Origin of the sequence: Streptomyces sp. SudanB182_2057, assembly GCF_964272715.1 — a bacterium.
GTDB classification, from domain to species: domain Bacteria; phylum Actinomycetota; class Actinomycetes; order Streptomycetales; family Streptomycetaceae; genus Streptomyces; species Streptomyces rubradiris.
Genome location: NZ_OZ186798.1, coordinates 3833629 through 3948275, shown reverse-complemented (window position 1 = coordinate 3948275; position 114647 = coordinate 3833629). Strand labels below are relative to the sequence as shown.

The 114647-nt window shown below is 72.3% G+C and carries 97 protein-coding genes, 2 tRNA genes and 5 pseudogenes (2 of these 104 only partly in view); 64 read left to right on the top strand and 40 right to left on the bottom strand.

What is annotated here, in order from left to right:
• Both ACSURM_RS17095 and ACSURM_RS17090 read right to left on the bottom strand, forming a co-directional pair.
• A protein-coding gene (locus ACSURM_RS17095) for a GntR family transcriptional regulator (RefSeq protein WP_436956028.1) crosses the window boundary here: on the bottom strand, positions 1–63 show its 5' end (the start). The gene continues 633 nt to the left of window position 1, outside the view; only the first 63 of its 696 coding nucleotides appear in the window; the start codon lies at positions 61–63; its stop codon lies beyond the left edge, outside the window.
• 122 nt (positions 64–185) lie between these two features.
• Positions 186–1541: an aspartate aminotransferase family protein gene (locus ACSURM_RS17090; RefSeq protein ID WP_436956027.1), complete on the bottom strand. Its 1356-nt coding sequence runs from the start codon at positions 1539–1541 to the stop codon at positions 186–188.
• A gap of 252 nt (positions 1542–1793) precedes the next feature.
• Between ACSURM_RS17090 and ACSURM_RS17085 the strand changes: the two genes are divergently transcribed.
• Complete coding sequence (locus ACSURM_RS17085; protein ID WP_436956026.1) at positions 1794–3914, top strand: protein kinase domain-containing protein; 2121 nt, start codon at positions 1794–1796, stop codon at positions 3912–3914.
• A gap of 39 nt (positions 3915–3953) precedes the next feature.
• Here the strand turns inward: ACSURM_RS17085 and ACSURM_RS17080 are convergent, their stop codons facing one another.
• Positions 3954–4706: an SLATT domain-containing protein gene (locus ACSURM_RS17080; RefSeq protein WP_436956025.1), complete on the bottom strand. Its 753-nt coding sequence runs from the start codon at positions 4704–4706 to the stop codon at positions 3954–3956.
• A 280-nt stretch (positions 4707–4986) separates the two neighbouring features.
• Between ACSURM_RS17080 and ACSURM_RS17075 the strand changes: the two genes are divergently transcribed.
• The 7 genes from ACSURM_RS17075 (at position 4987) to ACSURM_RS17045 (ending at position 11422) form a co-directional block, all read left to right on the top strand.
• On the top strand, positions 4987–5328 hold the full coding sequence (locus ACSURM_RS17075) for a YbaB/EbfC family nucleoid-associated protein (protein WP_436961121.1): 342 nt from the start codon (positions 4987–4989) through the stop codon (positions 5326–5328).
• 82 nt (positions 5329–5410) lie between these two features.
• Positions 5411–6010 (top strand): recombination mediator RecR, encoded by a 600-nt coding sequence (gene recR, locus ACSURM_RS17070; RefSeq protein ID WP_030619515.1) that lies wholly within the window; start codon positions 5411–5413, stop codon positions 6008–6010.
• Positions 6003–6665 carry a DUF5063 domain-containing protein gene (locus tag ACSURM_RS17065; protein WP_436956024.1) on the top strand — a complete coding sequence of 221 codons (663 nt, stop codon included), beginning with the start codon at positions 6003–6005 and terminating at the stop codon, positions 6663–6665. The genes recR and ACSURM_RS17065 overlap by 8 nt, the downstream gene beginning before the upstream one ends.
• Positions 6666–6830: 165 nt before the next feature.
• The gene (locus ACSURM_RS17060; RefSeq protein ID WP_181794916.1) at positions 6831–8102 is read left to right on the top strand and encodes an aspartate kinase; all 1272 of its coding nucleotides are present in this window, start codon (positions 6831–6833) and stop codon (positions 8100–8102) included.
• 16 nt (positions 8103–8118) lie between these two features.
• Positions 8119–9204 (top strand): aspartate-semialdehyde dehydrogenase, encoded by a 1086-nt coding sequence (locus tag ACSURM_RS17055; RefSeq protein WP_436956021.1) that lies wholly within the window; start codon positions 8119–8121, stop codon positions 9202–9204.
• Between the two features lie 323 nt (positions 9205–9527).
• Positions 9528–10208 (top strand): SigE family RNA polymerase sigma factor, encoded by a 681-nt coding sequence (locus tag ACSURM_RS17050; protein ID WP_436956019.1) that lies wholly within the window; start codon positions 9528–9530, stop codon positions 10206–10208.
• Positions 10209–10321: 113 nt separating this feature from the next.
• Positions 10322–11422, top strand: a complete 1101-nt coding sequence (locus tag ACSURM_RS17045) for a hypothetical protein (RefSeq protein ID WP_436956017.1) — start codon at positions 10322–10324, stop codon at positions 11420–11422.
• Positions 11423–11475: 53 nt separating this feature from the next.
• Here ACSURM_RS17045 and ACSURM_RS17040 read toward each other — a convergent pair whose 3' ends face one another.
• Positions 11476–12267, bottom strand: a complete 792-nt coding sequence (locus ACSURM_RS17040) for an SURF1 family protein (RefSeq protein ID WP_436956015.1) — start codon at positions 12265–12267, stop codon at positions 11476–11478.
• Positions 12268–12310: 43 nt separating this feature from the next.
• Positions 12311–13089: pseudogene (locus ACSURM_RS17035) on the bottom strand (class I SAM-dependent methyltransferase).
• Between the two features lie 286 nt (positions 13090–13375).
• On the opposite strand from ACSURM_RS17035, the gene ACSURM_RS17030 reads away from it, so the two are divergent.
• Positions 13376–15181, top strand: coding sequence for a prolyl oligopeptidase family serine peptidase (locus tag ACSURM_RS17030; RefSeq protein ID WP_436956014.1), 1806 nt, complete (start codon positions 13376–13378; stop codon positions 15179–15181).
• 71 nt (positions 15182–15252) lie between these two features.
• Here ACSURM_RS17030 and ACSURM_RS17025 read toward each other — a convergent pair whose 3' ends face one another.
• Together ACSURM_RS17025 and ACSURM_RS17020 are read right to left on the bottom strand one after the other, a co-directional pair.
• Entirely contained in the window at positions 15253–15819 is a 567-nt protein-coding gene (locus ACSURM_RS17025; RefSeq protein WP_436956012.1) for a dihydrofolate reductase family protein, read from the bottom strand.
• 239 nt (positions 15820–16058) lie between these two features.
• The gene (locus ACSURM_RS17020) at positions 16059–16544 is read right to left on the bottom strand and encodes an ATP-binding protein (RefSeq protein ID WP_436956011.1); all 486 of its coding nucleotides are present in this window, start codon (positions 16542–16544) and stop codon (positions 16059–16061) included.
• 243 nt (positions 16545–16787) lie between these two features.
• Between ACSURM_RS17020 and ACSURM_RS17015 the strand changes: the two genes are divergently transcribed.
• The 5 genes from ACSURM_RS17015 to ACSURM_RS16995 all read left to right on the top strand — a co-directional run bounded on the left by ACSURM_RS17015 (position 16788) and on the right by ACSURM_RS16995 (position 21006).
• The gene (locus ACSURM_RS17015; RefSeq protein WP_436956009.1) at positions 16788–17639 is read left to right on the top strand and encodes a DUF5753 domain-containing protein; all 852 of its coding nucleotides are present in this window, start codon (positions 16788–16790) and stop codon (positions 17637–17639) included.
• Between the two features lie 13 nt (positions 17640–17652).
• Positions 17653–17844: a DUF397 domain-containing protein gene (locus tag ACSURM_RS17010; protein ID WP_436956008.1), complete on the top strand. Its 192-nt coding sequence runs from the start codon at positions 17653–17655 to the stop codon at positions 17842–17844.
• Between the two features lie 45 nt (positions 17845–17889).
• Positions 17890–18090: a DUF397 domain-containing protein gene (locus ACSURM_RS17005; protein WP_436956006.1), complete on the top strand. Its 201-nt coding sequence runs from the start codon at positions 17890–17892 to the stop codon at positions 18088–18090.
• A 272-nt stretch (positions 18091–18362) separates the two neighbouring features.
• On the top strand, positions 18363–19211 hold the full coding sequence (locus ACSURM_RS17000) for a helix-turn-helix domain-containing protein (RefSeq protein ID WP_436956004.1): 849 nt from the start codon (positions 18363–18365) through the stop codon (positions 19209–19211).
• A gap of 739 nt (positions 19212–19950) precedes the next feature.
• Entirely contained in the window at positions 19951–21006 is a 1056-nt protein-coding gene (locus ACSURM_RS16995) for a methyltransferase domain-containing protein (protein ID WP_436956002.1), read from the top strand.
• A 10-nt stretch (positions 21007–21016) separates the two neighbouring features.
• Here the strand turns inward: ACSURM_RS16995 and ACSURM_RS16990 are convergent, their stop codons facing one another.
• Together ACSURM_RS16990 and ACSURM_RS16985 are read right to left on the bottom strand one after the other, a co-directional pair.
• Positions 21017–22816, bottom strand: a complete 1800-nt coding sequence (locus tag ACSURM_RS16990; protein ID WP_436961120.1) for a potassium channel family protein — start codon at positions 22814–22816, stop codon at positions 21017–21019.
• Between the two features lie 90 nt (positions 22817–22906).
• Positions 22907–24976, bottom strand: a complete 2070-nt coding sequence (locus tag ACSURM_RS16985) for an NAD(+) synthase (protein ID WP_436956000.1) — start codon at positions 24974–24976, stop codon at positions 22907–22909.
• 245 nt (positions 24977–25221) lie between these two features.
• On the opposite strand from ACSURM_RS16985, the gene ACSURM_RS16980 reads away from it, so the two are divergent.
• Positions 25222–25590, top strand: coding sequence for a hypothetical protein (locus ACSURM_RS16980; protein WP_436961119.1), 369 nt, complete (start codon positions 25222–25224; stop codon positions 25588–25590).
• Between the two features lie 350 nt (positions 25591–25940).
• Positions 25941–27980 (top strand): hypothetical protein, encoded by a 2040-nt coding sequence (locus tag ACSURM_RS16975; RefSeq protein ID WP_436955999.1) that lies wholly within the window; start codon positions 25941–25943, stop codon positions 27978–27980.
• Positions 27981–28136: 156 nt separating this feature from the next.
• On the opposite strand, the gene ACSURM_RS16970 is transcribed toward ACSURM_RS16975, so the two are convergent.
• Together ACSURM_RS16970 and ACSURM_RS16965 are read right to left on the bottom strand one after the other, a co-directional pair.
• On the bottom strand, positions 28137–28772 hold the full coding sequence (locus ACSURM_RS16970; RefSeq protein WP_436955998.1) for a pyridoxamine 5'-phosphate oxidase family protein: 636 nt from the start codon (positions 28770–28772) through the stop codon (positions 28137–28139).
• Positions 28773–29135 carry an ArsR/SmtB family transcription factor gene (locus ACSURM_RS16965; RefSeq protein WP_391340883.1) on the bottom strand — a complete coding sequence of 121 codons (363 nt, stop codon included), beginning with the start codon at positions 29133–29135 and terminating at the stop codon, positions 28773–28775.
• 164 nt (positions 29136–29299) lie between these two features.
• Between ACSURM_RS16965 and ACSURM_RS16960 the strand changes: the two genes are divergently transcribed.
• From ACSURM_RS16960 to ACSURM_RS16950, 3 genes are all read left to right on the top strand, one after another.
• Entirely contained in the window at positions 29300–30532 is a 1233-nt protein-coding gene (locus tag ACSURM_RS16960; protein WP_436955997.1) for an MFS transporter, read from the top strand.
• Between the two features lie 180 nt (positions 30533–30712).
• Positions 30713–30835 carry a hypothetical protein gene (locus ACSURM_RS16955; protein WP_436955995.1) on the top strand — a complete coding sequence of 41 codons (123 nt, stop codon included), beginning with the start codon at positions 30713–30715 and terminating at the stop codon, positions 30833–30835.
• A gap of 222 nt (positions 30836–31057) precedes the next feature.
• A complete protein-coding gene (locus ACSURM_RS16950) occupies positions 31058–32827 on the top strand; it encodes an acetyl/propionyl/methylcrotonyl-CoA carboxylase subunit alpha (protein WP_436961118.1) in 1770 nt (589 codons plus the stop codon).
• Between the two features lie 632 nt (positions 32828–33459).
• Here ACSURM_RS16950 and ACSURM_RS16945 read toward each other — a convergent pair.
• The 6 genes and pseudogenes from ACSURM_RS16945 to ACSURM_RS16920 all read right to left on the bottom strand — a co-directional run bounded on the left by ACSURM_RS16945 (position 33460) and on the right by ACSURM_RS16920 (position 39337).
• Entirely contained in the window at positions 33460–34251 is a 792-nt protein-coding gene (locus ACSURM_RS16945) for an ABC transporter permease (RefSeq protein ID WP_436955993.1), read from the bottom strand.
• On the bottom strand, positions 34248–35225 hold the full coding sequence (locus tag ACSURM_RS16940; protein WP_436955991.1) for an ATP-binding cassette domain-containing protein: 978 nt from the start codon (positions 35223–35225) through the stop codon (positions 34248–34250). Before ACSURM_RS16940 ends, ACSURM_RS16945 begins: the two co-directional genes overlap by 4 nt.
• A 188-nt stretch (positions 35226–35413) precedes the next feature.
• Positions 35414–36256, bottom strand: coding sequence for a DUF4097 family beta strand repeat-containing protein (locus ACSURM_RS16935; RefSeq protein ID WP_436955989.1), 843 nt, complete (start codon positions 36254–36256; stop codon positions 35414–35416).
• A gap of 82 nt (positions 36257–36338) precedes the next feature.
• The gene (locus ACSURM_RS16930; RefSeq protein WP_436955987.1) at positions 36339–36851 is read right to left on the bottom strand and encodes a toxin-antitoxin system HicB family antitoxin; all 513 of its coding nucleotides are present in this window, start codon (positions 36849–36851) and stop codon (positions 36339–36341) included.
• A 472-nt stretch (positions 36852–37323) separates the two neighbouring features.
• Positions 37324–38235 (bottom strand): annotated as a pseudogene (locus tag ACSURM_RS16925) (non-reducing end alpha-L-arabinofuranosidase family hydrolase); the annotation flags it as partial.
• A gap of 238 nt (positions 38236–38473) precedes the next feature.
• The gene (locus tag ACSURM_RS16920; RefSeq protein ID WP_436955986.1) at positions 38474–39337 is read right to left on the bottom strand and encodes a hypothetical protein; all 864 of its coding nucleotides are present in this window, start codon (positions 39335–39337) and stop codon (positions 38474–38476) included.
• A 46-nt stretch (positions 39338–39383) separates the two neighbouring features.
• On the opposite strand from ACSURM_RS16920, the pseudogene ACSURM_RS16915 reads away from it, so the two are divergent.
• Positions 39384–39665: pseudogene (locus ACSURM_RS16915) on the top strand (tyrosine-type recombinase/integrase); the annotation flags it as partial.
• A gap of 95 nt (positions 39666–39760) precedes the next feature.
• Here the strand turns inward: ACSURM_RS16915 and ACSURM_RS16910 are convergent.
• From ACSURM_RS16910 to ACSURM_RS16900, 3 genes are all read right to left on the bottom strand, one after another.
• A tRNA-Pro gene (locus tag ACSURM_RS16910) sits at positions 39761–39834 on the bottom strand.
• A 65-nt stretch (positions 39835–39899) separates the two neighbouring features.
• Entirely contained in the window at positions 39900–40658 is a 759-nt protein-coding gene (locus ACSURM_RS16905; protein WP_436955984.1) for a Pr6Pr family membrane protein, read from the bottom strand.
• Positions 40659–40938: 280 nt separating this feature from the next.
• A complete protein-coding gene (locus ACSURM_RS16900) occupies positions 40939–41865 on the bottom strand; it encodes a metallophosphoesterase (protein ID WP_436955982.1) in 927 nt (308 codons plus the stop codon).
• Between the two features lie 221 nt (positions 41866–42086).
• On the opposite strand from ACSURM_RS16900, the gene ACSURM_RS16895 reads away from it, so the two are divergent.
• Positions 42087–42554, top strand: coding sequence for a GatB/YqeY domain-containing protein (locus tag ACSURM_RS16895; protein ID WP_436955980.1), 468 nt, complete (start codon positions 42087–42089; stop codon positions 42552–42554).
• Between the two features lie 352 nt (positions 42555–42906).
• Here the strand turns inward: ACSURM_RS16895 and ACSURM_RS16890 are convergent, their stop codons facing one another.
• The gene (locus tag ACSURM_RS16890) at positions 42907–45282 is read right to left on the bottom strand and encodes a transglycosylase domain-containing protein (RefSeq protein ID WP_436955978.1); all 2376 of its coding nucleotides are present in this window, start codon (positions 45280–45282) and stop codon (positions 42907–42909) included.
• A 561-nt stretch (positions 45283–45843) separates the two neighbouring features.
• Between ACSURM_RS16890 and wblA the strand changes: the two genes are divergently transcribed.
• On the top strand, positions 45844–46182 hold the full coding sequence (gene wblA, locus ACSURM_RS16885) for a transcriptional regulator WblA (RefSeq protein ID WP_030606400.1): 339 nt from the start codon (positions 45844–45846) through the stop codon (positions 46180–46182).
• A 387-nt stretch (positions 46183–46569) separates the two neighbouring features.
• Here the strand turns inward: wblA and ACSURM_RS16880 are convergent, their stop codons facing one another.
• Both ACSURM_RS16880 and ACSURM_RS16875 read right to left on the bottom strand, forming a co-directional pair.
• The gene (locus ACSURM_RS16880) at positions 46570–47913 is read right to left on the bottom strand and encodes an ArsA family ATPase (RefSeq protein ID WP_436955976.1); all 1344 of its coding nucleotides are present in this window, start codon (positions 47911–47913) and stop codon (positions 46570–46572) included.
• The gene (locus ACSURM_RS16875; protein WP_436955974.1) at positions 47910–48887 is read right to left on the bottom strand and encodes an ArsA family ATPase; all 978 of its coding nucleotides are present in this window, start codon (positions 48885–48887) and stop codon (positions 47910–47912) included. The genes ACSURM_RS16880 and ACSURM_RS16875 overlap by 4 nt, the downstream gene beginning before the upstream one ends.
• A 95-nt stretch (positions 48888–48982) precedes the next feature.
• Between ACSURM_RS16875 and ACSURM_RS16870 the strand changes: the two genes are divergently transcribed.
• The 4 genes and pseudogenes from ACSURM_RS16870 to ACSURM_RS16855 all read left to right on the top strand — a co-directional run bounded on the left by ACSURM_RS16870 (position 48983) and on the right by ACSURM_RS16855 (position 51685).
• Positions 48983–49141, top strand: a complete 159-nt coding sequence (locus ACSURM_RS16870; protein WP_086024262.1) for a DUF4177 domain-containing protein — start codon at positions 48983–48985, stop codon at positions 49139–49141.
• On the top strand, positions 49138–49602 hold the full coding sequence (locus ACSURM_RS16865; RefSeq protein WP_436955972.1) for a RidA family protein: 465 nt from the start codon (positions 49138–49140) through the stop codon (positions 49600–49602). The genes ACSURM_RS16870 and ACSURM_RS16865 overlap by 4 nt, the downstream gene beginning before the upstream one ends.
• A 68-nt stretch (positions 49603–49670) precedes the next feature.
• Positions 49671–50534: pseudogene (locus ACSURM_RS16860) on the top strand (NUDIX hydrolase); the annotation flags it as partial.
• 320 nt (positions 50535–50854) lie between these two features.
• A complete protein-coding gene (locus ACSURM_RS16855; RefSeq protein WP_381553129.1) occupies positions 50855–51685 on the top strand; it encodes an MBL fold metallo-hydrolase in 831 nt (276 codons plus the stop codon).
• Between the two features lie 67 nt (positions 51686–51752).
• Here ACSURM_RS16855 and ACSURM_RS16850 read toward each other — a convergent pair whose 3' ends face one another.
• Positions 51753–52427, bottom strand: coding sequence for a Crp/Fnr family transcriptional regulator (locus tag ACSURM_RS16850; RefSeq protein WP_014674022.1), 675 nt, complete (start codon positions 52425–52427; stop codon positions 51753–51755).
• Between the two features lie 449 nt (positions 52428–52876).
• Between ACSURM_RS16850 and nth the strand changes: the two genes are divergently transcribed.
• From nth to ACSURM_RS16835, 3 genes are all read left to right on the top strand, one after another.
• Entirely contained in the window at positions 52877–53923 is a 1047-nt protein-coding gene (nth, locus tag ACSURM_RS16845) for an endonuclease III (protein ID WP_436961117.1), read from the top strand.
• Between the two features lie 55 nt (positions 53924–53978).
• Positions 53979–54674, top strand: coding sequence for an NUDIX hydrolase (locus ACSURM_RS16840; RefSeq protein WP_436955969.1), 696 nt, complete (start codon positions 53979–53981; stop codon positions 54672–54674).
• A 90-nt stretch (positions 54675–54764) separates the two neighbouring features.
• Positions 54765–55964: a MarP family serine protease gene (locus ACSURM_RS16835; protein ID WP_436955968.1), complete on the top strand. Its 1200-nt coding sequence runs from the start codon at positions 54765–54767 to the stop codon at positions 55962–55964.
• Between the two features lie 15 nt (positions 55965–55979).
• Here ACSURM_RS16835 and ACSURM_RS16830 read toward each other — a convergent pair whose 3' ends face one another.
• The 5 genes from ACSURM_RS16830 to acs form a co-directional block, all read right to left on the bottom strand.
• The gene (locus tag ACSURM_RS16830; RefSeq protein ID WP_436955966.1) at positions 55980–56159 is read right to left on the bottom strand and encodes a hypothetical protein; all 180 of its coding nucleotides are present in this window, start codon (positions 56157–56159) and stop codon (positions 55980–55982) included.
• A 138-nt stretch (positions 56160–56297) separates the two neighbouring features.
• Positions 56298–57233, bottom strand: a complete 936-nt coding sequence (locus ACSURM_RS16825; RefSeq protein WP_436955965.1) for an alpha/beta fold hydrolase — start codon at positions 57231–57233, stop codon at positions 56298–56300.
• Complete coding sequence (locus tag ACSURM_RS16820) at positions 57230–57718, bottom strand: phage holin family protein (protein WP_436955963.1); 489 nt, start codon at positions 57716–57718, stop codon at positions 57230–57232. Before ACSURM_RS16820 ends, ACSURM_RS16825 begins: the two co-directional genes overlap by 4 nt.
• A gap of 122 nt (positions 57719–57840) precedes the next feature.
• Positions 57841–59271, bottom strand: a complete 1431-nt coding sequence (nhaA, locus tag ACSURM_RS16815) for a Na+/H+ antiporter NhaA (protein ID WP_436955961.1) — start codon at positions 59269–59271, stop codon at positions 57841–57843.
• A gap of 208 nt (positions 59272–59479) precedes the next feature.
• A complete protein-coding gene (gene acs, locus ACSURM_RS16810; protein ID WP_436955960.1) occupies positions 59480–61477 on the bottom strand; it encodes an acetate--CoA ligase in 1998 nt (665 codons plus the stop codon).
• 415 nt (positions 61478–61892) lie between these two features.
• Here acs and ACSURM_RS16805 point away from each other — a divergent pair, with 415 nt between their 5' ends.
• The gene (locus ACSURM_RS16805; protein WP_436955958.1) at positions 61893–63158 is read left to right on the top strand and encodes a hypothetical protein; all 1266 of its coding nucleotides are present in this window, start codon (positions 61893–61895) and stop codon (positions 63156–63158) included.
• Between the two features lie 3 nt (positions 63159–63161).
• Here the strand turns inward: ACSURM_RS16805 and ACSURM_RS16800 are convergent, their stop codons facing one another.
• Entirely contained in the window at positions 63162–64142 is a 981-nt protein-coding gene (locus tag ACSURM_RS16800; protein ID WP_436955956.1) for an ATP-binding protein, read from the bottom strand.
• Positions 64143–64243: 101 nt separating this feature from the next.
• On the opposite strand from ACSURM_RS16800, the gene ACSURM_RS16795 reads away from it, so the two are divergent.
• Complete coding sequence (locus tag ACSURM_RS16795; RefSeq protein WP_436955954.1) at positions 64244–65068, top strand: oxidoreductase; 825 nt, start codon at positions 64244–64246, stop codon at positions 65066–65068.
• A gap of 347 nt (positions 65069–65415) precedes the next feature.
• On the opposite strand, the gene ACSURM_RS16790 is transcribed toward ACSURM_RS16795, so the two are convergent.
• On the bottom strand, positions 65416–66246 hold the full coding sequence (locus tag ACSURM_RS16790) for an HAD family hydrolase (protein WP_436955952.1): 831 nt from the start codon (positions 66244–66246) through the stop codon (positions 65416–65418).
• A gap of 596 nt (positions 66247–66842) precedes the next feature.
• Between ACSURM_RS16790 and ssd the strand changes: the two genes are divergently transcribed.
• The 7 genes and pseudogenes from ssd to ACSURM_RS16755 all read left to right on the top strand — a co-directional run.
• Positions 66843–67949 (top strand): septum site-determining protein Ssd, encoded by a 1107-nt coding sequence (ssd, locus tag ACSURM_RS16785; protein WP_436955950.1) that lies wholly within the window; start codon positions 66843–66845, stop codon positions 67947–67949.
• Entirely contained in the window at positions 67946–69133 is a 1188-nt protein-coding gene (locus ACSURM_RS16780; RefSeq protein ID WP_436955949.1) for a TadA family conjugal transfer-associated ATPase, read from the top strand. The genes ssd and ACSURM_RS16780 overlap by 4 nt, the downstream gene beginning before the upstream one ends.
• A 135-nt stretch (positions 69134–69268) precedes the next feature.
• On the top strand, positions 69269–70162 hold the full coding sequence (locus tag ACSURM_RS16775) for a type II secretion system F family protein (RefSeq protein WP_436955947.1): 894 nt from the start codon (positions 69269–69271) through the stop codon (positions 70160–70162).
• Positions 70163–70247: 85 nt separating this feature from the next.
• Entirely contained in the window at positions 70248–71036 is a 789-nt protein-coding gene (locus ACSURM_RS16770) for a type II secretion system F family protein (protein ID WP_436955945.1), read from the top strand.
• A 150-nt stretch (positions 71037–71186) separates the two neighbouring features.
• Positions 71187–71324 carry a DUF4244 domain-containing protein gene (locus tag ACSURM_RS16765; protein WP_030606347.1) on the top strand — a complete coding sequence of 46 codons (138 nt, stop codon included), beginning with the start codon at positions 71187–71189 and terminating at the stop codon, positions 71322–71324.
• Between the two features lie 34 nt (positions 71325–71358).
• Positions 71359–71697: a TadE family type IV pilus minor pilin gene (locus ACSURM_RS16760; RefSeq protein ID WP_436955943.1), complete on the top strand. Its 339-nt coding sequence runs from the start codon at positions 71359–71361 to the stop codon at positions 71695–71697.
• Between the two features lie 137 nt (positions 71698–71834).
• Positions 71835–72206 (top strand): annotated as a pseudogene (locus ACSURM_RS16755) (Rv3654c family TadE-like protein); the annotation flags it as partial.
• 305 nt (positions 72207–72511) lie between these two features.
• On the opposite strand, the gene ACSURM_RS16750 reads toward ACSURM_RS16755, so the two are convergent.
• A complete protein-coding gene (locus ACSURM_RS16750) occupies positions 72512–74989 on the bottom strand; it encodes a DEAD/DEAH box helicase (RefSeq protein WP_436955941.1) in 2478 nt (825 codons plus the stop codon).
• Positions 74990–75070: 81 nt separating this feature from the next.
• Here ACSURM_RS16750 and bldG point away from each other — a divergent pair, with 81 nt between their 5' ends.
• The 13 genes from bldG (at position 75071) to ACSURM_RS16685 (ending at position 96884) form a co-directional block, all read left to right on the top strand.
• Complete coding sequence (gene bldG / locus ACSURM_RS16745) at positions 75071–75412, top strand: anti-sigma factor antagonist BldG (RefSeq protein WP_030781841.1); 342 nt, start codon at positions 75071–75073, stop codon at positions 75410–75412.
• 249 nt (positions 75413–75661) lie between these two features.
• Positions 75662–76096, top strand: a complete 435-nt coding sequence (locus tag ACSURM_RS16740) for an ATP-binding protein (protein WP_436955939.1) — start codon at positions 75662–75664, stop codon at positions 76094–76096.
• 297 nt (positions 76097–76393) lie between these two features.
• Complete coding sequence (locus ACSURM_RS16735) at positions 76394–78796, top strand: sodium-translocating pyrophosphatase (RefSeq protein ID WP_436955938.1); 2403 nt, start codon at positions 76394–76396, stop codon at positions 78794–78796.
• Positions 78797–79009: 213 nt separating this feature from the next.
• The gene (locus ACSURM_RS16730) at positions 79010–79621 is read left to right on the top strand and encodes a small secreted protein (RefSeq protein WP_436955936.1); all 612 of its coding nucleotides are present in this window, start codon (positions 79010–79012) and stop codon (positions 79619–79621) included.
• 61 nt (positions 79622–79682) lie between these two features.
• The gene (locus ACSURM_RS16725) at positions 79683–81206 is read left to right on the top strand and encodes a DUF7059 domain-containing protein (RefSeq protein ID WP_436955934.1); all 1524 of its coding nucleotides are present in this window, start codon (positions 79683–79685) and stop codon (positions 81204–81206) included.
• 270 nt (positions 81207–81476) lie between these two features.
• The gene (locus tag ACSURM_RS16720; protein ID WP_436955933.1) at positions 81477–81674 is read left to right on the top strand and encodes a hypothetical protein; all 198 of its coding nucleotides are present in this window, start codon (positions 81477–81479) and stop codon (positions 81672–81674) included.
• Positions 81675–81930: 256 nt separating this feature from the next.
• Positions 81931–84765, top strand: a complete 2835-nt coding sequence (topA, locus tag ACSURM_RS16715) for a type I DNA topoisomerase (protein ID WP_436955931.1) — start codon at positions 81931–81933, stop codon at positions 84763–84765.
• A gap of 246 nt (positions 84766–85011) precedes the next feature.
• Positions 85012–88335 carry a dTMP kinase gene (tmk, locus tag ACSURM_RS16710; RefSeq protein WP_436955929.1) on the top strand — a complete coding sequence of 1108 codons (3324 nt, stop codon included), beginning with the start codon at positions 85012–85014 and terminating at the stop codon, positions 88333–88335.
• A 120-nt stretch (positions 88336–88455) separates the two neighbouring features.
• The gene (locus tag ACSURM_RS16705; protein ID WP_436955927.1) at positions 88456–89661 is read left to right on the top strand and encodes a DNA polymerase III subunit delta'; all 1206 of its coding nucleotides are present in this window, start codon (positions 88456–88458) and stop codon (positions 89659–89661) included.
• A gap of 154 nt (positions 89662–89815) precedes the next feature.
• Complete coding sequence (locus tag ACSURM_RS16700) at positions 89816–91444, top strand: alpha/beta hydrolase (RefSeq protein ID WP_436955925.1); 1629 nt, start codon at positions 89816–89818, stop codon at positions 91442–91444.
• Between the two features lie 108 nt (positions 91445–91552).
• Positions 91553–91629, top strand: a tRNA-Thr gene (locus tag ACSURM_RS16695).
• Between the two features lie 173 nt (positions 91630–91802).
• Positions 91803–92837 (top strand): protein NO VEIN domain-containing protein, encoded by a 1035-nt coding sequence (locus ACSURM_RS16690; RefSeq protein ID WP_436955923.1) that lies wholly within the window; start codon positions 91803–91805, stop codon positions 92835–92837.
• 465 nt (positions 92838–93302) lie between these two features.
• On the top strand, positions 93303–96884 hold the full coding sequence (locus tag ACSURM_RS16685; protein WP_436955922.1) for a BTAD domain-containing putative transcriptional regulator: 3582 nt from the start codon (positions 93303–93305) through the stop codon (positions 96882–96884).
• 82 nt (positions 96885–96966) lie between these two features.
• On the opposite strand, the gene ACSURM_RS16680 is transcribed toward ACSURM_RS16685, so the two are convergent.
• Positions 96967–98655: a bifunctional 3'-5' exonuclease/DNA polymerase gene (locus ACSURM_RS16680; protein ID WP_436955920.1), complete on the bottom strand. Its 1689-nt coding sequence runs from the start codon at positions 98653–98655 to the stop codon at positions 96967–96969.
• Between the two features lie 61 nt (positions 98656–98716).
• A complete protein-coding gene (locus ACSURM_RS16675; RefSeq protein WP_436955919.1) occupies positions 98717–99463 on the bottom strand; it encodes a Clp protease N-terminal domain-containing protein in 747 nt (248 codons plus the stop codon).
• 367 nt (positions 99464–99830) lie between these two features.
• On the opposite strand from ACSURM_RS16675, the gene ACSURM_RS16670 reads away from it, so the two are divergent.
• Positions 99831–100940: a DUF2786 domain-containing protein gene (locus ACSURM_RS16670; RefSeq protein WP_436955917.1), complete on the top strand. Its 1110-nt coding sequence runs from the start codon at positions 99831–99833 to the stop codon at positions 100938–100940.
• 60 nt (positions 100941–101000) lie between these two features.
• Here ACSURM_RS16670 and ACSURM_RS16665 read toward each other — a convergent pair whose 3' ends face one another.
• The 3 genes from ACSURM_RS16665 to rpmB form a co-directional block, all read right to left on the bottom strand.
• Entirely contained in the window at positions 101001–101516 is a 516-nt protein-coding gene (locus tag ACSURM_RS16665; RefSeq protein WP_436955915.1) for a DUF4232 domain-containing protein, read from the bottom strand.
• A gap of 397 nt (positions 101517–101913) precedes the next feature.
• Entirely contained in the window at positions 101914–102219 is a 306-nt protein-coding gene (gene rpsN / locus ACSURM_RS16660) for a 30S ribosomal protein S14 (protein WP_436955913.1), read from the bottom strand.
• The gene (gene rpmB / locus ACSURM_RS16655) at positions 102219–102455 is read right to left on the bottom strand and encodes a 50S ribosomal protein L28 (RefSeq protein WP_436961116.1); all 237 of its coding nucleotides are present in this window, start codon (positions 102453–102455) and stop codon (positions 102219–102221) included. Before rpmB ends, rpsN begins: the two co-directional genes overlap by 1 nt.
• 62 nt (positions 102456–102517) lie before the next feature.
• Between rpmB and rpmG the strand changes: the two genes are divergently transcribed.
• From rpmG to ACSURM_RS16630, 5 genes are all read left to right on the top strand, one after another.
• Entirely contained in the window at positions 102518–102682 is a 165-nt protein-coding gene (gene rpmG, locus ACSURM_RS16650; protein WP_030606219.1) for a 50S ribosomal protein L33, read from the top strand.
• 9 nt (positions 102683–102691) lie between these two features.
• A complete protein-coding gene (locus tag ACSURM_RS16645; RefSeq protein ID WP_436955911.1) occupies positions 102692–102946 on the top strand; it encodes a type B 50S ribosomal protein L31 in 255 nt (84 codons plus the stop codon).
• Complete coding sequence (locus ACSURM_RS16640; protein WP_436955909.1) at positions 102943–104145, top strand: CobW family GTP-binding protein; 1203 nt, start codon at positions 102943–102945, stop codon at positions 104143–104145. The genes ACSURM_RS16645 and ACSURM_RS16640 overlap by 4 nt, the downstream gene beginning before the upstream one ends.
• Complete coding sequence (rpsR, locus tag ACSURM_RS16635; RefSeq protein ID WP_436955907.1) at positions 104145–104378, top strand: 30S ribosomal protein S18; 234 nt, start codon at positions 104145–104147, stop codon at positions 104376–104378. Before ACSURM_RS16640 ends, rpsR begins: the two co-directional genes overlap by 1 nt.
• Positions 104379–104878: 500 nt before the next feature.
• Entirely contained in the window at positions 104879–105148 is a 270-nt protein-coding gene (locus ACSURM_RS16630) for a DUF397 domain-containing protein (RefSeq protein ID WP_436955906.1), read from the top strand.
• 230 nt (positions 105149–105378) lie between these two features.
• Here ACSURM_RS16630 and ACSURM_RS16625 read toward each other — a convergent pair whose 3' ends face one another.
• The gene (locus ACSURM_RS16625; RefSeq protein WP_436955904.1) at positions 105379–105852 is read right to left on the bottom strand and encodes an ATP-binding protein; all 474 of its coding nucleotides are present in this window, start codon (positions 105850–105852) and stop codon (positions 105379–105381) included.
• Between the two features lie 368 nt (positions 105853–106220).
• On the opposite strand from ACSURM_RS16625, the gene ACSURM_RS16620 reads away from it, so the two are divergent.
• From ACSURM_RS16620 to ACSURM_RS16595, 6 genes are all read left to right on the top strand, one after another.
• A complete protein-coding gene (locus ACSURM_RS16620) occupies positions 106221–107045 on the top strand; it encodes a helix-turn-helix domain-containing protein (protein ID WP_436961115.1) in 825 nt (274 codons plus the stop codon).
• Positions 107046–107149: 104 nt separating this feature from the next.
• Complete coding sequence (locus tag ACSURM_RS16615; RefSeq protein ID WP_436955902.1) at positions 107150–108610, top strand: aldehyde dehydrogenase family protein; 1461 nt, start codon at positions 107150–107152, stop codon at positions 108608–108610.
• 117 nt (positions 108611–108727) lie between these two features.
• On the top strand, positions 108728–109276 hold the full coding sequence (locus ACSURM_RS16610) for a DinB family protein (RefSeq protein ID WP_436955901.1): 549 nt from the start codon (positions 108728–108730) through the stop codon (positions 109274–109276).
• Between the two features lie 23 nt (positions 109277–109299).
• The gene (locus ACSURM_RS16605) at positions 109300–109941 is read left to right on the top strand and encodes a PadR family transcriptional regulator (RefSeq protein ID WP_436955899.1); all 642 of its coding nucleotides are present in this window, start codon (positions 109300–109302) and stop codon (positions 109939–109941) included.
• Between the two features lie 95 nt (positions 109942–110036).
• Positions 110037–110855: a MerR family transcriptional regulator gene (locus ACSURM_RS16600; protein ID WP_436955897.1), complete on the top strand. Its 819-nt coding sequence runs from the start codon at positions 110037–110039 to the stop codon at positions 110853–110855.
• Positions 110856–111055: 200 nt separating this feature from the next.
• Positions 111056–112099: a DedA family protein gene (locus tag ACSURM_RS16595; protein ID WP_436955895.1), complete on the top strand. Its 1044-nt coding sequence runs from the start codon at positions 111056–111058 to the stop codon at positions 112097–112099.
• A gap of 27 nt (positions 112100–112126) precedes the next feature.
• Here ACSURM_RS16595 and ACSURM_RS16590 read toward each other — a convergent pair whose 3' ends face one another.
• The gene (locus ACSURM_RS16590; RefSeq protein WP_436955893.1) at positions 112127–113788 is read right to left on the bottom strand and encodes a threonine/serine ThrE exporter family protein; all 1662 of its coding nucleotides are present in this window, start codon (positions 113786–113788) and stop codon (positions 112127–112129) included.
• Positions 113789–113918: 130 nt separating this feature from the next.
• Complete coding sequence (locus tag ACSURM_RS16585) at positions 113919–114410, bottom strand: inorganic diphosphatase (protein ID WP_029381130.1); 492 nt, start codon at positions 114408–114410, stop codon at positions 113919–113921.
• Positions 114411–114534: 124 nt separating this feature from the next.
• Here ACSURM_RS16585 and dacB point away from each other — a divergent pair, with 124 nt between their 5' ends.
• A protein-coding gene (gene dacB / locus ACSURM_RS16580; RefSeq protein ID WP_436955891.1) for a D-alanyl-D-alanine carboxypeptidase/D-alanyl-D-alanine endopeptidase crosses the window boundary here: on the top strand, positions 114535–114647 show its 5' portion. Its footprint extends 1432 nt past the window's final position; the window shows 113 of its 1545 coding nt (coding positions 1–113); it begins with the start codon at positions 114535–114537; the stop codon falls past the right edge of the window.

The following is a 114647-nucleotide window of genomic DNA, read 5'->3' as shown; positions in this document are numbered from 1 at the left end:
ACGGAGCGCGTCCGCGATCTGCTGGCGCAGGGTGCTGCGCGTCACGGGGCCGTTGCCGGGCATGTTCCGTGCCTCTCCTCACACGTCCGGATGCGGTGCTCGCGGGGACCCGCGACAGTCGCGGGTCCCTCTTCCTTACGAGCACGTCACCTTACGCGTTCGAACAGGTGTCGCGGCAGCTACGGTCACACCGTGTGTTCGTCGGCGGCGGTCAGCGCGGCGTCGAGCGCGGCCAGCCCCTCCTTCAGCTCGGCCTCGGTCGCGGTGCACGGCGGGGCGACGTGGGTGCGGTTCATGTTCACGAACGGCCACAGGCCGTGCCGCTTGGCGGCGGCGGTGAAGGCGGCCATGGGGGCGTTCGCCTCGCCGGTCGCGTTGTACGGCACCAGCGGCTCGCGGGTCTCCTGGCTGCGCACCAGCTCCAGCGCCCAGAACATGCCGACGCCGCGCACCTCGCCGACGCTCGGGTGGCGGGCGGCCAGCTCGGCGAGCCCGGGGCCGACGACGCTCTCGCCGAGTCGCCTGGCGTTGTCCACGATGCCCTCCTCCGCCATCACGTTGATCGTGGCGACGGCGGCGGCGCAGGCCAGCGGGTGGCCGGAGTAGGTGAGGCCGCCGGGGTAGGGGCGCTTGCCGAAGGTCTCGGCGATCTCCTGTGAAATGGCGACACCGCCGAGGGGCACGTAACCCGAGTTCACACCCTTGGCGAAGGTCATCAGGTCGGGGACGACACCGAACAGGTCGGCCGCGAACCACTCGCCGGTCCGGCCGAAGCCGGCCATGACCTCGTCCAGGATGAAGACGATGCCGTACTTGTCGCACAGCTCGCGCACGCCGGCCAGATAGCCGGGCGGCGGCACCATGATCCCGGCGGTGCCCGGGATGGTCTCCAGGATGATCGCGGCGATGGTCCCCGGGCCCTCGAAGGCGATCGTCGTCTCCAGGTGCTCCAGCGCCCGGGCGCACTCCTGCTCCTCGGTCTCGGAGTAGAAGCGGGAGCGGTACAGGAACGGCGCCCAGAACCGGGCGACCCCGTTCGAGCCGCTGTCGTTCGCCCAGCGGCGCGGGTCACCGGTGATGTTCACCGCCTGCTGGGTGCCGCCGTGGTACGAGCGGTAGGCCGAGAGCACCTTGGGGCGGCCGGTGTGCAGCCGGGCCATGCGCACCGCGTGCTCCACGGCGTCCGCGCCGCCGTTGGTGAAGAAGATCTTGTCCAGGTCGCCGGGGGTCCGCTCGGCGATCAGCCGGGCCGCCTCCGAGCGGGCCTCGACGGCGAACGCGGGCGCGAAGGTGGTCAGCTTCGCGGCCTGCTCCTGGATCGCCGCGACGACCTTGGGGTGCTGGTAGCCGATGTTGGTGAAGACGAGCCCGCTGGTGAAGTCCAGGTAGCGGGTGCCGTCGTAGTCCCAGAAGTACGACCCCTCGGCGCCGGCGACGGCGAGCGGGTCGATGAGGTCCTGCGCGGACCAGGAGTGGAAGACGTGCGCGCGGTCGGCGGCCTTCACTGCGGCGCCGGCTTCGGGGCTGGGCTGAGGGGTCATGCCGGTGAGGGTAAATGTCCGCGATGCGGAAGGCATATCGGCGTCTTGTTCCGTGGACGGGGGGAATCCGCGACAGGTTGTCGACGGGCGGGGCCCCGGGAGCGCGTGGCGCGTTTCCGGCGGTGCCCGGGGTGGCCGGTTTCCGGTGCCGTCGGCCGCTGTCACGGAACCGTGGAATCCGTACCGGACCCGGTGCCGTACCGGCGCACTATTGTCGGGCGGTGCAGACCTATGGGGGGAGGCGGCGCGGGGATGGAGAAGCTGGGGCCGGGGGATCCGCCGGCGATCGGGGCCTACCGGTTGCTGGCACGGCTCGGCGCGGGCGGCATGGGGCAGGTGTACCTGGCCCGGTCGGACCGGGGCCGGACCGTCGCCGTGAAGCTGGTCCGCGCGGAACTGGCCGAGCGGGAGGAGTTCCGGGCGCGGTTCCGGCAGGAGGTGCACGCCGCGCGCCGGGTCGGCGGGTACTGGACCGCGCCGGTGCTGGACGCGGACACCGAGGCGGACGTGCCGTGGGTGGCGACCGGGTACGTGGCCGGGCCGAGCCTGCAACAGGTCGTCGGGCACGACCACGGGGCGCTGCCCGAGCGGTCGGTACGGATCCTGGCGGCGGGGCTCGCGCAGGCGCTGGCGGACATCCACGCGGCCGGGCTCGTGCACCGGGACCTCAAGCCGTCGAACGTGCTGGTCACCATCGACGGGCCGCGCGTGATCGACTTCGGGATCGCGCGGGCGCTGGAGACGGCGGCGCCGGGCGAGGAGGGGCTCACCCGCACCGGGGCGCTGGTCGGGTCGCCCGGGTTCATGGCGCCCGAGCAGGTGCGCGGGGACCGGGTCACGCCCGCGTCCGACGTGTTCTGCCTCGGCTCGGTGCTCGCCTACGCGGCCACCGGGTCGCTGCCCTTCGGGACCGCCGACAGCGGGGTCCACGCGCTGATGTTCCGCATCGCCCAGGAGGAGCCGGACCTGACCGGGGTCCCGGAGGGGATCGCCGACCTCGTCCGGGACTGCCTGCGCAAGGACCCGGCGAGCCGCCCCTCGCCGGCGGAGATCCTGGAGCGCACCGGGATGGAGGACACGGTGACCGGGGGCCGCTCCCGCGATCCCTGGCTGCCCAGCGCCCTGGTGGCCCAGCTCGGCCGGCACGCCGTGCGGCTGCTGGAGGCGGAGCACCCGGAGGGCGCCGGGGGAGCGCCGGCGCCGGGGCCGGCCGCGCACGGCAACGGAGCCCCGGCACCGGCCGGCGCCGACGCGCCCGGGGGCCCCGGTGTCACCCACGGGTCCCACGGGTCCCACGGGTCCCGTGGTCTCCAGGGGACCGGTGGGCCACAGGAGCCCGGGCTGCGTGGATCCGGTGCGTCCCACCAGCCCGCGACATCGCAGTCGCAGGAGTCCTGGGTGCACGGGTCCGGAGCCCCGCACGGGTCCGGTGTGCCCCACGGGGCCGGGGTGTCCTTCATGGCGGCCAACGGGTCCCCCGAGCACGCCCCCGTCTCCGACGGCGGAGCCCCCGAGCCCGTCGACCACCAGCCCGCCGCCCTCGCCCCCCGGATTCCGCCGCCGCCCACCGCACCCCCGGCGCCGCACGGCTTCGGCCCGGCGTACGGCGCCCCGCCACCGCGGTCGTACCCGCGGCCGCAGCCGCACCCGACCGGCTACGGCTCTCCGCAGCAAGCCGGTACCGGTGCCGGTGCCGGTGCCGACGTCTGGGGCTACGGCCCGTACACCGGCGGACCCGGCGCCACACCGCCGTACGGTGGCCCGGATTCCGGCGTGCCGGAGGAGCCGGAGCGGCGCAGCGGCCGGTCCACCGCGCTGCTCGTCGTCATCGCGCTGGTCGTGGCGGTGGGCGCGGGCGGCTCGGTGTACGCGCTGATGAACAGCGACGGCACCGACGAGAGGGCCGGCGGCACGGCCGGCACGGCCCCCGCCCACCGCTCCGCGCCCCCGGACGGCCCGACGGCGCCCCCCACCTCCGCCGCGCCCACCCCGACCGGCTCCAGGACGTCGACCGCCGGGGCGATACCCGATGCCTACCTGGGCACCTGGCGTGCCGCCATCAGCGGCGAGAGCGGCACGGGCACCCGCGAACTGACCCTCCGGCAGGGCGAGGTGGGGGACACCGTGCTGACCCTGGTCGCGGACGGATCGAGCGAGGGCGGCGGGTCGTACCACTGCGTCTTCGAGGCCGAGCTGACCGGAGCACCCGGCACGGACGGGCCCCTGGAGATCGGGCCGTCCACCGTCACCACCGGGGAACCGGCCTCCTCCTGCACCCCGGGCGAGGCCACCGAGGTCACCCTGCTGCCGGACGGCAGGCTGGAGCGGGCCAAGGCGAGCGGCGGGGAGAGCCTGACGTACCGCAAGGAGTGACGGTCCGCACGGCGGGGAGCGACGGCCCCGGGCGAGCCGTCAGCGGGGTTCCGGGGGGCGCTGTCTCGGCATGTTCGGGCGGCTTCCGTTCCCCGGGGGCAGCGGGAAACGCGCCCCGCCCGCGGCGCCCGCGTCCTGCCGGGGCACCGTGGCCGGCGCCGTCTGGACGACCAGCGGGGCCGGGCCCGTGCGGAAGTGCACCATCCAGTCGGTGGTCTCCGTGCGCACCAGCTCCGCGATGTCCTCGCAGAAGCGCCGCAGCACCGTCAGGCACCGCTCGGCCGCCTCGCTCGCCGTGCCCTCCGCCGGGCCCAGCACCTCCCGCACGCTCTCCGACGCCCAGTCGAACTGCAGGGCCTGGAGCCGCCGCTGCACCGCCTGGGCCGTGGCCACGTCCCGCATCCAGCCGGACGTGCACCCGAAGAACCGGTCGACGCCGACGCCGGCGCCCGCGACCAGCAGCGCCAGACAGCCCCACGGCGCCACCCCGGCGGCCACCCCGGTGAGGTCCAGCAGCGGCAGCGCCGCCCCGGCGACCGCCCCGGCCGCCGCCGTGATCCGCAGCGCGCGCGCCCCGCGCCGCTTCCAGAGCCGGTCCCGCAGGTACCAGTCGGCGGTCTCCATCCCCCGGCGCTCCACCCACCGGTACAGCTCGTCCAGCCGCTCGGCGGGTTCGCCCCAGTCCCCGAGCGGGAACGTCCGCCCGGTCAGATCGCCCGGCCGCGGCCCGGCCGCACCCTCGCCCCGCCCGTCCTGAGTCGGACCCTCGGGCTGCATCTCCGGCTGACCCACCCGGCACTCCCTACTGATCACGACCGGTCGCGTTGCGTGACATTCCATGCCGACGCGCGGCCACCTTCCTACCGCCCAACGGATGACGGAGAGGGAGGTTTCCCCGTTTTTCCGCCCGGAAGGGGGCCTTGATCAGGTATAGGACAGCCGCCTTTCTCACCCGAAAGAGTGGCAGGGCAGTGACCGCGTGGACCACGTAGGCTCATTGACGACTGAGAAAAACGTCGGAGACGACAACGCCGACAACGACGACAACACGGAAGACGGCGAGGAGCTGATCGTGATCCCCGGTGGCCAGCCCAACATGCAGCAGTTGCTCCAGCAGGCCCAGAAGATGCAGCAGGACCTGGCGCGCGCGCAGGAGGAACTGGCGAACACCGAGGTCGACGGGCAGGCGGGCGGCGGCCTGGTGACGGCCACCGTCACCGGCTCCGGCGAGCTGCGCGCGCTGAAGATCGACCCGAAGGCGGTGGACCCGGAGGACACCGAGACCCTCGCCGACCTGATCGTGGCGGCCGTCCAGGCGGCCAACCAGAACGCGCAGACGCTCCAGCAGCAGAAGCTCGGCCCGCTGGCCCAGGGGCTGGGCGGCGGCAGCGGCATCCCGGGCCTGCCGTTCTGACCCGCTTCCAGCCACCGCCTTCCGGGCGGAGGCGGAAGCCAACTACCGTACGTACCGAAAGGTCTCCAGGAAGGGCAGTCCGTTGTACGAAGGCGTGGTCCAGGACCTCATCGACGAACTGGGGCGGCTGCCCGGCGTCGGTCCCAAGAGCGCGCAGCGGATCGCCTTCCACATCCTCCAGGCGGAGCCGGCCGACGTGAAGCGGCTCGCGCACGCCCTGCTGGAGGTCAAGGCGAAGGTCCGCTTCTGCGCGACCTGCGGCAACGTGGCGCAGGAGGAGCTGTGCGGCATCTGCCGCGACCCGCGCCGCGACCCCGCCGTCATCTGTGTGGTGGAGGAGCCCAAGGACGTCGTCGCGATCGAGCGCACCCGCGAGTTCCGGGGCCGCTACCACGTGCTCGGCGGCGCGATCAGCCCCATCGAGGGTGTCGGACCCGACGACCTGCGTATACGGGAACTTCTCGCGCGGTTGGCCGACGGGACGGTCACGGAGCTGATCCTGGCCACGGACCCGAACCTGGAAGGCGAGGCGACGGCCACGTACCTCGCCCGCATGATCAAGCCCATGGGCCTGAAGGTCACCCGCCTGGCCAGCGGCCTCCCGGTGGGTGGCGACCTGGAGTACGCGGACGAGGTGACCCTCGGCCGCGCCTTCGAGGGGAGACGATTGCTGGATGTCTGACGCCACGCTGCATGCCACGACGCAGAACCCGGACGACTTCGCGGTGCAGATCGCGGACCAGGTGGAGAGCTTCCTGGTGGCCGTCACGGAGGTGGCCAGGGGCGACGAGCCGGGCTCGGCGGTCCCCTTCCTCCTCCTGGAGGTCTCCCAGCTGCTGCTCGCCGGCGGCCGGCTGGGCGCCCACGAGGACTTCGTCCCCGACGAGCGCTACGAGCCCGACCCGGGCCCCGAGCCGGACGTGGACGGGCTGCGCGAGAACTTCGCCCGGCTGCTGGACCCGGTCGACGTCTACTCCGAGGTCTTCGACCCGTACGAGCCCCGCAAGGCGCCCGTGCCGGCCCGGATCTCCGACGACCTCGCCGACATCATCACCGACCTCAGGCACGGCATGGCCCACTACCGCGCGGGCCGCGCCACCGAGGCGCTGTGGTGGTGGCAGTTCTCGTACTTCTCCAACTGGGGGGCGACGGCCTCGGCGGTGCTGCGCGCCCTGCAGTCCGTCCTCATCCACGTCCGGCTGAACCAGCCGCTGGAGGAGCTGGACGGCCTGGACACCGACCAGGCCGACATCGGCGACGAGACGCTGGAGTTCGAGGCCGGCCGGGTCATGGCCGAGGAGATCGGCGCGCCGCTGGGCATCCGGCCGGTGAAGTAGCGGCCGGGCGGCCGTTTGTGAGCCGGGGCACTTTCGGAGTGGTGCGCGGCCCGCTGGGCAGGGTCGGACCTGGGCGGACGATGTCTCACCATGCGGGAGCAGGTGGGTGGAATTCGGACGCTCGATAGACTGAGCCGACACAAACGAACCGAGCGAGGAGCGCACGTGGGCCTTGTCGTGCAGAAGTACGGAGGCTCCTCCGTAGCCGATGCCGAGGGCATCAAGCGCGTCGCCAAGCGGATCGTGGAAGCGAAGAAGAACGGCAACCAGGTTGTCGTCGTCGTTTCCGCGATGGGCGACACGACGGACGAGCTGATCGATCTCGCCGAGCAGGTGTCTCCGATGCCTGCCGGCCGGGAGTTCGACATGCTGCTGACCGCCGGAGAGCGGATCTCCATGGCCCTGCTGGCGATGGCGATCAAAAACCTGGGCCACGAGGCGCAGTCGTTCACCGGCAGCCAGGCGGGTGTGATCACCGACTCGGTCCACAACAAGGCCCGGATCATCGACGTCACGCCGGGCCGGATCCGTACCGCGCTGGACGAGGGCAACATCGCGATCGTCGCGGGGTTCCAGGGCGTCAGCCAGGACAAGAAGGACATCACCACGCTGGGGCGCGGTGGGTCCGACACGACGGCCGTGGCGCTGGCCGCCGCGCTGGACGCCGAGGTCTGCGAGATCTACACCGACGTCGACGGCGTGTTCACCGCCGATCCTCGGGTGGTGAAGAAGGCCCGGAAGATCGACTGGATCTCCTTCGAGGACATGCTGGAGCTGGCCTCGTCCGGGTCCAAGGTGCTGCTCCACCGCTGTGTGGAGTACGCCCGCCGTTACAACATCCCGATCCATGTCCGGTCCTCGTTCAGTGGACTGCAGGGCACGTGGGTCAGCAGTGAGCCGATTGGGGACAAGAAGGTGGAGCAGGCCATCATCTCCGGTGTCGCGCACGACACCTCCGAGGCCAAGATCACGGTCGTCGGTGTGCCGGACAAGCCGGGTGAGGCCGCCGCGATCTTCCGGACCATCGCCGATGCCGAGGTCAACATCGACATGGTCGTGCAGAACGTGTCCGCCGCCTCCACCGGGCTGACGGACATCTCCTTCACCCTGCCGAAGACCGAGGGCCGCAAGGCCATCGACGCGCTGGAGAAGAACCGCCCCGGCATCGGCTTCGACTCGCTGCGCTACGACGACCAGATCGGCAAGATCTCCCTGGTCGGCGCCGGCATGAAGACCAACCCGGGCGTCACCGCCGCGTTCTTCGAGGCGCTGAGCAACGCGGGCGTGAACATCGAGCTGATCTCCACCTCCGAGATCCGCATCTCGGTCGTCACGCGCGCCGACGACGTGCCCGAGGCCGTCCGCGCCGTGCACACCGCCTTCGGGCTCGACTCCGACTCCGACGAGGCCGTCGTCTACGGAGGCACCGGCCGATGAGCCGGGGTACGGCCCGATGACCGGTGGGCCGACGCTCGCGGTCGTGGGAGCGACCGGGGCCGTCGGCACGGTCATGCTCCGGATCCTGTCCGAGCGCGCGGACATCTGGGGCGAGATCCGGCTGATCGCCTCCGCGCGCTCGGCCGGCCGCAAGCTGACCGTGCGCGGGGCCGAGGTCGAGGTGACGGCCCTGTCGGAGGACGCCTTCGACGGGGTCGACATCGCGCTGTTCGACGTGCCCGAGGAGGTCGCCGCCGCCTGGGCGCCGGTCGCCGCCGCGCGCGGTGCGGTCGTCGTCGACCGCTCCGGTGCCTTCCGGGCCGACGCGGACGTGCCGCTCGTGGTGCCCGAGGTCAACCCGCACGCGCTGCGCTCCCGCCCGCGCGGCATCGTCGCGAGCCCCGGCAGCGCCACCCTGACGATGATCGTCGCCCTGGGCGCGCTGCACGCCGAGTACGGCCTGCGCGAGCTGGTGGTGTCGTCGTACGAGGCGGCGAGCGGGGCCGGGCGGGCCGGGGTGGACACCCTGCGGGCCCAGCTGGCCCTGGTGGCCGGGACCGAGCTGGGCACGCAGCCGGGGGACCTCAGGCGGGCCGTCGGGGACGCCACCGGGCCGTTCCCGGAGCCGGTCGCGCTGAACGCCGTGCCGTGGGCCGGGCCGCCGCGGGCGGACGGCTGGTCGGCGCGGGAGCTGGCGGTGCGCGAGGAGTCCCGCAAGGTCCTCGGGCTGGCCGCGCTGCCGGTCGCGGTGACCTGTGTGCAGGTGCCGGTGGTCACCACGCACTCGATGACCGTGCACGCCCGCTTCCAGCGCGAGGTCGCGGTCGACGGCGCCCGGGAGATCCTCGCGACCGCGCCGGGCGTGGTGCTGTGCGACGACCCGGCCGCCGGCGAGTTCCCCACCCCGGCCGACGTGGTGGGCACCGATCCGACCTGGGTCGGGCGGCTGCGCCGGTCCCTGGACGATCCGGCCGCGCTGGAGTTCTTCGTGTGCGGCGACAACCTGCGCAAGGGCGCCGCCCTGAACTGTGTGCAGATCGCGGAGCTGCTCGCCGGGCCGGCCGACGGGGAAGCGGCCGGGCGGCCGGCCGGCCGGGTGTGACGGCTTTGTAGGCTCCGCGTAAGAAGTGTGGCCGGGAGCATGGTCCAATTCCCTTGAACCGTCCCTCTTGGCAGCAGAGGATTTCACTCCCCGTCTTCCGCAACCGTACGGAGGGCGGGGAGCGTCTTTGCGGTCACCCTTGCGGGGCCTGGGGGCGTGATGATCCTGGCGTGGGGACGCCGTGATCGGGGCGTGGGGACGCCCGTTCAAATGGGACATAAGGGAAGAGCGGGACGCATGACGGCACTTGAGGCACGGCCGGTTGTCGCACATGTGACGCCCGGCACGTACAACCCCCGAGGGGGGAGACGTGTCCAACTGGCGTGGCAGAGGTACTCGAACTCAGTGTGGCCCCCGGCGGCGCGGCCCTGCGGCCGCGTCCGGCGCTCCGGCCCCGCACGTCCGGCGGCATGCCGGTGATCGCGCCCATGCCCGCAGCGCGGCCCGCCCGCATACCCAGTCAGCGTGACGGCGCCGAGGAGACTCCGGGTGCCGTGACGGCCGAGGCCGCCGGTACCACCGTCGACCACCTCACCGAGACCTACCGGGCGCACTACCGCTCGCTGCTGGGTCTCGCCGCGCTCCTCCTCGACGACACCGCCTCCTGCGAGGACGTCGTCCAGGAGGCGTTCATCCGCGTCCACTCGGCCCGCCGGCGCGTCCGCGACCCCGAGAAGACCCTCGCCTATCTGCGGCAGACGGTCGTCAACCTCTCCCGGTCCACGCTGCGCCGCCGCATCCTCGGCCTGAAGCTGCTCTCCAAGCCGATGCCCGACATGGCGAGCGCGGAGGAGGGCGCCTACGACCAGCTGGAGCGCCGGGAGCTCATCAAGGCGATGAAGGGCCTCCAGCGCCGCCAGCGCGAGGTGCTCGTGCTGCGGTACTTCGCGGACATGACCGAGGCCCAGGTCGCCGAGACGCTCGGCATATCCCTCGGCTCGGTGAAGGCGTACGGCTCGCGGGGCATCGCCGCGCTGCGGGTGGCCATGAGGACACCGGCATGAGCGACCACGCCGAAGGGGGCGACCCCCATGAACGTCACGAGCCCCGCGCCTGGCACGAGCCGACACGCCGCGACGGGCAACCGCACACGCCAACGCACACTGGGAACGGAACTGTGAACCACGGCCCCGACGGCACGGGCCCCGCAAGGCCCGGCCCGGTCACCGACTCACCGGACGGCCTCTTCGGACCCGACTCGGACGAGCCGGACCTGCGCCGCCTGCTGCACTCGGCGGTGGAGGACATCGAGCCGCGCGGGGACACCCTGGAGCACCTGCGCCGGGCGGTCCCCGCCCGCCGCGCCCGCAAGCGCCAGGCGGCGGTCGGCATGGCGGCGGCGGCCCTGTTCCTCGGCACCGCGGTCCCCGCGCTCGTGCACGTCTCGAACTCCGGCGGCTCCGGCCCCAACACCGCCATGGCCGGCCAGACCTCGCAGGCCCAGGGCGGCACCGGCCAGGGCAAGGACAAGGGCCCCGTCGGCAAGGACGGCGAGAAGGACACCGGGAGTACGAAGACCGAGCCCGGCAAGAAGCCGGACAAGGACGGCGGGAAGGACCGGAAGGACGGCCACCGCGCCGGCTCCCCCGGCGGCGCCGGCCCCTCGGCCAGCGCGGCCACCGGCATCCCGGCGTGCTCGCCGAACCGGCTGGGCTCCGCGAGCGGCACCGTGAACGCCCCCGACTCCGCGGGCGTGGTCTCCGGCGCCTTCCGCGTCGTCAACGTCTCCGGCACGGCCTGTACGGTGTCCGGCCCGGGCAGCGTCGCCGTCGCGGCCCAGGGCGCGGCGGACCCGGCCAAGGTCGGCGCCGTACGGCACACCTCGGGGGACCAGGCGGCCACGGCCCTGCCCGACCCCTCCCTGGAGGTCGCCTCGCTGGTCCTCGAGCCCGGAGCGGCCTACGAGGAGAGGTTCGCCTTCGTCCCCTCCGAGACCTGCCCCGTCACCGGCGGCGAGGGCACGGACGGCGGCTCCGGCACGGGCGGCCCGTCACCGGACCCGTCGCCGTCCCAGGAGGCGGGCGCCACCGGCGGCCCGACCGACACCGGCACCAGCACGCCGGGCGTCACCACGCAGCTGGTCACCGAGGGCGGCACGGCCGACGGCAGCGTCGCGGTCACCCATACGGCGCAGGACGGCGCACCGTCGGCGACCGCGGTGGTACCGGGGGCGTGCGCCGGGACGGTGTACTACACGGGGCTGCTGGCGGGCGGGTAGGCCGTGCGGCCGGTTCCGGCCGGTTCCGGCCGAGGCGCGCGCGCCCTGCCGGGTCAGCCGCTGGGGACCGGCGTCCGCTCGGCGTCCTCCGGCACCAGGCCCAGCGCCGCGTCCCGCTGGAACTCCAGCTCCCGCCGCAGCAGCCGGAACCACATGAACACCACGAACCCCGCGAACACGAACCACTCGCCGGTGTAACCGAGGTTCTGGAACGCCTTCAGGTCCAGCCCCGTGCCGCTCGGCGCGCTCGCGGGCACGGCCTTCATCCCGGCGTCGCCCTTGTCCAGCGTCACCCACGCGTCGTACAGCCGGTCCGGCACCAGGTTGACCAGCGACGCCGAGCTGATCGCCGCGGTCTGCCCGGCCGGCAGCCCGCCCTGCGCGGCGACCCCGTTGTCCCCCGGGGTCTCGGACGCCTGGAGCGCGCCGGTGACGGTGACCTCGCCGGCGGGCGGGGCGGGGGCCTTCGCGGGGTCCGCCGCGCCCGGCAGCCAGCCCCGGACCACGGGCAGCGCCTTGCCGGAGTCGGTGCGCAGCAGGGTGAGGACGTAGAAGCCGCGCTTGCCGTCCAGCTCCCGGCCGGGCACCAGCAGCTGCTTGCCGTAGTGCCCCTCGGCCGTGACCCGCCGGCCGGAGGTGCTCTTGTCGACGGGCAGCATGGCGGCCAGCGGGCGCGCGGCCTCGGTCCGGCCGGACGTGGCCTGCTCGGTCGCGGCGCGGTGGTCCTGCACCCGCCCCTCGAACCGGCTCAGCTGCCACGACCCCATGAAGACGCAGAACGGGATGGCGAGCAGCACGAAGACGTTGATGCCCCACCAGCGGGGTGTCAGCAGAAACCGGTACACGCCCTCCACGGTACGGCGCCCGCCCCGGAGCCCCGGCCTCGGGTCAGCTCTTGCTCGCCTTCAGGGAGTAGATCAGCGGGATGCGCGGATGGCCCGCGGGGAAGCGGTGGTAGCCGTCGCGGACCTCGAAGTTCGAGAAGCGCGGGAAGAGCGACACGTCGTGCTCGTGCAGGAACTCCACGCGCAGCCCGGCGGCGGCGAGCGCGGAGACGACGTCCCCGAGGGTGTGCTGCCACTCCACGCTGCGGTTGTGGACGGTCGCCGCGCCCCGGTCGGCGTAGGTGCCCGGTTCGTCCCACACCTGCGCGTCCCGGGTGAAGTAGTCCCGCACGATCCGGGTGCCGGTCTCGTCGTCCAGGGACTCGGTGATCGGGTGGAACTCGGCGAGGTACAGGAAGCCGCCCGGTGCGACGAGGGAGGCCGCCGTCCTCGCCCAGCGCCGGATGTCCGGCAGCCAGCACAGGGCGCCGAGCCCGGTGTAGACGATGTCGTACGACGGCTCGGGCACGGCCTCGGCCGCGCGGACACGTCGCTGGTGACGAAGGCCGCCCGCTCGGGGCCGTAGCCGAGGTCGGCCGCGAGGGCGCTGGCCGCCGCCACGGCGGGGGCGGAGAAGTCCAGGCCGACGACGCGGGCGGCGCCCCGGTGGGCCCAGGAGAGGGTGTCGGTGCCGATGTGGCACTGGAGGTGCAGGAGCGTCTTGCCGGTGACGTCGCCGACCTCCGCCGTCTCGAAGTCGCGCAGGCCGTCCCGGCGGGCGCGGAAGCCGGCGAGGTCGTAGAAGGGACTGGCGACGTGGAGGGGCACGCGCTCGTCCCACATGGCCCGGTTGTCCTCACGCCAGCCGTCGGGAACGCGGCCGTCGGCAGTGTGGCCGTCGGCAGTGCGGCCGCCGGGAACGCGGCCGTCGGCAATGTGGCTGTCGGGAACGCGGCCGTCAGGAATGCGGCCTTCGAGGCCGGACGGAGAGGACCCTTCGGCGCCGGACCCGTCGGATATGGGCGAGGAGGCGGCGGAAACGCTCATGCCCGGAAGTTATCCACAGGCTGCGCACACCCGCCACCCAATTGTCGGCGCGGCCAGGCAGTATGGGCGCATGACTGGGGCCATGAGTGAGAACAGGACGCCGGACACACCGGACATGCCGGACTGGGAGCGGCGTTTCAGGGCGCCGCGGGTCTCGCTGCCCGACTGGGCGGAGGACGCGCCGGACCGCGCCCTGTTCGTGTCGAACGCGACGGGGACGTACGAGCTGTACGCGTGGGACCGCGCGACGGGCGAGCGGCGGCAGGTGACGGACCGGCCGAACGGCACGACGGACGGCGTGCTCTCCCCGGACGGCGCGTGGATCTGGTGGTTCGACGACAAGGACGGCGACGAGTTCGGCATCTGGCGCCGCCAGCCCTTCACGGGTGGCCCGGACGAGCCGGCCGTGCCCGGCCTGGCCCCGTCCTACCCGGCCGGCCTGGCCCTGTCCCGCGACGGCCGCACGGCGGTCGTGGGCCGCTCCACGGACGACGACGGCACGACGGTCCACCTGGCGCGCGAGGGCGCGGAAACGGTGGAGATCTACCGGCACCGCGAATCGGCGGGCGTCGGCGACCTCTCGCACGACGGCTCGCTGATCGCGATCGAGCACACCGAGCACGGCGACGCCATGCACGCCGCCCTGCGGGTGCTGCGCCCGGACGGCACGACGGTCGCCGAGCTGGACGACACCAAGGGCGGTGTCGAGGAACTGGGCCTGGAGGTGCTGGGCTTCGCCCCGGTCGACGGCGACACCCGGCTGCTCGTCGGCCATCAGCGCCGGGGCCGCTGGGAGCCGATGGTGTGGGACGTGGTGACGGGCGAGGAGACGGACCTGGCGCTGGACCTGCCGGGCGACCTCGGCGCCGAGTGGTACCCGGACGGCTCGGCGCTGCTCGTCGTGCACGGCTTCGAGGCCCGCAGCGAGCTGTTCCGCTACGACCTGGCGGCCCGCGAGCTGACCCGTATCCCGACCCCGCCCGGCACGGTGTCCGGTGCGACGGCCCGCCCCGACGGCAGCGTGGAGTACCTGTGGTCGTCGGCCGAGGAGCCGCCGGCGGTGCGGTCCACGGCGGGCGGTGTGGTGCTGGACTCCCCGGGCATGGCGTGTCCGCCGTCGGTGCCGGTGGAGGACGTGTGGGTGGAGGGCCCCGGCGGCCGCATCCACGCCCTCGTCCAGAAGCCGGCGGGCGCCACGGGCCCCCTCCCCACCGTCTTCGACCTGCATGGCGGCCCGACCTGGCACGACAGCGACTCCTTCGCGGCGGGCCCGGCGGCCTGGGTCGACCACGGCTACGCGGTGGTCCGCGTCAACTACCGCGGCTCGACCGGCTACGGCCGCGCCTGGACCGACGCCCTCAAGCACCGGGTGGGCCTGATCGAGCTGGAGGACGTGGCCGCGGTGCGCGACTGGGCGGTCTCCTCGGGTCTCGCCGACCCCGCGCGCCTGATCCTCACGGGCGCGTCCTGGGGCGGCTACCTCACCCTGCTCGGCGTCGGCACCCAGCCAGACGCCTGGGCGCTGGGCATCGCGGTGGTGCCGGTCGCGGACTACGTCACGGCGTACCACGACGAGATGGAGTCCCTGAAGGCCATGGACCGCACCCTGCTCGGCGGCACCCCCGAGGAGGTCCCGGACCGCTTCGCCGCGTCCTCCCCGCTCACCTACGTCGACCGGGTCAAGGCCCCGGTCTACATCTCGGCGGGCGTCAACGACCCCCGCTGCCCGATCCGCCAGATCGACAACTACGTCAAGAGACTCGAGGCCCGGGGCGCGGTCCACGAGGTCTACCGCTACGACGCGGGCCACGGCTCCCTGGTCGTGGACGAACGCATCAAGCAGGTGAGTCTGGAACTGGACTTCGCGTCCCGGCACTTGCCGTCCTGACCTGTGCCCACCTCGCCGGCTTCCCGGCACGGGCGTCGGGGAACGTCACGTCGACGCCCGCCGGATGTCACTCACGTCCGGCGGGAAGCCGCTGGGTGCTTCCGTACGCGGAAGCGGAGCATCGTGACGGCGCCCGACCGGGTGGTGCTGAAAGGCTCCAGGTCGATCCTGCCGAGGGTCGGGGGCGAGAAGCGGACGCCGTCGCCCAGCAGCACCGGTAGGACATACACCAGGATCTCGTCGACGAGCCCGCGTCGCAGGCACTGGGCGGCCACGTCGGCACCGAGGATCTCCAGGTTCTTGCCGCACGCGGCGCCGCGTGCCGTGGCAACGGCTTCCTCGATGCCACAGGTGAGGAACGTGACGGCGGGGTCCGGCTCGTCGGGAGGCGCATGGGTGAGGACGAACTGTGCTCCCCCGTCGTAGACGGTGTCCTGGTCGGCCATACGCTTGGCGACCTCGTACGTACCCCGGCCGACGAGCATGGCGCCCGTGGCCGCCATGACCTCCGGGAACGCGTCCGCGGTCAGGTACTCGAAGATCCAGTCCATCGCGTGGCCAGGACCGGCGATGAACCCGTCCAGCGACATCGCCCTGTTCACGACCACTTTGCCGGTGCCGCTGCTCACATCACTCATGCGCCTTGTCCAAGAGTCCTGGAGGCCGGGGGCCGAATCATAGTTCGCCCGACGGGAAGGCGACGGCAGATCCCGGAACTGGACACGGTATGCGGCCCTCAGTTGGGGGCGGCGGTCGACACCGACCGCAGCGGAGAGCAGTACGTGCTGTTTGACCGCGACCGCGCCTTGACCGGGGCCCTCGACGGGTCGAGCACCGAGGGTCCCGTGCGGAAGCACCTTCCCCGTGGCACGCACGGCTACGGAAGGTCCGCCCGCCGTATGGCGCCAGCGCCTCGCGTCTCGGCAGTTTTATGAAGCTCGAACCAGACGGCTTTCGACCGTGGGGAAAAGCCGCCGAAGAACGTGATCCCCCGGCGAGCGGCATGCGCCTCGACCAGGACGAGGCCGCGTCCGTGCTCGAACTCCTCGTGCGGGGGTTGCTTGGGCGCGGGCAAAGGGCACGGTCTGTTGTCGTGCACCCGGACGAGCACTCTCTCGTCGCCGATCGAGACCTCGATGACGATACGCGGCGACCGAGTGTGCCGGATGGCGTTGGTGACCACCTCGGACATACAGAGGGTTCCCGGCTCGATCAGTGCGGGGTGCTGCACGCCGATGAGGGTCACGAGGAAGTCGCGCGCGATCTTCGGTGCGCGCGGGGTGTGGGGCGTACTGAGGCGGTAGCGCTCGGCGTGACGGCCGAAGAACGGTGCGGACGGGGTTAACGCGGAGGCATGGGGCATGTCTCGTCTCCCAACGCGGTGCGGTTGCCGCGCCTTGCGCCACCGTGGCCCGTCCGTTCCCCCGGGCACCCGCGTACGGGCGTGCAGAACGGCTGCACTGCGGATTTACTGGCGCGCTGCGCGATGCTGCTGAAGAAGGTAGCGGATCCGTCACACATGTTGTACTCAAACAGATAAATGGTGTGACTAGCTGGATCCGTGGTGGCCAACGGGCCACACTGAGATCCGACAGGAGGGGAGTCGATGCCACCAAGGAAGGCGCCGACCGCGCGGCAGCGCCGGTTGGGCGCTGAACTGCGGAAGATTCGAGAGCACGCCGGCCTCGCTCTCGCCGATGCCGCAGCCCAGTTGGGTACCGACCGGACCAGCATCAGTAACGTCGAGTCGGGTCGCTTCGGCGTGAGTGGCGAACGCGTTCGCACCTGGACCTCCCTCTACGGTTGCTCAGACGTCGCGTACATCGATGCGCTGGCGGCCATGGCGGAGGAGCGCGGCAAGGGCTGGTGGGAGGACTATCGCGGCGAACTCTCCGCAGGAGCGCTCGATCTCGCCGAACTTGAGTACCATGCCACCGCCCTGCGGACCGTGCAGATCATGCATATGCCGGGGCTGCTTCAGACCGAGGATTACGCGCGGGCCGTGTTCGCCGAGGCCGTACCGCCGTTGAACGACATAGACCTGCGTCGTCGGTTGTCTCATCGGCTGCGACGCCGGGATGTCCTCGATCGCCCGGACCCGCCGAGGTGTACGTTCCTGATCCATGAAGCCGCGCTCCGGATGGAGTTCGGCGGACACCAGATCGCCCGAGCACAGCTCGACCACCTGCTGAAGGAATCCCACCGGGACAACGTGATGGTGCGCGTGGTTCCGTTCTCCGTCGGCGGCTTCCCCAATGCCGGGAGTTCGACGCTCTACGCGTACGGCCCGGTTCCGCAGTTGGACACCGTCCAGACGGACACCCCGCATGGCCCCGCGTTCCTCGACGCGGAGACTCGTCTCGCCAACTACCGGGCCGTCCTGGACAGAACCGAAGAGAGGTCGCTCAGCCCGGCCAAGTCGCGTGACTTCATCCACGGCATCGCTCAACACATATGAAGGCATAGGGGCAATGGGAATTCAGTGGCAAAAGTCGTCGTTCTCGACGGACGCCGAGGGTAACTGCCTGGAGGTCGCGATACAGGACGACGTGATACTCGTCCGCGAGAGCGATGCGCCCGACATGGTCATCAGGACCACCCGAGCGAAGCTCGCGGCGTTCCTGAAGGGGGCCAAGGCAGGCGAGTTCGACCACTTCGTCTAGCAGTTCCGCTCGCACCGCATCGCTAGAGAACGGTGAGACCTCCGAATGGGTAACGACATCAAGTGGCAGAAGTCAAGTTTCTCCGGGGGCGGCGGTGAACAGTGCCTGGAGACCGCGGAGAGCAACGGGCAGATCTTCTTCCGTGAGAGTGGTAACCCGAAGCTGATCATCACGACCAGCCGCGAGAAGCTCGCCGCGTTCATCCTGGGGGTGAAGGCGGGGGAGTTCGATCATTTCGTGAACTGACAGAATCAGCATGCTAACAACAGCGCCTCCTCCATCCGGGGCGCACATGCGTGAGTTGTTCATGGCTGGCCGGTAGGTGACCTTGACGGGGTCACCCCATGGGCGATGGTCGAGCAATCAGACGCAATCGGATCGACACCGTGTTCCAGACCATGAGACCGTCATCCGACTGCTTGAAGTCAAGCTTCGGCACGTCTCCCGACACGACGGTGAGGACAGGGCGAACGGTGCTAACCAATAAGCCTGAGGAAGAATGGTCCGGCATCTGAGCCATGGCGGCATCGTCATCCTCCAGTGCCCAAGCGGCCCGTGAAGCGCTCGCTGTGCGTCTCACGCACCTTCGGCAGGACGCCGGCCTCACCGGGAAGGAACTTTCCGCTCGGTGCGGCTGGCACCCCGCGAAGACCACCCGTATCCAGAAGGCGGAAGTACAGCCGACCGACGCGGACATCAGAGCCTGGTGCACGGCTTGTGGTGCTGCCGACCAGGCGGACGATCTGATCGCCACGGCCCGCGCGGTGGACTCGATGTACGTGGAGTGGCGCAGGAGCCACCGGACGGGCATGCGCAAGACCCAGGAGCACTTCTACGACCTCTACGCGCAGACTGGCGTCACCCGCGCTTATGTCTCCAACGTCGTGCCCGGCTTCTTCCAGACCCCTGCCTACGCCACCGCTCTCATGGAGGCCATCACCGACTTCCAGGGCACCCCCGACGACGTCTCGGAGGCTGTTGCCGCCCGCGTCGCCCGCAGCCGGTTCCTGTACGAGGGCGCACACCGGTTCGTCGTGCTCATGGAGGAGTGCGTCCTGCGCTATCGCGTCGGAGACTCCGGGATGATGGTTGGACAACTGCGGCACCTGCTGAGCGTGATGACTCTCCCCTCCGTCTCCCTTGGCGTCATTCCCTTCACCGCTCAAAGGACCATGTGGCCGCTGGAGGCCTTCTACCTTCATGACGGCACTCGCAGCGTCGTGGAAACTCTCACCGCCGTGGTCAACTTGGTGCAGCCACGTGAACTGTCCGACTACCGCCGGGCGTTCGGGGAGTTGGCAGAGATGGCTGTTTATGGTGATGCCGCCCGCGCCCTGATCAACGTAGCGATCAGCTCTATTGGTTGATGTCGCGCAATTACCCGCAATTTCATTGAGGCACGGATCGGGGCCCTCGTACGGTCCTGTCCGGTTCCACTGCGGCGGACCTGCCCGGAACCACGTTCGCGACACGTCGTTCGCGCCTATCACCCGGAGACTCGCATGACGCTGCGTGCTGCCCTGCCGCAAACACCCGCCTCCACCTACGTCGCCGTCGATCAGGCGGGTGTCACCAGGGCCCTCTACGTGACCGACGGCAGCGGTCCTCTGACGCGGGCCGTGCGTCACCAGATGGTGCTTCAGCGGTTGGCCGAAGGCAGTCGGCGCGGGCGGGTTGCTCCCGGACAGTGCTGACCGTGCCGGGTTTCGCCCGGAGAAAGGAGATCGTCGTATGGGGAAACACCCTCTGCCTTCGCCTCCGCCCGAGCCCCCCAAGCCACCCAGCCCCCGGCCGGTGGACCGGGCCGTCAACCGAACCACGACACACGAACATCAAGGAGGCTTCCATGGGATGGGGAACCGGTAAGGGTGGATCCGGTGGCGACGGCAAGCATGCCGGGGGTAAGGACCCGGGTACGTCGAAGCCGTCTCCGGACACCGCTCAGCCGAAGCCTGACCCCAAGCACAAGAAGGGCTGAGCCTCGGCATGTGCGCCATGAGCAAGGAGGAGCAGGCCGCCGCGTGTGGTCTGCTCCGCGCCCTCAGGGAGGAACTGGGGCCCTTGAGCCCCGAGTTGGAAGTCGCCTCTCGCCGTGTCCCTCGGCACATGTTCCTGCCTCGCAAGGTCTGGCTGGACGACGAAGGTGACTGGGTGACCTGTCACCGTGACGCGGAGCCCGAGCGATGGCTCGCCGCCGCCTACGCTGACGCGCCGGTCGTCACGCAGGTCAATGACGGCCGGGAGCCACAACATGGTGACGTCTGGCCGTCGTCGTCCGCCTCCGCGCCGTCCATCGTGTTCCGCATGCTGCGGATGCTCGATCCGCACCCTGGGGACAGGGTCCTGGAGATCGGCACCGGCACGGGGTGGAACGCCGGTCTGCTCGCCGCTCTGCTCGGCGACGGGAACGTGACGACCGTGGACGTGGACCCCGCACTCACCGGGGCCGCCGTCCGCTCGCTGGAGGCGCTGGGCCTGCACCCGCGGGTCGTGTGCGCGGACGGCGCCGGCGGACACCCGCCCTGGGCACCGTACGACCGGATCGTCGCCACCTGTTCCGTGCGCCGCCTGCCCTACGCGTGGGTGGAGCAGACCCGGCCCGGCGGGATCGTCCTCACGCCCTGGGAGACGCCCTGGTTCTGCTACGGGCTGCTGCGGCTGCACGTGGGTGGCGACGGGATCGCCTCCGGGCGTTTCGCACCGTACTCCGCGTTCATGCTGATGCGCGGACAGCGTACGGACCTGCGGATCTACCGCGATGTGGTGCGGGACGGGCATACCCCCGAAGAGTCGGTGACTGGTCTGGATCCGTGGCTCGTCGCCGGCGCGGATGCCGACGCCCGCTTCGCCGTGGGGCTGCGGTTGCCGGACGTGTGGCACGCCTGGCACGAACGGCCGGACGTTCCGGGCGTCGCGACGCGGCTGTGGCTGGCGACCACGGATGCCGGCTCCTGGGCCGCCGTGGACTGGGACGGCTCCCCGGACGCCCGTGCGTACACCGTCTGGCAGTACGGGGACCGAAGGCTGTGGGACGAGGTGGAGGCCGCTTACGCGTGGTGGGTGGAGCAGGGGCGCCCCCCGGTCGATCGGTTCGGGCTCACCGTCACGACCGACGGCGGGCGGGCCTGGCTGGACGACCCCTCCGCTGGCTGGGCCCTCTGACGCGGCGCGGTCAGCGGAGTTCCGCCAGGCCCGTGCGGGTCGCCGCCACGACCACGCGGTCGCCCTTCTCCAGGACGTGCCCGGAGGAGGTGTCCGGGTGGCCCAGCCGGGCCAGGGCGCGCCAGGAGCCGGTGTGGAAGGCCTCGCGCAGGGTGTGGCCCTCCAGCTGGGGGTGGCCGTCGACGTCGACCGCGGCGAAGAGCAGTACCCGCCGTTCCACCGCGATCGCGCCCAGGACCTGCCGGCCGAGCATCGCCCCGGCGAACGCGGGCGCGGCCAGATGGGTGACGCTGCGGCTGCGGGTGAGGGCGTTGGGGTGGGCGGCGCGCAGGGTGCGGTAGACGGCGGTGGCGAAGTCGTCGTCGTACAGCCGCAGCACCACCCGGAGGTCGGGGCGGACGGTGCGGGCGTAGAGCGCGGCCTCCAGGTTGGTGGTGTCGGCGCTGGTCACCGCGAGCAGCGTCCGCGCCCGGTGGATCTGGGCCGCCTCCAGGACGCCCTCCTGGGTGACGTCCCCGAGGACCACCGGCACCCGCAGCCGGCGTGCGGTGGCCAGGCCGCGTGCCTCCGGGTCGGACTCGACGCACACCACGGGGACGTTCAGCTCGCGCAGCCGGGTCAGCACCCGGGTGCCGATCTTGCCGAGGCCCAGCAGTACGACGTGCCCGCTCAGCCCGCGGGGCGGCCGGCGCAGGGTGGAGGCGGTGCGGAAGGTGCCGAACGCCTCCAGCGCGGCGGCCAGCAGCACCGGCAGGAGGAGCAGTCCGACGAGTGCGGACAGGAGCTGGAGGACCTGACGGCCGAGGGGTTCCTTGAACGCCGGGTCGTCGATGGCGAACAGGTCGAGGAGGGTGATGTAGCAGGCGCGCAGCAGATCGATGCCGGTGATCAGCCACAGGGCGACGGCCAGGGCGATCACACAGCCGGCCAGTCCGGCCAGCGACCAGCGCAGCCGCCGGGAGAAGAGCGAGGCGAGCGGCATGACACCGGTCAGCCGGCGGACGGGCGCGGCGGACTCCGCGTCCGTGGGGGAGGAGACGTGCTCCAGCACCACGGCCTGCCGGCCGGCGGCCCGCCGTACCTCCTCGTCGCCGGGGAGCAGCACCGGTGGCTGCTCGCCGTCGGACAGCAGGGCGAGGGTGGACAGCCCGGCCCCGTCGTCCCCGGGCAGCGGGCGTTCCACGGCCCGCAGCAGCAGGCTCTCGGTCTGTACCACCCTGCTGGTGCCGGTGACGGCGGTGGCCGCGAGCGCGGGCGCGGCGGTGTCGGCGTCCGACAGCACGGTCGTGGAGGCATCCAGCCCGGCACCCGGGCCGGCCACCCCGTCCCCGGCGGCCAACGCGGCGGCCTGGTCGAGGAGTTCCTCGATGTGCCCGCCCAGCCGCCGGTTGTAGAGCCGGAGGACCAGCCGCAGCCGGGGGTTGAGCCGGCGGGCGGTCAGCGCGGCGCGGATGTTGGTCTCGTCGTCGTCGTACACGAGGGCCAGCGCGGCGGCCCGTGCCACCCCGGCCTCCGCGAGCACCGCCTCGGTCGGCTCGGTGGCCTCCAGCACGGCCACGCCGTCCGCGCGTTGGCCGGCCGCCGGACCGGCGGTGGGCTGCCCGGTCGCGCCCGCCCGGCCGACCGTCCCCACCGCGGCGCTGACCATCCGGTCGAACAGCGCCGCCGACGCGGCCCGGGCCCGGCCGACCACCGGGGGTCGCGCGGTGCGCCGGTTCGGCGGTACGACGAGGGTCACCTGCTCGTCGTAGACCCCGCGCAACTCGGCGGCCAGCCGGTGCGCGAGCCCGTCGTCACCGCACACCACCATGTGTGCCTGCGGGACCCCTGGTCCCCCCTGATACGGAACGCTCGCCACGAGGGGAAAGAGTGGCCGAAGCCGGAGCCCGGTTCCAGGCGGCTAGCGGGCCTCGGCCGCCGCCGTCTCGAAGTCGAAGCGGGCCAGGTCGCGCAGCCACGACTCCGCGTTGCCGTCCGAGGGGGCGCGCCAGTCGCCGCGCGGGGAGAGCGAGCCGCCGGCCGAGACCTTGGGCCCGTTCGGCATCGCCGAGCGCTTGAACTGCGAGAACGCGAAGAAGCGGCGGCAGAACACCTCCAGCCAGTGCCGGATCTCGGCCAGGTCGTACGCCACCCGCTTGGCCTCGGGGAAGCCCGGCGGCCAGGCACCGGCCTCCGAGTCGTGCCAGGCGTGCCAGGCCAGGAAGGCGGTCTTCGAGGGCCGGAAGCCGTAGCGCAGCACGTGGAAGAGGGTGAAGTCGTGCAGCGCGTACGGGCCGATCTTGGACTCGGTGGACTGCATCTCCTCGCCCGGCACCAGCTCCGGGCTGATCTCGGTGTCCAGGATCGCGGACAGCACCTTGCCGGTCTCGTCGTCGAACTGGCCGCTGGCGATGACCCAGCGGATCAGGTGCTGGATGAAGGTCTTCGGCACGCCGGAGTTGACGTTGTAGTGGCTCATCTGGTCACCGACGCCGTACGTGGACCAGCCGAGCGCCAGCTCGGAGAGGTCGCCGGTGCCCAGCACGATGCCGCCGCGCTGGTTGGCCAGCCGGAACAGGTAGTCGGTGCGCAGGCCCGCCTGGACGTTCTCGAAGGTGACGTCGTAGACCGGCTCGCCGGCGGCGAAGGGGTGGCCGATCTCCTTCAGCATCAGCCGGGCGGTCGGCGTGATGTCCAGCTCGGCGGCGGTGACGCCGAGGGCGCGCATCAGTTTGTGCGCGTTGTCCTTGGTGTGGTCGCTGGTGGCGAAGCCGGGCAGGGTGAAGGCCAGGATGTCGCTGCGGGGGCGGCCCGCGCGGTCCATCGCCCGGGCGGCGACGATCAGCGCGTGCGTGGAGTCCAGGCCGCCGGAGACGCCGATGACGACCTTGGGCCCGCCGATCGCCGCGAGCCGCTGCTGGAGCCCGGCGACCTGGATGTTGTACGCCTCGTAGCAGTCCAGGGCGAGCCGGTCGGGGTCGGCGGGCACGAACGGGAACCGCTCGACGCGGCGGCGCAGCCCGAGGTCGGTGCGCGGCGGGTCCAGCTCGAAGGAGACGGTCCGGAAGTCCCCGGTGCGCGCGGCGTGGGCCCGGCGGTTGTCGTCGAAGGTGCCCATCCGGTGGCGTTCCTGCCGCAGCAGGTCGAGGTCGACGTCGGCGACGGTGTACTGGTCGCCGAGCGGGAAGCGGTCGGACTCGGCGAGCAGCACCCCGTTCTCGTAGATCATGGTCTGTCCGTCCCAGGACAGGTCGGTGGTGGACTCGCCGAGGCCGGCCGCCGCGTAGACGTAGGCGGCCAGGCAGCGGGAGGACGCCGAGCGGCACAACAGCGCGCGGTCCTCGGCCCGGCCGACGGTGATGGGGCTGCCGGAGAGGTTGACCAGGACGGTGGCCCCGGCGAGGGCGGCCTCGGCGCTGGGCGGCACCGGCACCCACATGTCCTCGCAGATCTCGGTGTGCAGCACCAGCCCGGGCACGTCCTCGGCCGCGAACAGCAGGTCCACCCCGAACGGCACCTCGGCGCCGGCGACGCGGAGGGTCCCGCCCCGCTCGTCGTGGCCGTCGGCGATCTGCCGGCGTTCGTAGAACTCGCGGTAGTTCGGCGGGTACGACTTCGGTACGACGCCGAGGACGCGGCCCCGGTGGACGATCACCGCGCAGTTGTAGATCCGGTGGCGGTGGCGCAGCGGGGCGCCGACGACCAGGACGGGCAGCAGGTCGGCCGAGCCGGCGACGACCGTGTGGAGCGCCGCCTCGACCTGGTCGAGCAGCGCGTCCTGGAGGAGCAGGTCCTCGATGGAGTAGCCGGTCAGGCCCAGCTCGGGGAAGACGGCGACGGCGACGCCCTCGTCCGCGCACCGGCGGGCCTGGCGCAGGACCGCCTCGGCGTTGGCGTGCGGGTCGGCGATGACGGTGTGGCCCGTGCACGCGGCGATGCGCGCGAAGCCGTGGCTGTACAGCGACCAGAAGTTCAACGGGGCTTCCTTCATGATTCAACAGACCGCACTGACGAAGCGATTCTCCTCCTGAGGGAAGCCTAGATCCCGGCCGCGCGCAGCCCGGGACCCGGCCACGTACTCGGGTACCTGCGCGCATGCGGCTGAGTACGCGCGCCCTGTGTGCGGGCGGCGCGCGGCGCGACGGTGGAGGCATGCGAAAAGGAGCAGGGAAACCCACGCGCCTCGCCCGCAGGGCGTTGCCGGTCCTCAGGGCGTTGCCGGTCCTCGCGCCCGCCGTGGTCGCGCCCCTGGCGTGGGCCGGCTGGCTGGGCTGGGACCAGCGGCGGGACGTCCACGCCGACGGCACGACGACCGGCCCGTACCAGGCATGGCAGGTGATCGGCCTGGTCCTGACCCAGCTGGCGCCGGTGTACTGGGCCACCGTCCGCCGCCATCCCGTCGCCGCCGTCCTCGGTACCTCGGCCGGCCTGACCGCCGCCGCGTACTACGACTGGTCCGACGACGCCAGCGGCCTGTTCGTGATCGGCGTGGGCCTGGTGACACTCGGCAGCCTCACCGCGACCACCGCCGCGACGGCAACGATCACCTCCATCCACCGCGCCCGCACGGCCGGCGAGCGACCTACGGCCGGGCGGCTGTCGTAGGCGGGGGGCGGTCGCGCACGCGTTAGCACAGTCCTGCCGTCAGTGAGGGAGGAACGGGAGAAATCCGACGAGACGACTTCTCCGCTGCTAGCTTTTTCGGGCAGTCACATCAGCGGACTCCAGCTCCTCACCTTCGCCCCCCGCGGGCGGTGGGCGGCTACGCCGGCGCTCAGGGCCGGTACGTCTCGGAAGCGCGGTCGAGCGTGCTGATGCCGTCTCGGACACACCGGGTCCCGGCCCGGGCGAACCGAGGGGGAGAACGGAGAACAGCGTGACCGATCTCCCCGGACCTCCACGGCGTCCGGGCGCGTGCCCGGGCGGACCCCGGGACGAAGATCGGAGAACACCTGATGGAGCCCTTTTCCGGCGCGGGCGAGACCGTGCTGCCCCGCCCCGTCGAAGCGTTGCCCACGCCCGCGCTCGCGCCCGCGACCCGCAAACTCGCCGACAAACTCATCGAACGCTTCACCATGGGCGAGTCGGCCGCGACGGCCCTCGCGCAGGCTGTCGTCGACCCGTCCGCCGCGCGTCAGGCGGCGGAGTCGCCCGAGCGGCTGCGGGTGCCCGGCGGCGTGATCCTGGCCATCCGGGCCGAGGTATGGACACGCCACGTCATCCCCGATCCGCGGAACCCCCGGATCGCCTCCTCGCGACGGCACCCGGCCTCGAACCTGGTCGGCACCAGCGAGAGCACGCGCTTCCGCCCGCTGGCCGAGCCCGCGGCCGCGCCCGGGGGCCGCCCGGAACTCGTCCAGCGGCTCGCCAACCAGGAACACCTGGCGTGGGCGGCGCAGCTGGCCAAGGACTACGTCCTCGACCACAACGACTGGCGGGAGTCGCTCCGGCACCAGGGCGTGATGACCGAGGTGTGGCTCGCCGCCACGGCCTTCCAGCACGAGGACGGCACACCCGGCGTCACGGTGCCGGTCACGGTGGAGGGATCGAGCCGTGTGACGTGTGCGCACGAACTGCTCGACCTGAGGTCCGCCGACGTCCCCTACATCCGGGACACCACGAAGCTGCGCTCCCACATCCGCAAGCTCAACGAGGCGATCACGGCCGCCGGCGACCCGGCGCAGATCGACCCCGCGGTGGCGGTCACCGTGCGCTGCGAGCGGCTCCCGGCGCTGCTGCTCGTCGGTTTCGAGCCGCACGACGGCGCCACCACCGACTTCTGCGTGGCGGTGAAGTCGCTGGTCGCGCTGCGGCACGTCGATCCCCCCAAGCCCTGGGGCGAAGCCGCGGAGAACGAGGCCCTCGCCGACGCCGTGGTGGACGAGATCGAGCGGCGCAAGCTGATCACTCGGGTCAAGGCGGACTGGCTGCGCGGTGCCCTCACCCCCGATCAGGCCAAGGCCGCCGGGTTCAACGACGACCCGGCCGTGCGGGCCGCGGCGATCGTCCGGCTCTTCGCCGAGCGCGACCAGAAGATCCACGCCGCCGTGCGGATCGCCATCACCGGACAGAGCACCCGCAAGAACATCACCACCAAGCTGCTGCTCGACGTGGCTTCCTCGTTGGTCATGCGCTCGGTTCCGGAGGATGACGCCCGCAAGCGGGAGCGGACGCGGAAGTACCTGAAGTCGGCGTTCCCGGGCGAGCTGGCCAAGGACTGGCAGGCCACGTTCCGCGGGACGGAGGACCTGGCCCAGGCCGCGCTGACGGAGGTGGCACAGGGCGATCCCGGCGTGGCGACCAGGGAACTCGCGGCCCGCAGCGCCTACCCGCTGGTGATCAACGGTCAGCTCACGGGCGACCGGGGCACGCAGAACAACGACCAGCCCGATCGCCGCCATCCGGGCGAGGTCATCGACCGCATGCGCAGCACCCCGCACGGTGTGCACCAGCTGAAGCAGACGCTCCTCGACTCCGCGGCGGGCCGCAGGGCCCGCAAGGTCGACGAGACGGGAAAGGTCATGCAGAACGACGACGGCCGCGACATCCTCGTCACCGACGCGGACCTGCGGCGGACCTTCCCGCCGGCCGGCGAGGGCCCCTCACCCGCACCGGCTCCCCGGAACACTGCCGAGATCCTCGGGAACACCCTGCACGACCTCGCCACCTCCGTCCACGCCGTCGCGAGCGCGGTCAAGGCCGTCGAGGCGGTCAGGGGTGACGACGGGACCCGTGCCATCGATGCGCTGGGCGCCGACCGGGCCGACTGCGAGGCATGGCGGACCGTCCTGCAGGACGTCCTGTTCAAGCTGCCGGTCTGGCAGCAGCGGAGCGTCCAGCGGCACGGCATCCTCACCGAGGACCCGTACGACCTCGACGGGGACCTGGACGACGGCGACGCGGAGCTGGACGACGGCGACGCGGAGCTGGACGCCGGTGAAGGCGTGGAACCGGACGACGAGAACGAGTCCGACGGTCCGTCGGCCGACGCGTAGCGCCTGCCGGGGCGGTGGCCGGCGCGCCGGCCACCGCCGCTCCGTCGTTTGTCCGGGTCTGTGGAACTCCTCGGCCGGGACCGGTTGCCGGCGCGGCTCGGCACCGTGATCCGGAGATCGGCGGGGCAGGTCGCCGCGGGGTGTCGTGGGCCGGGGTCAGTCCGTCTCGCCGAGTTCGGCGAGGCGGGCGCGCAGGCGGGCGTTCTCCTGCTCCAGGGCGTCCATGCGGGCGCGGACGGGGCGGAGGGCGGTCTCCAGCTCCTCCTCGGAGTAGCGCGGGGTGATGTGCTGGTGGCAGTTCCAGTTGAAGCCCTCGACCTCGACGATCATCAGGCGCTCCACCTTGCCGTCGGTGCGCGGCTTGTCGAGCCGTTCGGTGAGCGCGGGATCCTCGTCGAGTGCCTGGGTGCGGGCCCGGCCCAGCAGCTTCAGGCGGGCCTGCCGGGCGTAGTCCATGAAGAACAGCGCGACCCGGCCGTCGGTCCGCAGATTGCCGGTGGTGATGTACTGCCGGTTGCCGCGCACCTCCGCCCAGGCCAGCCGCCGCTCGTCCAGGACGTGCACGAAGCCGGCGGGGCCGCCGCGGAACTGGATGTAGGGCCAGCCGGTCTCGCCCGTGCTGGCCAGGTAGAAGCCGTCCCGGCTGGTGAGGAACGCGGCCTCGTCGGGGCCGAGTTCGTCCGGGCCGGAGTCGGGCTGGGCGAGGGCGCGTACCCCTAACAGGCCGCTGCCCTGCTCCTCCTGGACGCGGCGCACGCTGTCCGTGTAGGCGAGGTGTGCGAACCGTCCCATCTAGCGCTCTCCCTCCCCGTCGTCCGCGGCCGTGCCCTCCCGCGCGGCCGGTGTGGCACCCAGGACGGAGGCGAGCAGGCCGGGGAAGCGCCGCTCCAGCTCCTCGCCGCGGATCCGGCTGACCCGGGTGTTGCCCCGCAGATGGGTCTCGACGAGGCCGCTCTCGCGCAGGGTGCGCAGGTGGTGGGAGACGGTGGAGCGCCCGACCGGCAGCTCCAGCGCGCCGCAGGGCGCCTCGCCGACGGTGTCGAGCAGCCGCACGATCTGCAGCCGTACCGGGTCCGCGAGGGCTTGCAGCACGGTGCCGATCTCCACTGTGGCGAGGTCCGGCTGCGGCAGCCGGGTCTCCTCCGTCGTTCGCATCCTGCCTCCAGGCTCTTCCCGCCTCGCGCGGCCCGGCGGCACCGGGGCGAGGGAGGCGAGGTCACGCGACTATGGCGATGTCGCTCGACATCTACGATACACATCGAACCTCTATTACGATCGGGATCGACATACCCAACGCTCATCGAAACTCAGGTGCTTCCATGACCCCTCCCGCCGCACAGCAGGGGCGCGCCTGGCGGACCCACGCCTGTGTGCTCGCGCTCGGCACGTTCGCCGTCGGCACCGACGCGTTCGTCATCGCCGGTCTGCTGCCCGACATCAGTGACTCCCTGGACATCTCCGTGGGCGCGGCGGGCCAGCTCGTCAGCGTCTTCTCGCTGGCCTACGCCCTGCTCTCCCCGGTGCTCGCCGCGTTCACCGCGCGCTGGTCACGCCGTACGGTGCTGATCACGGGCCTCGGCGTGTTCGCCGTCGGCAACGTGGTGACCGCCCTCGCCCCCGACTACGCGCTGGTCCTGGCGTCCCGGGTGATCGCCGCGGCCGGCGCCGCGATGTTCACCCCCAACGCGGGCGCCACCGCGGCGACCCTGGCCGGACCCGAGCACCGGGGCCGGGCGATCGCCATCGTCACCGTGGGACTGACCGCCTCGCTCGCGCTGGGCGCGCCGCTGGGCACCGTCATCGGCGAGGCGCTGGGCTGGCAGGCCACCATGTGGTTCGTCACCGCGCTCGCCCTGGTCGTGGCCCCGGTCATCGCCCTGCGGCTGCCCGACGTCACCCTCGGCGGCCCGACCCAGCTCCGCCGGCGCCTCGCCCCGCTCGCCGACCGCAAGGTGGCCATGGTGCTGGCCGGCACGCTGGTCGCGTTTATCGGCATCTACCTGCCCTACACCTACATCAGCGCCGTCTTCGAGCCCGCCACCGGCGGGGACGGCGGCAAGGTCGCCGTGCTGCTGCTGGTCTTCGGCGTGGCCGGGACCGCCGGCAACCTCACCGCGGGCCGGCTCGCCGACCGCAAGGGGCCGCGCACGGTCGTCATCGGCGCGACGCTGCTGCTCACGGTGGTGTTCGCGGCCATGGCCGGCATCCGCTCCTCCTACCCGGCGGCCATCGTGCTGACGGCGGTGTGCGGCGTCGCCTCCTGGTCGGTGACCGCGCCGCAGCAGCAGCGCGTCATGGCGCTGGCCAGCCCCGGCAGCGAACCCTTGGCCGTCTCCCTCAACGCCGCCGTGATGTACCTGGCGATCTCGCTGTCCAGCGCGCTGGGCGCCGGGATCCTCGGCGCGACGGGCGCGGTGTGGATCGCCTGGGCGGGCGCCGCCTTCGCCGTGGCCGCGGCGCTGGTCACGGCTGCCGCCGCCCGCACCGAGCGGTCCCGGGCCGACACCGGGGAGCCGGAGCCGGCCGGGGCCCAGGGGGTGTCCGCCGGCTAGCGGCCCACCCGGCGCCAGGCACCGGTGACCGGCGATGTGCTTCCCGGGGCGGGAGCCGCATCGCCGACGCCCCTCGCCGGAAAGGGAGTCGGCGGGTGCCCCGGCCATGCGCGGGTACGACACACCCTGCGCACGGCCGGGACACTCCGGCCCCTTTCGGAGGTCTGCCCGGTCGGCAAGGTGGTCGGCATCACCGCAGACCAGCCACGGTCCCTGCTGGACGGGCCCGGCTTCCTGCCCGGCGACGACCAGGAGCGCACCGCCGGATTCCTGGCCTCGCACAGATGGCGGACCTCCTCGTAGCCGACCGACCGCCGCGCGGTTCCCACGCCCGCCCGGACCACCACGTACGGCCGCGCGCCGCCGTCGACCACCGGCGGACCCCGCTCCGGCGCACCGGATTCCGCGGCGGGGTCACCGGATGGGCGACATCGGTACGGGCCCCGGGGTGGTACGGATGGGGAACGGGAGGCAGTCACTGTTGGCGCCGGTGCGGTGCGCCGGGGAAGGGATCTCGAAATGAGTCTGCGCAAGGTGCTCATCGCCAACCGTGGCGAAATCGCTGTCCGCGTGGCCCGGGCCTGCCGGGACGCCGGGATCGCGAGCGTGGCCGTCTACGCCGACCCGGACCGGGACGCTGTCCATGTCCGTGTCGCCGACGAGGCGTTCGCCCTGGGGGGTGATACCCCGGCCACCAGTTACCTGGACATCGAGAAGGTGCTGCTGGCCGCCAAGCAGTCCGGCGCGGACGCGATCCATCCCGGTTACGGCTTCCTGTCCGAGAACGCCGAGTTCGCGCAGGCGGTCCTGGACGCCGGGCTGATCTGGATCGGCCCGCCCCCGCAGGCCATCCGCGACCTGGGCGACAAGGTGGCGGCCCGCCACATCGCCCAGCGCGCCGGCGCCCCGCTGGTCGCCGGCACGCCCGACCCGGTCAGTGGGGCGGACGAGGTCGTGGCGTTCGCCGAGGAGCACGGCCTGCCGATCGCGATCAAGGCCGCGTTCGGCGGTGGCGGACGCGGCCTGAAGGTCGCCCGCACGCTGGAAGAGGTCCCCGAGCTGTACGACTCGGCCGTCCGCGAGGCCGTCGCCGCCTTCGGACGCGGTGAGTGCTTCGTCGAGCGGTACCTGGACCGGCCGCGGCATGTGGAGACGCAGTGCCTGGCCGACAAGCACGGCAACGTCGTCGTGGTCTCCACCCGCGACTGCTCCCTCCAGCGCCGTCACCAGAAACTGGTGGAGGAAGCCCCGGCCCCGTTTCTGTCCGACGCCCAGTTCAAGGAGCTGTACAGCGCTTCCAAGGCGATTCTGAAGGAGGCCGGTTACGAGGGCGCGGGCACCTGTGAGTTCCTGGTCGGGCAGGACGGCACGATCTCCTTCCTGGAGGTCAACACCCGCCTCCAGGTCGAGCACCCGGTCACCGAGGAGGTCGCCGGCATCGACCTGGTCCGCGAGATGTTCCGCATCGCCGACGGTGAACCCCTCGGCTACGACGACCCGGTGCTGCGCGGTCACTCCTTCGAGTTCCGTATCAACGGCGAGGACCCGGGCCGCAACTTCCTGCCCGCCCCCGGCACCGTCACCACCTTCGAGGCACCTTCCGGCCCGGGCGTGCGGCTGGACGCGGGCGTGGAGGCCGGCAGCGTGATCGGCCCGGCCTGGGACTCCCTGCTGGCCAAGCTCATCGTCACCGGCCGCACCCGCAAGGAAGCCCTCCAGCGGGCCGCCCGCGCCCTGGAGGAGTTCCGCGTCGAGGGCATGGCCACCGCCATCCCCTTCCACCGCAAGGTCGTCACCGACCCCGCCTTCGCCCCCGAACTCACCGGCTCCAACGAGCCGTTCACCGTCCACACCCGGTGGATCGAGACCGAGTTCACCAACGACATCAAGCCCTTCACCGCCCCCGCGGACGCGGAGGAGGACGAGACGGCCCGCGAGACGGTCGTGGTCGAGGTCGGCGGCAAGCGCCTGGAAGTCTCCCTGCCCTCCTCGCTGGGCATGAGCCTGGCCCGTACCGGCCTCGCGGCCGGGGCCAAGCCCAAGCGGCGCGCGGCCAAGAAGTCCGGCCCCGTCGCCTCCGGCGACACCCTGACCTCCCCGATGCAGGGCACCATCGTCAAGATCGCCGTCGAAGAGGGACAGGAAGTCAAGGAAGGCGACCTGGTCGTGGTCCTGGAGGCCATGAAGATGGAACAGCCCCTCAACGCCCACAAGGCGGGCACCATCAAGGGCCTGACCGCCGAGGCCGGCGCCTCCCTCACCCCCGGCACCACCATCTGCGAGATCAAGGACTGACGGGATCGAGGGGGAGCGGGGTCGTCGCGTACCGCTCACTCCAGGTCGATGTCGATCAGGAGCGTACGCGGAGACCCGTACCGCGAGGGGAGGCCGAGGGGCGCCGGAGCCGCTCGGCGCCCCTCGGGCCACGGAAGCCGGCGTCGGCGGGACGCGACACCGGCGGACGCGCCGCGCCGACGGGACACGGCGTCCGCCCGGTGCGGGCGCTTCCGGTCAGCGCCGGCCGATGGCGCGGCGGCCGGGCGGGACTCGATGACCGAGCGGACTCGGCCGGCGAGCGGGACCCGGCGGCCGGCCGGGGAGGAGCCAGGCGCTGTTCACGCCGTCCATCGAAGCCGTCCTCGCGTGCCCCCGGCAAGCCGGAACCGGGAACCATGACACGTCCCTGACGCGCGCATACGCCTCCTTGACGAGGGCCCCGGCACGGTCCCGGGGCCGTATGGAACGACTTCTGGGCCGGTACGGACGGCTGCGGGGCCGGTACGGACGGCTGTGGGGCCGTACGGACGACTACACGGCCGTACGAAACGACACCGGGGTCGCACGGAACGACCGCGGGGGCGGTGCACGTCGGCGTGATTGCCGGACGTACACCGCCCCGGAGCGGGACGCGTCAGAGAGGACGGCCGTTACTTCGGTTCACGGGCGAAGAGCGAGGTGGACCAGACGTAGCCGAGCACCGCCAGTCCGACGCACCAGGCGACGGCCAGCCATCCGTTGTGGCCGATCTCGGTGCCGAGCAGCAGCCCGCGCAGGGTCTCGATGGCCGGGGTGAACGGCTGGTACTCGGCGATCGGCTGGAACCAGCCCGGCATCGCGTCGACCGGCACGAACGCGCTGGACAGCAGCGGCAGCACCATCAGCGGCAGGGCGTTGTTGCTGGCCGCCTCGGCGTTCGGGCTGGACAGGCCCATGCCGACCGCGATCCAGGTGAGCGCCACGGAGACGAGCGTCAGCAGTCCGACGGCCAGGAGCCACTCCAGGGCGGTGGCGTCCGTGGCCCGGAACCCGATGGCCACCGCGACGGCCCCCACGAGCACCACGCTCATCACGCACTGGAGCACGCTGCCGACGACGTGCCCGACGAGCACCGACCCGCGGTGGATCGCCATCGTGCGGAAGCGGGCGATGATGCCCTCGGTCATGTCCGTGGCCACGGACACCGCGCTGCCGATCGTGGTGCCGCCGATGGTCATCAGCAGGATGCCCGGGACGAGATAGGCGAGGTACGCGGACCGGTCCGCCCCGCCCTTGCCGATGCCCGCGCTCATCACGTCACCGAAGATGTAGACGAAGAGCAGCAGCAGGACGACCGGCGAGAGCAGCAGGTTCAGCGTCAGCGACGGGTAGCGGCGGGCGTGCAGCAGATTGCGGCGCAGCATCGTCGAGGAGTCGCGCACGGCGAGGGAGAGGGAGCTCATCGGACATCCTCCGGGGACAGGGCCGGCTGGTCGGCGCCGGCGGTGAGGGCGAAGAACACGTCGTCGAGGTCGGGGGTGTGCACGGTCAGCTCGTCCGCCTCCACACCGGCGGCCTCCAGCCAGTCGAGCAGGGAGCGCAGTTCGCGCTGGGTGCCGTCGCTGGGGACGCGCAGCGCCAGCGCCTCGTCGTCCGGGGTGGCCTCGCGCAGCGCGGAGGCGGCGGACCGGTACGCGGCCGGGTCGGTGAAGGCGAGCCGCACATGCCCGCCGGGGACGAGGCGCTTGAGCTGGTCGGCGGTGCCCTCGGCGGCGATCCGCCCGCCGTTGAGCACGGCGATGCGGTCGGCGAGCTGGTCGGCCTCCTCCAGGTACTGCGTGGTGAGGAAGACGGTGACCCCGTCCGCGACCAGCTCGCGGACGATCCCCCACATGGTGTGCCGGGAGCGCGGGTCGAGGCCGGTGGTCGGCTCGTCGAGGAAGATGATCCGCGGAGCGCCGACGAGCGTCATGGCGATGTCCAGACGGCGCTTCATGCCGCCGGAGTAGCTCTGGGCGGGCTTCTTGGCGGCATCGGCCAGTCCGAACCGCTCCAGCAGCTCGGTGGCGACCCGCCGTCCCTCGCGCTTGGACAGATGGTGCAGATCCGCCATGAGGAGCATGTTCTCCTCGCCGGTGATCAGCCCGTCGACGGCGGAGAACTGCCCGGTGACCCCGATCGCGGCGCGCACGGCCTGCGGTGCGGCGGCGAGATCGTGGCCCGCGACCCGGGCCTGCCCGCCGTCGGCGGTGACGAGCGTGGAGAGGATCTTCACGGTGGTGGTCTTGCCGGCGCCGTTCGGTCCGAGCAGCGCGAACACCGAGCCGGCGGGGATGTGCAGATCGATGCCGTCCAGGACGGTCTTGTCACCGTAGGACTTGCGCAGCCCGACGGCGGAGATGGCGGCGGCCGACCGCTCTGTGTTGGACGTGGGCATGACAGACATGTCGATGGAGCCCTCCCGTTCGGGCCGAGGAAGCAGAGGTAGTGGAGGAAGTTGAGGAGCTTGAGGAAGCAGAACCGGCAGAGCAGGCAGGTGACGCGGAGCCGGGGGAACAGGCAGATGAAGCGGAGGAAGCGGGCAGGGAGGCCGGCGGGGAAGGCGGCGGCCCCGTGGCCCGGTGCTCAGCTCCGGGCGCGGCGGATGTCGATGTTGCCGTAGCGGGTGCGGGCGCGGACCTGGACGGTGTCCTCGGCCGCGTCCGGGGCGCCGGAGGCGGTGAGCGTGTTGCGCACCTGCCCGGCACCGGAGCTGACGTCGAGCCAGGCGGCCGTGCCCTCGCGGATGCCGAGGTCGATGGCGCCGTAGGAGGTCTCCAGCTGGACGGTGCCGCGGGCCACGTCCCCCACGCGCACGGTGCCGTGGGCGGTGGTGGCGGTGACCGAGTCCTCGGCGCGCCGCACCTCGATGTCGCCGTTGGCGTTGCTCACCCGCAGCGCGCCGGTCGCGACATCGACGGTCGTGCCGCCGTGCGAGTTCTTCAGCACGGCCGGGCCGTCGAGGAGGCCGACGCGCAGGCTGCCGGTACTGGTGCTGATCTCGGCCCGGCCCGCGACCCGGTCCACGGTGATCGAGCCGTGTGAGGCGGTCAGCTCCAGCGGGCCGGTGGCGTCCAGGCGGACGTCGCCGGACGAGGTCTTCACCCGCACCTCGCCGAGCCGGCCCTCGCCGAGCACCTGGGTCCAGGCCCCGGTCATGTCGACGCGGGAGCCCGCGGGCAGTTCGACCGTCACGTCCACGACGCCGGAGCGGCCGAACAGGTTGGACTTGGGCGTCCGGATGGTCAGCGCGCCACTCGCGCAGGAGACCTCGGTCTGGTCGGCCGCCCGCACGTCCAGGTCCTTCTTCGGGTTGCGGGCCCGTACCTCCACCACGGTGTCGAGGCGGTCGCTCGCGGTGAACTGGATGGAACCGGCGTCCACCCGCGCGGTGACCGAGATCGGTTCGGGAGTGTCGAAAGAAGGCATGGCTGTCCCGTCCTCGTGAGTCTTGGGAACGTCCCCGCAGGTGGGACGTGGTGTGAGAGAAGTGGGGCGGGCGGGGCGCCGACTAGCGCACCCAGCCCGTGAAGCGCTGTCCGACGGTCTGGCTCTTCTCGGGCGTACGCGGCCGGGAGCCACCGTCGACCGCGGCCGACACGGCCCGCACCAGCCAGGCGTTGACCGACAGCCCCTCGCGGCTCGCGGCCTCCTCGGCCCGGGCCTTGAGCTGGGCGGGCAGCCGCAGATTGACCCGGGCGGTCCCGCCCTCGTCCCCCTCGGCCGGTGCCTGGAAAGCCTCGACGGGCGCGGCCGCCTCCACGGGACCCCCGGCTTCGACGGCCGGCAACGCCACCACGAACTCCGGGTCGAGCCCGCGCAGCCGCACGTCCACCGACCCCGGGGCGAGTTCCCGGGTGACTTCGTCCATGGCGGCGGACAGTACGTTCAGCATGGTCAGCCGAGTCGCCGACTCCAGCGGAGCGGTCAGCCTCTCGGCCAGTTCCCGGGCATCCTCCCCACCGGCTTCGGCGGCCACCGCGAGTTCACGGCGGAGGGTTTCGACATAGGGCGTGAGGTCCATGACGCCATCATGGCACCATAATGGCGCCATAGGCAACCCCGTGATGCCAAGGATGGAGCCGCAAGTGGCGCCACTTCCGCATATCCCCAGGTCAGGCAAGGTTCAAGGCGGTTCAATAACCCCATCGATCGATGCGAAGGCGGCCCGCAGGCCCAGGGGACACCACCACCCGGCACCGCGGTGACACCACTTGGCACCACGATGGCACCCAGTGTGCGGGGGGTGGACGATGCGCGGGGGATGGACGGCTTCCACGTGGACGCGAGCGCGTACCTGGCCGAACTGCCGCGACCGCGCGCCGGCCTGCCCCGGGCGCCACCCGCTGCGTGAAGGACCTGGAACTGGCCGGGGTCCACCTCGCCACCGACATGAGCGGCGGACTGGTGTCCAGCGCGGGGATCTGCGGGCCGTCTGGGCGGAGGAGCCCCGGCCGGCGCGCGGCTGGGGCTCCTGAAGGCGGTGACCGGGCGGGTCAGCGACGCAGGGTGAGCACGCCCGGCCGCCAGGGCAACTCGTTGTAGGGCATGCCCGGGGTGACGGCGGCGGGGGACAGGCCCTGGTAGAGGAGCTGGAGGTTGCAGGGGTCGATGGTCATGGTCTGGTCGGGGTTGTCGCGGATCAGGTCGCCGTGGCTGATGTCGTTGGTCCAGGTGGCGCCGCTGTTGGCCTTGCCCGCGAAGGGGTTGCTCTCGGTACCGGCCTGCGGGGTCCAGGACCCGTTCAGGCTGGTGGCGGTGAAGGAGCGGAAGTAGCGCCCGTTCACCCCCATCGCCTCGACGATCATGAGGTACTGGTTCTGGCCCTTGACCCTGTAGACCTGCACCGCCTCGAACAGGTTGGCCGTCGTGTCGCTCATGACCGTGGTGTACGAGGAGCCGAAGTTGCCGGGGAAGTTCCCGATTGGCATGCTCGCCCGGTAGATCTTGCCGTTGTCGCCGGCGAAGAACAGGTACATGTTCCGGTCGTCGGCGATCAGGGTCTGGTCGAGCGGGGCGCTGTCGGGGATGCCGCCGGTGAACAGCGGCTGCGGGGCGGACCAGCCGTTGGGGTCGGTGGGGTCGCTGGAGGTGCGGTAGATGAAGGGCGAGGCACCCCACTGGGAGGCCAGCACCCAGATCTTCTTCGGCGCGAAGTAGAACAGCGTGGGCGCCACCGCGGACTGGCTCATCCCGGTCTGGCCGGCCGACGCCATGTCCGACCAGTTCGTGAAGGGCCTGAACGCCATGGAGCCGTACGACGTCCCGCCCGACACGTTCGAGCCGTAGACCAGGTGTCTGCCGTTGTACGTCACGGTGCTGAAGTCCTTCAGCGAGGTCCACCCGTACGCCGGCTGCGCCAGCGCACCGGTCGAGGACCACCGATAGGCCGCCGGAAGCGCACAGGAGACACCGGAGGCCGCCTGAGCCGGACCGGCGACGAACGGCGCCGCTAGAGAGGCCAGGGCCGCGAACACGGCGGCGAGCGCCACGGACGGACGTCCGCGGCCGAACTTTCCTAAGTGCATAGGGACCTCGCCATCCTTGAGTCGACGTCTTCGATACGTTCGCAATATCGAACAAAGGCCGATGAGCCGAGCAACCTGGATGATGAGAGAACCCGTGAACAGCGTCAATACTTCGCGCTCACTCGGAGTCCGCCTGCAGCTCCTCGATGACCCGCTCGGCCATGCGCCGCGCGGGCTCCGACCGGGGGTCCTCGGGGTGGGCGTGCGGCCCGAGGATCTTCGAGCAGACGAACAGGGTCATCAGCTTCCCCTCCCGAGTCTCGAAGTCCCGCCGCCGCTCGTGCCGCACACGGTCCGCCAGCGCGGGGACGGCGAGCGAACTCGCCCACAGGGAGGCGGAGTCCAGCCCCTGCGGGGCGTTCCCCCAGTCCTCCCAGTCGAAGAGACTGAACACCGGGGCCGTGACATTGGCCCAGTTCAGGTCGGCGTGGGCGGGCACCCAACGCTGGACGGTCGTATCGAAATCGCCGGGAAAGACAGTCCGAATGGCCTCGGTGACCGACGTCTGGGTGATGGTCTCGGTGTCGGGTGTGGCGATCCGCCTTGTCTGGTGCGCTGCCAGCGCGTCCAGAGAGGCGTTCAACCCATCCCACCACTCGTCCGAGAGTTCCGGGGCCTCACTCAGAATGGCGTTTCCGACTGGAGCGGCGGGCAGAAGGTCAGTTTCGTCCGCCCGCCACATCACCTGTTCGTTCGTGTCCCGCCAGACCAGGCACCCCCGCCAGGCCGGCTGGGCGACGCCGTCCAAGCGGGCGGCGCACTCCGCGCCGTTCCACCCTTGATCGGTGATCCTGTCGAGCAAGCGTCGCTCGATGCGGACCCAGGTCTCGCGGTCGGTCCGTGCTCCCACGGACCGACGCTTGCGCACCACCGTTTCCGGTAGGAAACGCACCTGCAGAGACCGGGCCACGCGATCCAGAACCTCGTCAACTGGCTGCGCGCGTAGGTCAACAGTCTGACTCGCGGAGACCGAGAGCGTCATACAGGCGACCGTAGCAGCGGGGCAGCGCGAGGTAGTCGTCGGCCATGGGCAGCCGCTCGACGCCGCGAACGTCCGTCGCGCCTTCCGCCAGGCGCTGAAGGGCATCGACGGGATCGACCCCGACGAGTGGACCCCGGGGGAACTGCGGCACAGCTTCGTGTCCCTGCTCTCCGACCAGGGCGTGCCGCTGGAGGAGATCTCCCGGCTCGTCGGACACTCGGGCACGGCCGTGACCGAGGAGGTCTACCGGAAGCAGATCCGGCCCGTGATCCAGACCGGTGCCGTGGTCATGGACGGGATCTTCGGCACCGACCCGGGACGCTCGTAGACACTCGGAAAGCGATAGTCACGCAGATAGACACGCAGGAAAGCCAGAGGGCCCTCACCGAATCGGTAAGGGCCCTCTGACCTGTTACTTGGCTGTCGGGGTGGCGGGATTTGAACCCACGACCTCTTCGTCCCGAACGAAGCGCGCTGCCAAGCTGCGCTACACCCCGGTGTCGCTGCTCTCGCGGCGACGACGTTTACTTTAGCCCACTGGGGGCTGTAGACGAAATCCGGTTCAGAGGCGGTGGCGGGTCGGGGTCGGGCGGGTGTGGTCCAGGGCCACCAGGAGGACCGACAGGGCGTAGATCCCGAGGCCCAGGAGGAGGGCGTTCGCCAGGGTGCCGGGGTAGCCGTCAGCCGTCGCGTCCAGGAAGGGATAGAGGTGGCGGGACGGGTCGGTCGGGGGGAGGAGCGCGGCCCGGATGAAGGTGAAGGCCAGGTAGGCCACGGGGTAGAGGAGCCAGGGCGCTGTCTGGCGGAGGCGCAGGCGAGCCGCGGGGGTGAGCAGGAGCCAGTCCAGTACGGCCGCCGCCGGGACCAGTACGTGGAGTATCTGGAGCGCCGTCCACTGGGCTTGCCAGCGTTCCGGCGCCGTCGTCGCCCCGGTCATGGAGAACGGCGGCGTCGTGTGGGCCAGGAGCAGGTGGTAGACCAAGGCGCCGGTCACGACGTAGAGGAGGACGGCGCCGGTCACCGCCGACGGGAGCGGGCGGCGGGCCCGCCAGGCCCTCGTCGCCGACAGGAACGTGACCACGGCCAGCAGCGCCGTGGCCTGGACGCTGAAGTAGCTCAGCATGCGGGTCGGGCTGCCCAGCAGCAGTTCCAGCGCGACCCCGCACGCCGCCGTCACGGCGATCAGCAGACGGAACACCGCGGCCGTCGGGCGGCGCACCGGGGCCACCACCGCCGTGGCCGGGACCGGGGCGGGCAGCAGGACGGGCGGGCCCGGGACCGCGGGCAGGTCCGGGATGTCCCTGGGTATCGGGGCGGTCATGCCCTCACGCTAGGAGCGGGGGAGGGGGGCGGCCAGGCGGATTGGGCCGGGTGGGTTACGGGACGATGACCGGTCTCTCCGTCATTCCGGCTCCTCCGACATCCCGGTTTCTCCGACATCCCGGTTTCTCCGTCGCTCCGGTCTCCCCGTTGCTCCGGTCTCTCCGTCACCTCGTTCTCCCCGGCATCCCGGCCCGCCCGGCATCCTGGCCTGCCCGGCCTCCCGGCCCTCCGTCATCGAGCGACGGCCGAGTGGGCTGCCGGGTCCTCCCTCCGACCCGTCAGCCCTTCTCGACCAGCGTCAGCAGCGTCGCCTCCGGCGGGCAGGCGAAGCGGACCGGGGTGTAGCGGTTGGTGCCGCAGCCGGCCGAGACGTGGAGGTAGGACGTACGGTCCTCCACCGTGTGCGTGGACAGGCCCTTCACGCGGTCCGTGTCCAGGTCGCAGTTGGTGACCAGGGCGCCGTAGAAGGGGATGCACAGCTGGCCGCCGTGGGTGTGGCCGGCCAGGATCAGGGGGTAGTCGTCCGCCGTGAACGCGTCCAGTACCCGCAGGTACGGCGCGTGGACCACGCCCATCGAGAAGTCGTGCCCTTCCGACGGCCCGCCGGCCACCCGGGCGTAGCGGTCCCGCTTGATGTGCGGGTCGTCCAGGCCGGTCAGCTCGATGGAGACGCCCTCGATCTTGAGGACTCCCCGCGTGTTGGTCAGGTTCAGCCAGCCCGCCGAGTCGAAGCCGTCCCGCAGGTCCTCCCACGGGTTGTGGATCGCGCCCACCGCCGGCGCGTTGCCGTTCAGCCCGTGGCGTCCGCTCGCCTTCTCCAGCAGGTAGCGGGCGGGGTTGCGCAGCTTGGGGCCGTAGTAGTCGTTGGAACCGAAGACGTACGCGCCCGGGAACTCCATCAGCGGGCCCAGCGCGTCCAGCACCTCCGGGACGCCCTCGGGGTCCGACAGGTTGTCCCCGGTGTTGATCACGAAGTCGGGGCGCAGCCCGGCCAGCGACTGCAGCCAGCGCTGCTTCTTGCGCTGGCCGCCGACCATGTGGATGTCGGAGACCTGGAGCACACGCAGCGGGCGCATGCCCGGGGGCAGGACGGGGACGGTGACCCGTCGGAGGCGGAAGGAGCGGGCCTCGAAGCCCGCCGCATAGACCAGGCCGGCGGTGCCGGCCGCCACGATTCCCAGGGGGATTCCGTATCGCGCGCGCATCTGTCCATCGTGTCAGACGGGTTGGGCGCGCCGAGACCGGCCGCCGACGGTCGAGCGGACTGCCGCCCCAGTCGAGCGGACGTGCGTCTGGGCGCATGAGGGGCGGCCCGGGTGACTGCGTACCCGGGGACAGACGGACAGGCCGGCTCGGGCGGTCACGATCACGCGCCCGCGGCAAAATGGCCGGGCACAGGTGACCGCGCACCTGCGACAATCGGGCCATGACCACCACGCTCAAGTCGAAGCTGCAGGACGACCTCAACGCCGCGATCAAGGGGCGCGACGAGCTCCGCTCCTCGACGCTCCGGCTGACCCTCGCCGCGATCACCAAGGAAGAGGTCGCGGGCAAGGAGAAGCGGGAGCTGTCCGACGACGAGGTCCTCAAGGTGATCACCCGTGAGGCGAAGAAGCGCCGTGAGGCGGCCGAGGCCTTCGCGCAGGGCGGCCGTGCCGAGCAGGCCGAGCGGGAGAAGGCGGAGGGCGAGGTGCTCGCCGACTACCTGCCCAAGCAGCTGTCCGACGAGGAGCTGGACGCGATCGTCGCGCAGGCGGTGGCCGAGGCGAAGGCGGCCGGTGCCGAGGGGCCGCGGGCCATGGGCGCCGTCATGAAGATCGTGAACCCGAAGGTGGCCGGTCAGGCCGAGGGCGGCCGGGTCGCCGCCGTGGTGAAGAAGTACCTCCAGGGCTGAGTTCCCGGGCCGGCCTCCCGAGCCGGCCCTCTCCAGGGCTGAGCGGGCCGGTCCCCTCCCGGGCCGGCCCCTGGTTGACGCCGCCCCAGCCCACCCTCCGAGTGCCGTCGCCGACGGCCCTCGGCAGGCGTGCCCCGGCGCCGGGCCTCCGTTCCCCGTCGCCTCTACGGCGTCCTCTCTACGCCGTCCTCTCCACGGCGCCCTTCTGCCGCGCCCTTCTGCGGCGTCGGCTCTACGACGTCGTCTCCGCAGTGTCTCTACGACCACGGGGCCGCACCCCTTCCCAGAGGTGCGGCCCCGCTCATCCGGCTCCGAAAATGACCGGCCGGCCCGTCCCAGTGCCCGGCCCGTCCTAGTGCCCCCGGCCCCCGCGACCGTTCCCACCGGTCCCACCGGTCCCGCCGTTTCCGCCGATCCCCCCGTTCCCGCCGTTCCAGCCGTCCCCCTGCCCCTGGATGAGGTTCTCGGGGAGGGAGAACGTCGGCGTCGGGAAGGAGCCGCCGAGGGCGCCCGCGGTGGGGCCGCCGTCAGCGGTGCCGCCGTTCGTCAGGCCGCCGATCAGTCCCCCGGTCACCCGTCCCGTCGTGTCCCCGTTGCGGTCGTCCGTGTCCCCCCGGTCGCCTTTTCCCCCGTCGTCCTCGTCGTGGCCGTCGTCGGGAAGGTCGACCAGATGGAAGTCCGGGGCGGGCCTGCCCTCCAGCGCGCCGGACATCATGTCGCGCCAGATCGGACCCGGGACCTCGCCGCCGTAGACCTTGTCGTGCGGGACGCCGCCGATGGTGATGTTGGTCATCTTGCGCTTGTGCTGCGGGTCGCCGACCCAGACCGCGCCCGCCATGTTCGGGGTGTAGCCGACGAACCAGGCGGCGAAGCGCTCGTCCGTCGTACCCGTCTTGCCCGCGCTCGGGCGGCTGCCGAGGCCGGCCTCCTGGCCCGTGCCGTCCTCGACCACGCCCTTGAGGAGCGTGCTGATCGTGTCCGCGGTGTTCTCCGACATCGCCCGCGAGCAGGTCGACTTCGGCACCGGAAGGGACTTCTGCTGGCTGCCGATCTTCTGGGTGACCGACTCGATGGCGACCGGGGTGCAGTACATGCCGCGCGAGGCGAAGGCGGCGTACGCGCTCGCCATCGTCAGCGGGGACATCTCCTGGGTGCCGAGGGCGATGGAGGGCGCCTGGACGATCTTGCGGCCGTCCGCGCGGGCCACGCCCATCTTCTTGGACATGTCGATGACCGGGCAGATGCCGATGTCGCTGATCAGCTGGACGTAGTAGGTGTTGACCGACTTCGCGGTGGCCTCCGCCATGCCGTACGGGCCGCGCTCGGTGTCGTTCTCGTTCTTCAGCTTCTCCGGCCGCCTCGGGTCGTTGCGCCAGACCTTGCCGTCGCACGCGGTCACCGGGCTCGGGTACGCCATCTCGTACGGCGACGAGTACTCCTGACCCGGGGACTTGCCGCCCTCGACGGCCGCCGCGGCGACGATCGGCTTGAACGTGGAACCGGGCTGGTAGCCGGCGCCGCCTCCCATGTTCTGGTCCACGGAGAGGTTGATCGTCGTCTCGCCGTCGTTGACGTTGACGCCGTACGGGCGGGACTGGCCCATGGCGAGGATCTTGCCGGTGCCGGGCTCGACGATGGTCGCGGCGGTGGCCACGGCGTCGCTGCGGTAGACGTGGTCCTTGACGGAGTCCTGCACGGATTCCTGCGCCTGCGGGTCGAGCGTCGTACGGACCGTCAGGCCGCCCCGGTTCCAGAGCTTGGCCCGCGCCTCCTTCGTCTTGCCGAAGACCGGGTCGGTGAGGATGACCTGGCGGACGTAGTCACAGAAGAAGCCGGCGCCCTTGACCGCGGTGATGCAGCCGTTCTTGGGGCGGCTGGTGTGCAGGCCGAGCGGTTCGCGCTTCGCCTTGTCGGCCTCCTGCTGGGAGATGTCGCCCAGCTCCGCCATCCGCTGGAGCACGATGTTGCGCCGCTTGGTGGCCTCCGCCTCGTCGTTGACCGGGTCGTACCGGCTCGGGGACTGCACGATGCCGGCCAGCAGCGCCGACTCCTGGAGGGTGAGGTCCTTTGCGTGCTTGGAGAAGTAACGCTGGGCGGCGGCCTCGACGCCGTAGGCCTGCTCGCCGAAGAACGTGATGTTCAGATAGTTCTCGAGGATCTTCTTCTTGCCGAGCTTGTCCTCGATCTGGATGGCGTACTTCAGCTCGCGGATCTTGCGGCCCAGGGTCTGCTGGGTGGCCTCGGCGACCTTCGTCGGGTCGTCGCCGGCCTCCTCGATGAAGTAGTTCTTCACCAGCTGCTGGGTGAGCGTGGAGGCGCCCTGGGCGACCCCGCCCTCCTGCGCGTTCTTGTTCAGGGCGCGCAGCACGCCCTTGAGGTCGACGGCGCCGTGCTTGTAGAAGCGCGAGTCCTCGATCGCGACGATCGCCTTCTGCATGTACGGCGAGATGTCCTTGAGGTCCACCACCGTACGGTCGCGGGAATAGACGGTCGCGATCTGCTTGCCCTGGCCGTCCAGGATGGTGGTGCGCTGGCTCAGCTGGGGGCTCTTCAAATCGGCCGGGATCTCGTCGAAGCCCTTGACCGAGCCCTTGGCCGCGAGGCCCAGCGCTCCGGCCGCGGGCAGGGCGATGCCCGCCATGACGGCTCCGGCGAGCACACTGACACCGAGGAACTTGGCGGCCTGCTGCATGGGCGACAGACCACCGCCCGAGCGCTTCTTTGGCATGGAGGCAGCCTAATCCGTACTGTTGAGCGTTCCGAGGGAGCGACCGCTTCTCGGGATGTTCCGGGTGCCGATCGTGACGTACCTCCGAGGGCTCGCCGGGGCGCCGGCCTCCGTCAGGGTGCCGCCAATAGGGGATGTCCGCCTTCCCCATTCGCCGGACACGCGCGCAGGCGTTGGCCTAAGCTGCTCTCAACTGTCACAACCGTGCGGTCACCCATTTCTACGTGCTGCTACCCCGGATCGTTCCGGACACGGCCGGGAATTCCCGGGCGACAGTCCTGTTTTCCCCGCCGGGGACGGGCCCGGGCCCCGCCCCGAGTGCCGTGCGGCGCCCGGTGTCGCCCACCGCGACCGCCCCGGTTTGCCGGGATGATCACGCATGTCGCCAGGTCACTCCCGTGGGTGATCTGCCGCTTACCCATAGTCCGTTCGGGCCATTCAAGATTGGGCCCGAAGGGGGTGTTGCACGGTCCCCACCTTCCGTAACGTCCTCAACTGGCGGCGGTGAATATGCCGCTGCCGCCGTGGGGGAGCCTCGATTCGGGAGAGGACGGCGCCGGTATGGGCTGGGTAACCGACTGGAGTGCGCAGGCCGCCTGCCGCACTACCGATCCGGATGAACTGTTCGTTCAGGGAGCAGCGCAGAACAGGGCCAAGGCGGTGTGCACCGGATGTCCGGTACGCACCGAGTGCCTGGCCGACGCGCTGGACAACCGCGTGGAGTTCGGCGTGTGGGGAGGCATGACGGAGCGTGAGCGCCGTGCGCTGCTGCGCAGGCGGCCCACCGTGACCTCCTGGCGCAGACTCCTGGAAACCGCCCGCTCGGAGTACGAGCGGGGAGCCGGGATCGTATCCCTCGACAACGACGAGGTGTACGAGAACTACGCCGCGGTGAGCTGAGGGCTTCCCCGCTCAGGCTCACCACGGCACCACGGCATCACGGCACCACGTCCAGGCTCGGGTGCGGTCCGGTGCGGAGGCCGGTATGGCCGGCCGTACGACGGGTGTGTGGGTGTACGGCTGTGGCATCCGCAGCCGCTAGCGCGTCTTTCGCACGCCCCTGTGCGCCTGCACGCGCCGGTGCGCTCCGTACGCGTGCCTGTTCACGCGACGTAAACGACGACGTAAGCCAAGCCGTAAGCCGTAGCCGCAAGCCGTATGCGCGGCTCTCCGCGCGTCGCACGCCGTGACGTAAGCCCTGTGCGTGCCCGTCCGCGCGACGTAAGCCCCGACGCGGGCCGTATCGCGCGCCCGTCGGCGGTGTCGGCGTAAGCCGTGGTGCGGTGCCTATATGTGCTCCGTCCGTTCGGGCCGTTGGGCCGCCAGTCGGTCTCCGATGTCGCGCAGGCCCGCGAGGTCGTGGACATCGCCGGGCAGCGCGGGCACCTCGACCACCGCCACCTCGGGATGCCGGGCGGTGAAGCGGTCGCGGGTGCGCCGCTCGCGGGCGAGCAGCCGCATGCGCTCGGCGTGCAACCTCAGCAGGCCCGCGGTGAGCCGGTCGACCGAGCGCTCCGTGTCGGCGGGGGAGCCTTCCTCGGGAGCAGGGGCTGCGGTCTCCGGTGCGGAAGATTGTGAACTGCCTTGCGTGTCGGGAGAGTTACGAAGTCCAGCTTTCCCGCCCCCCTGATCCACAATGCGGGGGTCCTCAAGATTTTCCGCGGCCGCGAGCGCCCGCTCGGCCGACAGCCGGCCGGCACCGCTGTCATGGACGCGGTTCAGTACCAGGCCCACCAGCGGCATCCGCTCCGCGGCCAGCCGCTGCACGAAGTACGCGGCCTCACGCAGCGCGTCCCGCTCCGGGGCCGCCACCACCAGGAACGCCGTGCCGGGCGCTTGGAGAAGCTTGTAGGTGGCGTCCGCGCGGGTGCGGAAGCCGCCGAACGTCGTGTCCATCGCGGCCACGAACGTCTGCACGTCCTTCAGCAGCTGACCGCCCAGCAGCTTGCCGAGCGTGCCCGTCATCATCGACATGCCGACGTTGAGGAAGGCCATCCCGGCCCGGCCGCCGAGCTTCGCCGGAGCGGTCAGCAGGCGGATGAGCCGGCCGTCCAGGAAGGAGCCGAGCCGCTTGGGCGCGTCCAGGAAGTCCAGCGCCGAGCGGGACGGCGGGGTGTCGACCACGATCAGGTCCCACTCGTCCCGCGCCCGCAGCTGGCCCAGCTTCTCCATCGCCATGTACTCCTGCGTGCCCGCGAAGCCCGCCGAGAGCGACTGGTAGAAGGGGTTCGCCAGAATCGCGGCGGCCCGCGCCGGGTCCGCGTGCGCCTCCACGACCTCGTCGAAGGTGCGCTTCATGTCGAGCATCATGGCGTGCAGCTCGCCGTCGCCCTCGGTGCCCTTCACCCTGCGGGGCACGTTGTCGAGGGAGTCGATCCCCATCGACTGGGCCAGCCGCTTGGCCGGGTCGATGGTCAGCACGACCACCTTGCGGCCCCGCTCGGCCGCCCTGAGCCCGAGCGCCGCCGCGGTCGTCGTCTTGCCCACCCCGCCCGAGCCGCAGCACACCACGATCCGGGTCTTCGGGTCGTCCAGCAGCGGGTCCACGTCCAGCACGCGCGCGGAAGAAAGGCGGCGGGCCTGCTCGGGCTCCTGTGCCGCCTCGGATGCCTCGGCCGGGTCCGGACTCATGACAACCCCTGCTTCCGCAGCTCGGTGGCGAGTTCGTACAGGCCCGCCAGGTCCATGCCCTCGGCGAGCAGCGGGAGTTCGTGCAGCGGCAGGCCCAGCTCGGTCAGGACCGCGCGCTGCTCCTGCTCCAGCGTGTAGCGCTCGGCGTACTCCGCGGCCTGCTCCAGCAGCGGGTCCACCAGTTTCTCGGCGTTCCCGCCGCGCCGGGCACCGCCCAGGCCGGCCGTCGAGAGCGCCTGTGCGACGGAGGAACGCTCCACGGTCCGTACGAGTTCCAGGTCGGCCGCGTCCAACACCTGCGGCCGGACCATGTTCACGATGACCCGGCCCACCGGCAGCCGGGCCGCGCGGAGTTCGGCGATGCCGTCGGCGGTCTCCTGGACCGGCATCTCCTCCAGCAGCGTCACCAGGTGCACCGCCGTCTCCGGCGACTTCAGCACCCGCATCACGGCCTGCGCCTGATTGTGTATCGGGCCGATCTTCGCCAGGCCCGCCACCTCGTCGTTCACGTTCAGGAAGCGGGTGACACGGCCGGTCGGCGGGGCGTCCATGACCACGTAGTCGTACGCGAACCGTCCCGAGCGGTCCTTGCGGCGCACCGCCTCGCACGCCTTGCCGGTCAGCAGGACGTCCCTGAGACCGGGCGCGATGGTGGTGGCGAAGTCGATCGCGCCGAGCTTCTTCAGGGCCCGGCCCGCGCCCCCGAGCTTGTAGAACATCTGGAGGTAGTCCAAGAGGGCCAGTTCGGGGTCGATGGCGAGGGCGTACACCTCCCCGCCGCCCGGAGCGACCGCGATCTTCCGCTCTTCATAGGGCAACGCCTCCGTCTCGAAGAGTTGTGCGATGCCCTGCCGGCCCTCGACCTCCACGAGAAGCGTCCGCTTCCCCTCGGTCGCGAGGGCCAGCGCGAGTGCGGCGGCGACCGTCGTCTTTCCGGTCCCGCCCTTGCCGCTGACGACCTGGAGCCTGCTCACGTCTTCGAGACTAACCAGTCCGGCCGACGGTCACGCGCGAGGCTGTGGATAACGCAGGTCACCGTCCCCGTGGCCACAGCGGCTACAGTCGGCCCATGACCAAGTGGGAATACGCAACCGTGCCGCTGCTCGTCCACGCCACGAAGCAGATTCTGGACAACTGGGGCGAGGACGGCTGGGAACTCGTCCAGGTCGTGCCCGGGCCGAACCCGGAGCAGCTGGTGGCCTACCTGAAGCGGGAGAAGCAGGCGTGAGCGAGGTCGAGGCCAGGCTGGCCGCGCTGGGCCTGACCCTGCCGGAGGTGGTACCGCCGCTGGCCGCCTACCAGCCGGCCGTGCGGTCCGGGGCGTACGTGTACACCGCCGGGCAGCTGCCGATGGTGGAGGGCAAGCTGCCGGTCACCGGCAAGGTGGGCGCCGAGGTCACCCCGGAGGAGGCCAAGGAGCTGGCCCGCGTCTGCGCGCTGAACGCGCTGGCCGCCGTGAAGTCCGTCGCCGGCGACCTGGACCGTGTCGCACGCGTGGTGAAGGTCGTCGGCTTCGTCGCCTCGGCGTCCGACTTCACCGGGCAGCCCGGTGTCCTCAACGGCGCCAGCGAACTGCTCGGCGAGGTCCTCGGCGAGAAGGGCGTGCACGCCCGCAGCGCGGTCGGTGTCGCGGTGCTGCCGCTGGACGCGCCGGTCGAGGTCGAGATCCAGGTGGAGCTGGCCGAGTAGACCGACCGTCTCCCCGCCGGCCCCGGGCACCTCTCGAACAATCGCCCGGCACGGGATAGCCTCCGGCCATGGCGAACGGTCAGTGGTATCCCCCGGAGTGGCCGGACCGCATCCGCGCGCTCGCGGACGGTTCGCTCACCCCGGTGGCCCCCAGGCGCGCGGCCACGGTGCTGCTCCTCAAGGACACCCCGGACGGCCCCGTCGTCCACATGCTGCGCAGACGCGCCTCCATGGCCTTCGCCGGAGGCGCGTACGCGTATCCCGGGGGCGGTGTCGACCCACGCGACGACGACCGTCAGATCCGCTGGGCGGGCCCCACGCGCGCGTGGTGGGCACAGCGGCTCGGCGTCGACGCCGCGGCCGCCCAGGCCATCGTGTGCGCGGCCGTACGGGAGACCTACGAGGAGGCCGGCGTGCTGCTCGCCGGTCCCGACCCGGACTCGGTCGTCGGCGACACCACGGGCGACGACTGGGAGGCCGACCGCGCCGCCCTGGTCGCGCGGGAGCTGTCCTTCGCGGAGTTCCTCGACCGGCGCGGGCTGGTGCTGCGCTCGGACCTGCTGGGCGCCTGGGCCCGCTGGATCACCCCGGAGTTCGAGGCCCGCCGCTACGACACGTGGTTCTTCGTGGCCGCCCTCCCCGAGGGGCAGCGCACCCGCAACGCCTCCACGGAGGCCGACCGCACGGTGTGGATCCGCCCCGCCGAGGCCGCCGCCGGGTACGACCGGGGCGAGCTGCTGATGATGCCGCCCACCATCGCCACCCTGCGCCGGCTGCTGCCCTACGGCACCGCCGCCGAGGCCCTGGCCGCCGCGCCCGCGCGCGAGATGACGCCGGTACGGGCGACCGCCCGCCTCCAGGGCGACGAGATCGTCCTCTCCTGGCCGGGACACGAGGAGTTCACCAAGCACATCCCGACGGTCGCGGAGCCGACGGAATCGACGGCCGCGGACCCGACGGGATCGGTGGCCGCGGGGCCGACGGCGGCCGAGCCGACGCGGCCCGCGGCACCGGAGACGGCCGCAGGGGCTACGGCGCCTGCGACGTCCGAGCCGTCCATGACACCGGCGACGATGCCTACGGCGCCCGAGGCGGCGCCGGGCGGTCCGGCGGGCGCCCCGGCCGGTACCCGCCCGGCCACGCCCACGACCACCCCGTCGGCCACGCCCACGACCACGTCGTCGACCACCCCGTCGGCCACGTCCTCGACCACAGCCTCGCCCACCCCTTCGACCACCGGTGGAGGTCCCGCATGACCGACGCGAGCGCGCTGCCGGGCCAGCCCCGGGGCGGAGCGCTGTCCGGGCCGGCCACCGCACGGGCGGTCAACGTCCTCGCGCCCAACGCCTCCGCGATGACCCTGGACGGCACCAACACCTGGATCGTCGCCGAGCCCGACTCCGACCTGGCCGTGGTGATCGACCCCGGCCCGCTCGACGACGGCCACCTCCGCAACGTCGTGGACACGGCGGAGAAGGCCGGCAGACGCATAGCCCTGACCCTGCTGACCCACGGTCACCCCGACCACGCCGAGGGCGCCGCCCGGTTCGCCGAGCTGACCGGCACGCGCGTGCGCGCGCTGGACCCCGCCCTGCGGCTCGGCGACGAGGGCCTGGCCGCCGGGGACGTGGTCACCGTCGGCGGCCTGGAGCTGCGGGTCGTACCCACCCCCGGGCACACCGCGGACTCGCTGTCCTTCCATCTCCCGGCCGACCGGGCGGTGCTGACCGGCGACACCATCCTCGGGCGCGGTACGACGGTCGTGGCGCACCCGGACGGCAGGCTCGGGGACTACCTGGACTCCCTGCGGCGGCTGCGGTCCCTGACGGTGGACGACGGCGTGCACACCGTCCTGCCGGGCCACGGGCCGGTCCTGGAAGACGCCCAGGGCGCCGTGGAGTTCTACCTCGCCCACCGCGCCCACCGGCTCGCCCAGGTGGAGACCGCGGTCGAGGACGGCCACCGGACCCCGGCCGAGGTCGTCGCCCACGTCTACGCCGACGTGGACCGCTCGCTGTGGCCGGCGGCGGAACTGTCGGTCCGGGCCCAGCTGGACTACCTCAGCGAGCACGGGCTGATCTAGCCCGGGCACGACAACGGGGCCCGGCTCGGGCGAGCGGGGCCCCGGGGGCGTACGGCCGAGGCCGGCGTCAGCGCGACCGCTTGGCCAGCCGCTCCACGTCCAGCAGGATCACGGCGCGCGCCTCCAGGCGGAGCCAGCCGCGCTGGGCGAAGTCGGCGAGGGCCTTGTTCACGGTCTCGCGGGAGGCGCCGACCAGCTGGGCCAGCTCCTCCTGGGTCAGGTCGTGGACGACGTGGATGCCCTCCTCGGACTGCACGCCGAAGCGGCGCGAGAGGTCCAGCAGGGCGCGGGCCACCCGGCCGGGGACGTCGGAGAAGACCAGGTCGGACATGGCGTCGTTGGTCTTGCGCAGACGGCGGGCGACGGCCCGCAGCAGGGCGCCGGCCACCTCGGGGCGGGCGTTCAGCCAGGGCTGGAGGTCACCGTGGCCGAGACCGAGCAGCTTGACCTCGGTCAGCGCGGTCGCGGTGGCGGTGCGGGGGCCCGGGTCGAACAGCGACAGTTCGCCGATGAGTTCGCCGGGGCCCACGACGGCGAGCATGTTCTCCCGGCCGTCGGGGGAGGTGCGGTGCAGCTTGACCTTGCCTTCGGTGACGACGTACAGCCGGTCCCCGGGGTCGCCCTCGTGGAACAGGGAATCGCCGCGTGCCAGGGTCACCTCACTCATGGAGGCGCGAAGCTCCGCGGCCTGCTCGTCGTCGAGAGCCGCGAAGAGCGGGTTGCGCCGCAGAACGTCGTCCACGAGTTCTCTCCTTGTCGACCTGCTCAGGGGATCTTGCTCCCCCGTGTGCCAGGGGACCGTGTTCCCCATTTTGCCGGACGGTCCAAACAGTGTGATCTGTCACAAGGATGCCGCACCCGTCTCCCGGGGTAAGCGTCAGGGGTCCGATCGGGGGCCGCTCCGCCGGGTCCGGGGCGGATGTCGGCGCCGGGCTTTAGGCTGGCCGGGTGTCCAAATCGCCGGTGACAGCACAGGACAAGGGGGCTGGACGGGTGGTTGTACGTCGCGATTCCGCTGTGGGCGAACGCGCGCCTGATGGAAGTAGTAAAACAGGCAAATCGGCTAAAAAGGCTGTCGGCGTGGAGGGGGCGACCTCACCAGGGAAGAAGGCCGCGAAGAAGGTCACGAAGCGGGCCGAGACGCCTGCTGAGAAGCCCGCCGAGTCGCCTGCCGAGGAGCCCGCGGAGTCGCTGGCCGAGAAGCCCGCCGAAAAAAAGCCGGCACCGGCGGCCAAGAAGTCGGCTCCCGGCAAGAAGGCCGCGTCCGCGAAGAAGACGGCTCCCGCGAAGAACGCGGCTACCGCGAAGAAGGCCGCGCCTTCCAAGACCGCCGCCAAGAAGACCGCCCCCGCCAAGAAGACCGCGGTCGCCAAGAAGGTGAAACCGGCCGACGTGGTTCTCCCCGCCGACGCCGTCGTCAAGAAGGCCGCGCCCGTCAAGAAGATCGTCGTCCGGCCGCCCGGCGGCGAGTCCCCCACCGCCCTGGTCCGCCGCGCCCGCCGCATCAACCGCGAGCTGGCCGAGGTGTACCCCTACGCCCACCCCGAGCTGGACTTCGAGAACCCCTTCCAGCTGCTGGTCGCCACCGTGCTGTCGGCCCAGACCACCGACCTCCGCGTCAACCAGACCACCCCGGCGCTCTTCGCCCGGTACCCCACCCCGGAGGACCTCGCCGCCGCCGACCCTGATGAGGTCGAGCAGATCCTGCGGCCCTGCGGCTTCTTCCGGGCCAAGACGAGGTCGGTCATAGGGCTCTCCAAGTCGCTCGTCGAGAACTTCGGCGGCGAGGTGCCCGGACGGCTGGAGGACCTGGTCACGCTGCCCGGCGTGGGCCGCAAGACGGCCTTCGTCGTCCTCGGCAACGCCTACGGCCGCCCCGGGATCACCGTCGACACCCACTTCCAGCGGCTCGTGAGGCGCTGGAAGTGGACCGACGAGACCGACCCCGACAAGATCGAGGCCGCCGTCGGCGCGCTCTTCCCGAAGAGCGAGTGGACCGACCTGTCCCACCACGTCATCTGGCACGGCCGGCGCATCTGCCACGCCCGCAAGCCCGCCTGCGGTGCCTGCCCCATCGCCCCGCTGTGCCCCGCGTACGGCGAGGGCGAGACCGACCCGGAGAAGGCGAAGAAGCTGCTCAAGTACGAGAAGGGCGGCTTCCCGGGCCAGCGCCTGAACCCCCCGCGGGCCTATCTCGACGCCGGCGGCAAACCGGCGCCGCCCCTGGGGGCCGCGTGACGGAACGATCTCGGTGCCCTCGGGCGTTGGAGAGGGCAGGACGACGGGGGTGGCGATGACGAGGACGAGCGGCACACAGGACGGCCCGCTGACGCTCAGCGGCGCCGGGCTGCCGGACTGGCTGGCGCCGGTCCTGCGCGTCGCGGAGACGGTCGAGCCGGCGCAGATGAGCCACTTCCTGCCGCCGGAGAACGGCTCGGGGCGGCAGTCGGCCGTGCTGATCCTCTTCGGCGAGGGCGAGCGCGGCCCGGAGCTGCTGCTCATGGAGCGCGCGAGCTCCCTGCGCTCGCACCCCGGCCAGCCGTCCTTCCCGGGCGGCGCGCTGGATCCGGAGGACGGCGATCCGCAGGGCGACGGGCCGCTGCGGGCCGCGCTGCGCGAGGCGCGTGAGGAGACCGGTCTCGACCCGTCGGGCGTGCAGCTCTTCGGCGTGCTGCCCCGGCTGTACATCCCGGTCAGCCGCTTCGTCGTCACGCCCGTGCTGGGCTGGTGGCGTGAGCCCAGCCCGGTCGGCGTGGTCGACCCGAACGAGACGGCCCGGGTCTTCACCGTGCCCGTGGCGGATCTCACGGACCCCGCCAACCGCGCCACCGCCGTCCATCCCAGGGGCCACAGCGGCCCGGCGTTCCTGGTCGCGTCGGCCTTGGTGTGGGGCTTCACGGCCGGGGTGATCGACCGCCTGCTGCACTTCGCGGGCTGGGAGCGTCCCTGGGACCGGGACAAGCAGGTCCCGCTGGACTGGCGCGCGTGACAGGGTGATCCCCGTGCTGAATCCCCGGGGGACGGCCCCGGGGCCCGGCCGAGCTGCTGGGAGCGGAGTGAGTAGGCGAGGCCTGAAGCAGTGAACGTGCTGGACATCCTGTTGCTCGTCGCGGCCGTGTGGTTCGCGGTGGTGGGTTACCGCCAGGGCTTCGTCGTCGGCATCCTGTCGGTGACCGGGTTCCTCGGCGGCGGCCTGCTCGCCGTGTACACGCTGCCCCTGATCTGGGACGCCACGACCGGCAAGGAGGAGGTCGGCACCACCGCCGCCGTCGTGGCCGTGGTCGTCGTGATCGTCTGCGCCTCCGTGGGCCAGGCCCTGACCACCCACCTGGGCAACAAGCTGCGCCGGCACATCACCTGGTCCCCGGCCCGCGCCCTGGACGCCACCGGCGGCGCGCTGGTCAACGTCGTCGCGATGCTCCTGGTGGCCTGGCTGATCGGGTCCGCCCTGGCCGGTACGACCCTGCCCACGCTCGGCAAGGAGGTCCGGGGCTCCAAGGTGCTGCTCGGCGTGTCCCGGGCGCTGCCCGAGCAGGCCGACACCTGGTTCGCGGACTTCTCCTCGGTGCTCGCGCAGAACGGCTTCCCGCAGGTCTTCAGTCCGTTCGCCGACGAGCCGATCAAGGACGTGCTGCCGCCCGACCCGGCCCTCGCGGGCAGCCCGGTCGCCCAGCGCGCCCGGAACTCCATCGTCAAGGTCACCGGCACCGCACACAGTTGCGGCAAGGTCCTGGAGGGCACCGGCTTCGTGTTCGCCGACCGGCGCGTGATGACCAACGCGCACGTGGTCGGCGGCGTCGACGAGCCGCGGGTGCAGATAGGCGGCGAGGGCCGCAAATACGACGCCCGGGTCGTGCTGTACGACTGGGAGCGCGACATCGCCGTGCTCGACGTGCCCGACCTGCGGGCGACCGCCCTGCGGTTCACCCGTGAGGACGCGGCCGGAGGGGACGGCGCGATCGTCGCGGGCTTCCCGGAGAACGGCGCGTACGACGTGCGCGCCGCGCGCGTGCGCGGGCGCATCACGGCCAGCGGCGCGGACATCTACCACCGCGGCACGGTCCGCCGCGATGTCTACTCCCTGTACGCCGTCGTCCGGCAGGGCAACTCCGGTGGCCCGCTGCTCACTCCGGACGGGGAGGTGTACGGCGTGGTGTTCGCCAAGTCACTCGACGACGCGGACACGGGGTACGCGCTGACGGCGGACGAGATCCGGGCCGACATCGAGCGGGGGCGTACGGCGAACGAGCAGGTGGGTACGGACAGCTGCGCCCTGTAGGGCGGCGCGGGGCGGTCAGCCCCGCGGGTGACGCAGACGCACCGAGACCCAGCGGGCCCGGCGGCGCAGGATGCGCGGGATCCCCACCCTGGGGTCGGCTACCGCGAGTTGCGGCGAGACCCGCTGGGGCGTGCCCGGGCCCATGGCCGAGCGGCGGTTGCGGGGTGCGTCACTGTAGTCGTGCGTCCAGCCCATACCCCGACGTGTGCCCCCGCCCGAAGGTCGATAACCGCCTGCGCGCCCCCTAATTGGCCTATGCGCAAGGCATGTGGCGTTTCGGTGGACACGGGTGGGGAGCCGGATGCCGAACGCGCGGGAAACCGCGCCGTACGGTCACCGGTCGGGCTCGGGATCCTTCAGCCAGTTGACCAGTTCCGCGGAGAACGCGGCCGGATCCTCCTCGTGCGGGAAGTGCCCGAGACCATCGAACAGGCGCCAGCGGTACGGCGCTTCGACGTACTCCCCGGAACCGGCCGCGCTGCGGGTCCGGGTCACCGGGTCCAGCGAGCCGTGCAGATGCAGCGTCGGCACGCGTACGGGCCGCTTCATTCTGCGGTAGAACTGCACACCGTCGGGGCGGGCCAGGGAGCGCACCAGCCAGCGGTACGGCTCGATGGAGCAGTGCGCGGTGGAGGGGATGCACATGGCCCGCTGGTACGTCTCCACGTCCGCGTCCTCCGGCGGCCTGGGCCCGGACCAGTCCCGGATCAGCCGGCCCACCAGCGCGCCCCCGTCGGCGGTCAGTTGGCGCTCGGGCAGCCACGGCCGCTGGAATCCCCAGATGTGGGAGCTGGCGGCCGTCTGCCGGGCGTCCCGCAGCATCGCCGCGCGCCAACGCCGCGGGTGCGGCATGGACACCACCGCCAGGCGCCGGACCAGCTTGGGCCGCATGGCCGCCGCCGTCCACGCCAGATAGCCGCCGAGGTCGTGGCCGACCAGCGCGGCGTCCGGCTCGCCGAGCGAGCGGATCACCCCGGTGACGTCCAGCGCCAGGTTGGCGGGGTCGTACCCGCGGGGCGTGCGGTCGCTGCCGCCGACGCCCCGCAGGTCCATCGCCACTGCCCGGTAGCCCGCGTCGGCGAGCGCGGTCAGCTGGTGCCGCCACGTCCACCAGAACTGCGGGAAACCGTGCAGGAGCAGCACTAGGGGCCCGTCACCCAGCTCCGCGATGTGGAAGCGGGCGCCGTTGGCGGCGACATCCCGGTGCGTGACCCGTGTCCCGTCCGGGAGGTCGATCCGCACGGGCGAGGGGGCGGCTGGGTCCGTCATGACGACGAGCGTGCCACAGCCTCGATGGCGGCGGGAGCCGGTTCCCCGGGCAGCTCCGGACGCGGGTGCGGCTTGGCGTTCTGCAGGACGCCCGCCGACTCCTTCATCGAGGCGGCCACCTTCTGCGGGCCCTTGCCCTTCTTGGCCTTCTTGGCGAACACCACGCCGATGAGCCCGAGCAGACCGGCCACCAGCACGTTGGCCGCGAAGGACAGCACGAAGCAGATCGCCAGGTTCCAGTGGCTCCAGGTGCGGATGCCGTAGGCCAGGGCGAAGTTGAGCATCGGCAGGGAGAACACCAGGACCGCGCCCGCCATCGAGAAGGCGCCGCCGCTCACCGCGCCGCGCTTCACGTCCTGCTTGAGCTGGGCCTTGGCCAGCGCGATCTCGTCGTGCACCAGCGCCGACAATTCGGTCGTCGCCGAGGCGACCAGCTGGCCGATGCTGCGTTCGGCGCCGACCGGGCTGCCGTCGGGTGCGCTCATCGCGTTCTCCCTCAGAGGTCTCGTGCCGCACATGTGCTGTGGGGACGGCCGTGGTGCTCGTACGGCCATCCGGGTAGCCGTCGCGCGCGTGCGGCCGTCTTGTTTTGTACCGTCTCGTCAGATCATGCCGGACGGTCGCCCTCCTCGCTTGCCCCGCCCGGCACTTCCGCAAGCCCGCGGCGTGCCTCGGCGGCCAGCCGCCGGTGCTCGGCTGCCTTGCGCTCGTGGATCTCGGCCATCCGGAGGTGGTACTCCGGGTTTCCCTGTTCGTAGACGTCCGGGATGCCGTCGAGGTCCTCGTCGCGCTCCTCTTCCTCGCACAGCCTGCGGTACCGGTCGTTGCGCAGCTTCAGCAGCATCGTCGCGCACAGCGCCGCGATCAGCGATCCGATGAGGACGGCCGCCTTCACCTCGCCGGTCAGTACGGTGTCGCCCCCGAAGGCCAGCTCGCCGATCAGCAGTGACACCGTGAAGCCGATCCCGGCGAGCGAGGACATCGCGAAGACGTCGGCCCACGCCAGTTCCTCGCTGAGCCGCGCGCGGGTGAAGCGGACGGTCAGCCAGGTGCCGCCGAAGATCCCGATGGTCTTGCCCACGACCAGACCGAGGACGACACCGAGCGTCTCGGGCTTCGCGAACACGTCCCCGAGCGCCCCGCCGGATATGGACACACCGGCGCTGAACAGGGCGAACAGCGGTACGGCGAGTCCGGCCGACAGGGGCCGCACCAGATGCTCGATGTGCTCGCCCGGCGAGTGCTGCTCACCCTCCCGGGTGGTGCAGCGCAGCATCAGGCCCATCGCCACGCCGGCGATGGTGGCGTGCACGCCGCTGTTGTACATCAGCGCCCAGATGACGACGGCGAGCGGTACGTACACGTACCAGCCGCGTACGCCCTTGCGCAGCAGCAGCCAGAAGACGGCGAGCCCGGCGACGGCCCCGCCGAGGGCGGCGAGGTTCAGCCGGTCGGTGAAGAAGATCGCGATGATCAGTATCGCGAAGAGGTCGTCGACGACGGCCAGGGTGAGCAGGAAGGCGCGCAGGGCGCTGGGCAGGGAGGTGCCGATGACCGCGAGCACGGCGAGCGCGAAGGCGATGTCGGTGGCGGTGGGCACGGCCCAGCCCTGGAGGGAGCCGTTCCCGGCGAGGTTGGTGAGCGTGTAGACGAGCGCGGGGGCCGCCATCCCGCACAGGGCCGCCACCACGGGCAGCACGGCCGCCTTCGGGTCGCGCAGGTCTCCGGCGACCAGCTCGCGCTTGAGTTCGATGCCGGCGACGAAGAAGAACAGCGCGAGCAGCCCGTCGGCGGCCCAGTGGGCGACGGACAGGTTCAGGCCCAGTGCGCCGGGGCCGAGGTGGAAGTGGCTGACCGTCTCGTAGCTGTGGCGCAGTCCGGGGACGTTCGCCCAGAGCAGCGCGGCCACGGCGGCCAGGAGCAGCAGGACACCGCCGACCGTCTCGGTGCGCAGCGCGTCCGCGATGAAGGTCCGCTCGGGCAGCGACAGGCGCCCGAGGGCCTTGCGGACGGTGGTGGGGGTGCGGGGCGCGGTCACGGGAGACCTCCGGAGGCAGGCAGGCGGAATCACATGCCGACCAGACTTCCCGGCGCACCTGACGTGTCACGTGCCGCGACACTTTCCTTAGTTTACCTAAAGTAGCGCGCGCCGGTCCGATGATCTTCACCGTAGCCGTCCCCGGGGCACCCGGCACGTTCACCGGCCGGGTGCCCCGCGGGACGTCGTTCGACTCCTCCCGGTCCGCTCAGTCCTCGCTGGACGTGGCGGGCAGCTTGGTCTGGATGAGATCCATGACCGTGCTGTCCGTGAGGGTGGTCACGTCGCCGAGCTGGCGGTTCTCGGCGACGTCCCGCAGCAGGCGGCGCATGATCTTGCCCGAGCGGGTCTTCGGCAGCTCGGCCACCGGCAGGATCCGCTTGGGCTTGGCGATCGGGCCGAGGGTGGCGCCGACGTGGTTGCGCAGCTCGCCGATGAGCGTCTCGGTCTCCGACGCCGAGCCGCGCAGGATGACGAAGGCGACGATGGCCTGGCCGGTGGTCTCGTCCGCGGCGCCCACGACGGCGGCCTCGGCGACCGACGGGTGGGAGACCAGCGCCGACTCGACCTCGGTGGTGGAGATGTTGTGCCCGGAGACGAGCATCACGTCGTCCACCCGGCCCAGCAGCCAGATGTCACCGTCCTCGTCCTTCTTGGCGCCGTCGCCGGCGAAGTACTTGCCCTCGAAGCGGGACCAGTAGGTGTCGAGGAACCGCTGGTCGTCACCCCAGATGGTGCGCAGCATCGACGGCCACGGCTCGGTCAGCACCAGGTAGCCACCGCCGCCGTCGGGCACCTCGTTCGCCTCGTCGTCGACGACCGTCGCGCTGATGCCGGGCAGCGGGCGCTGGGCCGAACCGGGCTTGGCCTCGGTGACGCCGGGCAGCGGCGAGATCATCATCGCGCCGGTCTCGGTCTGCCACCAGGTGTCGACCACGGGCGTGCGGTCGGCGCCGATGTGCTTGCGGTACCAGACCCACGCCTCGGGGTTGATGGGCTCGCCCACCGAGCCGAGGACCCGCAGGGAGGACAGGTCGTACTTGGCGGGGATGTCGTCGCCCCACTTCATGAACGTCCGGATCGCGGTGGGCGCGGTGTAGAGGATCGAGACCTTGTACTTCTGCACGATCTCCCAGAACCGGCCCTGGTGCGGGGTGTCCGGCGTGCCCTCGTACATCACCTGGGTCGCGCCGTTGGCCAGCGGGCCGTACACGATGTACGAGTGGCCGGTGACCCAGCCGACGTCGGCCGTGCACCAGTACACGTCCGTCTCCGGCTTGAGGTCGAAGACCGCCCAGTGGGTGTAGGCCGCCTGGGTGAGGTAGCCGCCGGAGGTGTGCAGGATGCCCTTCGGCTTCCCCGTCGTACCGGAGGTGTAGAGGATGAACAGCGGGTGCTCCGCCTCGAACGCCTCCGGGGTGTGGTCGGCGGACTGCCGGCCCACCACGTCGTGCCACCACAGGTCCCGGCCCTCGGTCCAGGCGACCTCCTGGCCGGTACGGCGCACCACCAGCACGTGCTCGACCTGGTCGGCCTTGCCGAGCGCCTCGTCCACGGCGGGCTTGAGCGCGGACGGCTTGCCGCGCCGGTAGCCGCCGTCGGCGGTGATGACGACCTTGGCGTCGGCGTCCTGGATGCGGGTCGCGAGCGCGTCCGCCGAGAAGCCGCCGAAGACGACCGAGTGGGCCGCGCCGATCCGGGCCGAGGCCAGCATCGCGATCGCGGTCTCCGGGATCATCGGCATGTAGATGGCGACCCGGTCGCCCTTGCGCACGCCCAGGTCCAGCAGGGCGTTGGCGGCCTTGGAGACCTCGTCCTTCAGCTCCGCGTAGGTGATCGCGCGGCTGTCCCCGGGCTCGCCCTCGAAGTGGATGGCGACACGGTCGCCGTGGCCGGCCTCCACATGGCGGTCCACGCAGTTGTAGGCGATGTTCAGCTCGCCGTCCTTGAACCACTTCGCGAACGGCGGGTTGGACCAGTCCAGCGTCTCGGTCGGTTCCTTGGCCCAGGTCAGCCGGCGGGCCTGCTCGGCCCAGAAGCCGAGCCTGTCAGCCTTGGCCTGCTCATACGCCTCCGCCGTGACATTGGCGTGTGCGGCCAGGTCGGCGGGGGGCGCGAACCTGCGTTCTTCCTTCAGCAGGTTGGCCAGGCTCTCATTGCTCACGACATCTCCCATTCCAAGGGTGTCCGTTGTGTCCCAGGCCACAGCTCATCAGACCCGGGGGGCCGATGACAAGGGTCGCCGGGAAAATTGGTTTAGACCTGTCATGGGGCTGTTGTTTGTCACCTCCGGCTCCCAGGGCGCCAGTTGACGGGACCGCGCCCGGCCGGGCGGAAGGCTGTCGCGCGGTCGCTGCCGGGGGCGCGGCGGCGAGCGGCGACGGAATGACCGGGACTTGGTAAAAGAATCGTAATGCCGCGTAAAGGTACGGAATGGGTTTTCGGAGTGAATGGCGGAACAGATCACCTCTGGGTATGAATTAATCATTTGATCGGCTTGTCATCCTTCTCCCTTCTCGACCCCGTGCGACCTTGGCCGCGCCGCCGGAACGAACCCGGCACATCACCAGAAACGGCCCAAGTCGGCGTGTGTCTGAGAGAAGGAAGAAGGTGGGCGGAACATGGCTGCCACCCAGAGGATCGCCGTCGGTGCCATGGTCGCCGCGGCCTGTGTGGCGTCACTCGCCGGCTGCGCGGGAGACGCCACCGCCGTGAGACCCGGGGCGCCCGGCCCGGAGCAGGGCGCCCCGGCGCCGGGCAGCGTGTTCCGGCCGATCGGCGACGGATCGACCGCGTACACCGGAGCCCAGCCGCATCTGCCCAGGCCGGAGCGACTGAGCCCTGGTCAGAAGCCCCCGCAGTTCGTCGTGTTCTCCTGGGACGGCGCGGGCGAGGACAGCCAGAAACTGTTCTCGCACTTCCGCGAGGTCGCCAAGGAGAACAACGCGACCATGACGTACTTCCTCAGCGGTGTGTACCTGCTGCCGGAGGAGAAACGCGACCTCTACGAGCCGCCGCGGCACTCTCCGGGCCGCTCCGACATCGGGTTCAACGACGAACGGGGCATCACCGACACCCTTGAGCAGCTGCGGCTGGCCTGGCTGGAGGGCAACGAGATCGGCACCCACTTCAACGGCCACTTCTGCGGGCCCGACGGCGGGGTGGGCACCTGGTCGGTGGACGAGTGGAAGAGCGAGATCGCCCAGGCCAAGAGGTTCGTGAAGTCCTGGCGGTCCAACACCGGCATGCGCGCGGAGGACCCGCTGCCCTTCGATTACGACAAGGAGCTGATCGGCGCCCGCACCCCCTGCCTGGAGGGGCGGAAGAACTTCGTGAAGGCCGCCCGCGACCTCGGCTTCCGCTACGACTCCAGCGGGGTCAACGATCAGGTCTGGCCCAAGAAGAAGGAGGGGCTGTGGGACCTGTCGATGCAGCTGGTGCCCTTCCCCGGTCACACCTATGAGCAGCTGACCATGGACTACAACTTCATGGTCGGCCAGTCCGGCACCCAGACCCAGGGCGACCCCGACAAGTTCGACTACTGGGGCGACCAGATGCGCGACGGCCTCCTCAAGGGCTTCTACCGCGCCTATGACGGCAACCGCGCGCCTCTGGTCATCGGCAACCACTTCGAGTCCTGGAACGGCGGCACGTACATGCGCGCCGTGGAAGACGTGGTGAAGGAGGTGTGCACCAAGCCCGAGGTGCGCTGCGTCTCCTTCCGGCAGCTGGTCGACTGGCTCGACGCCCAGGACCCGCGGACTCTGGCGCGGCTGCGCTCCCTGGAGGTCGGCGAGGCGCCCCGGCAGGGCTGGGCGTCCTTCCTGTCCGGCAGCCCGGCCCCGGCGCCCAAGGGTGTGCCCGGGGCGCCGGCGGACCAGCGGTAGGCGTCAGGCGGGGGTCACCACGCTCTCGCCGAGCACGAACCCGGGGTCGACCTGCGCCGCCAGGTCGGCCCCGGTGCGCTCGTTCCCCCAGGACTCGGCGTTCTTCAGGTGGAAGTGCACCATCTGACGGGTGTAGCGCTCCCAGTCGCGCCGCTCGTAGGTGGCGTCCACGGCGGCCCGGAGTGCCTCCAGGGCGCGGGCGTTGGCCTCTTCGAGGAGGTCGAACCGGGGCGGTCGGCCCTTCTCCATGGCGCGCACCCAGTCGGAGCGCCCGACCGTCACGAGCAGGTCGTCCCCGACCTCCGCGCGCAGGAAGTCGATGTCGTCCGGCTCGTGGATCTTGTTGCCGACGACCTTCAGGGCGACGCCGAAGTCCCGGGCGTACTCCTTGTACTGGCGGTAGACGGAGACGCCCTTCCGGGTCGGCTCGGCGACGAGGAACGTCATGTCGAAGCGCGTGAACATGCCGGAGGCGAAGGAGTCCGAGCCGGCCGTCATGTCGACCACCACGTACTCGTCGGGGCCGTCGACGAGGTGGTTCAGGTACAGCTCCACCGCTCCCGTCTTGGAGTGGTAGCAGGAGACCCCCAGGTCGGCGTCCGTGAAGGGGCCCGTGACCATCAGACGGACGGCGCCGCCGTCGAGTTCCACCGGGCGCGCGCACGCGTCGTAGACCGGGTTGGGCTCGCGCACCCGGACCAGTCGCGATCCCTCGCCGGGCGGGGTCGTCTTGATCATCGTCGCGGCCGAGGCGATGCGCGGGTTGGTGCCGCGCAGATAGTCCTTGATCAGCGGGAGCTGTTCGCCCATGGCGGGCAGTGCCGCCGCCGCCTCCTCGCCGAGGCCGAGGGCGGGGCCGAGGTGCTGGTTGATGTCCGCGTCGATGGCGACCACCGGGGCGCCGGCGGCGGTGAGATGGCGGATGAAGAGGGAGGAGAGCGTCGTCTTGCCGCTCCCGCCCTTCCCGACGAAAGCAATTTTCATGTTCACCAAGAGTAGTGGGACGATAGCTGTAGGTGTCACGGTGAAGTGAAGAAGACCACTCCTTCGTGGGGCGGGCCGCCGGGGTGCGTACTGTCGTACCCATGAGTACGACAGGCGCGACCGCCGACCCGCTCTCCGCCTTGGGCTCGCTGCCCGGTGTGGCCGAATCCGTGGAGTCCGTACGCAAGGCCGTGGACCGGGTCTACGGCCACCGTGTCATGCGGCGCCGCAGCAACGAGATCACCTCCGAGGCGGCCCTGCGCGGTGCCCGTGGCTCGGCGGCGCTCTCCGGGGCGGACTGGGCCCTGGAAGAGGTGCGGCGGCGCACCGACTTCGGCGTCGACGCGGAGGCCCGCGTGATGGGCGCGGCCCTGCGGCTCACCGCCGAGGCGGGGCAGTTGCTCTCCATCTGGCGCCAGTCGCCGCTGCGGGTACTGGCCCGGCTGCACCTGGTGGCCGCGGCCGACGGCGCCGAGCAGGTGGGCCGGCCGCGTCAGGCCGGCGAGCCGGTGGACGAGCCGTTGATCGAACTCCCGCTGCCCGACGCCGGGGAGGTCTCCGGCCGGCTGGAGGGGCTGGCGGACCTGATCATCGCCGGCACCTCGGCCCCGGCACTGGTGACGGCCGCCGTCGTGCACGGCGAGCTGCTGGCGCTGCGCCCCTTCGGGTCGTACAACGGCCTGGTCGCGCGCGCGGCCGAGCGGATCGTGCTGATCGGCAGCGGTCTTGACCCGAAGGCCATCTGCCCGGCCGAGGTCGGCCACGCCGAACTGGGCCGCGCCTCCTACCTGGCCGCCCTGGAGGGCTATGTCTCCGGCACGCCCGAGGGCATGGCGGCGTGGATCGCCCACTGCGGGCGGGCGGTCGAACTGGGCGTGCGCGAGTCGACGGCGGTCTGCGAGGCGCTCCAGCGCGGCGCTGCCTGAGCGGAAGAAGCGCTGCCCCGGGCGCGGGAAAGAGATGCGGCGGTACGAATTCTCGTACCGCCGCTGGCATGCTCACCGGGTTACCAAGCGTCCTCGATATGTCGCCCATCAGGTCGGGGTGCTTTGCCCGTCCTGGTGCGGCTGGCCCGTAATCGACGGGTCGACGTCGCGTGGGTGCCCGGTGTTCATGCTAGGTCCGTGGGCCAAGTGCGTTGAGACAGGAAATCCTCCCGGATGTCCTTTTGGTCTCGCGGGCCTACGTTCTTTGTACCGCGAGCCGGGAGGAAGCGGAACCCCTGCCCGCACTTCTTTACTTTCGCCTGCGAACAGGGCCGAACGGACGCGGCTCAGGCCGTGGCGCGGCGCCGGCTGGCGTACCAGACGAGCCCGGCGGTCGCCGCCGCCGCGCCTATGGCCGCCGCCGCGACGAGCGCGGGGCGGGGCGGCACCGAGAACGCCGGCAGCCGCTTCTTGAGCGGGACCGGGCGGCGGAACTCCAGGACCGGCCATCCCTGCGCGAGGGCCTCGCGCCGCAGTGCGCGGTCCGGGTTCACGGCGTGCGGGTGCCCGACGGCGCGCAGCATCGGCAGGTCGGTCGCCGAGTCGCTGTAGGCGTAGCAGCGGTCGAGGTCGTAGCCCTCGGACGCGGCCAGCTCCCGGATGGCCTCGGCCTTGGTCGGGCCGTAGGCGTAGTACTCCACCTCTCCGGTGAAGCACCCGTCCTCGCCCACGACCATGCGGGTGGCGACCACCCGGTCCGCCCCCAGCAGTTCGCCGATCGGCTCGACCACCTCGGCGCCCGAGGTGGACACGATCACCACGTCCCGGCCGGCCGCGTGGTGCTCCTCGATGAGGGAGGCGGCCTCGTCGTAGATGATCGGGTCGATCAGGTCGTGCAGGGTCTCGGCCACGATCTCCCGTACCTGCTGGACGTTCCAGCCGCGGCACAGCGCGGAGAGATACTCGCGCATCCGCTCCATCTGGTCGTGGTCCAGACCTCCGGCCAGGAAGACGAACTGGGCATAGGCGGTACGCAGGGCGGCCCTGCGGTTGATCAGGCCGCCTTGGTAGAAGGACTTGCTGAAGGTGAGCGTGCTCGACTTCGCAATGACCGTCTTGTCCAGGTCAAAGAAGGCCGCGGCGCGAGGCAAGGAGTGGTTTTCCACACCCTTGAGCATAGGGGCCCACCATTCGGCGTAAGGTGGGGCGCGTGGGTTTGCCTGAGAGGGCTCTCGGGTACACCATGGAAGTCACGGATCGTTCGCGACCGTGCTAACCCGGTCCGACTCCTCCCCCCCCCCCGAGTCGGCCGTGGGGACGACCCCCGCTCTCCCCCCCGGCGGGGGTCGTCGCATGTCCGGGTGGGTTTTCTCGCTCTTCCCCGTTCTTCACGCGGCCGTACGGCCGGCGTCACGCCGCCGTTGCCGCTCCTTCGGCACGCCCATGATCGGTTACCGACGGTAATCGCCGGGCTGCTCTCGGGAACTCGCTCGCGGATCGGTGCAGGGGTCACCGGTATGGGTGACGAAGTTATTCACAGGGCCTGGGTTGTCCACAGTTTTCCACCAAGATCCACATTATTTCGCGGTTCGGGCCACCGTGTTTCCAGCGCGCTCCGGCCGCGGCGAGTTCTTGGCCGGTTCCGATTGCCCGCAGCGCGTATGGCCGGTTTCCGCCGGCCGTTCACAGGGAGGCCGCTCGCCGGTTCTTCACACCTTTGGGAATCGCGTGCCCGAGCGAGCCGCGCGGCCCACACAGCGAAGGGGGAACACCCGTGACCGGAACCGTCACCCACGACCCGCCACCCGGCCCCGCGGACCGGCCCGGACGGCCGCTCATCATCACCGAGGACGCCGACCTCCTGGACGATCTGCTGCGCCTGTGCGCGGCGGCGGGCGCCACCCCGGAGGTGCGCCACGACGTGCCGGACTCCGGTGACGGCTGGACGGCGGCCCCGCTCGTGCTCGTCGGCGACGACGCCGCCCGCCGGGTGGGCGGGGCCGCGCGACGGCCCGGCGTGGTCCTGGTCGGCCGCGACCAGGACGACCCCGACGTGTGGAAACGGGCCGTCCTGATCGGCGCCGACCACGTCCTGATGCTCCCCGACGGCGAGGCCTGGCTGGTCGACCGCATCGCCGACGTCGCCGAGGGCATCGGCCGTCCGGCCCTCACCGTCGGGGTGATCGGCGGCCGGGGCGGCGCCGGGGCGTCCACACTCGCGTGCGCGCTCGCCGTCACCTCCGCGCGCGAGGGGCTGCGCACCCTGCTGGTCGACGCCGATCCGCTCGGCGGCGGACTCGACGTGCTGCTCGGCGGCGAGAGCGCCAACGGGCTGCGCTGGCCCGCCTTCGCCGCTTCCCGCGGCCGGGTCGGCGGCGGTGCCCTGGAGGAGTCGCTGCCCGAACTGCACTCCCTGCGCGTGCTCAGCTGGGACCGCGGGGACTGCGTCGCCGTGCCCCCGCCCGCGGTGCGGGCGGTGCTGGCGGCCGCCCGGCGGCGCGGCGGCACGGTCGTGGTCGACCTGCCCCGCCGTCTCGACGACGGGGTGGCCGAGGCCCTCGCCCAACTGGACCTGGTCCTCCTCGTCGTCCCGGCCGAACTGCGGGCGGTCGCCGCGGCCGGCCGGGTCGCCTCCGCCGTCGGCATGGTCGTCCGCGATCTGCGGGTGGCGGTCCGCGGCCCCTACGCACCCGGGCTGGACGACCACGAGGTGGCCCGGCTGCTCGGCCTGCCACTGGCCGGTCAGCTGCCCGTCGAACCGGTGCTGCTCCGCCCGCAGGCGAGCGCCAAGCCCCCCGGCGCGACCGGGCGCGGACCGCTCGCCCGGTTCTGCGCGCACTTCTGGGAGCGCGTGCTGGTCGAGTCGGGAGGCACCCGATGAGCCTGCCCGGACTCGACCGGGCCGACGGCGCGGCCCTCCTCGACGGCGTCCGCCGCTGGCTCGCCGAGAGCGGTGCCGAACCCACTCCCGCGCGCGTGGCCCAGGCGCTGCGCGAACAGGGCCGGGTGCTCGGCGACGCCGAGGTGCTCGGCACGGCCGAACGCCTGCGGTCCGAACTCGTGGGCACCGGCCCCCTGGAGCCGCTGCTCGCCGACCCGGACGTCACCGACGTGCTGGTCTCCGCCCCCGACCGGGTGTGGGTGGACCGCGGCGGCGGCCTGGAGCTGACCACGGTCACCTTCCCGGACGCGGCGGCCGTACGGCGTCTCGCGCAGCGGCTGGCCGCGGTGGCCGGACGCCGGCTGGACGACGCCCGGCCCTGGGCGGACGCCCGGCTGCCCGACGGCACCCGGCTGCACGCGGTGCTGCCCCCGGTCGCCGTCGGCTGCACCTGCCTCGCCCTGCGCGTGGTGCGGCCCCGGGCGTTCACCGTCGGGGAACTCGTTGCGGCGGGCACGGTGCCGCCCGGCGGCGACCGGATCCTGGAAGCGCTGATCGAGGCCCGGCTCTCGTTCCTCGTCAGCGGCGGCACCGGCTGCGGCAAGACCACCCTGCTCAGCGCCCTGCTGGGGCTGGTCGGACCGGGCGAGCGGATCGTGCTCGCCGAGGACTCGGCGGAGCTGAGGCCCGACCACCCGCACGTGGTCCGGCTGGAGACCCGGCCCGCCAACCAGGAAGGGGCCGGCCTGGTCACCCTCGAGGACCTCGTACGGCAGGCGCTGCGGATGCGGCCGGACCGGCTGGTCGTCGGCGAGGTACGGGGCGCCGAGGTCGTGCATCTGCTCGCGGCCCTCAACACCGGTCACGGCGGCTGCTGCACGGTCCACGCCAACGCCGCCGCCGACGTACCGGCCCGGCTGGAGGCGCTGGCCACGGCCGCCGGGCTGGACCGGGCCGCGCTGCACAGCCAGTTGGCGGCCGCCCTCTCGGTGGTGGTGCACCTCGTGCGGGGCCGCTCCGGGCGGCGCCGGATCGACGAGGTCCACGTCTTCGAGCGGGACGCCACCGGGCTGGTGCGCACGGTGCCGGCCCTGCGCTGGGGCGAGCGGGCGTTCGTCCGGGAGCGGGGGTGGGGGCGGTTGCGGGAGCTGCTGGGGCCTTACGCGGAGGCCGGGGGCGAGTGAGGGACGGCGCAGGGGGACCGGGGCGAACGGGGTCCCGGCCGGTGCGGGCCGGGAACGGACGCGATCCGGCAGGGACGTGCTCCGAGGACGGACGGCGTCCGTCAGGAGGCCGTGCCGGGAGCGATGGGAGAGGCGATGGAAGTGATCGGGCGGATGGTGATGGAAGTGATCGGTGAGGTATCGGCAGGAGGCGCCGTGCTCTGCCTCGGCGCGTCGGTCTGGCTGCTGGGCGGCCGGCACCACGGAGCCCGGCGGGCCCGGCTGCTGCTGGCCGGCGGCCCGGTGGTGGCGACCGGGCCGCCCGTCTGGCAACAGGCCCTCATGGACCTGCGGCGACGGCGCGGCCGGTGGGGTGCCGAATGGGCGGCCCTCGGCGCCGGACTGGTGATCGCCCTGTGGGGCGCCTCGGTGATCCCGGTCCTCGCGGGGGCGGCCGGGGTGCCGGTGCTGCGCCGGGTGCGGCTGGCCCGGCAGGCGCGGGACGCCCGGGAGCGGCGGGCCGACGCGGTGATCGCCCTGTGCGGGGTGCTCGCCGGTGAGGTCCGGGCCGGGCGGCAGCCGGGGGCGGCGCTGTTGCGGGCCGCGCGGGACTCCGCCGGGCTCGGTGACGCCCAGGCCGCGGTGGTGGCGGCGGCGCGGTTCGGCGGAGACGTGCCGGGCGCGCTCGCCGCGGCGGCCCGGCAGCCGGGTGCCGAGGGGCTGCTCGGACTCGCCGCGTGCTGGCGGGTGGCCGTGGACCAGGGCGCGGGACTCGCCGCCGGCCTGGACCGGCTGGACGGTGCCCTGCGTGCCGAGCGGGACGGCCGGGCCGACCTGCGCGCCCAGTTGGCGGGCGCCCGGGCCACCGCGGTGCTGCTCGCCGTACTGCCCGTCCTCGGACTCCTGCTCGGCACGGCCATGGGCGCGGACCCACTGCGCGTACTGCTGCACACCGGGCCCGGCCTCGGCTGCCTGACGGCCGGGGCGGTGTGCGAGGCGGCCGGGATGTGGTGGGCGACGCGGATCGTACGAGGGGCGGAGGCGGTGTGAGGGCGAATCGGCGGGTTCCGGGAAAGCGGCTGGTCCGCGAGGCGGAACGGGCAGGGCGGTCCGGGAAGCGAGAGGGGTGGGCCGGGTGAGCGGGGACGTTGTCCACAGGTTGGGGATGGTCGGGGCCGCCGTGCTGGTGCTCGGCTGGGGTGCCCGGCGGCTGGAGCTGGCGCGCCGACGGCGCCGGGCGCGGCGCCGGATGGCCTGGTTGCTGGGGCGCGAGGTGCCGTCGGGACCGGCGGGCGCGGTGCCCTTCGCGTTGCCGCGCGGCTTACGGCGGTTGCTGGCACCGGCCGGTGCGGCGTGCGGGGCGTGGGTGCTGGTCGGCGGGGTCGCCGGAGTGGTGCTGGGGCTGGGCGCCGGTGCCGCGCTCTGGCGGTGGCGGGACCGGCAGACGGCGGCCGGGCGGTCCGAGGCGGTCGACACCGCGGAGGCCGCGCGCCGGCTCCCGCTCGCGGCCGACCTGCTGGCCGCCTGCATCGCCGCCGGGGCCGCCCCGGTGATCGCCGCCCAGGCCGTGGGAGAGGCCCTCGGCGGGCCCGTCGGGCAGGCGTTGGCGCGCGGCGCCGCGGAGGTCCGGCTCGGCGGCGCGCCGGCCGACGCCTGGCGGAGCCTCGCCCTGCTGCCCGGCGCCGGAGCCCTGGCGCGGCTGCTGGAGCGGGCCGACGACTCCGGGTTCGCCGCGGCCGGCCCGGTCGCCCGTCTCGCGTCGGACGCGCGCGCGGAGTGGGCCCGTACGGCGACGGCCCGGGCACGGCGGGCGGCTGTACTGATCTCCGCGCCGGTCGGGCTGTGCTTCCTGCCCGCGTTCGTCGCGGTCGGGGTGGTGCCCGTCGTGATCGGTCTGGCGGGCGGGGTGACGGGAGGGGGGTGAGAGCGAGGCGGACGAGAACGGACGAGCAGGAAGCCGTCAGGCAAGCACGGAGAACGACTACAGACCGGAAACCTTACGGGGGTTCAGATGTTCGGAAAGATCAGGAACGCGGCGGCGAGGTTGCGCGGGACGTGCCGGCAGGACACCGGAATGGTGACGTCCGAGTACGCCATGGGAATCATCGCGGCCGTCGGATTCGCGGTGCTGCTCTACCAGGTCGTCACCAGCGGCCAGGTCCAGGCGGAGCTCCAGGCCATCGTGAAGAAGGCCCTCAGTGCCCGGATGTGAGGAAGGAGGAACGCGGGGCGGGGACCACGGGTTCGTGACCGTGGAGGCGGCCATGGCGCTGTCCGTGCTGGTGGCGTTCACGATGGCGCTCGTCTCGGGGCTGCTCATGATGGCGGCTCGGATCGAGTGCGTGGACGCGGCCCGCGCGGGCGCCCGGGCCGCCGCCCGGCAGGACCCGCCCGGCGCGGTGGCGCGGGTGACGCGGGAGACGGCTCCGCGAGGAGCGCGGGTGACCGTCGCACGTGAGGGCGACCGGGTCCGGGTCACGGTGGTGGCCCGGCCCCCGCTCCTGAGCGGGCTGCCCATCGAAGTACGTGAGGACGCGGTGGCACTCGCCGAGGACACCGTGCGCACGGGGGAGGAGGGCCGGTGAAGCGCGAGGACGCCCCGCCCGGCGGACAGCGGCCCGCCGACGGCGTAGGGGAAGACACGAGGGCGCCCGGTGGTGAGTGTGGGCTGGGGTGGGCGGTGTTCCGATGGCCGTGGTCCGACCGGGGGCGTCATGCGTCGGTGCCGGGCCGGGTGCGCGCGGGCGTGGTGCGGCGGTGGGGGTCCGACCGGGGGTCGGCCACCGTATGGAGCCTCGGTGCGATGGCCTTGCTGTGCGCGGTGTTCGGCGCGGTGCTCTGTTACGGGCAGGCCGTCGCCGTACGGCACCGGGCGGCCGGCGGCGCGGACCTGGCGGCGCTCGCGGCGGCGGACCACTGGGCCGAGGGCGCCACGGCGGCCTGCGCCCGCGCCGAACGGCTGGCGGCGGCCCAAGGGGTACGGCTGGTGCGGTGCGCGATCGTGGGCGACACCTCGGACGTGACGGCGGCCGTAGGGAAAGGGCCGTTCGCGGCGGAGGTCAGGGCGAGAGCGGGCCCGCCGGGGCCTGTGCCGCCTGCCGGACTGGGTCTTCCGGGGGTTGTGCCGCCAGATGTCCCGGACGGGTTCCGGGCCGTGCCGCCTGCCGGACCGGTCCTTCCGGGGCCTGAGCCGCCAGGACACCCGGACGGGTTCCAAGCCGTGCGGCCTGCCGGACCGGGCCCGCCGGTACCGATGCCGTCCCGGGCCCCGGACGGACTCCGGGCCATACCGCCCGCCGAACCGGGAGCACCCCCGGCCCCACCCAGCCCCTGACCAGCCCCCGTGCGACCAGCCCCGCCTCCCCCACAGCCCTTGACCAGCCTTCGTCCCCCTCAGCCCTAACCGGCACCCGCCCCGTCCACCGGCTCCTCCGCCGCTCCCCGCAGGAGCACCGTGAGAAGTCGTACCGCCCCCCTCTTGTGCAGTGGGTCGTTGCCGTTGCCGCACTTGGGGGACTGGATGCAGGACGGGCAGCCGGCCTCGCACTCGCAGGAGGCGATGGCCTCGCGGGTGGCGGACAGCCAGGTGCGGGCGGTGTGGAAGGCACGCTCGGCGAAGCCCGCGCCGCCGGGGTGGCCGTCGTAGACGAAGACCGTGGGCAGGAGGGTGTCGGGGTGCAGCGGCACGGAGACGCCGCCGATGTCCCAGCGGTCGCAGGTCGCGAAGAGGGGCAGCATGCCGATGGAGGCGTGCTCGGCGGCGTGCAGGCAGCCGCCGAGGATCTCCGGGGTGATCCGGGCCTCGTCCAGCTGGTCCTCGGTGACCGTCCACCACACCGCGCGGGTGCGCAGCGTACGAGGAGGGAGGTCGAGTTTGGTCTCGCCGAGCACCTCGCCGGTGATGAGGCGCCGGCGCAGATAGGAGACCACCTGGTTGGTGACCTCCACCGAGCCGAAGCACAGGCGGCCGGAGCCCCACGGGATCTCGGTGTCCGTCTCCAGGATGGAGATGGCCGTGGTGTCGCGGGCGACGGTCGAGTACGGCGGGTCGGCCTGCTCGACCAGGGCGACGGAATCCTCCAGGTCCAGGGAGCGCACCAGGTAGGTGCGGCCCTGGTGCAGGTGGACGGCGCCCTCGTGGACCGTGGAGTGCGCGGCGCCCGCGTCGACCGTGCCGAGCAGCCGGCCCGTGCCGGACTCCACGATCTGCACCGGGCGGCCCCCGGCGCCGCGGATGTCGGTGAGGTCGGCGGCCCGCTCCCGGCGGGTCCAGTGCCAGGCCCGGGTGCGGCGGCGCAGCAGCTTCGCGGCCTCCAGCTGCGGCAGCACGTCCGCGCAGCCGGGACCGAAGAGTTCCAGGTCCTCCTCGGTCAGCGGCAGCTCCGCGGCGGCGGCGCACAGGTGCGGGGCGAGGACGTAGGGGTTGTCGGGGTCGAGGACCGTCGACTCCACCGGCTGGTCGAACAGGGCCTCGGGGTGATGGACGAGGAAGGTGTCCAGCGGGTCGTCGCGGGCGACGAGGACGGCGAGGGCGCCCTGTCCGGAGCGGCCCGCGCGGCCCGCCTGCTGCCACAGGGACGCGCGCGTGCCCGGGTAGCCGGCGATCACCACCGCGTCCAGGCCGGAGACGTCCACGCCCAGCTCCAGGGCCGTCGTCGCGGCGAGGCCGAGGAGTTCGCCGGAGTGCAGCGCGCGTTCCAGGGCGCGGCGTTCTTCGGGGAGGTAGCCGCCGCGGTAGGCCGCGACACGCCGGACCAGGGAGCGGTCGACCTCGGCGAGCCGCTCCTGGGCGATGACCGAGATCAGCTCGGCGCCGCGCCGGGAGCGGACGAAGGCGACCGAGCGCACGCCCTGCACGGTCAGGTCGGTCAGCAGGTCGGCGGTCTCGGCGGTGGCGGTGCGCCGTACGGGGGCGCCCTTCTCGCCCTGCAGCTCGGTGAGCGGGGGCTCCCAGAGGGCGAAGACCAGCTCACCGCGCGGGGAGGCGTCGTCGGCGACCTCCAGCACCGGCAGGCCGGTCAGCCGGCGGGCGGAGGACGCGGGCTCGGCGGAGGTCGCCGAGGCCAGCAGGAACACGGGGGAGGAGCCGTAGCGGGCGCACAGGCGGCGCAGCCGGCGCAGCACTTGGGCGACGTGCGAGCCGAACACGCCGCGGAAGGTGTGGCACTCGTCGATGACGACGTAACGGAGCGACTTCAGGAAGGAGGACCAGCGCGGGTGGGAGGGAAGTATCCCGCGGTGGAGCATGTCCGGGTTGGTGAGGACGTAGTTGGCGTACTGGCGGATCCACTCCCGTTCCTCGAACGGGGTGTCGCCGTCGTACACGGCCGGGCGCACCGAGGTGCCGAGAGGTTGTGAAAGTTCCTTCACCGACCGGCACTGGTCCGCCGCGAGCGCCTTGGTGGGCGCCAGGTAGAGGGCGGTGGTGCCGCGCCCGTTCGGGGCCTCGGCGCCGTCCAGGAGGGTGGACAGGACGGGTACGAGATAGGCGAGGGACTTGCCGGAGGCGGTGCCGGTGGCGACGACCACCGAGTCGCCGTCCAGGGCGTGCTCGGCCACCCGTGCCTGGTGTGCCCAGGGGTGCTCGATTCCGCACGCCTGGACGGCCGCGATCACCTCGGGGCGAATCCGGTCAGGCCAGACGGCATGGCGGCCCGCGCGCGGGGGCAAGTGCTCCGTATGAGTGATGCGCGCAGCCCGGCTCGGCCCGGAGGCGAGCCGGTCCAGGACCGCGCCCGGAGACGGTCGGGACGCCGGGTCCGCCGGGGTTCGATCGGATCGGTGATTCTTGGCCATCGGCACCGAGTGTGTCACTGGTGTGACGGACAATGGAGTCAAGGCGTCGTGCACGCCTGCCGGTAAGTGATTGAATGCCATCGCGGCTGGCGAAGCGTCCCGGGGGCCGCAAGCCGAGGTGCCCGAGGGACAAACGCTCGATAGCAAGGTGCTGGAGGATCCGTGGACCTGTCCCTGTCGACCGAGACCGTCGGCGATCGTACGGTCGTCCGAGTCGGTGGCGAAATCGACGTGTATACCGCGCCCAAGCTGCGCGAGCAGCTGGTCGAGCTGGTGAATGACGGGAGTTTCCACCTCGTCGTCGACATGGAGGGCGTGGACTTCCTCGACTCCACCGGGCTCGGCGTGCTGGTCGGCGGCCTGAAGCGGGTGCGTGCCCATGAGGGCTCGCTGCGCCTGGTCTGCAACCAGGAGCGCATTTTGAAGATCTTCCGTATCACCGGCCTCACCAAGGTGTTCCCGATCCACACCACGGTCGAGGAAGCGGTGGCGGCCACCGACTGATCGGCCGCAGGCCGATTCCGGGACCGCTCGCCGGCGCCGGGCTCCCTCCGGGGTCCGTCGTCGGCCGGTTCCGTCCTGGGCCGCGCCCACGACGCGGACGCCGACAACGCGGACGCCCACGACGCGGATGACGCAGACCAGACGCTGCGGACAGGGCGGCCCGGGGTAGAGAAGGACACACCAGGGGGGTGCGGCCGCCCGGCGGCGGCCCCGTCCCCGACCGCACGCCCGTAGTCGCGAGGGGGATGCATGGCCACCGTCGAACTCCGCTTCAGCGCGCTGCCCGAACACGTCCGGACCGCCCGGCTGGTGGCGGCAGCGGTGGCGCGCAGGGCGGGAGTGGACGAGGCCGTCCTGGACGAGGTGCGCTTGGCCGTGGGGGAGGCGTGCTCCCGCGCGGTCGGACTGCACCAGAGCAGCGGCGTCACGGCACCGGTGAAGGTGGCGCTGATCGAAGAGGAGAAACAGTTCTCCATCGAGGTCGGCGACGAGGCGCCGCACGCCGTCGCGGGCGGTGACACGCCCGGCGCCGCGCAGGACGGCGAGCACGAGGTCGAGGAGGACGAGATGGGCCTGGCGGTCATCAGCGGCCTCGTCGACGACGTGGAGGTCGCCACCGGACCGAACGGCGGACTGATCCGCATGACCTGGCCGACCACACCGCCGGCCACGGCGCTCGTCTGACCGACGGCGTAGCCGCACCCGCGAGGGCCCTGCTGAGCAGGGCCCTCGTCGTATTTTCCGGCCGCTCCGGAATTCGTGAAGGAATTCACGATCAATAGCCCGATAATTCGATCAAGAGTCAATGCGGCCGTCAATGCCCTGAGGGCATTACTTCTTTCGGGTTCCATGTCGTTCTCTCGATCATTTGCTGAAGAGCGGGAGCAGGCCGAATCCGTTTACCGTCCCCTGTTTAGATCACTCCGCGGTACCTACAATCCGTCCACATCTTGAGCTCAGCCCAAGCGTCAAGGAGGACGAATGGCGGGGCTTTCTACCCCTCATCTGGGTCATCCCACTTCTCTCGCAGCAGCGGTCCTGACCGACGACAATCGGATCATCGTCGCCGTTATCGCGGCCGTCGCCCTGGCCGCGCTGGTGGTCGCGGGGATCCTGGTCCGGCAGGTACTCGCGGCGGGCGAGGGAACCGACAGCATGAAACGGATCGCCGAGGCGGTCCAGGAAGGCGCCAAGGCCTATCTCGCCCGGCAGCTGCGCACCCTCGGCGTATTCGCCGTCGTCGTGTTCTTCCTGCTCATGCTGCTGCCCGCGGACGACTGGAATCAGCGGGCCGGCCGCTCGGTGTTCTTCCTGATCGGCGCGGCGTTCTCGGCGGCCACCGGCTATATCGGCATGTGGCTCGCCGTGCGCAGCAACGTGCGGGTCGCCGCGGCGGCCCGGGAAGCGACTCCCGCGGAAGGCGAACCCCGAAAGGATCTCACCACCGTCTCGCACACCGCGATGAAGATCGCGTTTCGCACGGGCGGCGTCGTCGGCATGTTCACGGTGGGGCTCGGCCTGCTGGGCGCCTCCTGCGTGGTGCTGGTGTACGCCGCCGACGCGCCGAAGGTGCTGGAGGGCTTCGGCCTCGGCGCCGCCCTGATCGCGATGTTCATGCGGGTGGGCGGCGGCATCTTCACCAAGGCCGCCGACGTCGGCGCCGACCTGGTCGGCAAGGTCGAGCAGGGCATTCCGGAGGACGACCCGCGCAATGCCGCGACCATCGCCGACAACGTGGGCGACAACGTCGGCGACTGCGCGGGCATGGCGGCCGACCTCTTCGAGTCGTACGCCGTGACCCTGGTGGCCGCGCTGATCCTCGGCAAGACCGCCTTCGGCGACTTCGGACTGGCCTTCCCGCTGCTGGTGCCCGCCATCGGCGTGATCACGGCGATGATCGGCATCTTCGCGGTCGCCCCGCGCCGCGCCGACCGCAGCGGCATGAGCGCGATCAACCGCGGCTTCTTCATCTCCGCGGTGATCTCACTGGCGCTGGTCGCGGTGGCGGTCTACGTCTACCTGCCGGGAAGCTACGCCGGTCTGGACGGCGTCACCGACGCGGCGATCAAGGCCAAGGACGGCGACCCGCGCATCCTCGCGCTGGTCGCGGTCGCCATCGGCATCCTGCTCGCCGCCGTCATCCAGCAGCTGACCGGCTACTTCACCGAGACCAACCGCCGCCCGGTGCGGGACATCGGCAAGACCTCCCTGACCGGGCCGGCCACCGTCGTCCTGTCCGGCATCTCGGTCGGTCTGGAATCGGCCGTCTACACCGCCCTGCTCATCGGGCTCGGTGTGTACGGCGCGTTCCTGCTCGGTGGTACGTCGATCATGCTGGCGCTGTTCGCGGTGGCCCTGGCCGGCACCGGCCTGCTCACCACGGTCGGCGTGATCGTCGCCATGGACACCTTCGGGCCGGTCTCCGACAACGCCCAGGGCATCGCCGAGATGTCCGGCGACGTCGAGGGCGCGGGCGCGCAGGTGCTCACCAACCTGGACGCGGTCGGCAACACCACCAAGGCCATCACCAAGGGCATCGCCATCGCCACCGCCGTCCTCGCGGCGGCGGCGCTGTTCGGGTCGTACCGCGACGCGATCACCACCAATGTCCAGGACGTCGGCGCCAAGCTGACCGGGCCGGGCTCGCCGCTCGGCCTGTCGCTGGACATCTCGCAGCCCAACAACCTGGTCGGACTGATCGCGGGCGCCGCGGTCGTCTTCCTGTTCTCCGGACTGGCCATCAACGCCGTGTCGCGCTCGGCCGGTTCGGTGGTGTTCGAGGTGCGGCGGCAGTTCCGCGAGAAGCCCGGGATCATGGACTTCACCGAGAAGCCCGAGTACGGCAAGGTCGTCGACATCTGCACCAAGGACGCCCTGCGCGAGCTGGCCACGCCCGGTCTGCTCGCCGTCATGGCGCCGATCTTCATCGGGTTCACGCTCGGCGTCGGCGCGCTCGGCTCCTACCTCGCCGGTGCCATCGGCGCGGGCACGCTGATGGCGGTCTTCCTCGCCAACTCCGGCGGCGCCTGGGACAACGCCAAGAAACTGGTGGAGGACGGCCACCACGGCGGAAAGGGCAGCGAGGCGCACGCGGCCACGGTGATCGGGGACACGGTCGGCGACCCCTTCAAGGACACCGCCGGACCCGCGATCAACCCGCTGCTGAAGGTCATGAACCTGGTGTCGCTGCTCATCGCGCCGGCCGTGATCAAGTTCTCCTACGGCGACGACAAGAACCTCGGCGTGCGGATCGGGATCGCGGTCCTCGCCCTCCTGGTGATCGTCGTCGCGGTGTACGTCTCCAAGCGGCGCGGCATCGCCGTCGGCGACGACGACAACGCCGAGCGGGTCACCAACTCGCCCGACGCGGCGGTGGTTTCCTGACCCGGACCGACAGGACCCGGTGACGGACGGGCGGCCGGCGCGTGCTGACGCGCCGGCCGCCCGTCTCGCCGTGTGGACCCGGCCACGTCGTGAGCCTTCTCTCTCATGGCACAAAAGGACATAAAAACTGACCGATCTCTCCTCCGGTAGCGGGGGCGGGGCCGTCCGCCGTGTAGATTCCGGGGGCCGAGAGCCATGGAAGGGACCAATCCGGTGAACAAGAAGCTCGCGGCCGCACTGTCCAGCGGTGCGGTACTGGCAGTCGCGCTGACGGGGTGCGGCGGCAGCGAAGACAAGGGGCCCGACCCCAAGCTGGTGTCCTGGGCCAAGACGGTGTGCGACGCCGTGCCCGCCCAGAGCGCCAAGATCAAGTCGGCCAACGCGTCGATCGCGTCCATCGCCACGGACAGCAACCTTCCGCCCAAGGACGCCCAGAAGACGTACGTCGAGGCCTTCCAGAACCTCGCCGACGGCTACAAGGCCCTCGCGGGTGCCCTCGACAGCGCCGGCGCGCCCCCCGGCATCGACGGCGGAGCCAAGCTCCAGAAGGACGCCGCCGGCAACCTGGCCGGCCTGTCCACGTCGTACACCGAGCTGAAGAAGACGGTCGAGGGGCTCGACACCAAGGACCAGGGCAAGTTCGCCAAGGGCCTCAAGACGGTCGCCGCGCAGACCAAGGAGGTCGGCGAGCAGGGCGACGACGGCACGGAGGCGCTGAAGCGGCTGGAGCAGGGCGAGGTCAAGGAAGCCATGGCCGAGCAGCCCAGCTGCAAGGTCGCCGCGTCCACGGCGGCCCAGCCCACGGGCGCGGCGAAGACCGGCTGACGTCGGCGGACGGCCCGCGCGGAGTCCGCCCCGGCGGCCCGCCGCGGGCCACAATGGGGGCGTGACTGACACCGGACCCGCTTCCCTGCCCGCCGCCGACCGGCCCGACATCGCCGCGCGCCTGAGGGACGCGCTGCTGGCCGCCTCCTTCACCGCCGACGGACTGCTCGACCTGCTCGGCGCGCCCGCGTACGCGGCACTGGCCCGCAGCGAGACCGTGCCCGCCCTGCGGGCGACCCGCGGCGACACGCCGTTGGAGACGCTCGTACGCCTGTTCCTGCTCCAGCAGCCGGTGCCGCACGCGCGCGTGGCGGCCGTGCTGCCGGTCGAGGAGGCGCTGGAGGCCGGCTGGCTGCGGCGCGTGGGCGGCGACGAGGTGGCCGCGACCGTGGACGTGCGACCCTACGGCGGTCCCGGCGGCGAGGACTGGTTCATCGTCTCCGACCTCGGCTGCGCGGTCGGCGGGGCCGGCGGCATCGGGCAGCACGAGGAGGGCGTCGTGCTGGGCGTCGGCGGCGCCTCCACCACCCTCGCCGGCATCACCGTGCGCACCCCCGTCGCCTCCGCCCTGGACCTCGGCACCGGCTCCGGCATCCAGGCGCTGCACGCCGCCCAGCACGCCACGCGCGTGACGGCGACCGACCTCAACCCGCGCGCGCTGCACATCACGGCGCTCACGCTGGCCTTGTCCGGGGCGCCCGCCGCCGATCTGCGCGAGGGCTCGCTCTTCGAGCCGGTCCGCGACGACGAGACGTTCGACCTGATCGTCTCCAACCCGCCGTTCGTGATCTCTCCCGGCGCCCGGCTGACGTACCGGGACGGTGGCATGGGCGGGGACGATCTGTGCCGCTCGCTCGTGCGGCAGGCGGGGGACCGGCTGGCCGAGGGCGGGTTCGCGCAGTTCCTCGCGAACTGGCAGCACGTGGCGGGGGAGGACTGGCAGGACAGGCTCAGGTCGTGGGTGCCGCGCGGCTGCGACGCCTGGATCGTGCAGCGCGAGGTGCAGGACGTCACACAGTACGCCGAGCTGTGGCTGCGGGACGCCGGTGACCACCGCGGCGACCCGGCGGAGTACCAGGCGCGCTACGACGCCTGGCTCGACGAGTTCGAGGCGCGCAAGGTCAGGGCGGTCGGCTTCGGCTGGATCACCCTGCGCAAGACCGGCTCCGCCGAGCCCGTCGTCACCGTGGAGGAGTGGCCGCACCCGGTCGAGCAGCCGCTCGGCGAGACGGTCCGGGCCCACTTCGACCGGATCGGCTATCTCCGGGACCACGATGACGCGGCGCTGCTGGACAGCCGCTTCAGGCTCGCCCCCGAAGTGGTCCAGGAGCAGGTCGGGCTGCCCGGCGCCGAGGACCCCGAGCACGTCGTGCTGCGCCAGCACCGCGGGATGCGGCGGGCGACGAAGGTGGACACGGTCGGCGCCGGGTTCGCGGGCGTCTGCGACGGCACGCTGACCGCGGGCCGCATCCTGGACGCCATCGCCCAGCTCGTCGGCGAGGACGCGGTACTGCTCCGCGACCGCACCCCCGCCCAGATCCGGCTGCTGGTGGAGCAGGGCTTCCTGGAGCCGGCGGCGGACTGAGCGGCCCGCGCGCCCCGGCCGCACACCGCCGCGCGCACCGTCGTGCACCGCGAGCCGGGGCCCGGAAAGGGCCCCGGAGCCGCCGGGGCGCGCCGCGATGCGTAAAACGGCCGGAAAAATATGGCCGAGGGATCCGGAGAGTGCATCCTCGCTCGTACGTTCGGTTGTGCGTCGGCCGTCCGTTCACCCCGATGTCGCCCGCCCGTCTCCCGTGCGTGCCACTCTCCCCGCGCCGGGCGGAAGCGGCGGCGGAAAAGGGGTGGGCGGGCGATGGAGAGTGGGCCGGCGATCTTCGCGGGAGCGGTGTTCGCCCTGTTCGGGGCCGGTCTGCTGGCGTGGACCGGGGCGCGGCTGTGGCGTGGGGAACCGGTGGGCCTCGGTGTGAACCGGATCGCATCCGCCGCCCTCGCGGGCATGGCCGGAACCGTCGCCCTGGCCCTGGGCGGGTACTGCCTGACCCGGCTCTGAGGCCATGGAACGCGGCTCCTGCGGGTAAGGGGAGCGTTACGCTCCGGACAGGGGTACGGAGGCGGCCGGGCAGTCCGGGCGGCAGGAATGGCGGTAGTCGGGTTACCGTTCGAGTGGCCGTTGTGGGCTTTTCCCGTTTGACACGGGGGCGGGATGTAGCGTCACACTCCGCAGCGTCACACGAGCCAGCAGTACGCCGCGACCCCGGGACCAAGGCCTGGGGAGGCCCCAGCGTCGACCGGAGAGAAGAGCGAAGTTGTCCCCGACCAGCGAGACCGCACACGGCGGTCGCCGACTCGTCATCGTCGAGTCGCCTGCCAAGGCGAAGACGATCAAGGGCTACCTCGGCCCCGGTTACACCGTCGAGGCGAGCGTCGGGCACATCCGCGACCTTCCCAACGGTGCCGCCGAGGTGCCCGAGAAGTACACCGGCGAGGTCCGCCGCCTCGGTGTGGACGTAGAACACGACTTCCAGCCGATCTATGTCGTCAACGCGGACAAGAAGGCCCAGGTAAAGAAGCTCAAGGACCTGCTGAAGGACTCCGACGAGCTGTTCCTCGCCACCGATGAGGACCGGGAGGGCGAGGCGATCGCCTGGCACCTCCAGGAGGTCCTGAAGCCGAAGATCCCGGTCAAGCGGATGGTGTTCCACGAGATCACCAAGGACGCGATCCGCGCTGCCGTCGCCAACCCGCGCGAGCTCAACCAGAAGCTGGTCGACGCCCAGGAGACCCGCCGCATCCTCGACCGCCTCTACGGCTACGAGGTCTCCCCGGTGCTGTGGAAGAAGGTCATGCCCCGGCTGTCGGCCGGCCGCGTGCAGTCCGTCGCCACGCGACTCGTCGTGGAGCGGGAACGCGAGCGCATCGCCTTCCGGTCCGCCGAGTACTGGGACCTGACGGGCACCTTCGCCACCGGCCGCGCGGGGGACTCGTCGGACCCGTCGTCGCTGGTCGCGCGCCTGCAGACCGTCGACGGCAGGCGGGTCGCGCAGGGCCGTGACTTCGACTCGGTGGGACAGCTCAAGAGCGCGGGCATCCTCCACCTCGACGAGGCGACCGCCCGCGGCCTCGCCGCCGCCCTGGAGAACGCCCGCTTCTCCGTGCGCTCCGTCGAGTCCAAGCCCTACCGCCGCTCGCCGTACGCCCCGTTCCGTACGACGACGCTCCAGCAGGAGGCGAGCCGCAAGCTCGGCTTCGGCGCCAAGGCGACGATGCAGATCGCGCAGAAGCTGTACGAGAACGGCTTCATCACGTACATGCGTACGGACTCCACGACCCTGAGCGACACCGCGATCTCCGCGGCCCGCGCCCAGGTCACGCAGCTGTACGGCGCCGACTACCTGCCGCCGCAGCCGCGCACGTACGCCGCCAAGGTCAAGAACGCTCAGGAGGCCCACGAGGCCATCCGTCCGTCGGGTGATCGTTTCCGCACGCCCGCGGAGACGGGCCTGACCGGCGACCAGTTCCGGCTCTACGAGCTGATCTGGAAGCGGACCGTCGCCTCCCAGATGAAGGACGCGACCGGCGACAGCGTCACGGTGAAGATCGGCGGCACGTCCGCCGACGGCCGGGACGTCGAGTTCAGCGCGTCCGGCAAGACGATCACCTTCCACGGCTTCCTGAAGGCCTACGTCGAGGGCGCCGACGACCCGAACGCCGAGCTCGACGACCGCGAGCGCCGGCTGCCGCAGGTCGCCGAGGGCGACGCGCTGTCCGCCGAGCGGATCACGGCCGACGGCCACGCCACCAAGCCCCCGGCCCGGTACACCGAGGCCAGCCTGGTCAAGGAGCTGGAAGAGCGCGAGATCGGCCGCCCGTCCACGTACGCGTCGATCATCGGCACGATCCTGGACCGCGGCTACGTCTTCAAGAAGGGCACCGCCCTGGTGCCGTCCTTCCTGTCCTTCGCCGTGGTCAACCTGCTCGAGAAGCACTTCGGGCGGCTCGTCGACTACGACTTCACCGCGAAGATGGAGGACGACCTCGACCGGATCGCCGCCGGTGAGGCGCAGGCCGTGCCGTGGCTGAAGCGCTTCTACTTCGGCGAGGGCCGGGTCGACGTCGGCAGCGCGGCCGAGGCGGGCAACGGCGACGGCGACCACCTCGGCGGCCTCAAGGAACTGGTGACCGACCTGGGCGCGATCGACGCCCGCGAGGTCTCCTCGTTCCCGGTGGGCAACGGCATCGTGCTGCGCGTCGGCCGCTACGGCCCGTACATCGAGCGCGGCGAGAAGGACACCGAGGAGCACCAGCGCGCCGACATCCCGGACGATCTGGCGCCGGACGAGCTGACCGTCGAGCTGGCCGAGGAACTGCTGGCCAAGCCGAGCGGCGACTTCGAGCTGGGCACCGACCCCGAGACGGGTCACCAGATCGTCGCCAAGGCCGGCCGCTACGGCCCGTACGTCACGGAGGTGCTGCCCGAGGGCACCCCCAAGACCGGCAAGAACGCGGTCAAGCCCCGGACGGCCTCGCTGTTCAAGTCGATGTCGCTCGACACGGTGACGCTCGAGGACGCGCTGAAGCTGATGTCGCTGCCGCGCGTCGTCGGCACGGACGCCGAGGGCGTGGAGATCACCGCGCAGAACGGCCGCTACGGCCCGTACCTGAAGAAGGGCACGGACTCGCGTTCGCTGCAGTCCGAGGACCAGATCTTCACGATCACGCTGGAAGAGGCCCAGGCGATCTACGCCCAGCCGAAGCAGCGGGGGCGGGCCGCCGCCAAGCCGCCGCTGAAGGAGCTGGGCGAGGACCCGGTCTCCGGGAAGCCGGTCGTGGTCAAGGACGGCCGCTTCGGTCCGTACGTCACCGACGGCGAGACGAACGCGACCCTGCGCTCCGGCGACAGCGTCGAGACGATCACCCCTGAGCGTGGTTTCGAGCTGCTCGCCGAGAAGAGGGCGAAGGGACCGGCCAAGAAGACCGCGAAGAAGGCGACGGCCAAGAAGACCGCTCCGGCGAAGAAGACCGCCGCCAAGAAGACGGCCGCCAAGAAGACGACGGCCGCCGCGAAGAAGACGACCGCCAAGAAGACGGTCGCGAAGAAGACCACGGCTTCCAAGGCGTCGGGTTCCGGGGCGGAGGACTGACGGCGGACCCGGGGGCGAGGGCCGGCTGAGGCCTTCTTCGCGGGTGAGCGGGCGCCTCCTGCGCAGGGGGCGCCCGCTCACGGCATTCCGTCGCCGGGCATTCGGCCCCACCGGCTGCCGCCGCCCCGCTTCGCACTCGGCTTCGCGAAACGTACGCCCGCCCCGGTGCCCGCACGGTGCCGGGGCGGGCGTCGTACGTCCGGACACGCGAGGTGTGGTGTCAGCGGCTGCGGATAGGCTGAACGCATGACGCGAGCCGAGCAGCCAACGGCCCACCCCACAGCCCCGGACGACGCCCTGGTCGCGGACTCCCGCGAGCGCGCCGTCCGCTCCCTGCTGCGCCGACCGCAGCTGAGGCGCCTGTGGAGCGCGCAGCTGGTGAGCGGTGTCGGCGACACCCTGTCCCTCCTCGTCCTCGTCGTGCTGGTCCTCCAGGCGTCGGTCACCGAGGGCGCCCTCGGCGGCGGCTACCGAGGCGTGGCGTTCGCAGTGGCGACGGTCTTCGCCGCGCGCATCCTCGCCACGCTGCTCTTCGGCGCCGTCCTCCTCGGCCCGCTGACCTCCCTCACCTCCGAGGAGGGCCCGCTCGACCGCCGCTGGACCATGGTCGGCGCCGACGGCCTGCGCGCCGCGCTGCTGATCGTCGCGCCCCTGTGGATCGACTGGGTCCCGGGAGACGCGCTCACCGTCCTGCTGGTCACCGCCTTCGTCACCGGCGGCGCCGAGCGGCTGTGGACGGTGTGCCGGGAGAGCGCCGCCCCCGCCCTGCTGCCGGCCCCGCCCCCGGAGGGCGCGACCGTGCGGCCGCTGCCGGACCACCTGGACGCCCTGCGCCGCCTGGCCCTGCGCACCACCTTCCTCGCGGTCCCGCTGGCCGCCGCGGCCCTGATCGTCGCCGCCCTGCTGAACAACCTGCTGGGCACCGGCGTGGCCTGGTTCGACCAGCACCAGGCGGCCCTCGGGTCGTATGCCGCGGCGGGCCTGTTCGCCGCGTCCCTGTCCGTGCTGACGTCCCTGGAGGTGCCCGGCGCGCGCACCCCGCGCGCGCGGTCCCCGCTGGAGGGCCTGCGCCGGCCGCGCACCGGCACCGGCGTCGACAAGGGCCGTACGGGCGTCGCCCCGCTGCTGGTCCTGGCCTGTGCCGGGATCGCCGGCGCGATCGCCGCGGCCGTCTCGGTGTGCGTGCTGCACGCCCGGGACCTGGGCGGCGGCCCGGTCCTCTACGGCCTGCTGGTGCTGGGCCTGACCGGCGGCGTCGCCGTCGGCATCCGGACCGCTCCCGCGCTGCTGCCCTCCCTGTCCCGCCGCCGCCTGCTGGCCCTGGCGATCGCCGTCGCCGGCATCGCGCTGCTGGCCGCCGGGCTGGTCCCCGACGTCACCACCGTCCTGCTGATCGTCACGCTCGCCGGTGCCGCCGCGGGCGTCGCCGCGAACACCGGGCACACCCTGCTGGACCAGGAGACCGAGGACTACCGCCGGGCGCGCACCACCGAGCACCTGCACGCCGTGGTCCGCGTCTTCATAGCGCTCGGCGTCCTGATCGCGCCGCTGTTCGCGGCGCTGATCGGCCCGCACCGGCTGGAGAACGGCAAGTTCGTCTTCGCGCACGGCGGCGCCGCCTTCACGCTCATGCTCGTCGGCGCGCTGCTGCTGCCGGTGGCCGCGCTGGTGCTCGCCAAGGTCGACGACCGCTCCGGCGTGCCGCTGCGCCAGGACCTGCGGGACGCGCTGCTCGGCGGCGACGACCCCGTCACGGCGCCGGCGGACGGCGGCTTCTTCATCGCCCTGGAGGGCGGCGACGGCGCCGGCAAGTCCACCCAGGCCGAGGCCCTCGCCGAGTGGATCCGCGCCAAGGGCCACGAGGTCGTGGTCACCCGCGAACCCGGCGCCACCCCGGTCGGCAAGCGGCTGCGCTCCATCCTGCTGGACGTGTCCTCGGCAGGGCTGTCGCACCGCGCGGAGGCGCTGCTGTACGCGGCCGACCGTGCCGAGCACGTCGACACCGTCGTACGGCCCGCCCTGGAGCGCGGCGCGGTGGTCATCTCGGACCGCTACATCGACTCCTCCGTCGCCTACCAGGGCGCCGGCCGGGACCTGTCCCCGACCGAGGTCGCCCGCATCAACCGCTGGGCCACCAACGGCCTCGTCCCGCACCTCACCGTCCTGCTGGACGTCTCCCCGGAGACCGCCCGCGAGCGGTTCACCGAGGCGCCGGACCGGCTGGAGTCGGAGCCGGCGGAGTTCCACGCGCGCGTGCGGGCCGGTTTCCTCACGCTGGCCGCGTCCGACCCCGGCCGCTATCTGGTGGTGGACGCCGGACAGGAGCCCGAGGCCGTCACCACCGTGATCCGGCACCGGCTGGACACCGTGCTGCCGCTGTCCGAGGCGGAGATCAAGGCCCAGGAGGAAGCCCGGCGCAAGGCTGAGGAGGAGGCCCGCCGCAAGGCCGAGGAAGAGGCCGCCCGCAAGGCCGAGGAGGAGCGTCTGGAGCGGGAGCGCCAGGAGCAGCTCGCCCGGTTGCGCGCCGAGGAGGAGGAGCGCAAGCGGCGCGAGCTGGAGGAGGCGCAGCGGCGCGAGGCCGAGCGGCAGGCGGAGGAGGCCCGGCAGCGGGCCGAGGAAGCGCGCCGGCGCGCTGAGGAGGAGCGGCAGCGGCTGCTCGCCGAGGAGAAGGCGCGCGCCGAGGCCGAGGCCCGCCGCAAGGCCGAGGAGGAGCAGCGCCGCAAGCAGGCCGAGGAGGAGGCCCGGCTGCGCGCCGAGGAAGAGGCCCGGCAGGCGAAGCTGCGTGCCGAGGAGGAGGCGCGGCGTCTGGAGGCGCAGCGCAAGGCCGAGGAGGCGCTGCTGCGTGCCGAGGAGGCCCGGCGGCAGGCCGCCGAGGCCGCCGCGGCGGCCGACGCGGCGGCCCGCAGGCCCAGCGCGCCGCTTCCCACGGCCCCGGGCGAGGCCCCGGACGCCGCCACGGTGGCCACGCCGGTGGTGGCCCCGGGTACGACGGGACGGCGTACCGACAGTCCGGCCACGGACGACACGACGGTGCTGCGACCGGTGCGCGAGGAGCGCGACCGGCCCGCCGACAGCCCCCGGGACACCTACCCCGACTCCGAGGTGACCGCCGAGCTGCCGCAGCCGCCGCCGCCCGCCGGGGCGGGGGAGGAGACGGCGGTGCTGCCGCAGGTCACCCCGGGTGCGGCGGACGAGACGGCGGTGCTGCCGCCCGTACGGAGTGAGGATCCGGCGGAGGAGACGGCCGTGCTGCCGCCCGTACGGAGCGACGACCCGGCGGACCGGGTGCCGCCCGGTTACTTCCGCGACGAGCGTCCCCCTGCGAGCCCCGACGGCTCCGAGGCCCGTACGCGTGAGATGCCCCAGCTCGACGCGGACGGCACGCCCCGCCGCCGCCCGCGCCCCGACTGGGCCGAGGAGACCCCGCTGGACGACCTGCCGTCGCTGGCCGACGAACTGCTCGGGTCGTACGACGAGGGGGAGTACGGCGAGCGGCGGTACGACGACGGGGGCGAGGGCGAGGAACAGGGCGGCCGGGGCCGGGGCAAGGGCCGGGGTCGACGGGGCTGACCCGGGCGTTCCGACGCCTTCGGCCGGTGGCCCGTCGTCCTCGGCCGGCGGCCGGTTGTCAGTGGCCACCCGCACAATGGATTCCGGAACGCGGAATGTGACGGAAGGGCGGCGTGACCCATGACGGTGTGGGACGACCTCGTCGGGCAGGAGAAGGTGAGCGCGGTGCTCGACGCGGCCGCGCGGGACGCCGACGCCCTCGTCACGGCCGCCTCGGCGGAACAGCCGCTGCCCGAGGCGTCGAAGATGACCCACGCCTGGCTGTTCACCGGCCCGCCCGGCGCGGGCCGGAACCAGGCGGCCAGGGCCTTCGCCGCGGCCCTGCAGTGCGTGAGCCCCGACCGCGCGCTCGGCGGCTCCCCCGGCTGCGGCTTCTGCGACGGCTGCCACACGGCACTGCTCGGCACCCACGCGGACGTCACGACGGTCGCCGCGGTCGGCGCCGAGATCCTGGTCAAGGACATGCGGGACACGGTCCGCAAGTCCTTCACCGCCCCGGCGAACGGCCGCTGGCAGATCATCCTGGTCGAGGACGCCGAGCGGCTGAACGAGAAGTCGGCCAACGCCGTCCTCAAGGCCGTGGAGGAGCCCGCCCCGCGCACGGTCTGGCTGCTGTGCGCCCCCTCCATCGAGGACGTCCTGCCCACCATCCGCTCCCGCTGCCGCCACCTGAACCTGCGCACGCCGTCCGTCGACGCGGTCGCCGACATGCTCGTACGGCGCGACGGCATCGAGCCGGAGGTCGCCGCCTCCGTCGCCCGCGCCACCCAGGGCCATGTCGACCGGGCCCGCCGGCTGGCCACCGACCCGGCGGCCCGCGAGCGCCGCGCCGCCGTGCTGCGGCTGCCGTCGCGGCTGGACGAGGTGGGCGCCTGCCTCAAGGCCGCCCAGGAGCTGGTCGACGCGGCGGCGGAAGACGCCAAGCAGCTCGCCGAGGAGATGGACGGCAAGGAGACCGAGGAGCTGAAGGCGGCGCTCGGCGCGGCCCAGGGCGGCCGGATGCCGCGCGGGACGGCGGGGGTGATGAAGGACCTTGAGGACATGCAGAAGCGCCGCAGAACCCGTACGCAGCGCGACAGCCTGGACGTGGCCCTCGGCGACCTCACCGCCTTCTACCGCGATGTCCTCGCCCTCCAGCTCGGCACGCGCGTCGCGATCGCCAACGCCGACGCCGAGGACGCCCTGGAGCGGCTGGCGCGCGGCAGCTCACCCGAGTCCACGCTCCGCCGCATAGAGGCGATCTCCGCGTGCCGCGAGGCCCTGGACCGGAATGTGGCCCCGCTGCTGGCGGTGGAGGCGATGACGATGGCACTGCGGGCGGGCTGAGCCGGTGACACCGCGGGGCTGACGCGCCCGGGGAACGGTGGAGCGGGGGCCAAGGGGAGCGCGCCAACCGGTCCGGGTGGCGCGCGTGTCCCCCGTAGGAGGCACAATCCCCACGCTTCGCACCTGATCCATCGCTGAGCGTTACGCTCGCCTGATGCGAACCAGGCCATCTCCCCGTACCCGCGGTCCCCGCCGCGCCCACCGGATCCGAGGCACCGGCCGCCGGGCGACGGCCCGGCTCACGGCCGCGCTCCTCGGGGCCGCCGCGCTGCTGGTGTCCGCCTGCTCTCCCGGGAACCCGGCCGCGTCCTCCGGCCGGACGGTGCAGGCGGCGCTCGCCGCGCTGCCGCGTACGACGCCGGCGGCGCTGACGCCGTACTACAGCCAGCGGCCGCGCTGGCGCGAGTGCGGTGTCCCCGGTTTCGAGTGCGCGACGATGAAGGCCCCGCTGGACTACGCCGATCCCGACGCGGGCACCGTCCGACTCGCCGTCGCCCGCAAGAAGGCCACCGGTACGGCCGGGCGGCTGGGCTCGCTGCTGGTCAACCCGGGGGGTCCGGGCGGCTCGGCGGTGGATTACCTCCAGCAGTACGCGGGCCTCGGCTACCCGGAGCGGATCCGCGCCCGCTACGACATGGTGGCGATGGACCCGCGGGGCGTCGCCCGCAGCGAGCCGGTGAAGTGCCTCGACGGGCGGCGGATGGACGCGTACACCCAGACGGACATGACGCCCGACGACCAGCGGGAGCGCGACGCGCTGGTCGCGGCGGACCGGAGGTTCGCGGAGAGCTGCGGGGCCAATTCGGCGCGGCTGCTGCGGCACGTCTCCACGGTGGAGGCGGCCCGGGACATGGACATCCTGCGGTCGGTGCTCGGGGACCGGAGGCTGAACTACGTAGGGGCGTCGTACGGCACGTTCCTCGGGGCGACGTACGCGGGGCTGTTCCCCGAGCGGGTCGGCCGGATGGTGCTGGACGGCGCGATGGACCCGTCCCTGGACGCCCGCAGGCTGAACCTGGACCAGACGGCGGGCTTCGAGACGGCGTTCCAGGCGTTCGCGAGGGACTGCGTACGGCGGTCCGACTGCCCGCTCGGCGGCAGGGGCGCGACGCCCGCGCGGGTCGGCGACCGTCTGAGGGCGTTCTTCCGTGAGCTGGACGCCCGACCGCTGCCGTCGGGCGACGCGGACGGCCGCAGGCTGGGGGAGGCGCTGGCCACGACCGGGGTGATCGCGGCGATGTACGACGAGGGGGCCTGGGCGCAGTTGCGCGAGGCGCTCACCTCGGCGATCAAGGAGCGTGACGGCGCGGGCCTGCTGTCCCTCGCGGACACCTACTACGAGCGGGGCGCCGACGGTCACTACAGCAACCTGATGATGGCCAACGCGGCCGTGAACTGCCTGGACCTGCCGTCGGCGTTCTCGAGTCCCGAGGAGGTCGAGAAGGCGCTGCCCGCGTTCGAGAAGGCGTCGCCGGTCTTCGGGCCGGGACTGGCCTGGGCCTCGCTGAACTGCGCGTACTGGCCGGTGCGGGCCACGGGGGAGCCGCACCGCATCGAGGCGAAGGGGGCGGCGCCGATCGTGGTCGTCGGCACGGTCCGCGACCCCGCGACGCCCTACCGCTGGGCCCGGTCCCTGGCCGGCCAGCTCTCCTCGGCCCGCCTGCTGACCTACGCCGGCGACGGCCACACGGCGTACGGGCGGGGCAGCGGCTGCGTCGACACGGCGATCGACACCTACCTCCTCCGCGGCACCCCGCCACCCTCCGGAAAGCGCTGCTCCTGACCCCTCCCACCCACCCCGGAACCCCCCGCTCCGGGGTGGGTACGAAGCACCCCCGGAAACTGTGTAGACTTACCGACGTTGCCGATCGCACCATGGTGCGACCAGCACGCCGCTTTAGCTCAGATGGCCAGAGCAACGCACTCGTAATGCGTAGGTCTCGGGTTCGAATCCCGAAAGCGGCTCCATTGCGAAGACCACCTGGGAACGTTCCTAGGTGGTCTTTCGTCGTTCTGGGGATGCGGCGACGACGGCGACGCGGGTGCCGACGGCGGCCACACCGAGTCGTTCCGGATCATTTGACCTGGCAGGCCCCTGACAGGATCATCGGCGACCCGATGAACTGAGTCAGGGGGGGACCATGGCCGTGAACAAATGGTGGGCGCACGATCCGAACGAGCGTTACTGGCTGGAGATCACGAACCGGGAGGACATAGGCACCAACCTGCTCGCACCCCAAGTCGATGACCGGGGCAAGGAGTACTGGTCCTATGCGCTCGTGCGCGAGGTGCGGCCCGGTGATCTCGTTCTGCACTGGGACAAGAACCACGGTCCCGGCGTGGTGGGGTACTCGCGCGTACAGGGAGAGGCCTTCGCGTCCACCATCACTTGGCAGAGCCGGGGCACCTACGGTCGTCACCGGAGTATGTCCGGTCCAGAGCCCGCCTGGGAAGCTCCTCTCGGCGGATATCGAAGGTTGCGGCACCCCGTCACGCAGGCGCGCCTCCGTGAGATCGAGCCGACGATCCGCTCCCTGCGGGAGCGCCTGGCGGAAGTTGCCGCAGGGCCGCTCTACTTCCCCTTCGCGCTGTCGAAGTCACGGCCCCTTCGCGCCGCGCAGGGCTACTTGACCAAGCTTCCGCGGGCACTGGTCGAAGAGCTTCCTGAGCTACGGGAGTTGCGCCAGCTCGCCATCTCCCGGCCTCACGAGTCCGAAACCCCCGTGCTGCCGTCGACCTCCCCGTCGAACCTCCGCAAACCCACCGGCTACGGGCGGCAGCGCGATGCGAAGCGGCGGCAAGCCGTCGAGCGGTACGCCATGGACCTCGTGCTCGATCACTTCCGCTCACTGGGCTACCAGGTCGAGGACGTGGGTGACCACTCGCCATGGGACATCACCGCGCGCAGGAACGGGAACGAGATTCACATAGAGGTGAAGGGGAGCACCGTTACCCGCGAGGCCATCGACCTGACCGAAGGTGAGGTCCGCCATGCCGAGGGTGTCCCCACTTGTTTGGTGGTGATAGACGAAATACAACTCGGTGACGACCTCCGTTGCCGGGGAGGGCGCTGGCGTACGTGGAACGACTGGGTGCCGGTGCGGGAAGAGCTCGTGGCCACCGCGTACCGCCATCCCCTGCCGGAGGGGGGCCGCGACGGTCGTCCTTGTGTTTGAGGCGAACGGGGGTGGAAGCCCGGCGCAAGGTGTGCCCCTGTCGCTGCTTCGCGGCGCGGCATGCGCGTGCTCGTGGAAGGGCGGGGCGGGGCCCCGGTCGTTCACCTCCGCCGGCCGGGGCCCTTGTCGTCCCCGGATCCAGCCTGCGGCGACACTCCCCCGAGTTACGCGACATACGCGCGCGCCGTCGAGCCGGATCCGATGGAATGATCACATCAGGATTCGCCAACGGATCGCTAACATGTGGCCAACGGTTCGTCGGTGGACCGCTGGACGGCTGGCTCGAAGTCGCCCTTCGGGAGCGGAAACAGCCCACGGACGAGGTGGTTCCGCAGGCCGTTCGGTGGGCAGGAAGTGGCGGGAAACCGTTGTGGACAGGGCGGGTTTCCGCCAGGCGACGGCGGGCAGACGTCCGCCGCGGAGTGCGGTCGGCCCGGCCGCGCGGGAAGGCTGTGGAGCGGCGTGATGCGGCGGTGCGAGCTGCGCTTCGGACTGCTGGGACCGCCGGTCCTCTACGACCGACCGTCGTACGGAGTCTCGTACGAGCCCCCTCCCGGGGTCCCGGGTGATGCCTCGACCCGGGCCTCCGGCCCCGCCGCTTCCCGCGGTCTCGCCGAGCGGGCCGGTGAGTCCGAGGCGGACGTCCGTGACCGTCACGTCCGGTCCATCGGCAGCCCCAAGGTCCGCGCCCTGCTCGCCGCGCTGCTGCTGGAGCCCGGCCGGGTCGTCTCCGTCGAGGTACTGAAGGACGCGCTGTGGGGCGGCGCGCCGCCCGTCTCCGCGCGGGCGTCCCTGCACAACCACGTCACCCGGCTGCGCCGGCTCCTTGACGACCCCGAGCGGCTCAGGGCCGTACCGCCGGGCTATGTGCTGCGGGTCGCCCACGGCGAACTCGACGTGCACGTCTTCGACGCCCGGGCCGCCGAGGCACGGGCCGCGCACGCCCGGCGGGACTGGGCGGGCGTACTGCGGGCCTGCGCCGCCGCGCTCACGCTGTGGCGCGGCACCCCGCTCGGCGGGCTCCCCGCCGACATCGGCGGCTACGCCTTCGTGCAGCGCCTGGAGCAGGCCCGGCTGCTCCTGCTGGAATGGCGGTACGACGCCGAACTCGCCCTCGGCGGCACCCGCCTGGCCGCCCTCGTGCCCGAGCTGACGGCCCTGACCGCCGAGCACCCGCTGCGCGAGGCGTACCACCGTCAGCTGATGCTCGCCCTGCACCGCACCGGGCGCCAGGCCGAGGCCCTCGCCGTCCACCGCGACCTGCGCGCCCGTCTGGTGGAGGAACTCGGTATCGAGCCCGGTCCGGCGGTCCGCGAGGCGCATGTCGAGGTGCTGCGCGACCGTCGGGGGCGGACGGGTGGTGACTGTCCGTCAGGGACTTGTCCGGGGGAGGAGTCGGGGGGTGGTGACGCCGGTGGACCGGCCGTCGCCGGCAGCGTCGGTAACAATGACGGCACCGGGTCCGGCGGTACCGGTGACGATGGTGCCTGCCTCGCGGGCGTCGTCGACGAGTCCGTCTCCGCCGTGCCGCCCTGCGCCTCCCCGGTCCCACAGCCGGGTCCCGGGGCCGGTCCCACGGCCTCCGGTTCGCCGCAGGACGGTGTCGTCCCGCCCGTGCCGCAGGCCCCGCCTCCGGCCCAGTTGCCGGCGCCGCCGGCGCACTTCACCGGGCGGACGGACGTACGGCGCGAGTTGCGCCGGGCGCTGACCGGGCCGCCCGCCTCCGTCCCCGCCGTCGCGGTGATCAGCGGCATGGCCGGGGTCGGCAAAAGCGCTCTGGCCCTCCATGTGGCACATGAGCTGCGGAAGCTCTTCACCGACGGTCAGCTCTACGTCAATCTGCACGGCTCCACCCCCGGCATGACCCCGCTCACCGCCGCCCAGGCACTCGCCGCGCTGCTGCGCGACCTCGGCGTAGGCCCCCGGAACATCCCCGAACACCCCGACGCCGCCGCCGCGTTGCTCCGCTCGCTGCTCGCCCCCGCCCGCCTCCTGCTGGTGCTGGACGACGCGGCGAACGCGGCCCAGGTCCGGCCACTGCTGCCGGCCGGGCCCGGCTGCGCGGTGATCGTCACCAGCCGTTCGCCGCTCACCGCCCTCGACGGCGCCCGGCGCTTCCCGCTCGCCCCGCTGACCGGCGAGGACAGCGCGGCCCTGCTGCGCGCGGTCAGCGGGCGCGCGGGGCTGGACGCGGGCCACCCGCTGGTCGAGCTGACCGGCCGGCTCCCGCTGGCGCTGCGCGTGGTCGCCGCCCGGCTCGCCGCCCGCCGCGCCCTCACCCCGGACGTCCTGGCCGGTCAGCTGGCCGATACCGGCGGTCGGCTGCACCACCTGGAGTACGACGACCTGAGCGTCCGCCGCTCCCTGGCCGTCGCCCACGACGCGCTCGCCGCCGCCGAGCGCGAGGCCGACCGGGACGCCGCCCTCGCCCTGCGCCGTATCGGCGCGCTCGACCTGCCGACGTACGGCGCCTCGCTGATCGCCCGCCTCACCGGCACCGACGAGCGGCGCGCCGAGGCAGCCCTGGACCGTCTGGTCGACGTGGCCCTGCTGGAGGAGACGGCGTACGGCCGTTACGCACCCCACGACCTGGTCCGCGACTTCGCCCGTGAACTGGCGGAGGCCGACGCGCGGGCCACCCACGTCCAGCCCGCCATCCCCGCGCGGACCACTCCAGGACAGGTCGCCGCCGGGGACCCGTCTCCGGGGCCGGGCGAGTCCGGTGTCGCCGCCCTGCACGACTGTGCCGACCTCGTCGCGCTGCGCTGGTACGCCGCCGTGTCCGAGCGGGCGTTGGAGGCGATCGTGGAGCCCGGCATCGACCAGGACGACCGGCGGCGGCCGACCGCCGCGCAGCCGGCCGAGCACGCCGCGGACGTGGCCGCCCTCGGGCGCTTCGAGTCGGCCGAGGAGGCGTTCGCCTGGGGCGAGACGGAGCTGGAGAACATCGTCGCGCTGGTGGAGCGGAACGCGGACACCGGCGATCCGCGCACGGCCGCCTACCTCTCGGTGCTCACGCGGCTGCTCTCCCCGTACGTGCAGCGCAGCGGCCGGGTCGCCGAGATGGAGGTGCTGGGCCGGGCCGGGCTCGAAGCGGCGCGCCGGCTGGGCGACCCGGCGGCAGAGGGATACGCGCTGTGCGACCTCGCCGCCCTGCACTTCCTGACGGGCCGGCACAACGACTCCCTCGCCCTCACCGACCAGGCCCTGGAGATCTGGGGGCGGCTGGACATGGTGTCCCGGATCCGGCGCTGCCTGAACAACCGGGGGCTGCTGCTGGAGGGGCTCGGGCGGTTCGCGGAGTCGGGGGAGGCGCTGCGCCGGAGCCTCGCCTACTCGCGGCTGCTGAACGACCCCTACGGCGAGGCCGTCACCCGCAGCCACCTCGGCAACCTCTACGAGCACACCGACCCGCGCGCCGCCATCGAGCAGCACCGGCGCTCGCTGGCGATCGGGGACAGGATCGGCGCGGTCATCGTGCGGCACTCGGCGCACTGCAACATCGGCTACGCCCGTCTCACCCTCGGCGAACCGGAGTCCGCCGCCCGGCACTTCGAGGAGAGCCTGCGCATCCTGGGCGGCCACGGCGACTGGCACGGCGAGGCCCAGACCCGGCTCGGTCTGGTCCGCGCGCTGCGGCAGCTGGGGCGGACCGGGCGGGCGGCCGAGGAGTGCGCCGAGCTGCTGCGCCGGGCCGACGCCCGCGCCGACCGCTACATGGGCGGGCTGGCCCTGCACCAGCACGGGCTGCTGCTGCGCGAGCAGGGGCGGCGGACGGAGGCATACGACGCCTGGCGCGCGGCACACGCGGCACTGGACGGCACGGACGAGCAGGCGGTCCTGGCGGAGCTGCGGGACCTGCTGGGCGACGGTTCCGACGCGTCCGAAGACTCCGAAGACTCCGAAGCCGTTGACGCCGCCGACGCCGCCGACGCCGCTGGCCGAGCGGGGCCGTCGGGCGGTGGTCCGGGTGGTGTGCCTTCCGGCGGGGGCCTTGGCGCTTCCGGCGAACCGGACCCGCCGAGCGAGAACCCGGAGACCGGCTGAACGGAACCTGCCGATCGCCCGCCTGCCCGCCCACCAGCGAGCCCGGACCGCACGCCGAGCCCCAACAGCCCGCCGCACCCTTTCACTTGGCGTCGGCATAGCGCTCCACCACCGCCGTCGTGAACGGGAACCGCACGGGGGTGTCGCCGAAGGTCAGCCGGCCGGCCAGGGCGGCGGCGTCGCGGATGGACCGGACGACCGCCTCCGCCTCCTCCGCGGGGCAGTGCACGATCACCTCGTCGTGCTGGAAGAAGACCAGCTCGGCCGCCATGTCCCACAGCGCCCGGCGCAGCGCGGCGAGCAGCAGCAGGGCCCAGTCGGCGGCGCTGCCCTGGACGACGAAGTTGCGCGCGAAGCGGCCCCGCGCGCGGGAGTCGGCCGAGGCGTATCCGGGCACCCAGCCGGACTGGCCCTCGCTCTCCTCCTCGCCGCCCGGGATGCCCGCCTCCTCCGCCGTGTCCTCGCCCGCACCGGCGGCGGGCGGACAGGTCCGGCCCAGCCAGGTGCGCACCAGCCGGCCCTCCTCGCCCGCGCGGGCGGCCTCGTCGACGTAGGCGACGGCCTTCGGGAAGCGGCGGCGGAGCGCAGCGAGGTTCTTCAGGCCGTCGCCGGAGGTCTGGCCGTAGACCGCGCCGAGCACGGCGAGTTTGGCCTGCTCGCGGTCGCCGGAGAAGGCGCGGTCGGAGACGGACTGGTAGAGGTCGTTGTCGCGGCCGGCCACCTCCATCAGACCGGGGTCGCGGGAGATCGCGGCAAGGACGCGCGGCTCCATCTGGTCGGCGTCGGCCACCACCAGCCGCCAGCCGGGGTCGGCGACCACGGCGCGCCGGATCACCTTGGGGATCTGCAGTCCACCCCCGCCGTTCGTCACCCAGCGGCCGGTGACCGTACCGCCGGCGAGGAACTCGGGGCGGAAGCGGCCGTCGCGCACCCAGTCCTGGAGCCAGGACCAGCCGTGCGCCACCCAGATGCGGTACAGCTTCTTGTACTCCAGCAGGGGCGCGACGGCCGGGTGGTCGACGGACCGGATCTCCCAGCGGCGGGTGGACCGCACCTTGATCCCGGCCTGGGCGAAGGCTTTGATCACGTCGGCGGGCAGGTCCGGCCGCACCCGGCGGCCGAAGGCCGCGGACACCTCGTCGGCCAGTTCGGCGAGGCGGCGGGGCTCGCCGCCGCCCGCGTACCGCTCGCCGAGCAGTTCGTGCAGCAGGGCGCGGTGCACCTCGGCGCTCCACGGCAGGCCGGAGCGGTTCATCTCGGCGGCCACCAGCATCCCGGCCGACTCGGCGGCGGTCAGCAGGCGCATCCGGTCGGGGTGGGCGGCCTGCCGGTGGCGGCGCTGCTGCTCGGCGTAGACCGCGAGCAGGTCCGGCAGGGGCAGAGGGGCGCCGGCGGGTTCGAACAGCGGGGACTGGGCGCCCGGTTCGGCCGCGCGCTGCGGCGGGTCGGGCGGGACGGGGCCGCCGCGGAGGCGGGCCAGGGCGGCGGCGGCCGAGCGTGGCTCGCCGTACCGGCCCTCGTGGCCCAGCAGGAGTGTCTCGGCGTCCTCGATGTCGTAGCACCGCTCCACTCGCACCCCCGTGGCGAGCAGACGCGGGTAGACCTCGGGGGTCGACCGCCACACCCAGCGCGTCACCTCCGGGCGGCTCCGCACCGCCCCGGCGAGATCGCTCTCCCGCCGCACCGGTCCGGCGGGCAGCCCGTCCGGGCCGAGGGGGGCGACGTCCACGCCTCCGTCCTCGGCCGGTGCGAGCGCCCACCGGTCCGTCATGTCCGCGAGTGTGGCAGGCGGGTCTGACAATCGGCCGTGACCTGGGCTTCGACCTGCGGACCTACTGCTGTGAGCCGCCCGGTCCGGGGGTGTTCTCCAGCAGCAGTGCCAGCATCTTGGTCAGCTCTTCCTCGGTGGCCGGCTTCGTGATGCCGAGGCCGCTGAGGACGCCCTGGCCGTTCTCGTGCTCCAGCAGGGCCAGCAGGATGTGCTCGGTGCCGATGTAGTTGTGGCCGAGCCGGAGGGCCTCGCGGAAGGTGAGTTCCAGGACCTTCTTGGCGTCGGGGGCGTAGGGGACGAGGTCGGGGGCGTCGTCCGCGGCCGGCGGCAGTGCGGCGGTCGCGGCCTGGCGTACGGCGTCCAGGGTCACGCCCTGCACGGTGATCGCCTTCGCGGCCAGGGCCCCGGGCTCGGACAGCAGACCGAGGACCAGGTGCTCGGGGCGGCTCTCGGTGTTCCGCGCGGCCAGCGCCTCGTTGTGCGCGGCCATGACCACATTCCGCGCCCGCGGGGTGTAGCGGCTGAAGGCCTGGCTGGGGTCGAGGTCGGTGGACTCCTTGGGCACGAAACGCTTCTGTGCCGCCTGCCGGGTCACGCCCATGCTGCGGCCGATCTCGGTCCAGGACGCGCCGGAGCGGCGGGCCTGGTCGACGAAGTGCCCGATCAGGTGGTCCGCCACGTCACCGAGGTGGTCGGCGGCGATCACCGCGTCCTGGAGCTGGTCGAGGGGTTCGGGATGGACCTTCTTGATGGCCTCGATGAGGTCGTCGAGGCGTACGGAAGCCGTGACGTTCGGGTTGGTCGCCATAGTGTCAACCGTAGGTTGCCACCCTAGGGGTGTCAACCAGGGGTTGTCAGTTGGTCCCGTTGGCTTACTCGGCCGTCGCCCTGGAACGCTTTCGCCGCGAGGAGCACCGGCCAGGCCGCACCGGCCCAGCGAAGCGCGTCGCGCGCGAGGGACGGATTCCTGAAGGTGAGACAGTGGCGCGGGGCCGTTTCCGCCCGGTCCGGCTGCGGGCGGCAGCGTCGTGCGCACGGGGGCCGTACGGTGACGGGATCCCCGCAGGGCTGCCGGGTCCACCCCGGGCCGGTCCGGGATCCGTCTCCGCCACAGTTGTCCACAGGCTGTGGACGGTCGCCTCCCCCTGTCGGTGGCGCGTGGCACGATCGGGTCTGTGACCAGTACTGCCAGCACCGTCGAACGGGCCTTCCGGGCCGCTCTCTACGACGACACCGACACCGGGCTCGACACGGGCGCCTCCCTGCTCGCCGCCGATCCGGGGGCCGACGCCGAACTCGGGCGGCGCGGTGAGGAGTTCGTGGCGGGCGCCTGGAGACGCGGCTGGCAGCCCGCCGACGTCGTACGACTGGTGCGGCGCGAGCTGGACGACCCGCACGTCCACCTGGCCGCAGAGCTGATCCGGGCGCAGGCCGGGCGGGACCGTCCGCGCGGGCGCCGCTGGGCCGACCAAATGGCCACGCTGCCCAGCGGACCCGACCGCGCCACGGACCGCTTCTCGCACGCCACCGCCGTCCTGGAGCTGTACCGCCTGCTGCTGCGCCTGCCCGCCCTGGAGCCGTTGGACGACGAGCCCCGGCGCGCCCCCGGCCCGGCCGCCTCCCGCATGCTCAGCCGCATCCGCGCGCTGCTCGCCAAGGCCGAGGCCACCGGCTATCCGGAGGAGGCGGAGGCGCTCAGCGCCAAGGCGCAGGAGCTGATGGCCCGGCACAGCGTCGACGAGGCGCTGCTCGCCGCCGAGGCGCCCGCGCCGGACGCGCCCGGCGCCTGCCGGATCGGGGTCGAGCCGCCGTACGAACAGGCCAAGGCGGTCCTGCTGGACGCGGTGGCCACGGCCAACCACTGCCGCGCGGTGTGGAACGAACCGCTCGGCTTCTCCACGGTCGTCGGCTTCGAGGCGGACCTGGAGGCCGTCGAGCTGCTCTACACCTCGCTGCTGGTGCAGGCCACGCACGCCATGACCAGGGCGGAGGCGGCCCAGCGGGCCGGCGGGCGCAAGCGGACCAAGACCTTCCGGCAGTCGTTCCTCGCGGCCTACGCGCACCGCGTGGGCGACCGGCTCGCGGCCGCCGCCGAGACCCAGGTGACCCAGGACCTGCTGCCGGTGCTGGCCACGCGCGCGATAGCCGTCACCGGCCGGCTGGAAACCATGTTCCCGCAGACCACGACGACCCGGCTCCGGGGCGTCAGCGACGCGGCCGGCTGGACCGAGGGCGCCCGCGCGGCGGACCAGGCCCAGGTCAGGGCCCGTCCGCGACTGGAGTGAGCCGCGGCGGGCCCCAGGTCAGGACCTGCCCGCCGGAGCGCGCCTCACCGGCCCCGCGCCTCAGTCGCCGACCTGCTGGAAGGCGCTCACCGAGGCGTCCGGCCCGCTCCCGTCGGCCTTCCCGGCGACCGGGCCGTACTTCCACGGGAAGCTGCGGGCGGTGTCCGTACCGGGCAGGGTGATCTTCACGGTCTTCGCCGCGAGGGAGTTCTTGGCTCCGTCCTTGCCGCGTACGTAAGTGAGGGAGAAGGACGCGGAGTCGCCCTTGGCCAGCTTCAGCTTCTGGGCCTTCGCGCCCTTGAGCGTGGGCACGGTGGCGTCGCTGCCGCCACCGCTCAGCACGACGCCCGGGAAGTGGTCCAGGGTGCAGGGCGCGCTCTGGTTGGTCAGGCTGACCGGGATCTCGCCGGTGTCCCCCGCGGCCGGAGCCACGCTCGCCGAGCCGATCTGCACGGAGACCCCGCCGATCTCGCAGGCCGAGTCGGCGTTGCTCCCGTTCTTTCCGCCACTGTCGTCGCAGGCGGTCAGCAGCAGGGCGGCGGCGAGAGCGGTGACGGTGAGCGGAATGGCGCGCATGGGCGGGTCCCTGTCCTGGTGGTGACGGTGCCCTTGCATCATGGCGCCTGCCACCGAGCCCCGTACGCCCGCCCCTCCGGAAGACGGACCCTGCGACCCGGCGCTCGGAAACAAGAACTCCGAATCCAGCGCTCGGAAACAGGAACTCCGAACCCGGCGCTCGGAAACAGGAACTCCGAACTCGGAGACCGGGCCCCGGAACCAGGGCCCTGGAAGCCCGCACGCCCGGGCCCCGGAACTCGGGCCCTGGAAGCCCGCACGCCCGGGCCCCGGAACTCGGGCCTTCGAAGCCCGCACGCCCCGGCCCCCTTCAGGGGACCGCGCGCCGCCCTCCCGGACGGCCCGCGCCCCGGCCCGGTCGCCAGGACGGACCGCGCCCCGCCCCCTCACCCGCCGCTCACCACGACGACTTGCGAACCCCCGGCAGGAAGCCCTGGTGGGCCAGTGACCGCAGGTTCACGCGGGACAGCCCGAAGGCGCGCAGGTGGCCGCGTGGGCGGCCGTCGATCCGGTCGCGGTTGCGGACGCGCGTCGCACTGGCGTCCCTCGGCTGGGCGCGCAGCTCCCGCTGGGCGGCGAGCCGTTCGGCCTCGGGCGTGGACGGCCGGCGGATGACCTCCTTCAGCTCGGCGCGGCGCTCGGCGTACCGGGCGACGATCTCCTCGCGCCGCTCGTTCTTCGCGATCTTGCTCTTCTTCGCCATCAGACCCGCACCCCCCGGGCGCGGATGCGGGCGACGGCCGCCTCCACACCGATCGCGTCCACCGTCTTGATCCCCTTCGCGCTCAGTCGCAGCCGGACGTACCGGCCCTCGCCGGGCAGCCAGTAGCGCTTGGTCTGGATGTTGGGGTCGAAGCGGCGGGAGGTGCGCCGGTGGGAGTGGGAGACGCGGTTGCCGAAGCCCGGCCGGGCCCCGGTGAGCATGCAGTGCGCGGACATGGTGACGTAGCTCTCCTCGTATCGAGTCAGCAAATGGAATTCATTTTCAGTAAGGTAGCAGCATGCCACGCAACGAGCTGCGCCCGGTCATCAAGCTCCGGTCCACCGCCGGGACCGGCTACACCTACGTGACCCGCAAGAACCGCCGCAACGACCCGGACCGTCTGACGCTGCGCAAGTACGACCCCGTCGCCGGCCGGCACGTCGACTTCCGAGAGGAGCGCTGAACCACCGCCATGCGAAAGGGAATCCACCCCGCCTACGGGCCGGTCGTCTTCCGCGACCGCGCCGCCGGCCAAGCTTTCCTCACCCGGTCGACCATGACGAGCGACAAGACGGTGGAGTGGGAGGACGGCAACACCTACCCGGTCGTGGACGTCGAGATCTCGAACGTCAGCCACCCCTTCTACACCGGTACCGCGCGCGTGCTGGACACCGCCGGACGCGTCGAGCGCTTCGAGCGCCGGTTCGGGAAGCGGGGCGGGGCGTGAGCCTGGCGGTGGCCGTCGTCGGCGGGCTGCACGCCGCGGCCCGCACGGCGGCCGTCGACCGGCTGCTCGCCGACGTGCCCGGGAGCGTCGCCCTGCACCACGACCTCTCCACGGCCCCCGCCGGCCGGGTCGCGCGGACCGTCCGGGACCGCGACGGCATCGTGTCGCGCGGCGAGACGCCCCTGGTCAACGACTGCGCCTGCTGCGCCCTGCGCGAGGACCTGGTGCCCGAACTGCGGCGGCTGGCCGACGCGGCGACCACCCGGCTGGCGATCGTCGAGCTGTGGGACTCCGTAGAGCCCAAGGCGATGGCCGAGGTGATCGCCTCCGGCGGGCTGACCGTCACGTCCGTGATCACGGCCGTGGACCCGGCGCTGGTGCTGCCGTACCTGGGCAACGGCGACGACCTCGCCGAGGCCGGGCTCGCCGCGGCGGCCACCGACCGGCGCACGGTCGCCGACACCTTCGCCCGCCAGCTGGAGTACGCGCCCGTGCTCGCCCTGGCCGACTCCCCGGAAGCCGACGACGAGGACCTGGAGCTGCTGGCGCAGCTGCACCCGACGGCCCACCGGGTGCCGATCGGCGCGCCCGCCGGGGACGGCGAGCCGCGGGCGCGACCGCGTTCGGCGGCCCGGCCGGACGGCGCCGACGCCGGGACCCCGGGGCCGCTCGCCCGGGCCGCCCTCGCCGGCTTCGACGTGGAGGCCGCCGCCGCTGCCCAGCACCCGGCCTGCGCGCTGCTGCCCCAGGAGGCCGACGACCACGGCGTGTCCACCCTGGTCTGGCACCGCCGCCGGCCCTTCCACCCGGAGCGGCTGTACGCGGCGCTGGAGGACCTGACCTGCGCCGCCGCCCGCAGCCGGGGCCGGTTCTGGCTCGCCGACAAACCGGACTCGCTGCTGCACTGGGACGCGGCGGGCGGGGCGCTGTGCGTGGAGAGCGCGGGGCCCTGGCTCGCCGCGCTGCCGGACGCGGCCTGGGAACTGGTGCCGCCGGTGCGCCGCGCCGCCGCCGCGCTGGACTGGCACCCCGAGCACGGCGACCGCTGCAACCACCTGGTGTTCACCTCGCCCGGCCTCGACCGCGAGGGACTGACCAGGCTGCTGGAGTCCTGCCTGCTCACCGACGCCGAGTACGCCGCCGGCCGGGACTCCTGGCGCCGGCTCCCGCCCGCCTTCGACACCCTGCTGGAGGTCTGATGCCCCGCACGAGCGACCGCTCCTCCGTCCGCCATCGCCCCAACCCCCTGGACGAGGCCGGGATCACCTACATCGACTACAAGGACACCGACCTGCTGCGGAAGTTCGTCTCCGACCGCGGCAAGATCCGCAGCCGCCGCGTCACCCGGGTCACCGTCCGCCAGCAGCGGCTGCTCGCGCGGGCCGTCAAGAACGCCCGCGAGATGGCACTGCTGCCGTACGCCGGCCGCTGAGCCCCCCCCCACGGGCAGGCGCCGTCCTACGCTCCCCCGTAGGACGGCGCCTGCCCGTTGCCGTACCCGCCGGTGCCGACGGCGGCCCGTACCGGAGCGTTACGCCGACCGGTACCGAATGATCTCCGTCACGTGTCCCGGCGCCCGCGCCCCGCTGTCGTAGCGGCGCGGCGGCGCTGCTACGCCACCGGGCGGAGGCCGTCCCTCCGGTGGACGGACGCCGTTCCGGCCAGTGCGCCGGGCCGAATCGGTCGCCGGACAGGGGAACATGAGCGGTGCGGTACGCGTCTCTTCCGGTGCGGGGTGAGACATGTCCTGCCTGCTCCGGGGCAGATGCCGGAGCGGCTCTGGTAAAGCACACGTCAAAGGTGTAATCACGGGAACACCGCTCGTGCACGTGCATCTGCTCATGCATCTGCACGTGAACAGAGTTATGATCCGGGTCAGTTGACCACAGCACCTATGGCCACACCAGCCAGTGCACCACCGGGGAGCGACCTGTGGACCGCGACGTTGACAGCGTGTACGGGGGGTACGACGTGTACAACGGCATGGCTGCCACGCAGCTGGACGGAGTGGCCTGGCAGAAGAGCAGGCACAGCAACTCGCAGGGTTCCTGCGTGGAGTTCGCGCGGCTGCCGGGCGGCGATGTCGCCGTGCGCAACTCGCGCTTCCCGGACGGGCCGGCGCTCGTCTACACGCGCGCGGAGATCGAGGCCATGCTCCTCGGGGTCAAGGACGGCGAGTTCGACCACCTGGTCGCCGGCTGACGACCGCCTTCGTCGTGGCGAGCTGACGGCCGCCTTCGTCCCGCGTGCACGTGCATATGCCAGTGGCATGTCCCTGCGAGACGACCGGCGCGCGCGTCCACGCGACGACCGGCAGGCGCGCCCGCGCCACGGCCGACTCGTGCGGCCACGTTCACGACAGCGCGCGCACACCTCCGCGAGCCACGGGTGTACGCGCGTAGAAACCGGGCGGGAGCCCGCGCCGTACCGGATCAGCCCGCCGGCTGCATCCGGAACAGCGCCCAGACCACCTTGCCCTCGAGGGTGCCCGCGAGCGGGTGCCAGCCCCAGCTGTCGGCGAAGGAGTCGACGAGGAAGAGACCGCGGCCCGACTCGGCCGCGAAGTCGTCCGAGTCCCTGGGCACCGGCGTCTCGTGGCTCGGGTCGCGCACCGCGCACACCAGCCGCTCGCGCCAGCGCATCAGGTGCAGCCGCACGGACGGGAGGCCGTCGGTGGGACAGGGGTCCGCCGGCACCGCGTGGCGCAGGGCGTTGGTGACGAGCTCGGAGACGACGAGGCACACGTCGTCGAAGCGGTCGCCGACGTCCCACCGGCCCAGGGTGTCGCGGGTGAAGCGCCGGGCCTCGCGCACCGCCTCGTAACGGGCGGGGAGGGCGCAGGAGGCGGCATCGGACACGGCCGCGGGATCCAGCGGCGGAAGGCCCTGCCGTAACGGCTTGAGCATGGTCGATCCATTCGTCCCCATGCGAGGCACTCCCGAAATTCGCGGTCGTTGCGATGCAGCGGTGGTGCGGCACCCATGGTTTCGGATGCGTAGAGCAGATGCAAGGGCAGATGCACGTGCACGCGGCCGAAATGGCACATCCCGTACCGCTTCTTGGCCATTTTTTCCGCCGACTTCGCGCGGGAAGCCGCCAGAGGTCCGGACCTCTTGCCCGGTCGGGGCAGGGTGGAAACGGCCGAGCCCTTTCCGTTTCCGTAACCGTGCGAGTACTGCTCGGAGTGTTTTAGTGGCAGACTTCGGCCCCTGAGAGACGGTTGGGGAGGCTGGCGAAAGTGAGCGCGGGAGAGCCCGGATCGGTGGTGCGGCGGATGCTGCTCGGCTCGCAACTCAGGCGACTGCGGGAAGCGCGGGGGATCACGCGCGAGGCGGCGGGATACTCGATCCGCGCCTCGGAGTCGAAGATCAGCCGGATGGAGCTGGGCCGGGTGAGCTTCAAGACCAGAGACGTCGAGGACCTGCTGACGCTCTACGGCATCACCGACGAAGCGGAGCGCGAGTCGCTGCTGTCCCTCGCCCGGGAGGCCAACGTGGCGGGCTGGTGGCACAGTTACACCGACGTCCTGCCCAGCTGGTTCCCCACCTATGTGGGCCTGGAGGGCGCCGCCTCGCTGATCCGGGTCTACGAGGTGCAGTTCGTGCACGGCCTGCTCCAGACCGAGAGTTACGCCCGCGAGGTGGTCCGGCGCGGCATGAAGGGCGCGAGCGTCGCCGACATCGAGCGCCGGGTCGCCCTGCGCCTGGAGCGGCAGCGGCACCTGCTCTCCGACGGCGCCCCGGAACTGCACATCGTCCTGGACGAGGCCGCCCTGCGCCGCCCCTACGGCGACCGGGACGTGATGCGCGGCCAGCTCCAGCACCTGATCGACATCTCCGAGCGGCCCAACGTGCGGCTCCAGGTCATGCCGTTCAGCTTCGGCGGGCACTCCGGCGAGAGCGGCGCCTTCACCATCCTCAGCTTCCCCGAGTCCGACCTGTCCGACGTGGTCTACCTGGAGCAGCTGACCAGCGCCCTGTACCTGGACAAGCGCGAGGACGTCGCCCAGTACGAGCAGGCCCTGAAGGAGCTCCAGCAGGACAGCCCCGGCCCGGACGAGAGCCGGGACCTGCTCCGCGGCCTCCTGCAACTCTCCTGACTCTCCTGACCGACGACAGCTCTCAACTCACAGCGCCCGCCACTACGATGACGTCCTGTCAGACGAGGCGTAGATCTGGTGTCCGCTAGCGATTGAGGGATCACATGGCGTCCTACTTCAGTGACCTGGCCCAGCAGTACATCGACGGCGAGTGGCGCCCGGGCACGGGCTCCTGGGACGTCATCGACTTCAACCCCTACAACGACGAGAAGCTGGCCTCGATCACCGTGGCCACCGTCGAGGAGGTGGACCTGGCCTACCGGGCCGCCGCCCGCGCCCAGAAGGAGTGGGCGGAGTCCAACCCCTACACCCGCCGGGCCGTGTTCGAGCGCGCGCTGCGGCTGGTGGAGGACCGTGAGCAGGAGATAGCCGACCTGATCGTCGCGGAACTGGGCGGCACGCGCGTGAAGGCCGCCTTCGAACTCCACCTCGCCAAGGAGTTCCTGCGCGAGTCGATCCACCTCGCGCTGCGCCCCGAGGGCAGGATCCTGCCCTCCCCGGTCGACGGCAAGGAGAACCGCGTCTACCGGGTGCCGGTCGGCGTCGTCGGTGTGATCAGCCCGTTCAACTTCCCCTTCCTGCTGTCGCTGAAGTCGGTGGCCCCGGCCCTCGCGCTCGGCAACGCCGTGGTGCTCAAGCCGCACCAGAACACCCCGATCGCCGGCGGCACGCTGCTCGCGAAGATCTTCGAGGATGCCGGGCTGCCCGGCGGCCTGCTGAACGTCCTGGTGACCGACATCGCCGAGATCGGTGACGCGTTCCTGGAGCATCCCGTCCCGAAGGTGATCTCCTTCACCGGCTCCGACAAGGTCGGCCGGCACGTCGCCACCGTCTGTGCCAAGCACTTCAAGCGCTCGGTCCTCGAACTCGGCGGCAACAGCGCCCTGGTGGTGCTGGACGACGCCGACATCGACTACGCGGTGGACGCGGCGGTCTTCAGCCGGTTCGTGCACCAGGGCCAGGTCTGCATGGCCGCCAACCGGGTGCTGGTGGACCGCTCCGTCCAGGAGGAGTTCACCGAGAAGTTCGTCGCCAAGGTCAGGGGCCTGAAGGTCGGCGACCCGAGCGACCCGCAGACCGTGATCGGCCCGGTGATCAACTCCGCGCAGGCCGCCGCGATCTCCGGCACCGTCGACCAGGCCCTCGCCGAGGGCGCCACCGCCCTGGTGCACGGCGGCACGACCGACAACCTGGTCGAGCCGAGCGTGCTGACCGGCGTCCCGGCCGATTCCCCGCTGCTCCAGCAGGAGGTCTTCGGCCCGGTCGTCTTCCTCATCCCGTTCGATGGCGAGGAGGACGCGGTGCGGATCGTCAATGGCACCCCGTACGGCCTGAGCGGCGCCGTCCACACCGGGGACATCGAACGCGGCGTGGCCTTCGCCAAGCGGATCGACACCGGCATGTTCCACGTGAACGACGGCACCGTCCACGACGAGCCGATCGTGCCCTTCGGCGGGGAGAAGCACTCCGGCGTCGGCCGCCTCAACGGAGAGACCACGATGGAGGCGTTCACCACCGTCAAGTGGATCTCGATCCAGCACGGCCGCAGCGGATTCCCGTTCTAGCCGCGTCACCTGTCCCGCCCGGGGCCATTGCGGTCAGGATCTGACCGCAATGGCCCCTAGCGTCTCTCCCGTCGGGGCACCCGCCCCGGCGGACGGCCAGACGAGAGGCGGCGGGCCATGGTCACGCACGTGCCGGCGGAGGACAAGGGCGACGAGCGGGGAGCGCTGCTCGCGTTCATCGAGGAACAGCGCGGCGGGATCCGCAGGGCGCTGCTCGGACTGACCGAGGAGCAGGCCCGCAGCCGCCCGAGCACGAGCGAGCTGTCCCTGGGCGGCCTGCTCAAGCACGTTGTCGAGGTGGAGCAGGGCTGGGTGGCCCGGGCGAGGCAGGAGCCGCCCGCCGTACCGCGCGACCCCTCCGACTGGCACGAGACGTTCCGGCTGACCGACGACGAGACGGTGGCCGGGCAGCTCGCGTACTGGGAGCGGGTGGCCGCCGGGACGGAGGAGCTGATCCGCTCCGCGCCCAGCCTGGACGACACCTTCCCGCTGCCGCCCGACCCGTGGTTCCCGCCCGAGGGCCGCGTCTCGCTGCGCTGGCTGTGCCTGCACCTGATCCGCGAGACGGCCCGGCACGCCGGTCACGCCGACATCATCCGCGAGTCGCTGGACGGCAGGACCGCGTTCGAGCTGGTGGCCCGGGCGCAGGGCGGCCTCCCGGCCTGATCGCGGGTCCTAACCTGGACCCCATGTCAGCGATCCGTCTCCTCGTGCTGGGCGCGGTCCGCCAGCACGGCCGGGCCCACGGCTACCAGGTGCGCAACGACCTGGAGTACTGGGGCGCGCACGAGTGGTCCAACGCCAAGCCCGGCTCGGTCTACCACGCCCTGAAGCAGATGGCCCGGCAGGGACTGCTGCGCGCGCATGAGACCGCGCCGTCCACGGCCGGCGGGCCGCCGCGCACCGAGTACGAGATCACCGGCCGCGGCGAGGAGGAGTTCTTCCGGCTGCTGCGCGAGTCCCTGGTCTCCTACGACCAGAAGCCCGACGTCCGGTCGGCGGCCATCGGCTTCCTGGTCGAGCTGCCCCGCGCCGAGGCCCTGGAGCTGCTGCGGGAGCGGATCCGCCGGATCGGGCGGTGGCGGGACTCCGTCACCGGGGAGTACCTCCCCGAGGGCGGCCCGCAGCAGCTCGGTCACATCGGCGAGATCATGCGCATGTGGATCCACACGGCCGACTCCGACGCGGCCTGGACCCAGGGCCTGATCGACCGCCTGGAGGCGGGCGCGTACACCTTCGCGGGGGAGGGCGAGCCGTTCGTCGGCGTCCTCGCCGAGGGGCAGGAGAACCCGTACGCGACGGGGGAGCGGCACCCGGAGGACGACCGCTGAGCGGCTTTGGTCCCGGGGCCGCCGCGACGGGCTTGCACCTCACGCGACGTGAGGACGCAGGGTGGACGCCGTACCGACCGAAGGAGCGGAAAGAAGTGAGCCACCCCGTGGGACAGGACCACCTCCTGGGGCAGGACCGGTCACCGGGCCGGGACTACTCCGTGGGGCAGGTCGCCGGGTTCGCCGGGATCACGGTGCGCACCCTGCACCACTACGACGGGATCGGACTGCTCGTGCCCGGCGCGCGCACCCACGCCGGGCACCGGCGCTACACCGACGCCGATCTCGACCGGCTCCAGCAGATCCTGTTCTACCGGGAGCTCGGCTTCCCGCTCGACGAGGTCGCGGCCCTGCTCGACGACCCGGACGCGGACCCGCGCGCGCACCTGCGCCGCCAGCACGACCTGCTGACCGCCCGGATCGAGAAGCTCCAGCAGATGGCCGCGGCCGTGGAGCACGCCATGGAGGCACGCAGGATGGGCGTCAACCTGACCCCGGAGGAGAAGTTCGAGGTCTTCGGCGACTTCGACCCGGACGAGCACGCGGACGAGGTGGAGCGGCGCTGGGGGCACACCGAGGCATACCGGCAGTCGCGGCACCGGACCGCCGCCTACACCAAGGAGGACTGGAAGCGGCTCACCACCGAGCTGGACGCGATCCACGGCCGGATGGCCGGTCTGCTCGCCGAGGGCGTGCCCGCGGACTCGGAGGCGGCCATGGCGGCCGCCGAGGAGCACCGCCGGTTCATCACGGGCGCGTACTACGACTGCGGGCACGAGCTGCACGCGTGCCTCGGCGAGATGTACGTCACCGACGAGCGGTTCACCGCCACGTACGAGGCCATCCGTCCCGGTCTGGCCCGTTATCTGCGGGACGCGATCGTGGCGAACACGGCGCGGCACACCGCGTCCTGAGAATCGCCGGCCCGGGAGCGTACGGAGACGAGCTCCCGGGCCGACCCCGGAAGTCCCCTGAGTCACAGCTTTCTCAGGGGCATCGCACAGGGCATCCTGGAGCCACCGGTGGAACCTGGGGCGGTCACATCGCGTTGATAGCTTTGTGCGGCCGCACTTGGACGCCGTAGCCGCCCTCACCCCCTCAGGAGCCCGGACCCGTGATGACACTCGCCCTAGGCCCGAGCTGGCTCGATCCCAACTATCTGCTGGACACCTACAGCATCTGGGGCCTGCTGCTCATCGTCTTCGCCGAGTCCGGCCTGCTCATCGGCTTCTTCCTGCCGGGTGACTCGCTGCTGTTCACCTGCGGCCTGCTGATCACCTCCGGGGACCTGGACTTCCCGCTGTGGGGGGCGATCGTCCTGATCTGCCTCGCCGCGATCCTGGGCGACCAGGCGGGCTACATGTTCGGCAAGAAGGTCGGCCCGTCCCTTTTCAACCGGCCGGACTCCCGCCTGTTCAAGCAGGAGAACGTCACCAAGGCGCACGAGTTCTTCGAGAAGTACGGCCCGAAGTCCCTGGTCCTGGCCCGTTTCGTGCCGATCGTGCGCACGTTCACGCCGATCATCGCGGGCGTGAGCGGCATGCGGTACCGCTCGTTCCTGCTCTTCAACATCATCGGTGGCGTCCTGTGGGGGGCCGGCGTCACCCTGCTCGGCTCCTGGCTCGGCAACATCGCGTTCGTCAAGACGAACATCGAGGCGATCCTCATCCTGATCGTCCTCGTCTCGGTGATCCCGATCGCGATCGAGTTCCTGCGCGCCCGCGGCAAGGAGAAGAAGGCCGCCCAGGCCCGGCCGCGGCCCCAGCCGGTGCCGGCCCAGCAGCCCGCCTACCAGCAGCCCCAGCCGTCGTACCGGCAGCAGCCCCCGGTGATGGACGACGCCACGACCCAGCTGCGGCGCGTCCAGCCGGAGCAGCCGCAGTACGAGGAGCAGCGGTACGAGCAGCCCGGGTACCAGCAGCCGCAGCAGCAGGACTGGAACCGGCAGCAGGGCTACGACCAGTACTACGACGGGCAGCAGCAGTACCAGCAGCCGTACGACCAGCGGCAGTACCCGCAGCAGCAGAACTGGGACCAGCGGCAGGGCCACGACCAGCACCAGGGTTACGACCAGCACCAGGGCTACGACCAGCACCAGGGCTACGACCAGCAGCGGTACGACGAGAACGGCTACCCGTACGACCAGCGCCGCCAGTAGCCCTCGGGGCCCCGGCCCGTACGGCGCTCAGAACCCCCTGGTCCGCTTCGCCGCCCGGCGCTTCCCGGCGGAGCCGAAGCGCAGGAACAGCCGGGAGATCTCCGACCCCAGGTTGACCCCGATGGCGATGGCCATGGCCAGTGACACGGCCTTGGCCAGCGACACCAGCCCCTTGTCGATGTCGTTCTGCGCTATGGACAGCAGCCCGAAGTAGGTGGCGGAACCGGGCAGCAGCGGCCCGATCGCGGCGGTGGTGTACGGCAGCGCGGAGGCGAACCGGTACCGGGCCAGCAGCTGTCCGAACAGGCCCACCAGGCCCGCCGCGACCGCCGTGGAGGCCACCGGCGAGATCTCGCCGACGTAGTGCATCGCGCCGTACACCGACCAGGCGACGCCTCCGTTCAGGGTCACCCAGAGCACGGTGGAACGTTCCTGCTGGAGCAGGACGGCGAAGGTCAGGGACAGCAGCATCGAGGCCGCGATCTGGAGCAGCGGCTCCTCCCTCACGCTCAGCGCGGCCTCCGGATCCAGCTTGCCGCCGATCTTCACGCCGAAGTACAGGACGGTCAGCACCCCGGCGACGATGCCGACGAAGAAGTACATGACCTCCAGCAGCCGCGCGGAGGCGGTGATGTAGAAGCCGGTCAGCCCGTCCTGCACCCCCGCGACCAGCGCCCGCCCCGGCAGCAGCGCGAACAGCCCACCGGTGATCACCGCGGAGCCCTGCACGTCGACATGGGCCAGGGTCAGCGCGACCCCGATCGCCGCGGGCGGCATCGCGGCCACCGTGAACTGGTAGAACTCCGGCAGCCCGCGCCCCGCGCACAGCCATGCCAGCCGGTCGCCGAGCATGGCGCCGACGGCCGCCGCGAGGAACACGACCGGATCGCCCCTGCCCGCCACCAGCAGGGAGGCCGCACCGGCCAGCAGCCCGCCGGCCAGGGTCAGCGCCCAGCCGGGGTAGGGGTGCCGGTTGCGGCGGATCTCCGCCAGGCGCCGGTATGCCTCCTCCAGGGAGACCTCGGTCTCCGGGTCGCTGAGGTCGTCCACCAGGTGGAAGACGGCCGCCAGCCGGGTGTAGTCGGTGCCCCGCCGCCGTACCGTCCTGGACGCCGTCACCGGGTCCTCCACCAGCGACGGCTGGTGCGAGATCGACAGCAGCGTGAAGGTGACGTTCGGCTCGCACCGGTCCAGGCCGTAGGACCGGCACACCGCGAACATCGCGGCCTCCACGTCCTCCGCGCCCTCACCGCCGGCCAGCAGCAGCTCGCCGATGCGCAGGGTCAGGTCCAGCACGCGCGGGACGGCGGGGCCGCCCTCCTCCTCGCGCTGCACCGACTCCGGGGCCGGCCGCTCGGTCACCGGCATGCGCAGCATCGTGCGCATCCGGTCCTGCCAGGGCGCGTCCTTGATCAGGCTGACCAGCGGTACCCCGGTCGCGGGCGTGAACGCGGCCGGCGCCTCCTTCGCGCTGTAGGTGCGCGGCGGCGTGAACGCCGAGCCCTCCGGCTCGGCACCGGGCGGCTGCGGCGTCTGCAGCCCCTCCGGCACCGCGAACTCGGAGGTCGTCTCGCTCTCACCGCCGGTCTTCGGGACGTCCAGACCCTGGGGAATGGCGAACTCGGAGGTGATCTCCGGGTCGTACCGAGCCTCGTCCGACCGGGGCTTGCGGTCCTCCGCCTCCGTCACTTCGCACCGCTCCCTGCACCACACCTCGCGTAGCCCTCAGTATGCGCACACGTACCCCGCTGGGGCGCATGCGTGCACACATGCGAACGGGCCGCACGCCTGCGCGTGCGGCCCGTCCACGGAGCGGGGGTCAGTGACCGCCCTGCTCCTTGAAGCGCTTGTACGACCGCTCGATCTCCGCCTCGGCGTCCGTCCGGCCCACCCAGTTGGCGCCCTCGACCGACTTGCCGGGCTCCAGGTCCTTGTAGACCTCGAAGAAGTGCTGGATCTCCAGGCGGTCGAACTCCGACACGTGGTGGATGTCACGCAGGTGCTCCACACGCGGGTCGGTGGCCGGGACGCACAGCAGCTTGTCGTCGCCGCCGGCCTCGTCCGTCATCCGGAACATGCCGATCGCACGGCAGCGGATCAGGCAGCCCGGGAAGGTCGGCTCGTCCAGGATGACCAGCGCGTCCAGCGGGTCGCCGTCCTCGCCGAGGGTGTTCTCGACGAAGCCGTAGTCGGTCGGGTAGGCGGTCGAGGTGAAGAGGCGACGGTCCAGGCGGATCCGGCCGGTCTCGTGGTCCACCTCGTACTTGTTCCGCGAACCCTTCGGGATCTCGATCGTGACGTCGAACTCCACCGGTGGCTCCTCCATGATCAGCACATAGTTCTGGTGGTTAAGTGTCCCTCACGCAGGTGTGTGATCGCGAAAGGGGCTGGTGGTCGTGCCAGAGCTGGGGCCTTGGCGAGCCGCGGGACCGCGGGTGGCGCGGCTCGCGAACGCCGTCCGACCGAGTCTCACGCGCGCCGTGACGGCCGTGCGGCCGCGGCTCGCGCGGCTGTCGCGGGCCGTGCGGACCGGCCCTGTGCACCTCCC

Excerpts from the sequence above, each read along its gene's own strand:
- ACSURM_RS16820 (WP_436955963.1), bottom strand. The coding sequence starts at position 57,718 with ATGAGCGCACCCGACGGCAGCCCGGTCGGCGCCGAACGCAGCATCGGC.
- ACSURM_RS16610 (WP_436955901.1), top strand. The coding sequence starts at position 108,728 with ATGGTCACGCACGTGCCGGCGGAGGACAAGGGCGACGAGCGGGGAGCG.
- ACSURM_RS16920 (WP_436955986.1), bottom strand. The coding sequence starts at position 39,337 with ATGACGCTCTCGGTCTCCGCGAGTCAGACTGTTGACCTACGCGCGCAG.
- ACSURM_RS16605 (WP_436955899.1), top strand. The coding sequence starts at position 109,300 with ATGTCAGCGATCCGTCTCCTCGTGCTGGGCGCGGTCCGCCAGCACGGC.
- ACSURM_RS16690 (WP_436955923.1), top strand. The coding sequence starts at position 91,803 with ATGGCCGTGAACAAATGGTGGGCGCACGATCCGAACGAGCGTTACTGG.
- ACSURM_RS16995 (WP_436956002.1), top strand. The coding sequence starts at position 19,951 with ATGTTCCTGCCTCGCAAGGTCTGGCTGGACGACGAAGGTGACTGGGTG.
- ACSURM_RS16780 (WP_436955949.1), top strand. The coding sequence starts at position 67,946 with ATGAGCCTGCCCGGACTCGACCGGGCCGACGGCGCGGCCCTCCTCGAC.
- ACSURM_RS16800 (WP_436955956.1), bottom strand. The coding sequence starts at position 64,142 with ATGAAAATTGCTTTCGTCGGGAAGGGCGGGAGCGGCAAGACGACGCTC.
- ACSURM_RS16740 (WP_436955939.1), top strand. The coding sequence starts at position 75,662 with ATGGCCACCGTCGAACTCCGCTTCAGCGCGCTGCCCGAACACGTCCGG.
- ACSURM_RS16825 (WP_436955965.1), bottom strand. The coding sequence starts at position 57,233 with ATGACGGACCCAGCCGCCCCCTCGCCCGTGCGGATCGACCTCCCGGAC.
- ACSURM_RS17085 (WP_436956026.1), top strand. The coding sequence starts at position 1,794 with ATGGAGAAGCTGGGGCCGGGGGATCCGCCGGCGATCGGGGCCTACCGG.
- ACSURM_RS17015 (WP_436956009.1), top strand. The coding sequence starts at position 16,788 with ATGCCACCAAGGAAGGCGCCGACCGCGCGGCAGCGCCGGTTGGGCGCT.
- ACSURM_RS17020 (WP_436956011.1), bottom strand. The coding sequence starts at position 16,544 with ATGCCCCATGCCTCCGCGTTAACCCCGTCCGCACCGTTCTTCGGCCGT.
- rpmG (WP_030606219.1), top strand. The coding sequence starts at position 102,518 with ATGCCACGCAACGAGCTGCGCCCGGTCATCAAGCTCCGGTCCACCGCC.
- ACSURM_RS16750 (WP_436955941.1), bottom strand. The coding sequence starts at position 74,989 with ATGGCATTCAATCACTTACCGGCAGGCGTGCACGACGCCTTGACTCCA.
- rpmB (WP_436961116.1), bottom strand. The coding sequence starts at position 102,455 with ATGTCCGCGCACTGCATGCTCACCGGGGCCCGGCCGGGCTTCGGCAAC.
- ACSURM_RS16940 (WP_436955991.1), bottom strand. The coding sequence starts at position 35,225 with ATGCCCACGTCCAACACAGAGCGGTCGGCCGCCGCCATCTCCGCCGTC.
- ACSURM_RS17010 (WP_436956008.1), top strand. The coding sequence starts at position 17,653 with ATGGGAATTCAGTGGCAAAAGTCGTCGTTCTCGACGGACGCCGAGGGT.
- ACSURM_RS16625 (WP_436955904.1), bottom strand. The coding sequence starts at position 105,852 with ATGCTCAAGCCGTTACGGCAGGGCCTTCCGCCGCTGGATCCCGCGGCC.
- ACSURM_RS16685 (WP_436955922.1), top strand. The coding sequence starts at position 93,303 with ATGCGGCGGTGCGAGCTGCGCTTCGGACTGCTGGGACCGCCGGTCCTC.
- ACSURM_RS16790 (WP_436955952.1), bottom strand. The coding sequence starts at position 66,246 with ATGCTCAAGGGTGTGGAAAACCACTCCTTGCCTCGCGCCGCGGCCTTC.
- ACSURM_RS16680 (WP_436955920.1), bottom strand. The coding sequence starts at position 98,655 with ATGACGGACCGGTGGGCGCTCGCACCGGCCGAGGACGGAGGCGTGGAC.
- ACSURM_RS16830 (WP_436955966.1), bottom strand. The coding sequence starts at position 56,159 with ATGGGCTGGACGCACGACTACAGTGACGCACCCCGCAACCGCCGCTCG.
- ACSURM_RS16900 (WP_436955982.1), bottom strand. The coding sequence starts at position 41,865 with ATGCGCGCGCGATACGGAATCCCCCTGGGAATCGTGGCGGCCGGCACC.
- ACSURM_RS16930 (WP_436955987.1), bottom strand. The coding sequence starts at position 36,851 with ATGGACCTCACGCCCTATGTCGAAACCCTCCGCCGTGAACTCGCGGTG.
- ACSURM_RS16965 (WP_391340883.1), bottom strand. The coding sequence starts at position 29,135 with ATGCGAACGACGGAGGAGACCCGGCTGCCGCAGCCGGACCTCGCCACA.
- ACSURM_RS16895 (WP_436955980.1), top strand. The coding sequence starts at position 42,087 with ATGACCACCACGCTCAAGTCGAAGCTGCAGGACGACCTCAACGCCGCG.
- ACSURM_RS17065 (WP_436956024.1), top strand. The coding sequence starts at position 6,003 with ATGTCTGACGCCACGCTGCATGCCACGACGCAGAACCCGGACGACTTC.
- ACSURM_RS17005 (WP_436956006.1), top strand. The coding sequence starts at position 17,890 with ATGGGTAACGACATCAAGTGGCAGAAGTCAAGTTTCTCCGGGGGCGGC.
- ACSURM_RS16765 (WP_030606347.1), top strand. The coding sequence starts at position 71,187 with ATGGTGACGTCCGAGTACGCCATGGGAATCATCGCGGCCGTCGGATTC.
- wblA (WP_030606400.1), top strand. The coding sequence starts at position 45,844 with ATGGGCTGGGTAACCGACTGGAGTGCGCAGGCCGCCTGCCGCACTACC.
- ACSURM_RS16990 (WP_436961120.1), bottom strand. The coding sequence starts at position 22,816 with ATGGTGGTGTGCGGTGACGACGGGCTCGCGCACCGGCTGGCCGCCGAG.
- ACSURM_RS16970 (WP_436955998.1), bottom strand. The coding sequence starts at position 28,772 with ATGGGACGGTTCGCACACCTCGCCTACACGGACAGCGTGCGCCGCGTC.
- ACSURM_RS16675 (WP_436955919.1), bottom strand. The coding sequence starts at position 99,463 with ATGGCGACCAACCCGAACGTCACGGCTTCCGTACGCCTCGACGACCTC.
- ACSURM_RS16665 (WP_436955915.1), bottom strand. The coding sequence starts at position 101,516 with ATGCGCGCCATTCCGCTCACCGTCACCGCTCTCGCCGCCGCCCTGCTG.
- ACSURM_RS16840 (WP_436955969.1), top strand. The coding sequence starts at position 53,979 with ATGACGAGGACGAGCGGCACACAGGACGGCCCGCTGACGCTCAGCGGC.
- ACSURM_RS16890 (WP_436955978.1), bottom strand. The coding sequence starts at position 45,282 with ATGCCAAAGAAGCGCTCGGGCGGTGGTCTGTCGCCCATGCAGCAGGCC.
- ACSURM_RS16775 (WP_436955947.1), top strand. The coding sequence starts at position 69,269 with ATGGAAGTGATCGGGCGGATGGTGATGGAAGTGATCGGTGAGGTATCG.
- ACSURM_RS16880 (WP_436955976.1), bottom strand. The coding sequence starts at position 47,913 with ATGAGTCCGGACCCGGCCGAGGCATCCGAGGCGGCACAGGAGCCCGAG.
- ACSURM_RS17030 (WP_436956014.1), top strand. The coding sequence starts at position 13,376 with ATGAGTGAGAACAGGACGCCGGACACACCGGACATGCCGGACTGGGAG.
- ACSURM_RS16720 (WP_436955933.1), top strand. The coding sequence starts at position 81,477 with ATGGAGAGTGGGCCGGCGATCTTCGCGGGAGCGGTGTTCGCCCTGTTC.
- ACSURM_RS16645 (WP_436955911.1), top strand. The coding sequence starts at position 102,692 with ATGCGAAAGGGAATCCACCCCGCCTACGGGCCGGTCGTCTTCCGCGAC.
- rpsR (WP_436955907.1), top strand. The coding sequence starts at position 104,145 with ATGCCCCGCACGAGCGACCGCTCCTCCGTCCGCCATCGCCCCAACCCC.
- ACSURM_RS16700 (WP_436955925.1), top strand. The coding sequence starts at position 89,816 with ATGCGAACCAGGCCATCTCCCCGTACCCGCGGTCCCCGCCGCGCCCAC.
- ACSURM_RS17025 (WP_436956012.1), bottom strand. The coding sequence starts at position 15,819 with ATGAGTGATGTGAGCAGCGGCACCGGCAAAGTGGTCGTGAACAGGGCG.
- ACSURM_RS16935 (WP_436955989.1), bottom strand. The coding sequence starts at position 36,256 with ATGCCTTCTTTCGACACTCCCGAACCGATCTCGGTCACCGCGCGGGTG.
- ACSURM_RS16945 (WP_436955993.1), bottom strand. The coding sequence starts at position 34,251 with ATGAGCTCCCTCTCCCTCGCCGTGCGCGACTCCTCGACGATGCTGCGC.
- ACSURM_RS16985 (WP_436956000.1), bottom strand. The coding sequence starts at position 24,976 with ATGAAGGAAGCCCCGTTGAACTTCTGGTCGCTGTACAGCCACGGCTTC.
- ACSURM_RS17000 (WP_436956004.1), top strand. The coding sequence starts at position 18,363 with ATGGCGGCATCGTCATCCTCCAGTGCCCAAGCGGCCCGTGAAGCGCTC.
- ACSURM_RS16795 (WP_436955954.1), top strand. The coding sequence starts at position 64,244 with ATGAGTACGACAGGCGCGACCGCCGACCCGCTCTCCGCCTTGGGCTCG.
- ACSURM_RS16960 (WP_436955997.1), top strand. The coding sequence starts at position 29,300 with ATGACCCCTCCCGCCGCACAGCAGGGGCGCGCCTGGCGGACCCACGCC.
- ACSURM_RS16870 (WP_086024262.1), top strand. The coding sequence starts at position 48,983 with ATGACCAAGTGGGAATACGCAACCGTGCCGCTGCTCGTCCACGCCACG.
- ACSURM_RS16855 (WP_381553129.1), top strand. The coding sequence starts at position 50,855 with ATGACCGACGCGAGCGCGCTGCCGGGCCAGCCCCGGGGCGGAGCGCTG.
- ACSURM_RS16620 (WP_436961115.1), top strand. The coding sequence starts at position 106,221 with ATGCTGCTCGGCTCGCAACTCAGGCGACTGCGGGAAGCGCGGGGGATC.
- tmk (WP_436955929.1), top strand. The coding sequence starts at position 85,012 with ATGACGCGAGCCGAGCAGCCAACGGCCCACCCCACAGCCCCGGACGAC.
- ACSURM_RS16705 (WP_436955927.1), top strand. The coding sequence starts at position 88,456 with ATGACGGTGTGGGACGACCTCGTCGGGCAGGAGAAGGTGAGCGCGGTG.
- ACSURM_RS17055 (WP_436956021.1), top strand. The coding sequence starts at position 8,119 with ATGACCGGTGGGCCGACGCTCGCGGTCGTGGGAGCGACCGGGGCCGTC.
- rpsN (WP_436955913.1), bottom strand. The coding sequence starts at position 102,219 with ATGGCGAAGAAGAGCAAGATCGCGAAGAACGAGCGGCGCGAGGAGATC.
- ACSURM_RS16975 (WP_436955999.1), top strand. The coding sequence starts at position 25,941 with ATGGAGCCCTTTTCCGGCGCGGGCGAGACCGTGCTGCCCCGCCCCGTC.
- ACSURM_RS17090 (WP_436956027.1), bottom strand. The coding sequence starts at position 1,541 with ATGACCCCTCAGCCCAGCCCCGAAGCCGGCGCCGCAGTGAAGGCCGCC.
- ACSURM_RS16615 (WP_436955902.1), top strand. The coding sequence starts at position 107,150 with ATGGCGTCCTACTTCAGTGACCTGGCCCAGCAGTACATCGACGGCGAG.
- ACSURM_RS16735 (WP_436955938.1), top strand. The coding sequence starts at position 76,394 with ATGGCGGGGCTTTCTACCCCTCATCTGGGTCATCCCACTTCTCTCGCA.
- ACSURM_RS16805 (WP_436955958.1), top strand. The coding sequence starts at position 61,893 with ATGGCTGCCACCCAGAGGATCGCCGTCGGTGCCATGGTCGCCGCGGCC.
- ACSURM_RS16905 (WP_436955984.1), bottom strand. The coding sequence starts at position 40,658 with ATGACCGCCCCGATACCCAGGGACATCCCGGACCTGCCCGCGGTCCCG.